At 60.2% G+C, this 115343-nt stretch carries 96 protein-coding genes and 1 tRNA gene (1 of these 97 running past the window's edge); 58 read left to right on the forward strand and 39 right to left on the reverse strand.

Features of this window, described 5'->3' with window-relative positions:
* The 9 genes from HS122_18550 to prmB form a co-directional block, all read left to right on the forward strand.
* A partial coding sequence (locus HS122_18550; protein ID MBE7540394.1) for an NADH-quinone oxidoreductase subunit D occupies positions 1-115 on the forward strand: 115 nt, incomplete at its 5' end.
* A gap of 44 nt (positions 116-159) precedes the next feature.
* The gene (locus tag HS122_18555) at positions 160-678 is read left to right on the forward strand and encodes an NADH-quinone oxidoreductase subunit J (protein ID MBE7540395.1); all 519 of its coding nucleotides are present in this window, start codon (positions 160-162) and stop codon (positions 676-678) included.
* Positions 675-980: an NADH-quinone oxidoreductase subunit NuoK gene (gene nuoK, locus HS122_18560; GenBank protein MBE7540396.1), complete on the forward strand. Its 306-nt coding sequence runs from the start codon at positions 675-677 to the stop codon at positions 978-980. The genes HS122_18555 and nuoK overlap by 4 nt, the downstream gene beginning before the upstream one ends.
* Before the next feature lie 46 nt (positions 981-1026).
* Entirely contained in the window at positions 1027-2907 is a 1881-nt protein-coding gene (nuoL, locus tag HS122_18565) for an NADH-quinone oxidoreductase subunit L (GenBank protein ID MBE7540397.1), read from the forward strand.
* Positions 2908-2961: 54 nt separating this feature from the next.
* Positions 2962-4485, forward strand: coding sequence for an NADH-quinone oxidoreductase subunit M (locus tag HS122_18570; GenBank protein MBE7540398.1), 1524 nt, complete (start codon positions 2962-2964; stop codon positions 4483-4485).
* 29 nt (positions 4486-4514) lie between these two features.
* Positions 4515-6038, forward strand: coding sequence for an NADH-quinone oxidoreductase subunit N (locus tag HS122_18575; GenBank protein ID MBE7540399.1), 1524 nt, complete (start codon positions 4515-4517; stop codon positions 6036-6038).
* Between the two features lie 134 nt (positions 6039-6172).
* Positions 6173-7519, forward strand: coding sequence for an FAD-dependent thymidylate synthase (locus HS122_18580; protein MBE7540400.1), 1347 nt, complete (start codon positions 6173-6175; stop codon positions 7517-7519).
* Positions 7520-7538: 19 nt separating this feature from the next.
* Positions 7539-8351: a hypothetical protein gene (locus HS122_18585; GenBank protein ID MBE7540401.1), complete on the forward strand. Its 813-nt coding sequence runs from the start codon at positions 7539-7541 to the stop codon at positions 8349-8351.
* A 34-nt stretch (positions 8352-8385) separates the two neighbouring features.
* Positions 8386-9357, forward strand: coding sequence for a 50S ribosomal protein L3 N(5)-glutamine methyltransferase (prmB, locus tag HS122_18590; protein ID MBE7540402.1), 972 nt, complete (start codon positions 8386-8388; stop codon positions 9355-9357).
* 59 nt (positions 9358-9416) lie between these two features.
* Here the strand turns inward: prmB and HS122_18595 are convergent, their stop codons facing one another.
* Entirely contained in the window at positions 9417-12956 is a 3540-nt protein-coding gene (locus HS122_18595; GenBank protein ID MBE7540403.1) for a pyruvate carboxylase, read from the reverse strand.
* A 398-nt stretch (positions 12957-13354) separates the two neighbouring features.
* Between HS122_18595 and HS122_18600 the strand changes: the two genes are divergently transcribed.
* The 4 genes from HS122_18600 (at position 13355) to HS122_18615 (ending at position 19483) form a co-directional block, all read left to right on the forward strand.
* Positions 13355-14476: a hybrid sensor histidine kinase/response regulator gene (locus HS122_18600; GenBank protein ID MBE7540404.1), complete on the forward strand. Its 1122-nt coding sequence runs from the start codon at positions 13355-13357 to the stop codon at positions 14474-14476.
* Positions 14477-14520: 44 nt separating this feature from the next.
* A complete protein-coding gene (locus HS122_18605) occupies positions 14521-15726 on the forward strand; it encodes a hypothetical protein (GenBank protein MBE7540405.1) in 1206 nt (401 codons plus the stop codon).
* Positions 15727-16262: 536 nt separating this feature from the next.
* Positions 16263-17714 (forward strand): hypothetical protein, encoded by a 1452-nt coding sequence (locus HS122_18610; GenBank protein MBE7540406.1) that lies wholly within the window; start codon positions 16263-16265, stop codon positions 17712-17714.
* Positions 17693-19483 (forward strand): HAMP domain-containing histidine kinase, encoded by a 1791-nt coding sequence (locus HS122_18615; protein ID MBE7540407.1) that lies wholly within the window; start codon positions 17693-17695, stop codon positions 19481-19483. Before HS122_18610 ends, HS122_18615 begins: the two co-directional genes overlap by 22 nt.
* 699 nt (positions 19484-20182) lie before the next feature.
* Here the strand turns inward: HS122_18615 and HS122_18620 are convergent.
* The 3 genes from HS122_18620 to argB form a co-directional block, all read right to left on the reverse strand.
* Positions 20183-20911, reverse strand: a complete 729-nt coding sequence (locus tag HS122_18620) for a transposase (GenBank protein MBE7540408.1) — start codon at positions 20909-20911, stop codon at positions 20183-20185.
* A 164-nt stretch (positions 20912-21075) separates the two neighbouring features.
* The gene (locus HS122_18625; GenBank protein MBE7540409.1) at positions 21076-22293 is read right to left on the reverse strand and encodes an aspartate aminotransferase family protein; all 1218 of its coding nucleotides are present in this window, start codon (positions 22291-22293) and stop codon (positions 21076-21078) included.
* A gap of 61 nt (positions 22294-22354) precedes the next feature.
* Complete coding sequence (gene argB / locus HS122_18630; protein ID MBE7540410.1) at positions 22355-23236, reverse strand: acetylglutamate kinase; 882 nt, start codon at positions 23234-23236, stop codon at positions 22355-22357.
* A gap of 244 nt (positions 23237-23480) precedes the next feature.
* Here argB and HS122_18635 point away from each other — a divergent pair, with 244 nt between their 5' ends.
* Positions 23481-24797: a bifunctional ornithine acetyltransferase/N-acetylglutamate synthase gene (locus HS122_18635; GenBank protein MBE7540411.1), complete on the forward strand. Its 1317-nt coding sequence runs from the start codon at positions 23481-23483 to the stop codon at positions 24795-24797.
* Between the two features lie 46 nt (positions 24798-24843).
* Here the strand turns inward: HS122_18635 and HS122_18640 are convergent, their stop codons facing one another.
* The 4 genes from HS122_18640 to HS122_18655 form a co-directional block, all read right to left on the reverse strand.
* Positions 24844-25869: an N-acetyl-gamma-glutamyl-phosphate reductase gene (locus HS122_18640; protein ID MBE7540412.1), complete on the reverse strand. Its 1026-nt coding sequence runs from the start codon at positions 25867-25869 to the stop codon at positions 24844-24846.
* Between the two features lie 117 nt (positions 25870-25986).
* A complete protein-coding gene (rpsI, locus tag HS122_18645) occupies positions 25987-26388 on the reverse strand; it encodes a 30S ribosomal protein S9 (protein ID MBE7540413.1) in 402 nt (133 codons plus the stop codon).
* A 9-nt stretch (positions 26389-26397) separates the two neighbouring features.
* Positions 26398-26829: a 50S ribosomal protein L13 gene (gene rplM / locus HS122_18650; GenBank protein ID MBE7540414.1), complete on the reverse strand. Its 432-nt coding sequence runs from the start codon at positions 26827-26829 to the stop codon at positions 26398-26400.
* A gap of 124 nt (positions 26830-26953) precedes the next feature.
* Positions 26954-27661, reverse strand: a complete 708-nt coding sequence (locus HS122_18655; GenBank protein MBE7540415.1) for a hypothetical protein — start codon at positions 27659-27661, stop codon at positions 26954-26956.
* A gap of 177 nt (positions 27662-27838) precedes the next feature.
* Between HS122_18655 and HS122_18660 the strand changes: the two genes are divergently transcribed.
* From HS122_18660 to tal, 3 genes are read left to right on the forward strand one after another with little or no spacing between them, the layout of a single operon-like run.
* Positions 27839-28234 carry a DUF423 domain-containing protein gene (locus HS122_18660; protein MBE7540416.1) on the forward strand — a complete coding sequence of 132 codons (396 nt, stop codon included), beginning with the start codon at positions 27839-27841 and terminating at the stop codon, positions 28232-28234.
* Between the two features lie 3 nt (positions 28235-28237).
* Positions 28238-29644 (forward strand): polynucleotide adenylyltransferase, encoded by a 1407-nt coding sequence (locus tag HS122_18665; GenBank protein MBE7540417.1) that lies wholly within the window; start codon positions 28238-28240, stop codon positions 29642-29644.
* 38 nt (positions 29645-29682) lie between these two features.
* A complete protein-coding gene (gene tal / locus HS122_18670) occupies positions 29683-30630 on the forward strand; it encodes a transaldolase (protein MBE7540418.1) in 948 nt (315 codons plus the stop codon).
* A 56-nt stretch (positions 30631-30686) separates the two neighbouring features.
* On the opposite strand, the gene HS122_18675 is transcribed toward tal, so the two are convergent.
* Positions 30687-31190 carry a molybdenum cofactor biosysynthesis protein gene (locus HS122_18675; GenBank protein ID MBE7540419.1) on the reverse strand — a complete coding sequence of 168 codons (504 nt, stop codon included), beginning with the start codon at positions 31188-31190 and terminating at the stop codon, positions 30687-30689.
* Between the two features lie 107 nt (positions 31191-31297).
* Between HS122_18675 and HS122_18680 the strand changes: the two genes are divergently transcribed.
* Entirely contained in the window at positions 31298-33232 is a 1935-nt protein-coding gene (locus HS122_18680) for a family 20 glycosylhydrolase (protein MBE7540420.1), read from the forward strand.
* A gap of 96 nt (positions 33233-33328) precedes the next feature.
* Positions 33329-34129, forward strand: coding sequence for a fumarylacetoacetate hydrolase family protein (locus tag HS122_18685; GenBank protein MBE7540421.1), 801 nt, complete (start codon positions 33329-33331; stop codon positions 34127-34129).
* Positions 34130-34158: 29 nt separating this feature from the next.
* On the opposite strand, the gene HS122_18690 is transcribed toward HS122_18685, so the two are convergent.
* The 9 genes from HS122_18690 to HS122_18730 all read right to left on the reverse strand — a co-directional run bounded on the left by HS122_18690 (position 34159) and on the right by HS122_18730 (position 46648).
* Positions 34159-34242, reverse strand: a tRNA-Leu gene (locus tag HS122_18690).
* 188 nt (positions 34243-34430) lie between these two features.
* Complete coding sequence (locus HS122_18695; GenBank protein ID MBE7540422.1) at positions 34431-35288, reverse strand: SDR family NAD(P)-dependent oxidoreductase; 858 nt, start codon at positions 35286-35288, stop codon at positions 34431-34433.
* Positions 35285-36703, reverse strand: coding sequence for a glucuronate isomerase (gene uxaC / locus HS122_18700; protein MBE7540423.1), 1419 nt, complete (start codon positions 36701-36703; stop codon positions 35285-35287). The genes HS122_18695 and uxaC overlap by 4 nt, the downstream gene beginning before the upstream one ends.
* A complete protein-coding gene (locus HS122_18705; protein ID MBE7540424.1) occupies positions 36700-37968 on the reverse strand; it encodes an MFS transporter in 1269 nt (422 codons plus the stop codon). The genes uxaC and HS122_18705 overlap by 4 nt, the downstream gene beginning before the upstream one ends.
* Positions 37968-38723 carry an RraA family protein gene (locus HS122_18710; protein ID MBE7540425.1) on the reverse strand — a complete coding sequence of 252 codons (756 nt, stop codon included), beginning with the start codon at positions 38721-38723 and terminating at the stop codon, positions 37968-37970. Before HS122_18710 ends, HS122_18705 begins: the two co-directional genes overlap by 1 nt.
* Positions 38724-38744: 21 nt before the next feature.
* Entirely contained in the window at positions 38745-39713 is a 969-nt protein-coding gene (locus tag HS122_18715) for a mannonate dehydratase (protein MBE7540426.1), read from the reverse strand.
* A gap of 31 nt (positions 39714-39744) precedes the next feature.
* Positions 39745-41211 (reverse strand): hypothetical protein, encoded by a 1467-nt coding sequence (locus tag HS122_18720; GenBank protein MBE7540427.1) that lies wholly within the window; start codon positions 41209-41211, stop codon positions 39745-39747.
* Between the two features lie 4 nt (positions 41212-41215).
* Positions 41216-43090: a glycosyl hydrolase 115 family protein gene (locus HS122_18725; protein MBE7540428.1), complete on the reverse strand. Its 1875-nt coding sequence runs from the start codon at positions 43088-43090 to the stop codon at positions 41216-41218.
* Positions 43091-43141: 51 nt separating this feature from the next.
* Positions 43142-46648 carry a TonB-dependent receptor plug domain-containing protein gene (locus HS122_18730; protein MBE7540429.1) on the reverse strand — a complete coding sequence of 1169 codons (3507 nt, stop codon included), beginning with the start codon at positions 46646-46648 and terminating at the stop codon, positions 43142-43144.
* A 158-nt stretch (positions 46649-46806) separates the two neighbouring features.
* Here HS122_18730 and HS122_18735 point away from each other — a divergent pair, with 158 nt between their 5' ends.
* Positions 46807-47724 carry a helix-turn-helix domain-containing protein gene (locus tag HS122_18735; protein ID MBE7540430.1) on the forward strand — a complete coding sequence of 306 codons (918 nt, stop codon included), beginning with the start codon at positions 46807-46809 and terminating at the stop codon, positions 47722-47724.
* Between the two features lie 37 nt (positions 47725-47761).
* Here the strand turns inward: HS122_18735 and HS122_18740 are convergent, their stop codons facing one another.
* Entirely contained in the window at positions 47762-47962 is a 201-nt protein-coding gene (locus HS122_18740) for a hypothetical protein (protein MBE7540431.1), read from the reverse strand.
* Between the two features lie 235 nt (positions 47963-48197).
* Here HS122_18740 and HS122_18745 point away from each other — a divergent pair, with 235 nt between their 5' ends.
* Positions 48198-49838: a bifunctional metallophosphatase/5'-nucleotidase gene (locus HS122_18745; protein MBE7540432.1), complete on the forward strand. Its 1641-nt coding sequence runs from the start codon at positions 48198-48200 to the stop codon at positions 49836-49838.
* Positions 49839-49946: 108 nt separating this feature from the next.
* A complete protein-coding gene (locus HS122_18750) occupies positions 49947-50591 on the forward strand; it encodes a thioredoxin family protein (protein MBE7540433.1) in 645 nt (214 codons plus the stop codon).
* A gap of 17 nt (positions 50592-50608) precedes the next feature.
* On the opposite strand, the gene HS122_18755 is transcribed toward HS122_18750, so the two are convergent.
* From HS122_18755 to HS122_18785, 7 genes are all read right to left on the reverse strand, one after another.
* Positions 50609-51361, reverse strand: coding sequence for a hypothetical protein (locus HS122_18755; GenBank protein ID MBE7540434.1), 753 nt, complete (start codon positions 51359-51361; stop codon positions 50609-50611).
* Positions 51297-52868 carry a PQQ-like beta-propeller repeat protein gene (locus tag HS122_18760; GenBank protein MBE7540435.1) on the reverse strand — a complete coding sequence of 524 codons (1572 nt, stop codon included), beginning with the start codon at positions 52866-52868 and terminating at the stop codon, positions 51297-51299. Before HS122_18760 ends, HS122_18755 begins: the two co-directional genes overlap by 65 nt.
* A gap of 148 nt (positions 52869-53016) precedes the next feature.
* Positions 53017-53907 (reverse strand): S8 family serine peptidase, encoded by an 891-nt coding sequence (locus tag HS122_18765; GenBank protein MBE7540436.1) that lies wholly within the window; start codon positions 53905-53907, stop codon positions 53017-53019.
* Between the two features lie 99 nt (positions 53908-54006).
* Positions 54007-54762 (reverse strand): hypothetical protein, encoded by a 756-nt coding sequence (locus tag HS122_18770; GenBank protein MBE7540437.1) that lies wholly within the window; start codon positions 54760-54762, stop codon positions 54007-54009.
* 72 nt (positions 54763-54834) lie between these two features.
* The gene (gene purU, locus HS122_18775; GenBank protein ID MBE7540438.1) at positions 54835-55680 is read right to left on the reverse strand and encodes a formyltetrahydrofolate deformylase; all 846 of its coding nucleotides are present in this window, start codon (positions 55678-55680) and stop codon (positions 54835-54837) included.
* Positions 55681-55686: 6 nt separating this feature from the next.
* Entirely contained in the window at positions 55687-58956 is a 3270-nt protein-coding gene (gene carB / locus HS122_18780) for a carbamoyl-phosphate synthase large subunit (protein ID MBE7540439.1), read from the reverse strand.
* Positions 58957-59172: 216 nt separating this feature from the next.
* Positions 59173-60162: a hypothetical protein gene (locus HS122_18785; protein MBE7540440.1), complete on the reverse strand. Its 990-nt coding sequence runs from the start codon at positions 60160-60162 to the stop codon at positions 59173-59175.
* A 161-nt stretch (positions 60163-60323) separates the two neighbouring features.
* On the opposite strand from HS122_18785, the gene HS122_18790 reads away from it, so the two are divergent.
* On the forward strand, positions 60324-62819 hold the full coding sequence (locus HS122_18790) for a circularly permuted type 2 ATP-grasp protein (protein ID MBE7540441.1): 2496 nt from the start codon (positions 60324-60326) through the stop codon (positions 62817-62819).
* On the opposite strand, the gene HS122_18795 is transcribed toward HS122_18790, so the two are convergent.
* From HS122_18795 to HS122_18815, 5 genes are all read right to left on the reverse strand, one after another.
* The gene (locus HS122_18795; GenBank protein ID MBE7540442.1) at positions 62806-64860 is read right to left on the reverse strand and encodes a peptidase domain-containing ABC transporter; all 2055 of its coding nucleotides are present in this window, start codon (positions 64858-64860) and stop codon (positions 62806-62808) included. The two genes, HS122_18790 and HS122_18795, sit on opposite strands and share 14 nt — an antisense overlap.
* A 51-nt stretch (positions 64861-64911) precedes the next feature.
* Entirely contained in the window at positions 64912-65088 is a 177-nt protein-coding gene (locus tag HS122_18800; protein ID MBE7540443.1) for a hypothetical protein, read from the reverse strand.
* A 43-nt stretch (positions 65089-65131) separates the two neighbouring features.
* Entirely contained in the window at positions 65132-66403 is a 1272-nt protein-coding gene (locus HS122_18805) for an efflux RND transporter periplasmic adaptor subunit (GenBank protein MBE7540444.1), read from the reverse strand.
* A 300-nt stretch (positions 66404-66703) separates the two neighbouring features.
* Positions 66704-67222 carry a queuosine precursor transporter gene (locus HS122_18810; protein ID MBE7540445.1) on the reverse strand — a complete coding sequence of 173 codons (519 nt, stop codon included), beginning with the start codon at positions 67220-67222 and terminating at the stop codon, positions 66704-66706.
* An 81-nt stretch (positions 67223-67303) separates the two neighbouring features.
* On the reverse strand, positions 67304-67651 hold the full coding sequence (locus tag HS122_18815; protein ID MBE7540446.1) for a DUF3024 domain-containing protein: 348 nt from the start codon (positions 67649-67651) through the stop codon (positions 67304-67306).
* A 305-nt stretch (positions 67652-67956) separates the two neighbouring features.
* On the opposite strand from HS122_18815, the gene HS122_18820 reads away from it, so the two are divergent.
* The 8 genes from HS122_18820 (at position 67957) to HS122_18855 (ending at position 77089) form a co-directional block, all read left to right on the forward strand.
* The gene (locus HS122_18820; protein ID MBE7540447.1) at positions 67957-68562 is read left to right on the forward strand and encodes a hypothetical protein; all 606 of its coding nucleotides are present in this window, start codon (positions 67957-67959) and stop codon (positions 68560-68562) included.
* Between the two features lie 254 nt (positions 68563-68816).
* A complete protein-coding gene (locus HS122_18825) occupies positions 68817-68963 on the forward strand; it encodes a hypothetical protein (protein MBE7540448.1) in 147 nt (48 codons plus the stop codon).
* Between the two features lie 524 nt (positions 68964-69487).
* Positions 69488-69736 (forward strand): hypothetical protein, encoded by a 249-nt coding sequence (locus HS122_18830; GenBank protein MBE7540449.1) that lies wholly within the window; start codon positions 69488-69490, stop codon positions 69734-69736.
* A gap of 206 nt (positions 69737-69942) precedes the next feature.
* Entirely contained in the window at positions 69943-70224 is a 282-nt protein-coding gene (locus HS122_18835; protein MBE7540450.1) for an IS110 family transposase, read from the forward strand.
* A 465-nt stretch (positions 70225-70689) separates the two neighbouring features.
* Entirely contained in the window at positions 70690-71571 is an 882-nt protein-coding gene (locus tag HS122_18840) for a helix-turn-helix transcriptional regulator (GenBank protein MBE7540451.1), read from the forward strand.
* Between the two features lie 223 nt (positions 71572-71794).
* Entirely contained in the window at positions 71795-74104 is a 2310-nt protein-coding gene (locus tag HS122_18845; GenBank protein MBE7540452.1) for a hypothetical protein, read from the forward strand.
* 205 nt (positions 74105-74309) lie between these two features.
* Positions 74310-75788, forward strand: coding sequence for a DUF1800 domain-containing protein (locus HS122_18850; GenBank protein ID MBE7540453.1), 1479 nt, complete (start codon positions 74310-74312; stop codon positions 75786-75788).
* 41 nt (positions 75789-75829) lie between these two features.
* The gene (locus HS122_18855; GenBank protein MBE7540454.1) at positions 75830-77089 is read left to right on the forward strand and encodes a DUF1501 domain-containing protein; all 1260 of its coding nucleotides are present in this window, start codon (positions 75830-75832) and stop codon (positions 77087-77089) included.
* 30 nt (positions 77090-77119) lie between these two features.
* Here HS122_18855 and HS122_18860 read toward each other — a convergent pair whose 3' ends face one another.
* On the reverse strand, positions 77120-77836 hold the full coding sequence (locus HS122_18860) for an IS630 family transposase (GenBank protein MBE7540455.1): 717 nt from the start codon (positions 77834-77836) through the stop codon (positions 77120-77122).
* Complete coding sequence (locus HS122_18865) at positions 77763-78227, reverse strand: helix-turn-helix domain-containing protein (GenBank protein MBE7540456.1); 465 nt, start codon at positions 78225-78227, stop codon at positions 77763-77765. Before HS122_18865 ends, HS122_18860 begins: the two co-directional genes overlap by 74 nt.
* A 238-nt stretch (positions 78228-78465) precedes the next feature.
* Here HS122_18865 and HS122_18870 point away from each other — a divergent pair, with 238 nt between their 5' ends.
* Together HS122_18870 and HS122_18875 are read left to right on the forward strand one after the other, a co-directional pair.
* Positions 78466-78744, forward strand: a complete 279-nt coding sequence (locus HS122_18870; GenBank protein MBE7540457.1) for a hypothetical protein — start codon at positions 78466-78468, stop codon at positions 78742-78744.
* 79 nt (positions 78745-78823) lie between these two features.
* Positions 78824-80104, forward strand: coding sequence for a dicarboxylate/amino acid:cation symporter (locus HS122_18875; protein ID MBE7540458.1), 1281 nt, complete (start codon positions 78824-78826; stop codon positions 80102-80104).
* Between the two features lie 199 nt (positions 80105-80303).
* Here the strand turns inward: HS122_18875 and HS122_18880 are convergent, their stop codons facing one another.
* Positions 80304-82109, reverse strand: a complete 1806-nt coding sequence (locus HS122_18880) for a cation acetate symporter (GenBank protein ID MBE7540459.1) — start codon at positions 82107-82109, stop codon at positions 80304-80306.
* A gap of 3 nt (positions 82110-82112) precedes the next feature.
* Positions 82113-82430 (reverse strand): DUF485 domain-containing protein, encoded by a 318-nt coding sequence (locus HS122_18885; protein ID MBE7540460.1) that lies wholly within the window; start codon positions 82428-82430, stop codon positions 82113-82115.
* Positions 82431-82563: 133 nt separating this feature from the next.
* Here HS122_18885 and HS122_18890 point away from each other — a divergent pair, with 133 nt between their 5' ends.
* Positions 82564-82815: a hypothetical protein gene (locus HS122_18890; protein ID MBE7540461.1), complete on the forward strand. Its 252-nt coding sequence runs from the start codon at positions 82564-82566 to the stop codon at positions 82813-82815.
* A 46-nt stretch (positions 82816-82861) separates the two neighbouring features.
* Positions 82862-83983 (forward strand): methyltransferase domain-containing protein, encoded by a 1122-nt coding sequence (locus tag HS122_18895; GenBank protein MBE7540462.1) that lies wholly within the window; start codon positions 82862-82864, stop codon positions 83981-83983.
* A 45-nt stretch (positions 83984-84028) separates the two neighbouring features.
* Here the strand turns inward: HS122_18895 and HS122_18900 are convergent, their stop codons facing one another.
* Positions 84029-85261 carry a hypothetical protein gene (locus HS122_18900; GenBank protein ID MBE7540463.1) on the reverse strand — a complete coding sequence of 411 codons (1233 nt, stop codon included), beginning with the start codon at positions 85259-85261 and terminating at the stop codon, positions 84029-84031.
* Positions 85262-85462: 201 nt separating this feature from the next.
* Between HS122_18900 and HS122_18905 the strand changes: the two genes are divergently transcribed.
* From HS122_18905 to araD, 3 genes are read left to right on the forward strand one after another with little or no spacing between them, the layout of a single operon-like run.
* The gene (locus HS122_18905) at positions 85463-87142 is read left to right on the forward strand and encodes a ribulokinase (GenBank protein MBE7540464.1); all 1680 of its coding nucleotides are present in this window, start codon (positions 85463-85465) and stop codon (positions 87140-87142) included.
* Positions 87143-87152: 10 nt separating this feature from the next.
* Complete coding sequence (gene araA / locus HS122_18910) at positions 87153-88661, forward strand: L-arabinose isomerase (protein MBE7540465.1); 1509 nt, start codon at positions 87153-87155, stop codon at positions 88659-88661.
* A gap of 55 nt (positions 88662-88716) precedes the next feature.
* The gene (gene araD, locus HS122_18915) at positions 88717-89430 is read left to right on the forward strand and encodes an L-ribulose-5-phosphate 4-epimerase AraD (GenBank protein ID MBE7540466.1); all 714 of its coding nucleotides are present in this window, start codon (positions 88717-88719) and stop codon (positions 89428-89430) included.
* A 43-nt stretch (positions 89431-89473) separates the two neighbouring features.
* Here araD and HS122_18920 read toward each other — a convergent pair whose 3' ends face one another.
* Entirely contained in the window at positions 89474-89884 is a 411-nt protein-coding gene (locus HS122_18920; GenBank protein MBE7540467.1) for a hypothetical protein, read from the reverse strand.
* A gap of 488 nt (positions 89885-90372) precedes the next feature.
* Here HS122_18920 and HS122_18925 point away from each other — a divergent pair, with 488 nt between their 5' ends.
* From HS122_18925 to HS122_18940, 4 genes are all read left to right on the forward strand, one after another.
* Positions 90373-91344, forward strand: a complete 972-nt coding sequence (locus HS122_18925) for a transposase (protein MBE7540468.1) — start codon at positions 90373-90375, stop codon at positions 91342-91344.
* 60 nt (positions 91345-91404) lie between these two features.
* Positions 91405-92814 carry a hypothetical protein gene (locus HS122_18930; GenBank protein MBE7540469.1) on the forward strand — a complete coding sequence of 470 codons (1410 nt, stop codon included), beginning with the start codon at positions 91405-91407 and terminating at the stop codon, positions 92812-92814.
* A 303-nt stretch (positions 92815-93117) separates the two neighbouring features.
* Positions 93118-93840, forward strand: a complete 723-nt coding sequence (locus tag HS122_18935) for a hypothetical protein (GenBank protein ID MBE7540470.1) — start codon at positions 93118-93120, stop codon at positions 93838-93840.
* Positions 93812-94534, forward strand: coding sequence for a response regulator transcription factor (locus HS122_18940; protein MBE7540471.1), 723 nt, complete (start codon positions 93812-93814; stop codon positions 94532-94534). Before HS122_18935 ends, HS122_18940 begins: the two co-directional genes overlap by 29 nt.
* Before the next feature lie 73 nt (positions 94535-94607).
* On the opposite strand, the gene HS122_18945 is transcribed toward HS122_18940, so the two are convergent.
* Positions 94608-94949 carry an Hpt domain-containing protein gene (locus HS122_18945; GenBank protein MBE7540472.1) on the reverse strand — a complete coding sequence of 114 codons (342 nt, stop codon included), beginning with the start codon at positions 94947-94949 and terminating at the stop codon, positions 94608-94610.
* A gap of 344 nt (positions 94950-95293) precedes the next feature.
* On the opposite strand from HS122_18945, the gene HS122_18950 reads away from it, so the two are divergent.
* From HS122_18950 to HS122_18995, 10 genes are all read left to right on the forward strand, one after another.
* A complete protein-coding gene (locus HS122_18950; GenBank protein MBE7540473.1) occupies positions 95294-100048 on the forward strand; it encodes a PAS domain S-box protein in 4755 nt (1584 codons plus the stop codon).
* A 109-nt stretch (positions 100049-100157) separates the two neighbouring features.
* A complete protein-coding gene (locus HS122_18955; GenBank protein ID MBE7540474.1) occupies positions 100158-101273 on the forward strand; it encodes an IS630 family transposase in 1116 nt (371 codons plus the stop codon).
* Positions 101274-101311: 38 nt separating this feature from the next.
* On the forward strand, positions 101312-102208 hold the full coding sequence (locus tag HS122_18960) for a 50S ribosomal protein L11 methyltransferase (protein MBE7540475.1): 897 nt from the start codon (positions 101312-101314) through the stop codon (positions 102206-102208).
* Positions 102209-102294: 86 nt separating this feature from the next.
* Positions 102295-103221 (forward strand): ABC transporter ATP-binding protein, encoded by a 927-nt coding sequence (locus HS122_18965; protein ID MBE7540476.1) that lies wholly within the window; start codon positions 102295-102297, stop codon positions 103219-103221.
* Complete coding sequence (locus HS122_18970; protein ID MBE7540477.1) at positions 103218-104222, forward strand: hypothetical protein; 1005 nt, start codon at positions 103218-103220, stop codon at positions 104220-104222. Before HS122_18965 ends, HS122_18970 begins: the two co-directional genes overlap by 4 nt.
* Positions 104219-105139 (forward strand): ABC transporter ATP-binding protein, encoded by a 921-nt coding sequence (locus HS122_18975; protein ID MBE7540478.1) that lies wholly within the window; start codon positions 104219-104221, stop codon positions 105137-105139. Before HS122_18970 ends, HS122_18975 begins: the two co-directional genes overlap by 4 nt.
* Positions 105136-105969, forward strand: coding sequence for a hypothetical protein (locus HS122_18980; GenBank protein ID MBE7540479.1), 834 nt, complete (start codon positions 105136-105138; stop codon positions 105967-105969). Before HS122_18975 ends, HS122_18980 begins: the two co-directional genes overlap by 4 nt.
* Before the next feature lie 77 nt (positions 105970-106046).
* Positions 106047-107045 (forward strand): hypothetical protein, encoded by a 999-nt coding sequence (locus HS122_18985; protein MBE7540480.1) that lies wholly within the window; start codon positions 106047-106049, stop codon positions 107043-107045.
* 51 nt (positions 107046-107096) lie between these two features.
* Positions 107097-107651: a sigma-70 family RNA polymerase sigma factor gene (locus HS122_18990; GenBank protein MBE7540481.1), complete on the forward strand. Its 555-nt coding sequence runs from the start codon at positions 107097-107099 to the stop codon at positions 107649-107651.
* Positions 107648-108211: a hypothetical protein gene (locus HS122_18995; GenBank protein ID MBE7540482.1), complete on the forward strand. Its 564-nt coding sequence runs from the start codon at positions 107648-107650 to the stop codon at positions 108209-108211. The genes HS122_18990 and HS122_18995 overlap by 4 nt, the downstream gene beginning before the upstream one ends.
* A 17-nt stretch (positions 108212-108228) precedes the next feature.
* Here HS122_18995 and HS122_19000 read toward each other — a convergent pair whose 3' ends face one another.
* Entirely contained in the window at positions 108229-109689 is a 1461-nt protein-coding gene (locus HS122_19000; GenBank protein ID MBE7540483.1) for an arylsulfatase, read from the reverse strand.
* A 577-nt stretch (positions 109690-110266) separates the two neighbouring features.
* On the opposite strand from HS122_19000, the gene HS122_19005 reads away from it, so the two are divergent.
* The 6 genes in view from HS122_19005 to HS122_19030 are tightly spaced (at most 32 nt apart) and all read left to right on the forward strand, a layout consistent with a single transcriptional unit that may run on beyond the window.
* Entirely contained in the window at positions 110267-111034 is a 768-nt protein-coding gene (locus tag HS122_19005) for an SDR family oxidoreductase (GenBank protein ID MBE7540484.1), read from the forward strand.
* Between the two features lie 12 nt (positions 111035-111046).
* On the forward strand, positions 111047-111856 hold the full coding sequence (locus tag HS122_19010; GenBank protein ID MBE7540485.1) for a hypothetical protein: 810 nt from the start codon (positions 111047-111049) through the stop codon (positions 111854-111856).
* Between the two features lie 11 nt (positions 111857-111867).
* A complete protein-coding gene (locus tag HS122_19015; protein ID MBE7540486.1) occupies positions 111868-112674 on the forward strand; it encodes an SDR family oxidoreductase in 807 nt (268 codons plus the stop codon).
* A gap of 8 nt (positions 112675-112682) precedes the next feature.
* On the forward strand, positions 112683-113807 hold the full coding sequence (locus HS122_19020) for a mandelate racemase/muconate lactonizing enzyme family protein (protein ID MBE7540487.1): 1125 nt from the start codon (positions 112683-112685) through the stop codon (positions 113805-113807).
* Positions 113808-113812: 5 nt separating this feature from the next.
* On the forward strand, positions 113813-114592 hold the full coding sequence (locus HS122_19025) for an acetoacetate decarboxylase family protein (protein ID MBE7540488.1): 780 nt from the start codon (positions 113813-113815) through the stop codon (positions 114590-114592).
* 32 nt (positions 114593-114624) lie between these two features.
* Positions 114625-115343: the 5' portion of an SOS response-associated peptidase gene (locus HS122_19030; protein MBE7540489.1), read on the forward strand. 4 nt of this gene lie beyond the right edge of the window; only the first 719 of its 723 coding nucleotides appear in the window; the start codon lies at positions 114625-114627; its stop codon lies beyond the right edge, outside the window.

Here is a 115343-nt window from a genome sequence, read left to right on the forward strand (position 1 = left end):
GGTGAATGACAAGGAGCGCCTCTATGAATTGGGAGGCACGCTTCCCGACGACCATTTCAAGTGGGACAAAAAGAAAGCAGCCGAGCAGGCGGCCGCGGCCGGCGGGCATGACTGATCCGGCCGTCCCCGATTCACGAGTAGAACCACCGCATCCTGTTCATGTCCTCCATACTTTTCCATCTCCTGTCCGCGCTGGTGCTTGGCACCGCATTGCTGGTCGTGTTGAGCAGGAACGCGGTCAACTCCGCCATGTTTTTCCTGATCAGCCTGCTCGGCACGGCCGGACTCTTCGTGCTTCTCGATGCTTTCCTGCTGGCCGCAATCCTTGTGCTTGTCTACGCGGGCGCGGTGGTCGCGCTGTTTCTTTTCATCATCATGCTGCTCGACATGAAGGGGGGAGACAGGAAGCCGCTCTCGCATTCCGCCGTGCTGGCCAGCGTTGTTGCGGCGGCCGTTCTTGCGATCGGTGTGCTGAGCTTTGTCAAACACGGTCAGCTCGCAGGTGCTGCGCCCGATGCCGCCGCACCCGCGGTGGGCGCGGTGCTCAAGTTCTATTCGGCACAGCTCTTCACCACCTACCTGCTGCCGGTGCAAGTCGTGGGTTTCCTTCTTCTGATCGCCATGCTCGGCGTGATTGTGCTCAGCAAGCGCTTTCAGGGCGCGGAGGATGCCAAATGAATGTCACCCTGAATGATTACCTCCTGGTGAGCGTGCTGATGTTTGCCATCGGCTTTTTCGGGGTTCTCATGCGGAGAAACACCCTTATCGTTTACATGTGCCTGGAGCTGATGCTCGTGGCGGCGACGATCGCTCTGGTTGCCTTCTCGCGCTTCAACCGGACGATCGACGGCAATGTCTTTGTGTTCTTTGTCCTCACGGTTGCCGCCGCGGAGGTCGCCGTTGGCCTGGCGATCATCGTCGCCCTTTTCCGCCGGCGGCAAACGGTTCAGCTCAATGAGTTGAACGCGATGAAGAACTGATCGGCAGTCATGGCAGTCACCACGCATCGGTTGAAATCCTGATACCATGGAACAGCATCAATTTGCGATACTTGTCCTTGTCGCACCACTGGTGTCGGCCACCGCGATCGCACTCATGTCGAGAAAGCAGGCGCGCATGGCCTCCATCATCTCAGTCGCTGCGGCGGCGGTGGTGGCGGTTGTCGGCCTGAAGCTCACGCTGGAGGGAAATCGCTTTTCCTGGAACGCCCCCTGGCTCGAGGTTGGAAGCTTCACCCTTTCGATCGGCTTCCTCTTCAACGACCTGTCCGCACTCATGCTCGCGATTGTCGGAATCGTGGGACTGGCGGTGCACGTTTTCTCGCTGGGCTACATGCGGGACGACGGGGCGAAGGCGCGGTATTTCGGCGGCCTTTCGCTATTCATGTTTTCCATGCTGGGGATCGTTCTCGCGAACAATCTCTTCATGATCTTCATTTTCTGGGAGCTGGTTGGCTTCAGTTCCTACGTTCTCATCAACCACTATCACGAACGTCAGTCAGCCGCGGATGCATCCAAGAAGGCATTCATCACCAATCGCGTTGGCGATGTCGGATTCATGCTCGGGATCCTCTGGTGCTACTGGTCGCTCGGAACGGTCAATCTCACCGAGATTGGCGCTGCCGTGCAGGGTGGCTCGGTGGTGGCAACTGGGATTCCTCTTCTTCTGTTCTGCGGTGCCGTTGGGAAGTCCGCCCAGGTGCCTCTGCAGGTATGGCTGCCGGATGCAATGGAGGGTCCAACGCCCATTTCAGCCCTGATCCACGCGGCGACCATGGTGGCTGCCGGTATTTTCATGCTGTGCCGCATCGAACCTCTTTTCATGGCGGCTCCGCAGGCGCTGCCTGTGGTCATGTGGATCGGCACCATCACCGCCCTGTATGCGGCCCTTTGTGCGATCGTTCAGAGCGACATCAAGAAGGTGCTGGCCTACTCAACCCTTTCACAGCTGGGCTACATGGTGGCCGCATTTGGATTGGGCTCGCTGCATGTCGCCCACGGTGAGGGCATGCCCCACATGATGGTGATCGCCGCCGGAGCCGGCGCGGCAATGTTTCATCTGACCACACACGCCTTTTTCAAGGCGCTCCTCTTTCTCGGGTCGGGTGCGGTGATCAATGCCTGTCACCATGAGCAGAATATCTTCCGAATGGGGGGATTGAGGAAATTGTCTGTCACCTTTTTCACGTTCACCACGGCCGTGCTGGCGATCATCGGCATGCCAGGCCTGGCCGGTTTCTTCTCGAAGGATGCTATTCTCTATCTCGCTCTTGCCAACAATCGCGCGGTGTTTGCGGTTCTGGCTGTCACCGCGGTGCTGACCGCGTTCTACATGATTCGCATGTGGAAGATCGTCTTCCTCGGCGAACCACGCAGTGACGAGGCACGCCATGCGCATGAGGGCGGTCTCAGCATGACACTTCCACTGATTGGCCTGGCGATTCTCGCCGTTGTCGGCGGATACGGAATCGTCTATGGACGCCTGGCAGGCGACTACCAGACGTTGATTCCTCACGCCCATGGTTCGGATCATGTCGTCATTCTGATCACCAGTATCGCGGTTCTTCTGATTGGATCCGTCGCCGCCTATCGGTATTATCCATCGGCCGATCGCGATGCACTGGCGGCACGCTCACCGGGCAGTTTTGCCAGCCTGAAGCTCCTCAACGAATCGTTCGACGGAATTTACGGCTACTACATCGAGAAAGTGCAGCAACGGCTGGCGATGCTTCTGAATTTCCTTGAGCAGATTTTTCTGTCCGGACTTCTCGTTCGCGGCCTCGCCGGAATCGTGGGGTTCCTGGGAATGGGCACGCGCTCGCTCCATGTGGGCAGCGTGAGCGCCTATGCCTACTGGTTTCTGGTCGGCCTCGTGTTTCTCTGGGGCTATGCGGGTGGCTGGTTTTGATTTCAACGACCCACCTGAAGCTGCTCATCTGTACCAATTGCAACACGCGATAACATGTTGTTAGACCACCTTCTCCTGCTCGCCATAGCCGTGCCGCTGGCGGTAGCCGCTTCGATTTTTGCCGGGATGCCCAAGCGGTATTCGGTGAGGCTGGCGTATCTCGGCTTTGGTGTGCCTGCGTTGATTGCGATTTATGCATGGGTGTCGTTTCCGTCCGGACTGGGAGACAGGTTTGCGTACCTGGCGAGTTATGACACCGGGCTTGGCTCACTGGGCATCAAGCTCACGCTGGGATTGAACGGCATTTCACTCGCCATGTTTGTGCTCGCGGGAGTCGTTGGCCTCGCTGCCGGACTCTATGCGATCCAGTCGGGAGCGGAGCGGCTCAAGATATACCTCGCGCTGCTGCTTGTGATGCACGCCGGTCTGATGGGTACGTTCGCCAGCGTGGACATCTTCTTCTTCTATTTCTTCCACGAACTGGCATTGATTCCGACATTCATCATGGTCGGAACCTGGGGTGGCCGCGACCGCAATTACGCAGCGATGAAGCTGACGATCTACCTTACCCTGGGCGCGATGCTTTCGCTGGTAGGCTTGATAGCCGTGTATGTGCAGAGCGATGCCGGAAGCTTCAGTCTGATCGAGTTGCGGCAGGCGCTTGCGACAATGCCGCTTTCCGCAAGCGCGCAAAAATATGGCTTTGGCCTGCTGATGTTCGGTTTCGGCATTCTGGTTTCCCTGTGGCCCTTTCACACCTGGGCTCCGTTGGGTTACGGAGCGGCGCCAAGCTCCGTTGCGATGCTGCATGCAGGGGTTCTCAAGAAATTCGGGTTGTACGGCCTGGTACAGATAGCGCTGCCTCTCCTTCCTCTTGGAGCCCATCACTGGAGCGGCTGGCTTACGGCACTGGCGCTCTGCAACATTCTCGTGGTCGGCTTCGTGGCCATGGCGCAGCGCGATCTCAAGCAGGTTGTCAGCTACGGATCAGTCATGCACATGGGATATGCCTTTCTTGGAGTTGCCTGCGTGTCCACCACAGGTGCAGGCGGAGCAATCCTGATGATACTGGCCCATGGCTTTTCGGTGGCTCTTTCGTTCCTGCTTGTAACAAGCATTCATCACCGCACCCAGACCTTTGATCTTGGTGGCATGGGTGGACTCGCGCAAAAGGCGCCGGTTCTCGCCGCGTACTTTGTTGCAGCAACGATGGCGACAATCGGCCTTCCGGGGATGGCCAATTTCTGGGGTGAGCTTACGATTTTTGTTGCTGTCTGGAAATTCTCGCCCTGGGCCGCAGTTGGTGCAGTGACTGGAGTTGTCATCACGGCAATCTATGCACTTCGTGCGACTGCCAGGGTGTTTTTTGGACCGCAGTCCGAAGCGCTTCAAAAATCTTCGACATTCGTCCCGATCGTCGACTTGCGCTGGAGTGAACGCATTCCAGCGCTGATCCTCCTGGCGATGCTGCTGTTGGTTGGTTTTTGGCCGAAATCGCTTTCAACCCCGCTCAATGACTCACTTGAGGCGATCTACCCCGCGTTGAAATCGCCTCCAGCGGGAATTACTCGGAAGTAAAGCCCCGCAAGCCACTGGAATTCTCCGTGATGAATCTCGAACTGCTGCAAGCTGCCGCCGCCAAGAACACCTGGGGAGCGATCCTGCCTGAGCTCCTTCTGGGATCGCTTGCCCTGCTCCTGCTGATCCTGGAAATCATCCTTCCAAAGAAGCAGCACACCGCAATTCCGTCGTTGGCGATTCTGGGCCAGGTCGCGATCCTTGTCGTCACGATCGGTGGTTTTCACACCGGTTACTTCGGCAGCGAGACTTTCGGAGGACTTCTCAAGCACACCCTGCACGGTCAGTTCATGCGGGTGTTTCTCCTGATCACTTCGATCCTTGTGTGCATTCTGGGTGCGATGAGCCTGAAGGGGAGGAACGTTCCGCGTGTTGAATTTTTTCACATCGTGACCGTCGTGACGGGAGCGCTCATGCTCCTGGTGCAAAGCAACCACTTCGTGATGCTCTTTGTTGCGCTCGAAACAGTCACAATCGGTTTTTATGTTCTCGTCAGCTATTACCGTTCGAATCCCTTGTCGCTGGAAGCGGGTCTGAAATATCTCGTCATGGGGGCGTTGAGCTCCTCGATCCTGCTCTTCGGAATCGTTTTTCTTTATGGCGTTGCCGGGAATCCGCAGCTGGCTCCCCATGGCGCGGAGTCAGGAGCGATGGAGTTTGGATCGATCAATCGTTTCCTGGCGGATCATCCAGACAATTTCCTCGCGAAAGTTGGCATCGTCCTGGTTCTTGCGGGGATTGCCTTTAAAATCGGGGGCGTCCCGTTTCAGATCTGGATACCGGACGTGTACCAAGGTGCGCCAACACCGGTGACCGCGCTGCTTGCAGTAGGCTCAAAAGCGGCGGGATTTTCTGTCCTGCTTGTCCTTGCCGGCGTTTTCGCTCCGTGCAAGGCGCTGGTGATACCGGTGCTGTCGGTCATGGCTGGTGCGACGATCATCTTCGGCAACCTTGCAGCTCTGACCCAATACAACGTCAAGCGCCTGATCGGACTATCCGGTGTATCTCATGCCGGCTATCTGCTCATTGGTGTCATTGCCGCATATTCTGATTCGACGGCAGTTGGCGCGGTCTACTTTTATCTGCTCGCCTACCTGATCGCCTCATTCGCCGTGTTTGGGGTGATGACGCATGTTTGTGGCGAAAATGATGCGGACCAGGATCTCGAGCATTATGCCGACCTCGTGAAATCACATCCGTTTCTTGCGGTGGTGCTGGCGATCGGACTCGGTTCGCTGGCAGGCATTCCACCGCTGGCCGGATTTATCGGCAAGCTTCTCGTTTTCATCGCGGCATTTCACGCTGGCCTCTACGCTTTGCTCGCGATCGCCATTGCGGGCGTGGTGGTGTCGATCTACTATTACTTTGGCTGGATCAAGGCGGCGATTTTTCCGTCGTGGGGGATTCCGCGTGGCAGTGATGGCATCGTTCCGCAACGACCGCGTCTGCCAGTGGGCTTGGTTTCCAGCCTGACCCTCGGGGCTCTTACGATAGCCTCTGTCGTTCTGGGATTGTACCAAGGCGGACTTGTTCAGTGGCTGTCTTCGCGATAGCCGACCGTCCTGCTGGCAGGTGCGAGGTTCCGTTCCGTTTCCCTCGGAGCTTGGGTGGCGTGAATCGAAAGATTCCCGTGCGATCGCCTTTTTTGGCTGACTCGATGCGAGGCCGTAATGTCTGCTGAACGTGCATGCGCATCACCGGACTCGCATTGGTTCCTCCTCCAAGCGCGGCTGACCTGCCGAAAGTCACGCCAGAGCTGCTGGCATCCGTGCTTGCGCGCTACTCGCGAAGCAATGAGGGTTTGGCCGCCATACTTGAGAAGGTGGATGTGACCCACCCGGATGCCTCGATTGATCGCATCCTGAAGTTCGTCGACTACGGCCATGCATCGATAGGCGGGCTGACAGGCGGCCTGGCTGTTGCCATCGATGATGTTTCGATGTGGCTGGCGTACAAGCTGTTTGAAGTATCACAGATGGCCGATGGTCAGGAATCCTCAACCCGCTACATCACGATGGAGGCGACAAACCTGCCACCTGCGGAGGAACTCGGCATTCCCGGTGACTTGACGCCCCGTTGGGTCGAGCTCATGAAACGCGCGTTTGAGCATTATCACACCGAATTTGCCCGATTGGACAAGCTGGCAGCGCTGGAGCCGCAACGCCTGCGCTTTCCGGTGGGTGCCGCCCCCGGTGTCATCAACCGCATCCGGAAGAACTATGCTCTGGATCGGGCGCGATACTTCATTCCCTTCGCAACCCGGACCAATGTCGGTCTGGTGCAGAGCTCCAGAATGTGGGCTCAGACGGTCAAGCATCTGGACTCATTGCCACATCCGGAGGCACGGCTTGCCGCGCGGCTCATTCGCGATGAGCTGATGAAGCAGTCTCCGCGGCTGCTGAAGCATAGTTTTGCGGATGCATCGTATTCAGAGCAATCCCGTCAGGAGCTGGAGACCAGTCTGCGCCTGGGGCTTGAACGACTTTCCACGAGGCTACTCGCGGACAAGGTTTGGGTGAAGGTTGATCGGGATGCGCCCCCCTGGCTCGCGGAAGATCAGTCAGTGGACCAGTCGCTTCGACACCGCACCAATCGCTACGGTCATCAGGGAACCGCAACACGTCGCATGCGTGTTTCATTTGCGTGGAACAACCTCGCTCTGGCAGAGCTGCGCGATCTCAACCGACATCGGACGGGGAATCGTTATACCCCGTTGATACAAGCTGGATTCTACCTGCCGCCTGACATGACGGACACGGGATGCAGTGGCCTGCTGGAGGATCAAGCCGAATTGACGCATGAACTCATGCAACGGGGCTCACCCGCCTATGTCTACTCGCTGCTCTTGGGCGCACAGACGCCCTTCGAGCACAGCACCCATGCGGACAAGTTCATTTACGAAGCCGAGCTGCGCACCGGCATGGGAGCTCATTTCCGGTATGCCGAACATCTGAGTGCGGCTCTGCGCGAGTTTTTCAAGCAGGTGCCGGAGGCGCAGCAATGGGTGGCGGAAGGCACCGCCGAACCTGAATAGGGGGACACAGTCACGCGTCATGTCCTGGTTCAGCAGACTCGAGAAGCGCCTGGCACCCTATGCGATTCCCCATTTGACGCTGTTCCTAGTGGCCGGGCAGGCCTTCGTCTACCTGACGACAATGCTGGGCCTCCTTGATGAAGGCCGCCTCGTTCTCTATCCCGTCCTCGTGCTGCGAGGTGAGTGGTGGAGGATCTTCACATTTGTAGGCTACCCGCCGGGCGGTCATTGGCTGTTTGTCGCCCTTGCCCTTTACTTCCTGTACTTCACAGGCAATGCGCTCGAGCAGGCGTGGGGTGCCCTTAGGTACAACCTGTTCCTGCTTGTTGGATTTCTTCTGACCGTGGCGGCGGCTTTCGTCACCCCATACGTGGCTGCATCCAATCTCTTTGTGGGTGGCGTCATCTTTCTCGCATTCGCTCACATGTACCCGAACTTCACGATGTACGTGTTCTTCGTACTGCCAGTTCAGATCAAGTGGCTGGCAGTGGTTGCATGGATAGGCTATATCTGGGAATTCGTCGTCGGAGGACCGTCACAGCGTCTGGCGATCACTGCGGCCTTGCTGAATTTCTTCCTATTCATCGGGCGTGACCTTTGGCTCTCGCTCAGGCAGGGCCAGCGGCGACTTCAGACTGAAGCGCGCCGCCATGCCGAGGAGCGGCAGGGCCCGCAAGTGCGGCATCGGTGCTACGTATGTGGAAAGACGAATCTGACGAATCCAGAAATGGACTTCAGGTACTGCTCGAAGTGCGCGGGTGACCAGTGCTATTGTCCCGACCACATCCGCAACCATGTGCACGTTCTGACCGGAAATGATGCGAAACAGTAGGCGCCCTGCAAGAGCCAGCAAGTCGAACGCCGCGATGTTGGATGCCCGGCGGGGTCATTTGGAACGGGTGCGTGGCAGTGTCAGCGCGGACTATGGCAGGGAGAAGCGAACACTCCCCCCTTCCTCACAGCTTGCGACGTTGAACGATTGGCTGGAATTCGCGGCCGAATTGTATGACAGCCATGGACTGGCCCTGGGGCAGATCTCAACCACCGCACATGACGAATCCCTCTACCTATTCCTGCACGCGCTTTCATGGCCGCTCGACGGCGCTGTCTCTCTGCTGAAAAAGCAGCTGGGCCCGCAGCAGCGCACTGCGTTGAGAGCGGTGTTGGAACGGCGGGTGATCGACAGGATTCCGCCCGCATACATCACGCGGGAGGCATGGCTGAATGAACACCGGTTCTACGTGGATGAACGCGTGCTCATCCCGCGAAGCTATTTCCTCGAGATCATACCGCATTCGCTGGAGCAGTGGTTTCCAGATCCAAAACGGGTGAAAGCTGTCGCTGATGTCTGCACAGGATCCGCGTGTCTGGCGATTCTCCTCGCACATCAATTTCCAAGAGCCCGGGTCGATGGGATCGATGTGTCCAAGGATGCGCTCGACGTCGCAAGGATAAACGTCGACAGCCATCGTCTCGGCGAACGAGTGCGCTTGCATCAAAGCGATGTATTCGATGCGGTGGGCCCGCCCAAGGGTGGCTATGATTTGATCATCAGCAACCCCCCCTATGAACCATCGAGGCTTTGCGACCGGCTGCCCTTGGAATTCATGAAGGAACCGCGGCTGGCGCTTGATGGAGGCACCGACGGATTGACGATCATAAGGAAGTTGATCGCACAATCCGCGGAACGACTGGCCTCACATGGCATGTTGTTGATAGAAGTCGGAGGCCTTCAGGAAGCGATGAATCGCGAGTTTGCAGAACTGAATCTCCGATGGCTGGAGTCGGAGGACGAGGCGAATTGCATTTGCGCAATTCAGGCCCGAAACCTGCGCTGACCAGCAGGCTGACGGTCCCGTCAATCGCCTGTTCGGCGCAGATCAATTGAGACAGAATTCTATGAGCGAAGCTTCATCAGAAGATCCTTGGCCTCGACGGTGTCACCGACGCTGACGTTGAGCTCAGCGACAACACCTGAGACAGGTGCGTAAACCGTTGTCTGCATCTTCATTGCCTCCATCATCAGGAGTTTGTCGCCCTTCGCGACCTTGGCTCCCAACGAGACGGACAGTGCCGCAATCAGGCCAGGAATGGGGGCCGCAAGCTGTAGCGGATCAGCAAGGTCGGCTTTCGGCTTGGATTTGCCTTTTACGGCGACCGATCGGTCCGAAATGCTGACCTCCCGAGACATACCGTTGAGGTCAAAATTTAGCGTGCGCCGGCCATCCTTGTCCGGATCTCCGATGCTGACGAGTCTGATGATCAGCACCTTGCCTTCCTCGATCTCAACGCTGATTTCCTCGCCCGGCTTGAGACCATAGAAGAAGGCGGGCGTTGGAAGCACGCTGACATTTCCAAATTCCCTTTGCTGTTTCTGGAACTCAGCGAAAACCTGGGGATACATCAGGTGAGAATACACCTCGTCGGTAGTGAGCTCGCGGCGATATCTCTCACTGAGATCCCTGGAAATCTTCTCGAATTCCGCGGATGCCGTTGCGGCATTCGGCAGGGTGTAAGGTTTGCCGGCCTGAACGAGCGCATTCTGATACCTTGCCTTTGCATCCGTATAGCGGGCTCCACCAAGAATGGCCTTCCATACGGGGTCGGGCCAGCCTCCTTCCGGCCAGCCGAGCCCTCCCATAAGCATGTCGATCACGCTTTCGGGAAATGGCATGGAACCGGGTTCGAGATTCACGATGTCGGCAGGATTGATGCCTCGCGAGAAAAGGAACAGGGCGAGATCACCAACCACCTTGGAGGACGGGGTCACTTTGACGATGTCGCCAAAGAGGGAGTTAACCTCCGCATAGGTTCTGGCAATCTCCGGCCAGCGGTGCGACATGCCCATTGCCGCGGCCTGTTCCTTAAGATTGGTGTACTGGCCGCCGGGCATTTCGTGAAGATAAACCTCAGCCGAGCCCGTGCGCGGTGCCGTGTCGAAGGGTCGGTAGTATTCGCGAACCTGCTCCCAATAGTCGGAAAATGCGTTGGCTTTTTCGAGATCCAACCCGGTGTCGCGCGGTGTATTCTGGAGCGCAGCCACAATTGAATTGAGATTGGGCTGGGCCGTGCTTCCGCTCATTGAGGCCAGAGCGAGGTCGACAACGTTCACACCTGCGTCCGCCGCCCGCAGTATGGACGCGGCGGTTGTTCCGCTTGTGTCGTGCGTGTGAAAGTGAATCGGAATTCCGACCTCCTGGCGGAGGGTCCGGATCAGCTTCTCCGCCGCATAAGGTCGGCAAAGGCCAGCCATGTCCTTGATGGCTAGAATGTGTGCGCCCATCTTCTCGAGCTCCTTGGCGAGACGGACGTAATAGGACAACGAATACTTGTCCCGGCGCGGATTCAGAATGTCGCCGGTGTAGCAGATTGCGGCCTCGCAGACTGCGTGGGTGGATCGCACGGCCTCCATCGCGCCGCGCAGGTTGGGGAGATAGTTCAGCGAGTCGAATATGCGGAAGATATCCATGCCGGCTGCCGCGGCGTGGCGCACGAAGCCCGTGACGACATGGTCGGGGTAGTTTGTGTATCCAACGGCGTTGGCTCCCCGTAGGAGCATCTGCAGGCAGATGTTCGGAACCCGCCGCCGAATTTCACGCAGGCGATCCCATGGGTCCTCATGGAGAAACCGCATTGCGGTGTCGAAGGTGGCGCCACCCCACATTTCGAGAGAGAATAGATTGGGGAGGAAATGGGCGACGCCACTGGCGCAAGCCAGCAGATCATAGCTGCGGACACGCGTCGCCATCAGCGATTGGTGCGCGTCCCGAAAAGTCGTATCTGTTACAAGAAGCGCCTTCTGCCGCACTGTCCAATCCGCAAAGCCCTTGGCGCCGAGTTCGAGCAGTTTCTGACGCGTTCCGTCGGGAGGTGAAACTGAATGATCGTAGGAGGGTGCGGCCGCGCTGGGAAGGGGTTTTTCGGGACGGTACCCTTTTGCGTGCGGGTTTCCATTGACGATGACATTGCCGAGAAAAGTAAGAAGCTTGGTGGCCCGATCCCGGCGCGGCTTGAACGAAAAGAGCTCCGGCGTGGTATCGATCAGCGAAGTCGTCGCCTGCCCGGATCTGAACGTCGGGTGGGCAATCACGTTCTCCAGGAACGGAATGTTGGTCTTGACGCCCCGGATGCGAAACTCGCTGAGGGCGCGACGGGCGCGATTCATTGCGATTTCGTAGCTCTGGCCGCTGGCGATCGCCTTTACGAGAAGGGAGTCGTAGAAGGGAGTGATGACTGCACCAGCGAAACCCATGGCTCCATCAAGACGGACGCCGAAACCGCCAGGCGAGCGATAGGCAAGGATGCGCCCGTAATCGGGGACGAACTTGTTTTCGGGGTCTTCAGTTGTGATGCGGCATTGGATCGCATAGCCATTGCGCGGGACCTGTGATTGCTGGGGCATGCCTACTTCTGGGGAGTGCAGCGAATACCCCTGTGCAATGAGGATCTGTGCCCGAACAAGATCGAGCCCGGTGATAACCTCAGTCACGGTGTGTTCAACCTGGATACGGGGGTTCATCTCGATGAAGAACCACTCGTGGCGGTCAAGGTCGTAGAGGAACTCGATTGTTCCAGCATTGTCGTAGCGTATTTCCTTGGCGATTCGCGCGGCAGCATCGCAAAGCTCGCGGATGACTTCAGTCGGCAGACCGTAGCTCGGGGCGACCTCGACCACTTTTTGATGCCGTCTCTGAATGGAACAGTCACGTTCATGGAGGTGTATCACGTTGCCGTGTTTGTCGCCGAGCACCTGCACCTCGATGTGCTTCGCACGAGAGATGAATTTCTCCAAAAAGACGGCGGGATTTCCGAATGCACGTTCGGCCTCGCCCTGGGCTTCGTCGAGCAGGTTGTCGAGATCGGCTGGCTTGTTAACCACCCGCATGCCACGCCCTCCACCGCCAAACGCAGCCTTGATGATCAGGGGAAACCCAATCGATTTTGCGATCCTGAGGGCCTCTGAGCGTTCTGCGACTGGTGCGTTTGTGCCCGGTAGGACTGGCACCCCGATCCTTTGAGCAAGCGCACGGGCTGCCGTCTTGTCACCCATCATTGCGAGCAGTTCCGGGCGCGGTCCGACAAAAACAATCCCAGCGGTTTCGCATGCTCTCGCAAAGTCGGCATTCTCCGAAAGGAAACCGTAGCCAGGGTGAATCGCATTGACGCCCTTTTCCTTGGCGATCGCGACAATACTCTCAACGTCGAGGTACGCGGCCACCGGGCCCTTTCCTCTTCCAATGAGGTATGCCTCATCCGCCTTGTACCGATGGATGCTGAACCGATCTTCGTGCGCAAAAACGGCCACAGTCCGCATCCCTAATTCAGTACCGGCGCGAAAAATCCTCACCGCAATCTCGCTGCGATTTGCAGCCAAGAGCTTCAGGAAATTGCGTGGCTTGGAGGTCTGTGCGGAACTCTGGGTGGATGAAACGCTCATGTAATCGCTGCAAGTCGTGACAAGAGCGCACGCTTGATGCAATGGCGTTTGCACGACAAGAAATTGGCGGATGCTGCCGCGCGTGTGGATTCGATCATACTCGCGTCGAAATCGACAATCCGTAGGTTTACGCGTCATTCTCATCGCTTTCGGACGGCCCGAAGTGGAGAGAAGCATGGCAAACTCATATGGCTGCTGAGGCAAAGGCATGGTTGGGCGAGGCATGAGGACATGTGCGAATCGAGTGCATGAATGACACTCCAGCCCATTTTGCCCATGCATCGCTTGACACCGCCTCGAAATCCACGCAGAAACTGGACGCCGTAAGCGTCCCGCTTGTTGAAGTGTGAATTTGAGGGAAATTCCATTTGCTGCAGACGGAAACCTTACGCAGACCCTTGAACACCAGCGCTGCGGAAAAGCCCCTAGTTTTGGTAGTGGATGACGAATACGGCCCTAGGGAGTCGATCGCTTTTACATTGTCGGCGGATTTTTCAGTCGACACTGCAGAGCGGGCTATGGAGGCATTATCTAAGCTAAGAGCTCGAAGCTATGCAGCGATCGTGTTAGACATCCGAATGCCGGAAATGGATGGTATCCGGGCCTTGGAGGAAATACGCAAGATTGATCGAGAAGTCTCGGTCATCATGTTGACCGGCTATGGCACGCTCGCAACCGCCCAACAGGCCATCTTGGGAGGGGCCAATCAATACCTGAGAAAACCCCCCGATATTCACGAACTGATAGCTGCCGTAAAAAATAATGCGGCACAGACCATCGAACGGCGCCACCACGCTAGGATGTCTCGGGAAGCATTGGACATGAATGCCGCGCTTCGCCGCGAAATTTCCGAAAAGCAGCCTCATGTTTGGCAAGCAAGAGCGGCAGTCGAGTTGGTCCATGATCTAGCGAATCCATTGACGGTCATGATCGGATACGCCGGCTTGTTGGTAGAAGAAGCCGAAGATATCGCTCGTCAACACCCCGAGCGTGCAGATAAGCTGAAGGGATATTCGGTTATTGTTGAAAAGGCGGCTGAATATTGCCACCATCTCGCCGACAACTGGCGGCAGGCGTCCCGAAAAACCACTGAATTTACTCAGATCGATCTAGTTTCTGTGGTAAAAGAGGTTAAACATGTAATCTTCTTCGGTAACGGCGCGCTTGAAGTAACCGGGGACGATAATGCGTGGATCAAGGGCGCTCGATTTGAGCTCGCACGGGTATTCCAGAACCTATTCAAGAATGCTTTAGAAGCCAATGCAACCAGAATTGAAATATCCATAAAGACCTTAGACGAGAATGTCGACGTTATGATAGTCGACAATGGAACTGGAATGGACGCAGAAACGATGAGAAATGCTCTAAGAGGTGGCTTTACAACTAAGGTAAATGGTACGGGACTTGGATTATCAATCTGTCGCCATCTCTTAGGAGCTCATGGTGCAACGCTTACACTCGACTCGCTCCCTGCAAAAGGAACAACCTCACACTTGGTGTTCCCCGCTGTACCCGAATAGATCCCGCTCATGACTCGCCTATAAGACGAGTACAGGACTCACAAATGAAGCGGCGCAGAGTCAAGATTACAGGCATAGGTCCCGTTACTCCATTGGGGATCGGGCGCTCATCATTTCTATCTGCCTTGCTCAGCGGAGAAAGCAAGGTCAGAAGTATCAAACGCTTCATTGAGGAGGCTGGACCATTTATTGCAGCCGAAGTCAGTGATTTCTCACCTGAGCATCTTCTACACCAACCTATCCTCAGAAAAATGCCCCGTCATACTCAGTTTGCACTGGTAGCAGTCATGCAAGCACTCGCAGATGCAAAAATTGGTCTTGGAGAATTGGCATCATCGAAGATCGGCCTACACGTCGGAGCAGCGCTCATGGATTTTGGTTCAATAAATAGGACCATTGACTTGATTTCGCGGAAAGGACCGATAGCTGGGCTACCATCAGCTATTGCATCTGCTTCACCCAGCTCAATCGCGTCTGCAATTGCACAATTCCTAAAGATGCAAAGCGTTGCATCGATGACCTACCAAAGTGCATGTTGCTCGGGAATAGATGCCATAGGACATGGATTGCAAGCTGTGCTTGGAAGAGAAGTAGACATTGCTATTTGTGGCGGTACTGAAGCACCTCTGTTCTTACATCCTATGCTAGAACTGAGAATGGCTGGTCTTTCATCTTCCAACCAATACCTCCCGGAAAATCAATGTCGTCCGTTCGATCTTTGGCGAACGACTGGTGCAATTGGAGAAGGGAGCTGCATGCTCGTACTTGAACCCAATGAAAGCCCACGTAAAGCATACGCATACATCGATGGATATGCCTCAGCGGGTGACTATAAAGAAACTCCTTGCAGCGGCTTGTTCCATGCTATGAAAGAGTGCCTATCCTCAGCAGCAATTGCGCCATCAGAGGTCGAAGCGATCAGCGCCTGGGGTCCCGGCCATCGCGAGATTGATAAGCAAGAAGCCCGAGCAATTAGATTGCTATTCGAGAGTTCTATCGCCAATATTCCTGTCTATTCCATCAAAGGCGCAATCGGAAATCCCCTGGGTGCAGCAGGGGCAATACAAGCAGGCGCCGCTGCCTGTTGTATTGATGCCGCGGTAATACCACCGACTGTCAACTGGAGTTTTCGGGACCCTGACTGCAATCTAAATCTTAGTTCGGTGCCTCGGGCGGTGGGTCATAAGAATTGTCTTGTCAACACGCATGGTATATCAGGAGCGAATTCATGTTTGTTGATAAGTCAATAATAGAAGCTCCCACTGTAGTTGCGGCCGTCCTAGCGCTTTATATTGGGGGCCTAGCCTTCCACTCTAACCCTAATAGGCTGATCAATCGGTACTTTCTTTCATTATCCGTTCATGTTTCTTTCTGGCTCGCTTCTCTCTTCTTAGCACTCACCGCCAATCCAGGCTTGATCTGGATGAGAGCGAGCTGCGCTATCGCCGGCCTAATTCCCCTACACCTCTTCTTATTGAGAGAAGCCGCTGCCTCAAACCCAGGTCCACCAAAGTGCAGCGCACGACATTTGGCAGGCTGGCTTGTAGTTGGCCTGCTCATGTGCATTCTACCAACCACCTACCAATTTATTCCAGCACACTCAACTGCTTCCCATAGGATTTACGGCAGCGCTTTCTATATATACTTTCTACTCCAGGTCGCGTCCTATGCTGAACTATGTCGTGGTACTATTGTCAAGCTAAGAGCACTCAAAGGAATAGCGAACATTGAACTCCAAATACTCCTATTTGGTGGATGCTTGACAGGAGCTGCTATATTGCTCCTTATGCTTATTGGCATTGCGACAGAAAGTCGAACTTATATCCGAATACAACCGATTATAATAGTTTCATTTTATGCATTGACCGTCGCATCTATCACTACGCATAAGATTTTCGATGCGTCATTCTTGCTTCAGTTAGCTTGTAGGAGATTCATCCTTATTGTTATCGTTTCAGGTATCGGATATATCTCCGACCAGCTTGTCCGCCTAGTGATTAGTGAGCCATTTGCTTTCGCAATAACAACGGCAGCGATTCTTGGCTTTGCCTATCGACTAGATTCATTTCTTGGTTCATTATTCTCCCCAAGTTTTCTATATACTAGAATTCGAGAGGCCGTTCATTTGAGAAGAGAAGGTGGACAAGACTTCGAGACACAAATTTTTCAATATGAAACAATACTACGAGAATGGTCCCAATCTACTTGCGCACAGTTGGGTGTCATTTGTGAGGACAATCAATTTCGGCAAAATGGCTTTCAGCTTGGGAAGGCTGAACTGGAGGAACTCCAACGCATTCACTGGGCAACACCCGAACGCCTCAGTCGCGAGAGAACTAGCGACCGGCGAGGCTCACTGGCGAAATTCCTTACTAAATCGGCCATCGCTGCGCTTGTCCATGTTGAAGGCAAGACACTACAAATCACTATTGCTTTAGGAGTGCGTGATTCAGGCCGCCCCTATGTACATCATGAAATTGAATTTCTTATCGATACTGCTGTCCAGATTGAGGAATCACTCGCTAGATCTTATTTAGCACTCAAAACAAAAAGAGCTGAACGCCTCGCTATCTTGGGCATATTGGGAGCAGGAATCGCACATGAAATTCGCAATCCGCTTGTTGCAATGAAGGCCTTGGTACAACTCCTACCTTCGAAATATGCAGAATCCCAATTTCGAGAACTCTTCTTTCCCCTAATGTCAGGAGAAATTGAACGAATTGAGAGACTAACGGAACAGCTACTAGATTTAGCCTCTCCGAGAAAATATGATATTAAATCTTTTCCAATCAGTGATCTAATCGAATCATCGTTACCACTGATACGCTACCAAGCAGATAAAGATAGCGTGGAAATTCGGTTGACAGAAAGCAGTTCTAAAATCTGTATTGATGTGGATTCAAGTTCCTTTAGGCAGGTTTTTATTAACCTTTGTTTGAACGCAATTCAAGCGCAAGCCCAGCAATCAAGGCATCGCTGGGTTGAGATCGAATATACAATTCGTCTAGGTGGCGCTGAGCTCGTGATCAAAGACAACGGCCCGGGAATTAGGCCAGAAGCCCGTGAACGTTTGTTTGAGACCTTCAACACGACTAAGTCTACCGGCTTCGGTTTAGGGCTTGCTCTGAGTAGTAATATTCTTTCGGATCAGGGCGCAAGACTCTCTGTTGATCCATATCTAGAAGGCAAGGGAGCAGTATTTCGTGTCTTCTTTCCATGCAAAGTACAGTTAGATTAGCTTCCCGAAATCCTTCCCTTTTGAAGTCATGGCGGGCCCAACTGCCTGAAGGCTTAGGTGGCTTTGGTGATGAATTCGGTTCACCCCAGGTGGGGGCTAGTATACCAACCCTTTATATCGTCGACGAGTTACTGTGGGAGGCGGTGCTTCCTACAATCCGTTTCGCTTCGAGTGTCATAGTAGTTGTCGGCGAGCCTTACTCCCGTAGGTTTGAGGATCTAAGATCTGATCAACGGATCACCTTCTCCTTCACATACACCGAAAGTACATGCCGGTTGCGAGAAATGGTCCCGATCTTCCTAAGGCTCTTAGAACAGGGTTCCCGTGAAGAAATTCTGATTTCAAAGTTGCGACAGGCCAATTCTAATACTCCCAACTCTAGAGTTAGCAGTGTTAGCGCCTTCGATGAGTTCGATATGGAGGGCCTGCTGGACGGTATTTTGTCGAGCGTTAGGTCGCGAGAAGAATTGCTTCGTGAATTTAGACGCACTATCAGGCGAGTTCTGGGAGTCTCCTATGTCGAATTCTATTTGCGAGGAGGTTCCGGATTCTCTTCAGATCGGGGCTCAGCTCCTCTATCTGACGTAGATCCATTGATCGGGTTTCTAGCGAGAAACCCAGTTGTTTTGGATGGGATAACTTGGACCGGCCCAGTTGATCCTATCGCAGAGTTGAGCGCACGCAATCATCTGGCATTGTGGCATGCAAGATTGATTGTCCCTATTCATGATAACGGCCTCTTGCATGGCTTGATAGTTTGTGGTGTGCGAGATGACGGCCATCCATTTGATGTCAATGAAAAGGTACGCGCGCATACCCTCGCTAAATGTTTCAAGCATTGTCTGATATGCTGTCGAGATTTTGAGCGCCTAATTGAACGCGATAACCGAATTAGTCAGTTTGCTGGATATCTTCCCAACTCCCTCATGCTTTACGAGAATGAAGAGCCGGAAAGAACAATACCGTTAGCTGTGAGAGCATTGATCGGGCAGGTTCGGAGAGAACGAGATACAAGGAGAGTTTACCCGACTGAAGACCAACCGCTGAGAATAGGCGCTGGGTTTGTTCCGGGGATCAAGGGCACTTGGGCATCTTGGGACGAAGCTGCTGTAGAGCTAGATTTCCAGGCAGCAAATGCTAAAAGGGAGCGAATTGCAACGCTGAGGGATATTGCGCTCATTCTAAATCACGAAATTGGCAATGCGCTGATTTCTCTCTCGACATTTTCGAAGATAAATAGTTCGTTACTCAATCTTGATACGCTGAGACACATTGTGGAGGGAGACGTAGATCGCCTACGGGAGTTGAATAGCGAATTGGCGCAATTGGCGTCAATTAGCGATGTGAGTCCACAATTGACGGACATCGTGCCCCTCATTCGTACCATCGCGCAGGAGTCGTCCATCGATTTTGATCTCTCTACTGATTCTTTTTCATTATTCGTTGTGCCGCATCTGATAGAATTCGCACTCAACGCAATAATCGCTGGCGTCCTTGTGAATCTGCGCGAGAACAGTTCTCGCCACAAGCTTGCAATTCAATTGCGATCTGCTGGTGAAGGACCCAATGCTCTTGCACTGATATCAATTCGAGGTAAGGATATGGAGCTTGAAGGGATTCTGCCTGAGCGCCCAGCTAATGCGCCCCCAACTCAGGGGCGCATCGGGCTATTTATTGCGCGTGAAATTATTAGATTGCATCGAGGATCTATTCATGCAGGCCCTGGGTTTGAGGGACAGGAAATATTGATTTCACTACACCAATGGTAGAGAACTGCCTCGCGAACCGCCTGCTATATATGATCGCAGGGAATCAATGTCTACCCGCTTCACTCATCTTTGGATCTCAAATCAAAGGATTCGCAGGCGATTTGTCGGATTTCGATTTTCAGATTATAGCGAACAGACATGCATGGCTAAACCTCCGGCCTTGGATTTCTACTGTATTTAAAAACCATTTGGAGGAATTGTCGGAACGACCTGCCTTAGGCGGTGCTCGGAAATTTGAACTGCGTAGTCGATTGGGGTCTGCAGATATAGTGTTTGTTTCACAATTTAGAATGGAGCTAGCGTGCGCCTGCGTGGCTTTTGATCTTCATAAGGCGTCCAAATGGTTAGCCGACATGTTGAGCCCGCTAGTACTAATAATTGGTTCTGGATTTAGGATAATTAAGGGTGGCCACAGATGGGAGCTATTTTATAGAAGGATTGTTCGGGAAATTTCTATTCCCAGACTTTCGGACAATGAAGTTGAGTATTTGTCTCGCATCGCATACAACGATGGACTATGGGCAGTTGATAAGTGCCGCAACGGGGAAAGTTTTTCGGCGATTCGAATACTATTTGCAAGCTGTCTAAACATCAATTTACGTCTACTGAACGAGCTTCGCCTACGTCGGGCCGAAAAGCCAACTTATGATGGTAGAAGAGCTGAGCTGGTTCTACCTTTGGACCAATTACAGCTCATGCTCAGGCTACCAAAAGGATTCGGAATCGAAGAGCAGCTGATTCTATGCGAATTGTGTAAAGATGCAACGGGTATATTGAGAACAAAACTGCTTTTGCATGGTTCTTCACGGAATCGTGTGGGTAGCGCCTGAGGGAAGAAGGGGCGCGAGGTCGATCTTGCCACAGGAAAAAGAGGATGCGGGCGCGGTAGTTTTCGAAGCGGCGGAAGCCGCGGGCATCGGCCTTGATGGCTTGGATCTTGGAGTTGAAGCCCTCGGTGAGGGCATTGGTGATCGGGTGCTGGAAGTGCGTCAGAAGATTCACCAGATGGCTTTTGAGGGTGCGGGCCACGGCCATCACCTTCGGCAAACGGCTGCGCTTGACGGTGCGGTACCACTGGGAGAAGAAGCGTTCGCCGCTGGCCGTGTCCGGCTGCCTCCAGAACTCCAGCATCTGCTCCTTGTACAACCAGGCCCGGGAGGTCTTCAGGTTCATTTCCAGCAGCTCGGCGCAGCTGGCCTGATGCTTTTCCTTCACGATGCCATGCAGCCAAGGATACCGAGTCTGCTTGAGGGTCTCGTCGCCCTTTTCGGCCAGCTTGGCCGCCTCCTGCCGGCGGCTCTGGTCGACCGACTCGTTGAGGTGCTTGGAAACATGGAAAAGGTCATGTACGATCGCAGCCTGCGGAGCGGCGATCCGGGTGGCATTCGGACGCCGTTTGGCGAATTGCTGAAGAATCCCCGCGGGCACAGGTGCAATTGGGGCCTGCGAAAGAACGTCTCGACCCGTGATGGTTTTGTGCGGGGGCTGTCGTGCGGAGTCAACGAGCTCACGAATGTGCCGTACGTGGGAGTGGGCCCGTTCCAATGCACATTCCCTGCCTCCCTCCCATCTTGGACAGCCTTGCGATCAAATCAAGACTTGGACTTGAAAACGCATTGGAGAGCTTGAATCGATAGGGAGAGTTCTTCAGGGGTCGCGGTCAGGGGAGGGAGGAGGCGAATCACGTTTCCTCCGGCGGAGGGGACCAGCAGTCCGGCCTCGCGCAGGGCGGTTACGTAGGGAGACGGGTCGCTTGTGAGCTGGAGTCCCACCAGGTAGCCGTAGCCACGCACTCCGGTGATCTGGCTGGAAAAATCCGCGGCGAGTGCCTTCAAGTCGGCGATCCAGGCCACGCAATTCAGCCGCACTCGCTCCATCAGGCCTTCGCGCTCGATCACATCGAGCACCGCGAGCCCCGCGGCACAGGCGAGCGGCGTGCCGCCGAACGTAGATCCGTGCGATCCGGGTTGAAAGAGTTCGGCCGATTTCTCGCCGACCCAGATGGCGCCGATGGGGAACCCACCGCCCAGGCCCTTCGCCATGCCAATGGCGTCGGGGCGTATGCCAGCGTGCTCGAACGCAAAAAATGCGCCGGTCCTTCCGACGCCACACTGCACTTCATCCAGCATCAGGAGCAGGTTGCGCTGGTCGCAAAGCCTGCGGATTCCACGGAGGAATTCAGGAGTGCACGCATGCACGCCTCCTTCGCCCTGGATTGTCTCAAGGAATATCGCCGCAGTATGATCGCCAACGAGCGACTCAAAAGTTTCCAGCTTGTTGAGTTCACCAAAGGCGAAGCCCGGCACCAGCGGGCGGTAGCCCTTCTGGATCTTCTCCTGCGGGGTTGCACTCATCCCGCCGAAGGTGCGTCCGTGAAACGCCTGCTTCGCCGCGATGACATGAAAAATCCGGCCTTCCTCTCCTCCGGCCTTCTTCATGCCGTGCAGGCGCGCAAGCTTGAGCAGGCCTTCGTTGGCCTCCGCTCCGCTGTTGCAGAAAAAGACGCGACCGGGGCCCGCGTAGCCGATCAGCCGGCGCGCCAGCTCCGCCTGATTCGGATTCCGAAACAGATTGCTCGTGTGAATCAGTTCCGCAGCCTGGCGCTGCACGGCCGAAACCCAGTGCGGGTGACAGTGCCCGAGGGCGCTGACGGCGATGCCCGACGTGAAATCCAGATACGCGTTGCCCTGGTCATCCCAAACGCGCGCCCCGCGGCCGCGCACCAGCGTGAGCGCAGCGCGCGCATAGTTCTTGAGAACATGCGCATCATAGAGATCGGCGGTTGAGGTGCGGACAACGGTGGGTTGCATGGTGAACAAAACTGCTGGCGGGCCCTGAAGAATCAGTTTCGCCGGGAGGCGAACTCTCCTGCTATCCGTGCACGATCTCCGTTCCGATGCCCTTGTCGGTGAAAATCTCCAGCAATAGCGAATGCGCCAGCCTGCCATCGATGAAATGCACGCGCTGCACGCCTTCCTGCAGAGCCCGGATCGCACTGCCGACCTTCGGGCGCATTCCCTTGTCGACGACGCCCTTCTGCTTGAGCGCGTCAACCTGGGAGATCTTGAGGGTGGAAATCAGCGACTCCGGATCCGGCGGGGCGGAAAGCAGGCCGGGGACGTCGCTCATATAAACCAGACGCCGCGCATGCAGGGCGCTGGCCACGCGACCGGCCACGAGGTCGGCATTCACATTGTACGGCATGCCGTCATACCCCTCCGCCACCGGCGAAATCACCGGCACAAATCCATCCGCGATCTCCTTCTTGATCAGCTTGACCTTCACTTCGGTGACCTCGCCAACAAAACCGAGGTCGACCGGTCGGCCTTCGTCATCCGTCGTCAGCTTCTGGCACACCAGCACGGAATCGCCAGGAAGGCCCTTCGGTTTCCCCTTAGCCAGGGAAATGGCGTCGCAGACCTCCTTGTTGACGACTTCATCCAGTGTCTTCTTCACGATCGCCACCGTCGCGGCATCGGTCACCCGGAGTCCATTGACAAACTTCGCGGCGAGCCCCGATCCCTCCATCGCCTTGGTGATCGCCTTGCCCCCGCCGTGCACGACAACGACATTGATGCCGCAGGCCGCGAGAAAGGCGATGTCGTATGCGACACGCGTGCGTATGACCGGGTCGGGATCGTCCATGAAGCTTCCACCATACTTGACCACAAAGATGGAGCCTCGAAAATCCTGGATGTAGGGAAGGGCCTCGAGCAGCACCTCGGCCTTGGCTGTGATTTCAGAGACGTTCATTCAGAATCACGCTGGCACGACCCGCCACACGGCGGATCGCCTCAAAGCAGGTGCATGGAAAAGAGCCATCACTGAAATGCTCACGAGTCAGCGGAATGTCCTACTGACTACGGATCCGCCCCTGCGCTTTCCACAAAAAATTGCGTCGGACTGCAATATTGTTTCCGCCCACTGGAAGGTTTCTTTGTTTGCCAGTCCAAAAAATCGGCTTCACTCCCCCGCCCGAAAATCGCAGGTGTGAGAGGTGCCGAGCACATCCCTGACATTCTCATCACGAGTCGAACACCGCGCCTGGCTTGCCTCCCAGGCTGTCCTGCCCGCGGGCTTCCGAGTGGGCGCGACGCGGTTCGAATTCATGCCACAGGAGGCGCCCAAGGCGGCGCGCATGAATCTCACGCTGCTTGCGCTCGACACTCCTTCGGGTGACTTCGCCGCCGTCTTCACCCGAAACGCCTTTCCCGGCGCCCCGGTCATTGTGGGTCGCAGGCGACTGGAGGAGCGGGCGCTCGGAGCCATCCTCATCAACAACAAGATTTCCAACGTCTGCGCCCCCGGCGGCATCGAAGCCGCCGAGAAGATTTCCGCCGAGGTGGCGCGCCTGCTCGGCATTGCACCCGGTTGCGTTCTCCCCTGTTCGACGGGAGTCATTGGCTGGGGACTGCCCGTCGACGCGATGATCAGCGCGCTTCCCCGCGCGGTGGAAACACTGGCTGGCGGTTCCGCCGTGCCGCTTGCGGAGGGCATAGTCACGACCGACCTCTACCCGAAGGCGCGTCGCGCCACCCTTGGCCAGGGAAGCATCCTGGGGGTTGCCAAAGGCGCAGGCATGATCGAGCCGAATCTGGCGACCATGCTCGTTTACATCCTCACGGACCTCGCTGTGCCCCGGGAGGCGATTCGCACCATGCTCAGGCGGGTCGTGGATGAGAGCTTCAACACCATCAGTGTGGACAGCGACACCAGCACGTCCGACACCGTTGTGCTGGTCTCCTCGGGTCGTGTGCCTTGCACGGATCACGCAGCCTTCGAGATTTCGCTCAAGCGCGTATGCCAGGATCTCGCCGAGGATGTGGTTCGCAATGGCGAGGGTGTGCGTCACGTCATCCGGGTCGAAGTCCGCGGCGCTCCAACCCGCCAGCTTGCCCTTCAATTGGGCAAGGCCGTCGTCAACGCTCCACTCTTCAAGTGCGCCATTGCGGGCAACGACCCCAACGTGGGGCGCCTCATTCAGGCGATCGGCAAGTCGGTCGGCAGCCAGGGGCCACCCGTCGATCTGTCCCGCCTTTCGGCGTCCATCGGGGGGATCGAGATATTCGCCCGCGGCGCATTCCAACTGAATCCGGTCAAGGAAACAGCCTTGGTCGCCCATTTGCGCCAGGCCGAACTGTACGCGAGCGCACCCGGCAAGGAAGGCGTCTTCACGCCACCGATCGACTACCCCACCCACGAGCGTGCGGTTGAAATCTCGGTGGATCTCGGCCTAGGCGGCGCAGCGGCTACCGTCTATGGCGGCGACCTCACCCACGAGTACGTCAGCGAGAACGCCGATTACCGCAGCTGACCCACCCGGCCGTGCCCCCTGCCTGCGGCTCCGGGTTATTGGAAACTCAGATCAATCCGGCCGTCTCAGGAAATCCGAGCCAGAGGTTCATGATCTGAACCGCCTGACCGCTGGCCCCCTTGAAGAGATTGTCTTCGGCAGCTGTGAGAATCATGTTGCCCGTCCGGGGATCGTGCACGGCGGACATGTCGACCCGATTCGTGCCGACAACATGCGCCGTGTCAGGCGTCTCGCCCGATGGCAACACATGGATGAAGGGTGCCGCACCATAGGCCTTTTTCCAGGATGCGTAAACTGACTCTACCGTCGCGCCGTGCGCCGCCGGAACCGTGATGGTTGTCGCGATACCCCGCCGCATGGGAACGAGATGCGGGTTGAACTGGATGACCGCTGGTCCGCCGGTGTGAAGCGCAAGCTGCTCCTCGATCTCCGCAAGATGCCGGTGCTTGACCAGTCCGTAGGCTTTCACACTCTCGGCGCGCTCGACGTAGAGGTAGGCCTCCTCAACCTTCCGTCCGGCACCGCTCACGCCACTCATCGCATTGACGACGATGTGTTCGCGCGCGACAAGTCCGTCGCGAAGCAGTGGTGTCAGTGGAACCAACACACTCGTGGGATAACACCCCGGTGATGCCGCCAGCTTGATTTCCTGTTTCCATGCCGGTGCGGTCAGCTCCGGCAGGACAAACCGCGCCTGGGGCAGCAGTTCCGGTGCATGGTGCCTGCCGTAGTAGCGCTCATAAGTCGCCAGGTGCGCGATCCGGAAATCGGCGCTCAGATCGATGACCTTCTTGCCCGCGGGCACCAGCACCTTCGCAAAATCCGCGGCCGCGCCGTGGGGAAGCGCGAGAAAAAGCAGATCCAGCGCGCCCGCCGCCAGGGCTTCGGCGTTGGAGTCGGTGAAATGCAGGTCGCGGTCGACGCCCCGCAGCGACGGAATCACCTGCCTCAGCGGTCTGCCTGCGTGCGTGCGCGACGTGACCGTCGTGAGGCGGACATGGGGATGCCCGAGCAGAAGCCTGACCAGGAGTTCACCGGAATAACCGGACGCACCGACAACACCGACATTCATGACAAAGAGAAATCAGGATGAATTTCAAAAACGCAAGAGAACCGCCGCGGGAGGCGGACACAAAAAAAGCCGCCCCGTTGAAGCAGGCGGCCAGTTTTGAAAACCGAGGAGCTCGAATCAGCGCTTCGAGAACTGGAAGCGCTTGCGGGCGCCGGGTTGGCCGGGCTTCTTGCGTTCCTTGCCGCGCGGATCGCGGGTGATGTGACCCGCCTTTTTGAGGGCAGCGCGGTATTCCGGATTCATTTTCTGCAGAGCGCGCGCAATACCATGGGCGGTCGCACCAGCCTGGCCGGAAACTCCACCGCCGACAACATTGACGGTGACGTCGATCTTGTCGCGCAGTTCAACCGTCAGAAGCGGAGCGTAGGCCTGCTTGGAAAAGTTCTCGTGGGTGAAATAGCTGTCGAAGTCACGACCGTTGACAAGCAGCTTGCCCGAGCCCTCGAGCAGACGAACGCGGGCAGTGGCTGTCTTGCGACGGCCCGTGGCGGAAAAGACATTGGTGGCGGTTGCGCTCATAAATCAGAATCAAACGGAAATCTTGACGGGGTTCTGCGCCTCGTGCGTGTGGTTCGGGCCCGCAAACACACGCAGCTTGGTCAGCATTTTGGCAGCGATGCGGTTCTTCGGAAGCATGCCCTTGACCGCGTGCTCGATCAGGAACTCGGGATTGCGCTCGCGCTGCTGTGGAATGGAACGATAGCTCTCACCACCAACAAAGCCCGAGAAAAACATGTACTTGTTCTGCTCCTCCTTCTTGCCCGTCAGCGCGACCTTTTCCGCATTGATCACCACAACGTAGTCGCCGGTGTCGACATTGGGCGTGTAGGAAGGCTTGTTGCGACCGCGGATGATGTTGGCGGCCTTCACGGCGAGACGGCCAAGCACGACTCCCTCGGCATCGATCAGATGCCATTTTGGCTGCGGCAGGGTCTCGTTTTTGGCGAGGAACGTTTTCATGAGAAAAGGGGCCAAGAGGTACGGTTGCAGCCGTCGGTGTCAACAGCTTTTCCCCAATGTAAAAAAACCGACCTGCGCCAGCAGGTCGGTTTTGCCAAGGAAAAGGCAAAACAATGGACTCGCCTTAGAAGCCCACAGTCAGCCCGGCTGTGAACCACAAAATATTGTCGTCAAAGCCATCACGATCGTTGGAAGCATACTGTCCACCAAAGACCAGCGTGGCTTTGTCAGTCAGCTTGAACGGCAGGTTCACCCCAACCCCCCAATAGACATAGTCGTCACCAACCTCCGGCGAATCATGTCCGATTGTGGCGGTGAAATCGAGCGAGGTGCCGTAGTCGGCCAGAGGAATGCTGTACCCGACCGACCCCTGGAAAATCACCTCCTTGAGGTCAAAGTCGTAGTAGGCATAGATCCCGGGGGTGAAGCCCGCGACGGTTCCCGTTATGCCGAAATAGCCCTCGAACGAGTGCTCGATCGAAACGGATTTGTTAGCCTCGGGATAGTAGTAGTACGTGCCGCCGACATCGATCTTCCAAATGTCATTGAGAGGAATTCCGTAACCGGCGTAAAAATCGATCTCATTGTCCAAATTGTCAGTGATCGGCTGGTTCATCCAGACACCGGCATAGAGACTTTTTGAAGTAATCTCGATGGATGGTTGAATCGTGTCCCTTGTCTTTTCGATTCCCCGAAACACGTACTTGCTCGCATAGGGAAAGTCCACTGTGACGGAATACGAGAGCTTGCTCTCCTGCACAGGCGACTGCGCCTTTGCAACAGTGGTCAAGCCGCAGACGATCGCGGCAAGGATGATGGAGGTCTTATTCATGGTATTGTTCTTTGGTTTCCTGGAACCAATTGAGTCAGGATGGTCGGTAGGTCGCCCATATTGCCGGGTTGTAAAGCGTGAAGCTCCTGACAACCTGACAAGACGGGTTGCAAACCGCTGACCTGAAAATCGGTTCGAGGTTCCTTAAGCAGGACTCGGGCCAAGCCAAACAAATTCATGAAATTCTTTAAATGGGCGAGCGCCTTGTCAGGAAGTTCGGCCGTCATTCTCGGCGCCATGGGAGCGCATGCGTTGAAGGATCGGCTTGTTTCCTCAGGGCATCTGGATGCCTGGAAAACCGCCTCGCTGTATCATGTCGTGCATGCCGTGGCCATCGTCGCCGTCCTGGCAGCCGCCCAACACGCGCATTCCCTGGGAGACGAAAAACTGCTTCGTGCCTGGCGTCGCGTGGTTGTCCTCTGGCTCGCCGGCATCACACTTTTTTCCGGATCAATCTACGCCCTGAGCCTGAACTCACCGTCCTGGCTGTGGCCGCTGACCCCGATGGGCGGAATTCTTCTCATCGTCGGCTGGCTGCTCATTGCCAGGACCCGCATCCCCTCCCGCTCCTGATTCATGATTCTGCCAGAGGATCTTCAGACCGTCCTGCGAGCTGTGCGCGTCGTCGGAAGGCCACGGCTCGTCGGCGGGTGCGTGCGCGACTGGCTTCTCGGCCTCGCCTGCAAGGACTTCGATGTCGAGGTGAGCGGTGTCAGTTTTGACCAGTTGCACCGAGTCCTCGCCCCATTCGGCTCGACAGACGTCGTCGGCCGCAGCTTCGGTGTCATCAAACTTCGCACAGCATCCGGTGCGGACTATGACTTCAGTCTTCCGCGGCGCGAATCCAAGACCGGAGCCGGGCACCGCGGCTTCGCCGTCGAGCCCGATCCGAACCTGAGCGACGCCGACGCCGCCGCACGGCGCGACTTCACGCTAAATGCCATCGCCTGGGACCCGTTCGAGGAAAAGCTGATCGACCCACTGGGCGGCGAGACCGACCTCAGGGCGGGCCGGCTGCGCCATGCCAGCGCGGCCTTCGTCGAGGATCCGCTGCGCGTCCTGCGCGCCATGCAACTGGCGGCGCGTTTCCAATTCACCCTCGCACCCAAAACCGCCGCGTTGTGCGCGTCCATCGTTGCGAGCTATCCGGAACTTCCGGTCGAGCGCGTATGGGGGGAATGGGACAAGTGGGCCACCCAGTCCACCAAGCCGTCGCTGGGCCTCAACGTCCTCGTCGAGACGGGCTGGATCGTTCATTTCCCGGAAATCGCCGCCCTGCAGAACTGTCCGCAGGAACCCGAGTGGCATCCGGAGGGCGACGCCTTCGTTCACACCCAGCACTGTTGCGACGCCCTTTGCCGGATGGACTCCTGGAAGGCATCTCCGCCAGACCGGCGTCGCATCCTGCTGCTTGCGGTGCTGGCTCACGATTTTGGAAAGCCCGGCACAACCGTTAGGGAGCTGAAGCGCAATGTCATGCGCTGGACGAGCCCGGGGCACGAAGCGGCCGGTGAACCGCTCGCAGTCTCCTTTCTCCAGCGAATCGGCGCACCATCTCTGATTGTCGGGCACGTCGTGCCGCTCGTCGTCAATCATATGGTCCATCATCGTGGACCGAAAAGCGTGTTCGGAGACACCCAGGTTCGGCGGCTGGCCCAGCGAATCACGCCCGCCACCATCGACGATCTGGCTCTTGTGATGCTGGCCGATTCGTTCGGGCGTCCTCCCTTGTACTCACCCGAGACAATCAATCTGATCGAAAAACTGAAATCGAAATCGCGGGCACTGGAAATCGCCTCGCAGGCGCCAAGACCAATCCTTCTCGGCCGCCACCTGATCGAACTGGGAGAGAAGCCGGGGCCTGCATTCCGAAAAACTCTGGATGCCGCCTTCGAGGCACAACTGGATGGAGTTTTTACGCATGAGGCAGGAGCCATGGCCTGGGCCAGAAACCATTTGCGACCGCGCCGGTCCACGGATTAACTGCTCCAAGCAGAAAGGCTTCCCCCTCTTCAAACGCCATGTCCAATCAACTCGAACAACTCAAAAAAATCACGACCGTCGTCGCCGATACGGGCGATTTCGGAGCCATCAAGCGTTTCTCTCCGCAGGATGCGACAACCAACCCGTCGCTCATCCTCAAGGCCGCCGGCATGCCGGAGTACAGCCACCTGGTCGACAAGGCCGTCAAGGACTCCCCGTCCAGCGCAAGCCTCGGATCGATCATCGACCGTCTGCTCGTGCTTTTCGGATTGGAGATTCTGAAGATTGTTCCCGGCCGCGTTTCGACCGAGGTGGACGCACGCCTTTCTTTCGATCGTGATGGATCGATTGAAAAGGCCCGCGAGATCATCGCCCTCTACAAGGCCGCCGGCATGCCGCGCGAACGCGTCCTCATCAAAGTCGCCTCAACCTGGGAAGGCATCAAGGCTGCCGAGATACTGGAAAAGGAGGGCATTCGCTGCAACATGACGCTGCTGTTTTGCTTCGCGCAGGCGGTCGCCAGCGCGGAGGCCAGGGTGCAGCTCATTTCTCCCTTCGTCGGCCGAATCCTGGACTGGTACAAGAAGAACACAGGAAAGGAATACGCTCCCGCTGACGATCCTGGAGTGCACTCCGTCACGGCGATTTATTCCTACTACAAAAAATTCGGCTACAAGACCGAGATCATGGGAGCGTCCTTCCGCAGCAAGGGTCAGATCCTGGAACTCGCCGGCTGCGACTTGCTCACGATCGCCCCGAATCTCATGGCGGAGCTCGAAGCGAGCTCGGAGCCCATCGCGCACAAGCTCTCCGTCGCCAACGCAGCCAAGGATCCGCAGCCAAAGGTGTCCTTCGATGAAAAGTCGTTCCGCTTCGCGCTCAACGAGGATGCCATGGCCACGGAAAAAACCGCTGAGGGCATACGCGTTTTCTCTGCAGACATCCGGAAGCTTGAGCACTTGATCACGCAGAAGCGCGGACGGTAGTCGGTCAAGCCACACCCCGAAACGGACAACAAGGATGGCACTGCACCACCCTTGTTTCAGGCCCGACTCAAATGGCCGCTCGTAACCGCAAACGCGTTTGCCCCGACCCTCAGCGCACCGTCACGCAGAATCCGCGCGCGGAGTCCGCCGCGACCCTTGAGCCACTGCTCCGCGCCCGGACACGCGGCCTGATCCATCCAGTAACAGGGTGCGGATTCGCACATCCCCTCAAATTCAACGGCACCCAGATTGAAGCGCACACCCACATGGGCCATGAGATCGAGCCCCTCCACCATCACGTTTCGCCGGAAGGCGCCAGGTTTCAAATCTGGAAGTGAAAAGCGACGCTTCAATTCAACATAGACCTGATGATCGAAGAATGTGATCTGACCCCGGTAGTCGGGTTTGTAGTCGAAGAACCGGTCGCCCTCGATGCCCCGGCCCGCGCGACACATGACCTCCGAAACCTCCTGGGTCGGATTCAATCCCGCCGGCTGACCGTGGTGACCAAAAAAATTGTGCCCGGGAGAAATGAACAGATGGCGGACAACGACCTGCATGCCGCCAGCCAGATATCAAGCCGTCGCAATGGCAAAATCCATTTTCAACACGCCACCCGGATCGTCCCCCTTGGAGGGGCACGCTCCGTCGTGACAGGCTCGATTCCATGATCCGCGCATTCCAGTGGGATCTTGCCCGACAGGTTGAACGCCTCGACTGGCTGCACGCGCAACTGCCCCGTTACTCCGATTGGGGTTATCAGGAACTCTACCTCCACCTCGAGGACGCCGTGGAATACCCATCGCTGCCTTCGGTTGCGCGCGCCGACGCGTACAGGCATCGCGACCTCGCACGATTGACCGAGCGCGCCGACAAGGTCGGCATCAAGGTCGTTCCCATAGTCAATCTGCTGGGTCACACCCAGTACCTCATCAAAACTCCGGAACTGCGCGAACTGAACGAACTGCGCCACCCTGACGGTTCTCCGCTCGAACGCGGCCAGGTCTGCCCCGTTCTGCCACGAACACTGGAAATTGCGGAAAAGCTCTTCGACGATGTTCGCGTTTTCTGCAGCGCCGGAAAGATCCATGTAGGTCTCGACGAGTCCTTCCACCTCGGACACCACCCCGAAAGCAGGCGTGAAATCGCGGCCATCGGTCTCGCCGCGCATTTCGCGCGCTATGCGACGCGACTGCATGAACGAATCTCCGCGCGGGGAATGAAGATGGGGATGTGGGCCGACATGCTTGCGCTTATCCCCGAAGCCATCCCGCTTCTCCCCGCAGGCATCGCCGCCTACGATTGGTACTATTACCCGTTTCAATCCCGGCCGCGCCTGGAGCTCTTCAACTTCCGTGAATACGACCTCGCACCGTCGCTGCGCGCCCGCGGAATCGAATACTGGGGCTGCCCGACGAACGGAGCGTTTCGCTTCGAACCACTGCCGGTTTTTTCGGATCGCCTTCAGAACCTTCGCGCCTGGTGGAAGCGCTGTCACCAGGTCCAGGCTGCCGGCTTCCTTGTCACGTCCTGGGAGTCTTATCGACTCGCCATCGAAATCACAACGCTGGTCGACGCCGCCGCTGCCACACTGTGGCGGGAACCGTCAATCGACGACGGCACTGGCATGCTCGCCAACGGCTTCCGCCTGGCCCAACCTGGTGCGAACATGCGACAGTGTCAGACCTGGGCACGCAGCGCGCTGTCCTGCGACGCCCATGCCTTCAGCGGCTACGCGCGCTGGGAAATCAACGAGCGCTGGAACGGCATCAGCACGCACAGCCCCTTCGCCCGCAGCACCGCCGAACTTCGGTTCTTTGCGCGCATGCAGCGGCGCGACATCCTGCCCGAGCCCTTTCGGCAGAGCATCGCATTTCGACGCTATCTGGCGGAGCGCGACCGGTTCGTTCAAGACGCCGCGCGCGGAGTCTGGCGTCTGCGACGGCTTCACATGAAAAGCCGCCACGGGGAATTCATCGCTGTTGTTCGAAGCCTTCGTCACGAAGCTTCTGAATTTCGTGCGGCATTGAAACACGGAAGATCCGCCGCTGTCGCCATGTGGAATCGGTCCCGGGACCCACGCGTGCGCGGGCAAAACCTGGGCATTCTCGAAAACGACCGCCTGCGTCTGAATACCTGGATCGCCTGGCTGAAGTGCGTTGGCAAGGATTACAGCATGGCAAACGGCGAAACCGTCGTCGCCGGATTCTGGCAGCTTCAGTTTCTCGTCCATTCCTTCGCACCCGCCCTTCAGAAGGTGATTGTAGAAGAGCAGACCGGCGACGGCGCCTGGAAACAAATCGGCGCGCGCTTCACGATAGAATTCCGCGCCGAAGCCGCCCGCCCCCGCTCGCGCATCCGGCGGGAATTTGCCGTTCCGGTTGAGAATCCTGAGGCAAAGTTCCGCATCGCCGTCCGTGGCCTTGGACAGATTGCCATCTCCGGAGTCGAACTGACCAACGGTGTCCATCACCGCCGGGCGATCGGCGTTCTCCCGACCCGGCGGAAGATCATCGGCAAGCCTGCGCCCCGGCGGGGTTTTCCGAAAATCGACTGGGACACCAATGTGGACGCGTGGACGATCCAGTTCGCCCACCGATGACCGATGCCTGGCTTCTTTTTTCAGGCTTCAAGTCCCGACTCAATGACTCGTCTTCTTTCTTTCCACGCAACTCCACGCGCTTAAACCCTCAATTCCATGCGAATCATCCGCCACCTCACGGCCACTGGACCAGCCTATGCAGCGTTGCAGCCCGATGGGTCCGCCCGCGCGATCCTCGGTGATCCTTTGACAGGGAAACACCAGGTGACGCCATCCGTCGTTCAGCAGGGAAAGCGCCTCGTCCCCATCGCGCCGGTCAACATCATCGGCATAGGCCTCAACTACCGGAAACACGCGGAAGAGGGCGGCAAGGGAGTGCCTGCGCGTCCCATGTGGTTCATGAAGACGATCTCGGCTGTGCAGAATCCCGGCGACCCGATCGTCCTTCCGCGAACCTGCCCCAGTGAAAAGGTCGACTATGAAGGCGAACTCGCCATCGTCATCGGACGAAGCGCACGCAATGTTTCGCGCGAAGCCGCGCTTGATCACGTGCTCGGCTATACGATCGCCAACGACGTCTCCGCGCGCGATTGGCAGTTTGAACTCGGCGGCGGACAATTCTGCCACGGGAAAAGCTTCGACACTTTCTGTCCGCTGGGACCCGTGCTGGTGACGACCGACGAAGTGCCCAACGCGAACGCACTCCGCCTGATCACGCGTGTGAACGGAGAGGTGCGGCAGGATTGGACCACCGCCGACATGGTTTTCGACGTCGCCAGCATCGTCAGTTTCCTCAGCGGCAGCCGCACGCTTCCACCGGGCACGGTGATCCTGACGGGAACCCCGCACGGCGTAGGTTTCGCAAGAAAACCGCCCGCCTGGCTCAAGCCGGGCGACACTGTTGAAGTCGAGATCGAGCACCTCGGCACACTCTCAAACCCGGTCGCATCGGAATAGCGCCAAGATCGCCGGTTCACCTGCCAAGCTGGTGCCCGGGACAGGACTTGAACCTGCACACCTTTCGGTAACGGCTTCTAAGACCGTCGTGTCTGCCATTCCACCACCCGGGCGGGTGGTGCGCAAATTGAAGACTGCCGGGGCACAGGGCGAGCCAGATTCGCAAAAACAGCGTGAGCGAAGGGAACATCAATACTGCCGCAACTGTGCGCCGTGGTTGGGCAACGCCTTCTCCGGCGCGGACGGCAACGAGCCACCCTGCCGCTCCCGCCGCCCCAAGTCTCCACGCGTCCGGCAATCGCTAAACTCCCGGACAGCAGAGAAAGCCGCCGTCGATGGGAAGCGTCACACCGGTGACGAATTCGGCCTTATCGTCGTCCAGGAGCCAAAGAACGCCGCCGAGTAAATCCTTTGCCTCACCAAACCGTTTGTTTGGCGTATGGTTCATGACGTTGCGTCCCCGGGCGGAAAGGGATCCGTCCGGATTCTGCAGGATCTTGCGGCTGCGATCATTGACATAGAAGCCCGGTGCAACGCCGTTCACGCGGATGTGGGAGGGAGCGAGGTAGGCGGCGAGCCACGCGGTGAAGTTCACGATGCCTGCCTTGGCTGTCGCGTAGGCGGCAACGCGCGTAATGGGCCGGAAACTGGTCATGGAGGCGAAATTGAGAATCGAACCGCGACCCAGCGCGGCCATCTCGCGCCCGAAGATCTGCGACGGCACCATCGTCCCCAGAGTGTTGATGCGAATGACATCCTCGAACACAGCTGGATCCAGATTGAAGAACCCTCGCAGTTCCGGAGTGCGGTCCGCGGCTAGTTCCGCCGGAGTGAATTCGGTGGTGGACGTTATGGCCGCCGCCTGGTTGCCACCGGCACCATTGAGAAGGAACCAAGGGCATCCCAGTTTTCGCAACACGGTTTCCCGCGCCCGCTCCACATGGTCAGGTCGAGTGACATCACAGGCGATCGGCAGCGCGGTGCCTCCGGCAGCGTGGATTCTCTCCGCAACGGCCTCAAGTGGCGCCAGTGTCCGTCCGAGCAGCGCGAGCTTCGCCCCCTCCTGTGCCAGACGGAGTGCGATGACGGAGCAGAGGGTGCCGCCAGCGCCGGTAATGACCGCGGTTTTCCCCGCGAAAAAAGAAGTCGAGTCGCTCATGATCGTAAATCGGGCAGAGGAAGACGCAGCCAATGGCGCGCATTGTCGTAGGCAATGCGCCGGACGCAGTCGGAGAGAAGTGCAAAGTCATCCGGGAGCCGGCCGGCGGCCGCCTGTTCGCCAAGGTAGTCGCAGAGGATGCGCCGAAAATACTCGTGGCGCGTCATGGACACCAAGCTGCGGGAGTCGGTCGTCATGCCGATGAACGAGGAGAGAAACCCATAGTGGCTAATTGCATCGAGGTGGTGCCTGATTCCCAGCACGTGATCATTGAACCACCAAGCGGGACCACACTGCACCTTTCCCGCCACGCCTTCCTCCGTGAACGAGCCGGTCAGCGCCGCGAGGGGCGCGTAGTCTCCCGGATGCAGGGAATAGATCACCGTGCGGGGCAGGACGCCCTCGCGCTCAAGATCGTCAAAAAAGCGACAGAGCGCGCCAATGTTGGCTGGCTGTCCAATCGTGGCATACCCACCGGCGGGACCCACCCGCTCGCGCAGCCGGGAGCTCGTGTCCCGCTGGGCCCCGAGATGGAGCTGCATCGCCCAGCCCCGCCGGCCATAGGAGGTGCCAAGGTGCGCAAGCAGGTGGGACCGCAAAGCCCGCACCTCGCCCGGCTCAAGCGCCCTCCCTTCGAGTCGGCGGCGAAAGGCCCGGTCGGCCTCGGATGCAGGGGTGGTCGCATAATCGAACATATCGAGTGCGTGGTCGGACAGCACGCATCCGTGGACAGCGAAGTCTTCGAGACGGACCTCGATTGCCGCCAGAAAATCATCGAGTCCATTGATGGAAACCCGGGTGCGCTCGCCCAGTGCCTGCACCCACGAGGGAAAATCCCGGCTTTGAACCGCGAGCGCATCATCGGCACGGATCGAAGGTAGAACCCGAGTGGCATTCAGCTTACCGGCCAGATGCCGGTGATCGGCCAAATCATCCAGCAACCGATCCGAGGTGCAGACGCAGGCGACCGGGGCCAATGCGAGCAGCGCACGCGCCGAGTGGGAAGGCCGGGTGAGCAAGTCGAGAGTTCGGTTCCAAACGACTTCGGCCGAGGAGGTATCGAGAGCCTGCGTGATCCCAAAAGTGTGGCGCAGCTCCAGGTCACTCCATTGGTGAAGCGGGTTGCCAAGGAGCCGTGGCAAGGATGCAGCCCAGGCGAGGAACTTCTCGTAGTCGGACGACGAACCCGTGATCAGCGATTCGGGCACGCCCAGATGACGCAGGGCGCGGTGCTTGTAGGGGTCCGGCGCAATCCACAACTCAGTCAAATTCGCAAACACCCGGTCCGCGGCCAGGTCGCGTGCACTCAGGTGGGAATGAAAGTCGATGATGGGCAGCATCGCCGCCTGTTCGTGGTAGAGCCGCCGACCAAGGGGCGTCTGCAGGAGAAAATGTTCGTTCCAGGCGCTGTTCATGAGGAAGGGGCGGACGTAGGGAGTCGTTCGACGCGTCCCAGGACGAAGAGGAGTGCGGCGCAGGCGACCAGTGCCGTGGTGCCGACCACCCAGAAGACAGGACCGTATCCGGCGCTTCCTACAATCTGCCCGATGAGATAGGTAAATGCCGCGCCGCTCAGGCTGGCGGCGGTTCCGGTCGCACCAACCGCAGAGGCCATGTTGTCGGACGGGAAGATGTCCGCATGCAAAGCGAGGATGTTGGCGCTCCAGCAGCCAAAACCGAATGTGGCAATGCAAACCCACATGATGGCCACTGCAGCGTTTTCCGCTCCGGCGACCTTCACGCCGCCGACCATGAGCAGCGCTCCGAACACCATGATACTCTTGCGCGCAAACGTCGCGTTGTGCCCCCGGGAGAGGAGGCGATCGGAGACCGCACCGCCGAGCATCTTCCCCAAATCAACCGTGACATAGGGGATCCAGGCGTAGAGTCCGATGTCTTTGAGCGAGAATCCCCGGGCCTCGCTCAGATAGTCGGGCAGCCAGAACACGTAAAACCACCAGACCGGCGTGGCGAGCAACCGGGTCAGCATCAGACCCCAAAGTGCCCGCGTGCGAAGCAGACGCGCCAGCGCGCTCCCGAGAGGTGTGTGACCGCCCAAGGCACCTGATTCCACCGCAACCCTGACCCGGTCCTCCTTCCCCAGCCAGCGATGACGGTCCGGCGTCTCATAAATCGTCAGCCAGCCGACAACCCAGATGAAGCCGAGCACGCCGGTGACCAAGAAGGCCACCCGCCAGTTGAACTGCAGCGCCAGCAACGCCACGAGTGGCGGCGCCAGAATGGCACCAACCGCCGACCCTCCGTCAAAAACGGCCATGGCAAACGCCCGCCGCTTTTGCGGGAGCCACTGCGCAATCGCCTTGGTGCCGGCCGGCCAGTTGCCCGCTTCAGCCAGACCGAGCAGGAGGCGAAAGGCAACGAGCGTGAGCACGCCGGCGGTGAACGCGTGCAGCACCGCAGCCACTGACCAAACTGCGGCGAACACCGCGAAACCAATCCGGGTGCCAACACGGTCAATCCATACCCCCGCGGCCAGCTGGCCCACGGTGTAGGCAAGCAGAAACACCGTTGTGACAAGGCCGTAGTCGGCCGCTGACAATCCTAGTTCGGTCCGGAGTGTCGGCATAAGGACCGACAGGGACTGCCGGTCGACGTAGTTGATCACCGTCGACAAAAAGAGCAGGAGCAGCAGCAACCACCGTAGTCGTTCGGGGCGCATCAAAAGTACCCGCCCTTGTCGGTGATCTGGCGCACACTCCTGCCCTCCGCCACCCAGGAAAAGATCTTCTTCTCGTTGCTTCGGATCTCTTCAGCCCGGACCAGAATCTCGAAGGCAAGGTCCCGCGGCACCACAACAACACCATCGATGTCACCGAGAATCACATCACCCGGCTTGATCACCACGCCGCGGATGAGGATGGGAACTTGGTAGTGAGTGATAAGGCAGCGTCCGAGACTCCCGTTCGGAATGCGATACCTGTAGAAAACGGGAAAGTCCTTCTCCAGGATCTGATGGGTGTCACGAATGCCTCCATCAATCAGCGCGCCGCGGATGCCTTTGGCTGCAGCCGTGGCGGTCATCACTCCACCCCACAAGGTTGCCTTTTCGTCGTTGCTCGTGTCCCAGACCACAAAGGAGTCGGCTCGCATGTCCTCGAGCATCCGGGTGCGGTAGGTCATCTCGCCAGTGACCTTCACGCTTGGAGCGCTCTTTACGGTGAAGGCAATGCCGGCGACGGTCCGTTCCGGCCGCAGGGGAATGAGTTGCCCGATCGCCTGGTCGAGAAGGGCATGCTCGCGCAGGACGTCGCTGATGGCACCGGTGTAAAGCTGTTCATAGCGTGCCAGCAGTTCAGCCTCCGGGATGGGAAACGGGCGCGTGGAGATCGCCTCCCGGGTGGCGATCAGCCGCTCCAGCTTCATCATCTTCGCCTCTTTCTGGAGGAGGCCTTCATCTTCGGTTGAGGTGTTCATGTCGGATTTGGTCACGGGATTTCAGCTGTAGGGAATGTGGAAGGAGTCGAGAATGCCCTTCATGTAGCCGAGGGCGAAGAGACGGCCCAGGTGCGCATATCCATGCGGTAACCCGGCCTCTCCCGCGAGCGAGGGCACATGGTCTACCCGGATGGGGCCGCGAAAGCCGATCTCGTGGTAGTGACGCAGCAGGGCCGGCATGTCCGTGGGCCCGGCATCATGAAAGGTCTCGGTGAAATCCGTTGCCGTTCCTTCGACATCACGAAAGTGTAGAAACGCCAGTCGTGGAGCCCAGCGCCGCGCCGTCGCGGCAAGGTCGGCACCCATCAGGCGAAAGTTCGCCTGGCAAAAGGTCACAGCATGGCTGGGGGAACTGCTCAATGCCAGTGCCCGATCAAAATCCGCCACGGTGCTGAAGATGCGGGCCACGCCTCGCAGCGGTGACAATGGAGGATCGTCCGGATGCAGGCCGAGCCGCACGCCGGCTCGTTCCGCGGCGGGCAGCACGGCATTCAAGAAGACGATGTAGTTTGTCCACAGTTGCTCCGTTGATATGCGATCGGCCTCCTCCACGGGTTGCGATGGGAGGGCGGACAGTTGAAAACGGTTGGTGAGGGCGCCGCCCCGGATTGGCACCTGGGTGTGCGTGCGGCACCACCCGATGCTTGCCATGAAATTATAGCAGAGCAGGGGAATGCCGAGTTCCCCCAGATGATGCAGCATCCGCTGGTACCGTTCAAGGTCCTCGTCCCGACCCGGCCGTCCGAGCTTGATGCGTTGCATGTCAAACTCGTCCCCCTCGAGTCCGCAGACAGTGATCCCTGCATCGGCAAAATTTCGCTGAATCTTTCGCAGCGTGTCGATTTCGTAAGGAGGAGGCAGATCGGTGTCCCGGGGATGGCATCGCACGATGGCATGCGACACCCCGGCCTGAAGGGCGTAGTCCCACGACCGGTCGCGTCGGGCAGGCAGGAAATCGGCCAGGATCATGGGTGGCAGAGGCAGCCGAGGTCGATCGCCCTCAACGTGGAAGGGGTTGCACCGGGACGAGCGATCGCTCAGCCAGCAGCAGCGGCGAGTCATAGACTGGCACGTTGCGGAGATGAATTCCCGTCGCGTCCACGGTCCACTGGTTTTTCGCGAGCGCGTAGACGGTGCTGGTGCGAAGGTCCACCAACACTGGCTCAGTGAAATGCCCGGACGGCAGGCTAAGCTGCATCTGATCCACCCCATTGCCATCTGCCGGAGGGGCATCGTTGAACCAGAACGCCGCCACCTGGTCTCCCGATTTCTTGTCGCGGTAGCCGGTCAGACTGATGCCACGGAGTGCCGACGCCGTGTACGGATAGGCAGAGATCCTCTCCACGGTGGAATCGAATATTGTGAATACACCCTGAACCGCGCTGTAGGCTGGCTTCACATGGTCGACCGTTTGATCCAGCCGCGTGGCGAGCAGACCCTTGTGGTTCATGCGAAGCACACCGTCGGCCCCGCCTTGGTTGCTCTCCTGCGTGTAGTGCATGTCACACAGCGTGAAAAGATTCATGGGAACATCGCGGGCGCGATATGCGAGCAGCCGGCGCAGGTCCCACTTGGCCTGGGTGGTTTCGGTGAAGGAAATCTGACGCAGGGCGAAGTTGTCCTGGTAGCGGGAAGGAGCTCCGGTCTCACCCTGACGCAGTTCGATCGGGCGTCCGTATTTGACGACCACGGCATGAAGTTGGTCGAGTGTTCTCATGTCATCTGGATTGCGCGGGTAGCCGTGAAATGTGATGGCATCAACCAGCCCCAGCCTACCCTTGGCCTTCATGCCCGCCAGAAATTGGTCCGCATAGGTGGTGACGTGGGCCAGTGCGAGAGCCCAAATCTTTCCGGAAGGCTGCAACTGGCGGACGATCGTAGCGGTGCGGATATAGAGGTCGACGTAGGCTTCCGCGGTCGCTGTGCCTTTGCTGTTGAGGTCCGGTTCATTCCACACCTCCCACTGGTCCACCCGGTCCCGATAGCGGAGCACCAAGACGCGCACCCAGGCGTCCCAAGCGGCCAGTGCCTCAGGAGAAGACGGAAACCCGCCGCCCAGTCCAGTGTCACCTCCGCCCGGATAAACCGGATTGCCGTAGCTGAACTCCAGCCACGGTTTCACCCCCTGCGCGGTGGCGTCATCGACGATCGCATCGAGCCATGCCCAGGAGTAGACACCCTTGGCCTTCTCGCACTTGGCCCAGCCAGCCTGCAGGCGAACGCCCTTCGCTCCAAGTGGCCCGAGAAAACGCTTGAAGTTGTCATAGACGGTGAAGTCGCGATCCATGGTCTCTGCACCGATCGACCACGGAGAATCATGGATTGCGGCAGCCGAACGAGGGGCAATCTTTCCCAGGACGGAGAGGGAGATGCCAGTCGTCGGAAGGACTTCCTGGGCGGAAAGCACGATCGCCCCGGCGGCGATAGCTCCGGTCGCGAGGAGGAGACGGATTGAAGGTATGCTCATAAAATCAAGGCGGGGACGCATCGAGCTGGCGGAGACGTTGGAAGATGCCGGGCCAGTTGGCCTTGCGGTCTCCGACATACCAGCCCTCCCACGGACCCGTGGCGAGCGGGGCCCGCACGGCGAGGGAACTTTCGAGATGGCGAATCGCGCCGGGCACGTCGTTGCGACGCAGCGCGGCCGACATGCGGTAAAGCTCCGCGAGATAGGCGGCCTGCGTGAGGTAGTAGTCGCGCGTCCAGCCGCGCCAGCGAGCCGACAGGACGGAGAGATCACCCGCCTGTCCGACGGCGTCGAGCGCCCTGGCGGCCGCCTCCAGCTGTTCCGCCGGAACAAGGCGCTCCATCGCCTGCAGCGCGGCCTCCCGGCTCGATGCGCGCAGGAAACTCTCCGCAATCTCCACGCAATCGCCGTCCTGGATCCACACCCCATCGGCCCGTTTCGGCAGCGCGGCGTGGAATGCGTTCATGAACGGCAGGGTTGCGGCGGGGGCGAACTCCACCAGCGTTTCGGCGAGCGGCCGTTCCGTGCTATGCAGGGCCGCACGGATGAAAACGTGAGCGCCGAGCGCGTGCTCGCGAATGTTCGAGACATTCACGATCGCATAGGCGGTGTCGCCACGCTCTTCGAGCTGCCGAAGCGTGCGCACGATGCGCGACGGCGCGACGCCTTGCACAAGATGCGGGCCTTGCCGCCAAAACGCCACGTGGTAATATACTCCGTAAGTGTAATCGGGCAGCCTCGGGGCGGTCTCGAAATCACGCTGCAACTCCTGAGTGGGGCCATGATCGGCGAACACGACGGTCAGGCCGTCCGGAAAACGGAGCGCCCCGCTCGCCATGAGCTCGGCACCCTCCAGGAACAAGGTTGCCGTCATCGGAGGCCGGTCCCGCGGATCGACCTCGCGGACAATCGCCGCCTGGTCGGCCATGGCACGCGAGATAAATTCACCACCGGTCTCGGGCCGGATGTTCTTGTCGTCGATCCAGATCGGCCGGTCTCCGCGGCCGCGCATGCCGAGCTGCCAGATGACGCGATCGCCGGCAATCTCGCGCCAGCGTTTCGCGTGCGCGCGCCAGACTGTGCGCACCGCCTCTGGATCCGTCGAGTAACTGAATTTCTTTTCCTGCCCCCGCTCGCGCCAGAAATTCTCGAACCCAAAGTGGCTTACGCCCATTGGCTCGACGTGATGCTGCGACACATAAAGCCCGCGGTCAGCCGCGCGCCGTACCAGTTCAGCCTCCGGAGGGTTGAGGATGTTGACGAACGAGGCCGGGATGATGAGGTTGCCACCCAGGCGCAGCAGACATTCGAAAATCCGGTCGGCGATCGCATAGTCGATCACCCGCGAATAGAACGGATAGTCGATGTGCCGCGGTCCGCCGCTGGTGCCGAACTCGGTCAGGAGGTCCTCGTCGTTGATGAACCAGCCCCGGTACCGGAACTTCGCGGCCGGGGACATCCAGGTCTGCGCCGCCAGTGCGATCCGTTCCCGCCCCTCTGAAGGCATGCCTTTCCAAAACCACAAGGGATCCACACCAAGGGCGCGTTCGCTGAAGGCATAGATGCCGTGCACGGCCCCGAGTAGGTCTCCTCCCGAAATGACCACGCGTTCGGGTGAAATCTCGATGTGCCAGGCCTCGGCGCCTCCGAGGCGGGGATCGACACTCACGACCACGTCGGCCTGCGCGGCAGGCGTCCGCACGCCGCGGGTGCCGAGCACGCGTTCCAGATCAGCGGCGAGATCGACCAAGGCGAGGTCGATCGCCGCCCCCTCCGTGGTCGTCGCGAGGCGCACGACACCGGCACGCTCGAAACGTGCCGCAGAAGCCGACGCTGCAAGGCCCTCCATAGCGGCCAGCGCGATCCAGACAGGTGCCAACAGACAATGCAGGAAGAAACGAAGCCTCATCGCATGGAACATGGGCCACAATCAGAATGAGAACTTTGCGGAAAGCGTAATCTTCCGGCCTTCGGCGATGGACCATACCGGAATGGTGCCGTCGGGATTGGCCACCGCCGGAACCAGCTGGTCATGGGTGAACAGATTTCGCACATTGAGCTGGAGCTTGAGCGGAACGCGGTTCCGGAAGATCCTGGTGCCATAAGACAACCACGCATCGTAGCGCGTTTCCGTGGGGCCGAAATAGGGATGGTGCACATCGGATATGCGAAGATCGCTGAGCTCGGGGATGCCGTCCGACGGGCTCATGTCGGATTCGAACGTGGCCACGGGAAATCCGATGGCGGCCCTGTCCTGCCAGCGAACGCCAGCACCGACGCCCCACCCCTTCAAGCGCCCGGTTTGAAACTGGTAGTTCCCGACAAAATTCACGCGCCACTCACGCAGCTCCTGCACCGGTGCTCCGTCCCCGGAGGCGGCGACATTGTAGCGATTGAGCGCATTGATCAGAAAATTGTTGCCCAGCAGATTGATGTCGTTCGAGCCCTCCTTGCCAAGAGCGCCGGCATTGAGCGGGATCTGGCGAGCCCAAGGCTTCAACCATTCTGCGGCCAGCGAATCGCCCGTGGAAGTCGGCGTATCGAACAGGAGACGACGGACCGCCCGGCCGGTATTGCTGCGGACGGATTGCTGCTGGGCGACATTGAGAACGAAGGAGAGGCCGCGGGTGGGCCGGAAGGAGAGTTCGATCTCCTTGCCCTCGGTGACGAAGTCACTGGTGTCACGCACCCCGGGATTCGTCGATGAGATGAATCCGCTGGGTTGAACCTGAACGGAGAAGGTGCGGAGCAATTCATCCGGAGGCGGGACATAGCCGCTGGGAAAACCATTGCCGCCATTGGAAACCAGTCCGGACCGTACCATGTTGAAGACGGTGTTGTGGAGGCTCACGATCGTGGCAGGAATGGCGCTGACCACGGTGTTGAAGCTGCCGGTCTGGGTGGTCTTGAACGAGTTGATACGCAGGGCAATGCGACCGTCGAAGGCTTCGAGATAGATCCCGCCCTCCTCCGTCAACCCGCGCGGGGGAGGAATCTCGTTGCGGAAGGCATCGAAGGTGCGCGTCTCAGGAGGACTGAAGTTCTCGGACTCTCCGTAGTAGAGGTTGAGGGCCGAAAGGACTGGTATGCGCCGTATCCAGCGCTCGGGCGTCTTTCCAACCGCGCTCCAGGCAAAGAGCGTCTGCTGAAATTTCTGGGGAACCAAGTCCGGGTTCTTCAATGAATAATTGGGGCTGTCAACCAGCACATAGCCTTCGCCACCCGGGGCAAACGGCGCATTGGCGCCGAGAATCGAGGACTTCTCCTTGCGCCAGCCCGCCGTTCCCACGACGAGCTCACCGAGCAGGTAGCTCTGCATTGAGATCGCCTGCGAATCAAGCGTGCGTTGGTTGAGGTTGGCATAGCCGGCTGTGTTCGTGACCTCGCGGTTTTCACGCAGGATGGTCAGCGGGCCATGGGTCGGCTGGTATTGGGCCTGGCCAGCCACCGCCGCCGAGGGCGCGGGAACACGCTGGATGATGACGTTCTGACTGGTCAGAGTGTCCTGGAAATTCAGCAGGTTCTTCTGGAGACCGGACAGCCCGGCTCCGCTTGGACTGCTGGCACCGGCAAGCGACGGACCAAGGTAAACCCAGGTGACGATCTGTTTGCTCTGGCCGGCGCCGCGCGACTGGTTGTTGCCATTGGTCCAGAAGTCCGGCGTGTAGTGGGTGGATCCCCCACCGCGATTTTCGGTAGTCAGTGTCTCCTTCTGCACCAGACTCGAGACAATGTGCCGGCCGAGCAGCCAGCCGAGCCAACGACGTTGCCGCCCCCTGAGATCGATCTCGAAAAAGGCCTTGGCGCGAGTCGTTTCAGCCTCGACATCATTGTAGGTCGCGCGGCCGGCAGTCGAGACGAAGGGCCGACCGTAATTGGGGTTGGCCTCCCCCGTCCACATACGCGTGTTGACGTCGATAGAAATGTAGGGCGCCGACTGCGGCATCAGGCTCTGCAGACCTTCATCCCAAGCCTGACGACTGAATGCGACCTCGAAACCAGCCTTGCGATCCCATACCAGTTGTTCCAGCGAAAGATCGAGCGCCTTGAGATTGGCGAGTCCTTCGGAATTGGGACCAATCAAGGTGTTGTTGAAAAAATCGAAGATAGTCGGGTCTCTCAGGTTCTCTGACGTGTAGAACGCTCCGTCCGGGAGGCCGTAGTCGGATCGGAGACGGCTCATCTCCCGCGAATAGGCGGCGACTGCGATCCCGGTCAGCCCGGTCGAGGGATAAAACACATTATTCGAGACCATTGGACGTCCAATGACCGACTGGCCTGCGCCGTTGACCGGTACATTGTCCCTGGGCGAGACGGAATTGACGTCCTGAAAAAAGAGCGTGGGTGAACGGTTGACGTTTTCAATGACGCCGATACTGGCGTTCCGATTGGCGAGATTGAAGACGTTGAATGGACCGCGGGTGGGGTCATACGAGACTTTTTCCCGGGCTCCCAGCGCCTCCAGATCATCGGGCAGCGTCGATGAGAACCACGAGGAGAGGCGATCCGACGGAGTCAGCGTACGAGGACGATTCGATTCAATCTCGCCCTGTTCGTAGGAGGCGCGAAGCGTGGTGGATGAGAGGAGGCCTCGATTGCGCAGCCGGCGGACATCCCAGGCACCAGCGACATACTGTCGGTCGGTGTCAGTGAAGGCGAACTTCTGCTGAAACTTCTCACGCGCATGCACGGCACCAACGCGGATCGCCAGTTCATTTGGCAATATCACATGATTGTACTTGAGCACACTGCGGTAGCCGCCGTGATTGTTGCCGGAGACCTCGACGCTGCCCGCCTGCTTGTGCAGATCGGCACCGAGCGTGGTGGTATTGATGATTCCGGCCGGGCTGCCCACTCCGAAGAGCAGGGCATTGGCTCCGCGGTTGATCTCCACGCGCTCCGTATTATAGCTGTCCATCGGAATGAAGCTCCGGAAAAAATTCCTGGCCAGAGTTGCTTCCGCCAGGCCGCGGACGCGCGTGCCAGGCGAACCGGCGCTCAGACTGGGTTCCCCCGCCACTCCTCCGGGAGCTGGCTCCGCTCCAGAGAGATTGCCACCGAATCCAGTGGTTTCCATATTGGTCTGGTAGACCAGCAGATCGCGCAGGTTGGTTGAACCGGTGTCTTCGAGAAACTTGGAGTTGATCACCGAGACCGACGCGCCGATGTCGGTCAGCTTGGTCTTTAGACCGGTGCCCGCGAGCGATTCCGTGGCCTGGTAACCGACATCGGCGCTGGCACCCACAACAAAGGGAGAGAGTTCAATGGCGGGTTCACTCGCGGCAGGTGTGGCAGTGCGGCCGGCCGTTTTGGTCTGGGCCACGCAAAGGTGAACCCAGAGGCCAAGTCCGGAAACAACCATGGCGCGCACAGGGAGGCAGTGGAGCACAGACGCGAGGATGGACCTGATCGCGGGAGGGAAAGACGTGACATTCATGGGAGTAACGTGAGGATGAAAGTGGAGATGCTTGCCTAAGATTGACCTGGCATGATGCGGGATGAGCCCAGGTTCGTTTCCCAACAATAAATCTTCGTTCGAGCACCGTCTATAGTTGCCTCTGATAATGTTTGTCTGAAATTGATCCTTTCATGGCGATGACTTTTCACTCGGTCGAACGGTTGGGCGCTCCCTACGCTTCCGTGTCGGAGGTGGGCTTTGTCATCCCCACGGGAAGTGAAATCAACCTGAGCAACGTGGAGCACAAGATCGTGTTCTACCTGAAGGCGCGATGCAGGCTCGTGATTGAGGGGGAGGGTGAATTCGCGGTCGAAGCAGGGGATGTCCTGGTCGTGCCGCGGCGGTGTGTCCAGCGATACCGGGCGGGACAGGGAGGCGCGGCCCAGTTGCATGCGCTGAAGATCCTCTTTTCCTTGCCTCCGCTTCCAGCGAAGGGCGCAAGGCCGGTGCCGACGGAAGGGCTTGGTGATCCCGAGGCGGATCTGACGGCCTTCGTCCAGCATCATTTCCGGCAAATCCGCTACCTCCGCGGTGCGCAGACAGCCGCGATCCAGGAGATTCTCCGTGCGATCCGGCATGAGACTGAACACCACGGACCCGGGATCCGTCACCGCGTGCGGGCCTTGTGCACCAATCTGGTTGTGCACGTGGCTCGCCGGCTGCATGAGCCGATCTCCGCTCCCCATGCGTCGGCGATGGGATCAGGGGCGGGAGCGGTGGTGGTTCAGGCAAAGGAGTACCTGATCCGCAATCACGCACGAGAGCTGACCTTGGGAGAGGTGGCGTGGTCGGTGAGAAAGAGTGAGGAGCACCTCGCGCGGGTGTTTCGACGCGTGACCGGCCAGACTGTCTTTGACTACCTGCGCACCGTACGCCTGGAAATGGCGAAGACTCTTCTGATCAACTCGGAAAAAACTCTGACGGAAATCGCGTCCGCGTCGGGATTTGGCTCACTCGCCCTTTTCAGCCGTAACTTCAAGCACTATGTCGGCAACAGTCCCTCCATCTATCGGCAGCAGCGCTCCCAAGCTGTGGTGTGGCGTCCGTCGGCGTAGTGAAAGAGCGGACTCTTACCGGAGTCGAAATCGCAGCTCAGCCGCTCCGGCAGGCGATGCTCGCGTACTGCTTTCGGCTGAAGCCGTAGTGGTGGTTTGCGCATTCGGGACACAGCGTGTGCGAGATGGAGTTGCGCTTCTGCCACAGTTCGTACGGATCCATTTCGACAAACTCCATCGGCCCCACCCGCAGGCGCTTGCACCCGCAGCACACGATGAGCAGGGGCTCCGCGTCCATGGAATCCTTTCGCGCAATAGTCGATGCCATTGTGACCATGCCCAATACCATGAACCCGGTCGCGCGCCCTGCCTATCGGGGTTTCCCCCACTCTTTCCCTCGGGCGCAAGCCCCCACTTTGTTCCATCGCCATGACTCGTGACAACCGGCATCCACGCTGTCGAAATGTTTTCCTCGCAAGGTCCTTGATTTCCGAAGCTTGCAGGCTTCGCTTTTCAACGCTCACCCATTCCGCATGCAAAGACTCGCCGACAGCCGTTACGCGCTCTCATTGATTTTTCTAATTTTGGCGAATTTTTCAGCGGCGGCACCTGAGCGAACGCAGGTCACGCTGCTTTCAACGACCGACCTGCACGGTCACATTCTGCCCATCGACTACGCTACAAACTCACCCTCCAACGTGGGTCTCGCAAAGGTCGCCACGCTCATCAGAAAGGTGCGCGCCGCTGAGGGTGAAATCGTGCTTGTGGACTGCGGCGACACGATCCAGGGCACTCCGCTGGTCTATCATCACAACCGCATCAACAACACTCCGCCGGATCCCATGATGCTGGTGATGAATGCACTCGGTTATGACGCGATGGTCGTCGGCAATCACGAGTACAATTTCGGACTCGCGGTTCTTCAGAAGGCGCGTCGCGAAGCGCAATTTCCGTGGCTCTCGGCGAACACCGAACACACCGCTGACGCCACGCCCGCATTCGACGCCTATGTCGTCAAGACCGTCCGCGGCGTCCGCGTGGGAGTGCTCGGGCTGACAACCCCCGGGATTCCGTATTGGGAGGACAAGGGAAACTACGCCGGCCTTCGTTTCACCGATCCGGTCGATGCGGCGCGGCGCGGCATCTCGGAGCTGAAGACCAGGGAGAAAGTCGATGTCGTGGTCCTCGCGATGCACATGGGGCTCGAGGAGAATCTCGCGACGGGCATCATTTCCTCCAGCCAGGTTCCCAACGAGAACGCGGCGTTGAAAATCGTCCGTTCCGTGCGCGGTATCGACGTTCTCTTCATGGGACACACCCACCGCACGGTCCCCAGCCTCGCAGTCGGCACCGCCTTGCTCACGCAGGCCGGGCGCTGGGGCGACCACCTGAGCCGCGCCGATGTGTATCTCGAGCGCAGCGATGGCGCTTCAGCCTGGCGGATTGTGGCGAAATCCTCCACCTGTATTCCGGTGGAGGCCGCCACCAGGCCCGATCCCGAGGTCCTCTCGCTCGCAAAGCCCTACCATGAGGAAACTCAAGCCTGGCTTTCACGACCCATCGGACACAGCACCAAGGCTCTTTCTTCGGCTGAATCGCGGCTTCGGGACACCGCCATCATGGACCTGATCCAGAGAGTGCAGCTCGATGCCGGGAAAGCGGATGTGTCATTCGCCTCCAGCTTCACTCTTAACGCCCGCCTCCCCAAGGGCCCGGTGACCGTTAGGGACATCGCCGGCCTGTATGTTTATGACAACACCCTGGTGACGATCGATCTCACCGGCGCCCAGATCAAGGAAGCTCTCGAACATTCGGCGCGCTATTTCCGTCCCCATGACGCCGGCAAATCAGCGGCGCAACTCATCGATCCATCGATTCCAGGCTACAACTTTGATCTGGCGGAGGGTGTCAGCTACATCATCGATCTGCGCCGTACTCCCGGCGATCGCATTGTCGATCTGAAGTTCAATGGCGAACCCCTCGATCCCTCGCGCCACTTTCGAGTCGCAATCAACAACTATCGCCTCAACGGCGGCGGCGGTTACACGATGTTCAGCGACGCCCCGGTGCTCCAGCGCTCGAGCACGGAGATCCGCGATCTCATCGTGGACTGGGTTCAGTCCCATCCGGAAATTCCCACCGAGCCGACGAACAACTGGTCGATTCAGGACTAGAATCCAGAGGGTCGCTCCCTGCGGTCTCTGGGCGTGCAGGTGGCCCGGATCAAGCGCACGTCGGCACATTTGGCTGAAGCTTGAACGAAATCGCTCCGATACTTTGGCATGAGCAACCTCATCCCACCGCTTCTTTTCGCCGGCCTGATTGCAGCCGCTCCGCTGGCTGCGGTTGAGCGCGGGGATTCCTACGACTCGGTCATCAGCGAAAAAGGCGCCCCCTCCGGCAAATTGAATTCAGGCTCGGTTCAGATCCTGAAGTACAGCGATCAGGAGATCCGCCTCGAAAAAGGTGTCGTGGTGTCCATCCGCGGCGTAGGCAGGTCCGCAGCACCGGCGGTCAAGCCGCAACCCCCACAGGGCATTCCCGCTTCACCGCCGGAGTTGCGATGGACGGAAAGTTTTCCCGAGGCAATCAACCTGGCCAAGGAAACGGACCGCAAGGTTTTCATGTTTTTCACTGGCTCCGACTGGTGCGTTTGGTGCAAGCGACTCGAGGCTGAGGTCCTCTCAACACCCCAATTCGCCCGCTTCGCGCCCGAACGCTTCGTGCTGCTCAAGGTTGATTTTCCCAAGAGCACCCAGCAACCCGAAGATCTTGTCGCGCAAAACCAGGCACTCGCGAAGCGGTTTCGCGTGAACGGTTTTCCGACAGTGATCGTTTTCTCCGCCGATGGAAAACGCCTCGCCGACCTCGGTTATGAGCCGGGTGGACCGGCGCCCTTCATCGAGAAACTGTCGATGATCAAATAGGGCGCGGTTGCAGCCGCCTACCACTCGTACACTTCGACCAGGGCAACCCCGGTCGTGCCGCCGACTCCGGAGACGTTTGCAGTGTAGCTGCCCGGCTCAAGGTTGACGATCAAGACGGCGTCCTTGCCTCCCTCCTTGAGCGGAAAAGCCCCGCGAGCCCTGCCATCATCCGTGGACCAGTTGTCATTGGATGCAATGGATGTCGTCCCGCGATAGAGTTCGAGCTGGGGGTCGTTCAAGACGCCTCCCACTCCAAACTCGGAGAGCTGGGGACCGACTGCGCGAATGAGCACCCGTTTTGTCCCGCCGCCTGAAATCACGAAGCCGGCGATAAGGAGGTCTCCTCCCGTGCCGACATCCGCACGTGCGGACACATTGATCAGCCGCGGTCCACCGGTGGCAATCGGTCCATCCATGTCATAGAGCTCAACCAGCGCGACGCCCGACGCCTCCGCCTTCACCTGGGCCGTGTACGCGCCCGGCAGTACAGGTGTCAGCAGGGCGGAGTCCTTCGATCCGGCATCAAGGGAAAACGCACCTATCGAATTGAAAACGGACGCATCCTGGGCGCGCCAATTGTCGTTCCGCCCAACAATCTGCTTATCCTTCAACAGTTCGATCGCAGGATCCGGAAGGAACGCCTGCACACCATAATTGGCGAGCGACGGACCCACCGCGCGCGCAAGCAGCGTCTTGGCTCCGCCTTCAACGACAAATCCCACAATGAGCGTCTTCTCGGCCTGACCACCACCCGATGTAGAGCATGCCATTGTGCAGCAGCGGTGACGACCGAACCGGTCCTCCAAAGTGGTAGGTGCGCTTGATCGATCCATCCGCATTCACCGCCACAAGCTTTCCGTCGAGCGTTCCGATGTAGATCACGCCCGCGCTGTCCACGGCAGGCGAAGAGGTCCGTATCTCGGCCCCCACCTGTGCCGCCCATCGCAACACGCCATCACGACTGACGGCATGCAGTTTGCCATCGTAGGTGCCGAAATACAGCGTGCCATCCACCCCGATCGCGGCGGATGAGGACAATCCCGAGCCCGCGCGGTAGATCCACTTTTTGACCCCATTCCGATCCACCGCAAAGAAATCCCCATTCAACGCGCCCACGTACACGTTGCCTTGCTGATCAATGGTGGGTGACGCATAGATTTCATCTCCCGCATCAAAGGTCCATCGGACGGTCATGTCCGGAGTCAGCGCGTAAAGTTTGTGATCCGTGGAGCCAATGTAGATCGTGCCATCCCCACTCATGCCAGGGGAGGAATAGGACTCGCCGGTGATCGGATACTTCCCTTTGACGTCACCCTGTTTGCTTATGGCATGCAGATCACCGGCCTCAGCTTTCGCGTAAACGGTGCCATCCAAGGAGAGAGCCACCGAAGCATGCATGGCATCGCCCAGGTCCCGTTCCCAAAGAATTGCCCCTGCAGGCGAAAGTGCAGTCAGTGTTCCCGCCTCATCGCCGATGACGATGGTGCCTTCCGAGTTCACCGCAGGGCTGGAATACGTGCCGTAGGATGAGAGAAACTTTGTCCACCGCCCCTCTCCCGACGGGCTCATAGCCTCCAGATAGCCAAGTGCGCTTGAGAAGTAGATCGTTCCATCGGCACCTGCCGCAGGTGGCGCATTCACCTCCCCTATCGACAGTTCCTGCCACTCGGAATCCACCAACCACAAATCAAACCTGCCGCCATCCGTCAGACTGTCGACCGAGAAGAAATACGTTTCGCCAGCCTTGGCTTGAAACGTCACCGTTGGGTCAGGAAGCAGACCAAGGGCATCGTCATTCTCGGCCACCAGCTTCAACGCCGCAATGGCACTCCCTTGGTAAACGCCAAGAAGCGTGTCAACCGCATCACTGTGCACCGATGCCGTAAACGGGCCATCCTGAGGTGCGTTCCATCGAAACCACACCGACCGCCCTCCAACCATGTTGTCTATCCGTGGCTCGCCTGTCTGAAGCGTCGCTCCAATGTTGCTTTGGGTCGTTCGAAAGCTCAACCCGGACAATTCCTGAGCCGAGGCAAAATCGTCATTGCCCGGCGGCGCGCGAAGGTTGAGCAGAACCATGCCCTCCTGGCCGACTTTTCCATCGACCACAATGTGGTAGGTCGTGCCCTGGGTTGCCGTGAACTCCACCAGACTCGTCATCTGGCCTCCGATGTTGTCGTTCGACACCACCTCCACCAGACTGTCCACCCGACTTCCGGTGTAAACCGCAAGGGCCGTATCCAGGAGACTGCCAGCGGTGTCGAAGGCGACTTTCATGGTTTCAGGAGCAGTCCAGCTCCACCACAACGAATGCGAAGCCGGCACCCCTCCATGGGCGGGCTCCCCGGTTTCCCTCCCCGCTCCATTGTTCGCCGTGCGAACCCGGACAAACCCCCCAGTCAGAATGGCAGCGTCAGCGAAGGCGTCATTGAAAGGTGCGGAGCCGGCCATCAGGGCACGAGCCAGATTGATCCGAAGTGGCTCCATAGCCATCGCTCGTGAGGAATTTCAGCGCCATGATGCGCGCTTTCCAAGCTACCCCGGCGAGTCCAACCCCATTGTTGCCCACCGCACCAATGACACCCGCAACCGCCGTGCCGTGCCCAAAACCATCGTCATCCAGAGGACTGCCGCTGGCGGGATCCTTGCGGGCTACGGTGGCATTGATGCCGAACACGTCGTCGATGTAGCCGTTTCCATCATCGTCGATCCCGTTGCTTTCCTTTCCATTGCCCGACTCTCCCGGGTTCCGCCAGAGGTTGCCAGCAAGGTCGGGATGATCGGGATAGACTCCTGAATCGATGACTGCGACAACCACACCGGAAGCGTCCGTCGCCACATCCCAGCCTTCAACGGCATGGATATCCGCCCCCGCCTTCCCGCCTGACTGGCCGGTATTCTGCAAGGCCCACTGCGCTCCCGATAGGAATTCCGGATCGGATGGCAGCGCATGAGCCCGGAGCAGGCGATCCGGTTCAACCTGCGAATAAAGCCCGGTCTCCTGAAGCCGGGTGATCAAACGAGTTACACTCTCCCCGGGAGGCACTTCAATGACCCGCAACCCGTCAAATCGGGAAAATCGCCGGGAAGTCCGCGTCTTCTCCCGCCCTTCAGCCGCCGTCAGGCTCTGTTCGGATGCCGACTGTTTGGGCACCGCAAGAATGGCCCTGTTGGTGAAACCTTGAGCCCTTTCCTCCGGCGTAAATGCCCGGTCGGAGACCTTGACAACTTCAGCCGCAGCTTCCGCTGCAATGCCAAGACACAGGGCGAAGCAAAGCCAATTCAATCCGCTCGGGGTATGCACTGCAGCGAGCATGCAATCCACACCACGTTGGCAAGCTCGTTGTACTCGCAGGGCTGCCCAGCAGCGCGTTTCAGGGATTCCGATTCGCGCGCGTATGCGCTACCGCAGTCGCTACTTCGGCGAGGGAAAAGTCACTTTTGGAGCTTCGCTGTCGGCTGGAAGCGCTCCTGCCGGCTTCGTCGTCGCCGAAGACTCCGACATTCCACTTTCAGCACTCAAAGTCACCACGCGCTGCGCCCAAATGCTTTGTGGGCTAAGCGCATTGAGTTGGGTCACATAACCTTGGAGGCCGGTCGAATCGCCAGCCACAGAAGCAAGCACCGCCAGTTGATAGGTCGCTTCCGCCCGCGTTGACACCGGTTGTCCCAGATCGGCCACTATGGACTTCAAGGCTGCCTCGCCGCCGGCGCGATCGCCGGAGAGCAACTTGGATACCGCTCCTCCCATGATGGCACGATGCGACAAGATACTTGTCCCAAGGGCTGGAACCGCCTTGGCGTAAAGAGGAATTGCCTCGGAATACCTGCCCGCTGTGTAGGCTTCATCCGCCAGCCTCAGATAGGCCACCCCGCCGAGCAGGTGATGCTCATGGGATGCAGCAAACGCCTTCAACTGGTCGTTTGACGTCGCCTTCGCATAGTCTGCGGCGACTCCCTTCTCACGTTGTTCCTGAATGATTTCCCAAACGCCCTTGCCAACAATGGCCCCGAGCACGACGACACATGCCACGATGATGATCGCACGGTTGCGCGTCCAGAACTGGCGCAGCTTCTCATCAAAGGGAACTTCGGCCACCGGTGCCGGCGCGCCAGCGGAGGGAGCATCGCCCGCGGAACCAGGACGAGAGGGCGGTAGTGATGAAGCCATGTTCAAGGTGGTGAAAGGCGAGACCTAAGCAGACCGGCCCAATCGCGTAAAGGAAGGAGTTAATCTGCCGGATCAGTCGAAAACCACGGTCTTGTTGCCATACACCAGCACCCGGTTCTCCAGGTGCCATCGAACTGCTTGGGCAAGCACCGTTCTTTCAAGATCGCGCCCCCGGCGCACGAGATCATCCACACTGTGGCGGTGGGTGACACGCGCCACATCCTGCTGAATGATCGGCCCTTCATCCAGGTCCCGTGTCGCATAATGCGCCGTCGCGCCGATCAGCTTCACTCCTCGCGAATGCGCCTGATGGTAGGGGCGTCCGCCGGCAAACGCCGGCAGAAACGAGTGATGGATGTTGATCACGGGCCTGCCGAAACGATCGAGAAAATCCGAGGAAAGGACCTGCATGTAGCGGGCAAGGATCACCAGCTCGATGTTGTGCTCCCTCAGCAACGCCAGCTGCGCCGCTTCCGCCGCAGGTTTGGTGTCACCCGTGACCGGTACGTGCTTGAAGAGCAGGCCATAACCTTCCGCCGCAGCGGCAAGATCACGGTGATTTGACAGAACCAGCGCAAAATCGGCCGTGTAATCCCCTGCGCGCGAACGCAGGACAAGGTCGTGAAAGCAGTGATCGGCCTTCGAGACAAACAGCGCCACGCGGGTCCGGCGCGACGACTCCACCACGCGGGCCTGCATGCCCAGCTCCGCCGCAAACGCAGAAAATGCCGCCGTGTCCGAGGACTGGCTGCCGGCCGCCGGCTCCCATTCCACGCGCTGGAAAAAAATGCCCGCTTCGCGATCACGATGTTGATCCGCATGCAGGATGTTTCCTCCTCGCTCAAAGATCCAGCCGGAGACCCGCGCGACGAGGCCGCGCTGGTCCGGTCCGTGAAGCAGGGCTACAATGCTCGCCATCGGGAATCAGAGCACGTTTACGTTGCCGAGGTATTTCTGAATCGGTCGCACCCCGATGCGTTCCCGCTTGAGCGCCTTGATGCCATCGATGGCCGCCTTTGCCCCCGTGAGGGTCGTCATGATGCAGACGCTGTGGGCGTAGGCCGCCGCACGAATCTTGTTTTCATCCTGTCGCGGTATCATGCCGGCCGGCGTGTTGATCACCATCTGGATCTGGCCGTTCTTGATCAGATCAACCGCGGTGGGGCGCCCCTCCTCGATCTTGGCCAGCTTTGACACCTTGATGCCGTTTTCGGTCAGCACTTTTGCCGTGCCGCCGGTTGAGTAGAGCGCAAAGCCCAGCGATTCGAGATCGCGCGCCAGCTTCACCGCACGGGGCTTGTCGGCATCCTTGACCGAGAGGAACACATTGCCGCCCGTCGGCAGTCCGGGTTTCGCCGCAGCCTGGGCCTTGGCAAACGCCACGCCAAGGTCCTCATCAAGTCCCATGACTTCGCCCGTGGACCGCATTTCCGGCCCCAGCACAATCGTCGCACCGGGAAACCGCACAAAGGGGAACACCGCCTCCTTCACGCACCAGTGCTTCGGCGTCTGCTCACGGGTGAACCCCAGTTCCTTCAGCTTCATCCCCGTCATCACCTTGGCCGCGAGTTTGGCCAGGGGAACACCGATCGCCTTGGCCACAAAGGGAACCGTGCGCGACGCCCGTGGATTGACCTCCAGCACATAGAGCTGGTTGTCCTTGATCGCGAACTGCACGTTCATCAGGCCGATCACCTTCAACTCGCGGGCAAGGGCATGCGTCGCCGCCCTGACGGTGTCCAGCATGGCCTTCGACAGCGTGTGCGGGGGCATCACCATCGCCGCATCACCCGAGTGCACGCCCGCAAACTCAATGTGCTCGAGCATTCCTCCGATCACGCTGGTCTCGCCATCCGCAATGCAGTCGACGTCGAGTTCGATCGCATCCTCGAGAAAGTCGTCGATCAACACCGGTTTGTCCGGCATGACCTCGAAAGCCTGCCGAACAACGTTTCTGAATTCCTCCTCGGTGTAGACGATGAACATGCCGCGTCCGCCAAGAACGAACGATGGACGCAGGAGAACCGGGAAGCCGATTTCCTGAGCGCACTGCAGTGCATCCGCCTCCGTCATCGCTGTGCGGTTGGCCGGCTGCTTGAGTCCGAGTCTGTCGAGAATCCTGGCGAAGAGCTTGCGGTCCTCCGCGGCGTCGATGCTCTCGGGCGAGGTGCCAATGATGTTGACCCCGTTCGCCTTGAGCGCCGTTGCAAGATTCAGCGGAGTCTGCCCGCCGAACTGGACGATCGCCCCGGAGCAATTCTCCTGCCGGTAAACTTCGAGTACGTCCTCGAGCGTGAGCGGCTCGAAGTACAGGCGGTCCGACGTGTCGTAGTCCGTGGAGACCGTCTCCGGATTCGAGTTCACCATCACGGTCTCAAAACCCGCCTCGCGCAGCGCGAAACTCGCGTGCACGCAGCAGTAGTCGAACTCAATGCCCTGCCCAATCCTGTTGGGTCCGCCTCCAAGAATCATGATCTTCTTCTTCCCGGTCGCGGGCATCACCTCATTCTCGTCGCCGTAACTCGAATAATAATAGGGCGTGAACGCCTCAAACTCGGCCGCACAGGTGTCGACCAGGCGATAGGTCGTGTTCACCCCAAGCTGCTTGCGCGCAGCAGTCATCGACGCAAGGTCGGTCCCCAGGATGTGCGCCAGCTGCGCATCCGAGAATCCAAACTGCTTCGCGCGCTTCAGAAGGACCGCGGTCAGCGGTTTGGGCTGTCCAGCCAGTCCGCCGGTTCCAGGCAGACCATAGCCGCGCAGGGCCTGCTCCATCTCGAAGATTTCGCGAAGCTGACGGATGAACCAGGGGTCGATTTTCGTGAGATCAAAAATTTCCTCCTCGGTGAAGCCGGCAAGAAACGCGTAGCGGATGAAGAAGATGCGCTCGGCATTGGGAGTGCCAAGCCGCGCCACAATCGCCTTTCGGTCCGGAATCTCATCCCCTCCCCACTTGCCGCCGCCTCCGAATCCGCGCGCACCGATTTCAAGCGATCGCAGCGCCTTCTGGATCGACTCCTTGAACGTGCGGCCGATCGCCATGGCCTCCCCCACGGATTTCATGGCGGACGTCAGCGTCGGATCCGCATTGGGAAATTTCTCGAACGTGAAACGCGGAATCTTCGTCACCACGTAGTCGATCGTCGGCTCGAAGGACGCGGGCGTGAGCCGCGTGATGTCGTTGCGGAGCTCGTCGAGCGAATAACCGACGGCGAGTTTCGCTGCGATCTTGGCGATCGGAAATCCCGTCGCCTTGGAAGCCAGCGCCGAGGACCGCGACACGCGCGGATTCATCTCGATCACCACCATGCGGCCCGACTGCGGATCCACCGAGAACTGGATGTTCGATCCGCCCGTCTCCACGCCGATCTCGCGGATCACCGCAAACGAGGCGTCGCGCATCACCTGAAACTCCTTGTCCGAAAGCGTCATTGTCGGCGCCACCGTGATCGAGTCTCCGGTATGCACGCCCATGGGATCGAAATTCTCGATCGAGCAGATCACGACGCACTGATCCTTGTGATCGCGCATGACCTCCATCTCGTACTCCTTCCAGCCCAGCAGGCACTCCTCGACGAGAACCTCATGCACCGGGGAAAGATCGAGCCCGTTGGCGCAGATGCGCTCGAATTCCTCGCGATTGTAGGCGATGCCCCCTCCCGACCCGCCAAGCGTGAACGAGGGCCGGATGATCAGGGGAAAACTGCCCAGCGCATCCGCAGCTGCGCGCGCCTCGTCCAGCGTCTTGACGGTCCGTGAGCGGGCGACATCCAGGCCGATCTTCAGCATGGCCTGCTTGAAAAGCTCGCGGTCCTCACCCTTCGCAATCGCATCCGGCTTGGCGCCGATCATCTCCACACCGTATTTCGCGAGGATGCCCTGCTTGTGCAGTTCCATCGACAGATTCAGCGCCGTCTGGCCGCCCAGAGTGGGAAGAAGCGCGGACGGGCGCTCCGCCTCGATGATCTTTTCGAGAAACTCCACGGTCAGAGGCTCGATGTAGGTCACATCCGCAAACTCCGGATCCGTCATGATCGTCGCCGGATTGGAATTCACGAGAACGACCCGGTAGCCCTCCTCCTTCAGCGCCTTGCACGCCTGCGTGCCGGAGTAGTCAAACTCGCACGCCTGTCCGATCACGATGGGACCGGCACCAATGATGAGGATGGACTTGAGATCGTTGCGCTTGGGCATGGACGTGGATTTCGGAGAGGGTTGGCCGCCGCACTTCGTGCCGCAAGCGGGAAGTCACGGCGATCCACCCCTGATTCAGACCGTTTCCAACATGCCGCGCAGAGCAATCACGCCTGAAAGCGGCCTATTGGCAAAATGCCATCGATAACGCATCACGCCACGCACGCAGCAATGCCGGCTCAAACCGGGTCGAATCGCGCGTGACGACGCGACCTCTCAGGATTTCCCACGCCCACGCTTCTTCAGCTCCGATGTCAGCCGTTCCATCGCCTCCGGACGCAGCGGCTTCCCTGCGCTCTGCGCAGCCAGCACCACGGCGCCAATGATTGCCGGGGAGGGCGCAACAATTATCCTCACCTGCGGAGCCGCGCGCGCAACAGCCTGCCGAAAGGCCTCAAGATAGACCTCATTACCCAGCAATCCGCCAAACGGAACGACATTGACGTCGCCGTCGCCAAAATTGAGCCGCTCAAGAAGCGCCACCACGAGGCGGGACAGTTGGTGAGCCCCTTCGCGCACGATTTCCCGGGCGGCATCATCATCCGCCGCCGTTGCAACAACTGTTGATGCCAGGGCCGCAAGCTGAGAACGGGATCTTTCCGGGCGAAGGGCCCATTGCATCGCCTCGCGAGGTGTCGTTACGCCAAGCTCGGCAAACAGCGCCGGTTCGAGATGTGTCGCGGGCGCCCGCCCATCGGCAGCTTCAAAAATCCTCCGCAAGCCTTGTAGAGCCAGCCATACGCCGCCGCCCTGATCATCCATCAGCCAGCCCCAGCCTCCCGTCTGCGCAGTATGACCCTCCTGGTCGCGGCCGTATGCAGCGGAACCCGTACCGGCGACAACCACGATGCCTGGCAGATCTCCACATCCTCCCGCCAGCGCAATACGCAGATCGTGATCCAGCCCGAGGCTTCCCGCTCCTTCGACCAAATTCAGTGCGCACAAGGGCTCCCGCAGCGCCTGGTGATCCACCAGCGACTTCACTCCCGCAAGACCAAGAAACGCGCCCGCCGCCCTGCCGAAAACACCCGCCTCCGCCCTCGCCATCGCAACCGCCTCGCTCACCGCCTCAACCGCCATGGCAACCCCGACGCTGTGATAGTTGGAGCTTCCTGATTCACCCATGCCAAGTAGCGCCCCGTTGGCATCCGCGATCAATGCCCGCGTGTGCGTCCCGCCACCATCGATGCCGAGAAACCAGATCACGGCGATTGTTGTGAAAGGCCCCGCGCCACTTGGCAAACCCGTCGTGACTATCCCGAAAAAATGCCCCCTCGCCGCCCATCTCAGCCGGAACGGGGCACTCGGTAGCCACACGAGCGCAGGCTTGCGACCACTCCGCCCGCTCCTATCGCTCTATCGCCGGAATGCCTGCCGTCACTCACCTCCCTCCCGTACCCCTCCTGTCCGCATGGCAGTTGGAGAACCTGCGGAGCCGCCTGCGAATATCCATCCGGGAAGCCGGGTTGAGTGGCATCCTATCCGAACGCCAGCATCGGAGTGAGGGGCTTTTCTGGGACCTCGATCCCGTTCCCAGAGTGATCGAACCAACGGAATGGACGCAACTGGAAGCAGGTCTGATTCAGCGCGCACGGTTCGTGAACGCATTTCTGGTCGATATCTACAGCCGGCAGCAGGTCCTGATTCAAAAACTGCTGCCACCCGAAATCATCCTTTCCGACCCTTGTTACCGGCGTCCCTGCCTGCACCTCGAAGCCGAGCGGAATCAGCCCGCAACCCTTCTGAGATTCGACCTGATCCACACGTCCCGCGGCTGGCAGTTTTCCGGAACCCACGCCGACTCGCCCGCAGGCCTGGGCTTCGCCGTGCAGAATCGACGGTTCCTCTCCCAGGAAGCCTCCGACATCTACGGAAAACTGCCCGACTATCACTCGATCATCAACTTCCCGCTAAATCTCCTCGAGAGCCTGCGCCAGCTTGCACCCCATTCCAATCCCGCGCCGAGCATCGTCGTCCTTACCGCAGGCCCGCACGAGCCCTTCTATTTGGAACACAGTTTTCTGGCCCGCAAGATGGGCCTTCCGCTCGCCCGCGGAGACGACCTGCTCGTGCTGGACAACTGGGTCTATTTCAAGACCATCAACGGGCTCGAACGCGTCGACGTGATCTACCGCCGGCTGAACGACGCCCATATTGATCCCGTGGTGTTTTCCACCGACCGCGAAACCGCCGGTGTGCCCGGCCTGATGCAATGCATCCGTCGCGGCAATGTCGCCGTCGCCAACAGCATTGGCAGCGGGGTGGCCGACAGCCGCGCCCTCGATGCCTATCTTCCTCAACTGATGCGGTTTTACCTGGGTGAGCGTCCGTTGATCCCATCTGTTCCGACTCTGACCTGCGGCGACACCGACCAGCTCGACGAAATCCTGGAATCCTCGGAGGAAATGGCGGTGCTGCCCAATCACGACCATCGGGCCGGTGACCCGCGTCTGGTTGCGCTGAGGGGCCCCCTGCTCGACAAGAACGGCCTCGCCAGGGAGGTTCGCGAGAATCCATACGGCTACGTCGCCCGTCGCCAGCCCTGGCTCGGTGCCGCATCGCCAGAAACACCAGCATCGGATTCGTTTCATCTCAGCGCCTTCGTGCTGTCGCACAAAGGCGCCTATTCGGTGCTTCCGGGCGGACTCGCGCGCCCGGGCAACACCTCCCTCCCCATCGACCGCATAGGCGCTTGCGCGGACACCCTGGTACTGCAGGGTGACACGGTCAGCGTCGACGAGGGCCCCGATGTCGACCGCCCATCCGAACCGCATCGGCCGCACGCCCTTGGATCGCGCGCCGCCGAAACGCTGTTCTGGCTCGGGCGATACCTCGAGCGGGCTGAAGCGACGGCTCGCATGCTCGTGATTTTTGAGGACGTCGCCCTCGAGGAAATTCCAGCCCGCGACCGTCGTTACTGGATTCCGATCTGGCGAGGTTTGCTCGAGGCCACCGGGCATTCCCAGGAATCCATCTCCCCCCCGGCCAACCCCCTTCAGGTGCTGAGCAGCGATCTCCACTGGCGCATGACGCTCTCACCCGAGCACCCCAGCTCGATCGCGTCATCAATCGCGGTTGCAGCGGAGAACGGGCGCCAGTTGCGCGACTTCATCAGCCCGGAGGCATGGGTCCTGCTCAGCCGACTTGCGAACAAGATCAATTCGCTTCAGCAGGGCCATCTGACTCCCGGCAGAAAGCGGAAAAACGCGTCGCAGGCGATGAACCTGGTTCTCACGGATGTGAACGCGTTCATTGCCACCGCCGAACGCACGATGTTGATGGATGCAGGCTGGGAGTTTTTTCTCATGGGATGCCACCTGGAGCGGGCCATCATGGCCTGCAGCGCGCTGCGCCCGATCCTGGGCAAACTTGACGACCTCGCCGCCGGTCAGGGAACCCCCGAACTTGTCGCGCGAGCCCGGTCCGGCGATGCTCCCGAACTGTCCGCACTTCTTCGCATGCTGGGTTCCCAGGACGCCTACCGGCGCCTCTACCAGTCGGCCAGCCAGCCGGGTTTGGTGACAGCGCTTTTTCTAGTGCAGGAAAACGTACCGCGCAGCCTCATGTACAATCTTCAGCGGATCCGGCGCAGCGTGCGCGTCGTCGCCACGAGCACTCCCCAGGAGCAGGATGAGGCCGTCGTCGCAGCTGTGGACGAGCTGCTCCGGTTTCTGCGCGAACTGCCAATCCAGGACTTTTTTCGGGCGCGAAAGACGCAGGAGAGCTCCGCAGACTCAGCAAGATCAAGTCTTGGCGAACTGCTCGCGCATCTGCTCGACCGCCTCTTCGATCTCCATCCCCTGCTAAGCGATCACTACTTCAGCCACCAGGCGCGGGCCCTTCAGCGCGCTACAACCGGATAATCTGATCCGCACAATGGCAGAATGCCTGGCGATGACAGGCGACAATTGCAGTGATCCCGGCGCCCACGCGGCGTCGAATCGCCGCCACGACATGCTGTTCCGATTCATCCTCAAGTGCAGACGTGGGCTCATCCAGCAGCAAAAGGGGTCCACTCCGATAGAATGCCCGGGCAAGGGCAAGCCGCTGCCGCTGACCTCCTGAAAGATTTGCCCCGCCTTCCTGCAGCCAGGTGCCAAACTTGTCGGGGAGCGACTCTATCCAACCGAGCACATTCGCATCGCGGCATGCCTCCAGGAGGCGGGCGACATCGGGTGGGCCACCGTCGGGAATCAGGTTGTCCATGACCGAGCCCGAAAACAGCTCCACCCGCTGGGGCATCACGGCCAGGCCCCTTCGCAATCCATCAAGGGAAAAATGCTCGAGTCCAACACCTCCGATTGAGACCCGGCCTTGAGTGATGTCCTGGCTCGCCTGCAACACAGCCAGTATGGTGCTCTTTCCGCAGCCTGATGCCCCAACGAGCACCGTCAGCGTTCCCCTTCGGAACACCGCGGAAAACTCGCGCAGCACAGGCAGCCGGCCCGGGTGCTGCACCGTGACGCTTTCCCATTCAATGTCTCCCATTGTTTCCGGGTTCAGCATTCTCACTCCCCCTGTCGGTTCCGGCTGAAGATCGACGATTTCAAAGAGCCGGTCGGTCGCAACCATGGCCTCCTGCACGGAGGAGTTCAGCGATACCAGCGACGACGCCGGGCCAACAAGATAACCCGCCAGCGTGTACGCGCTCATCAGCTCACCCATTGAAAGGTGCTGCTGCAGAACAAGCCATCCTCCGATCCAAAGAGTTCCCAGCGTATAAAGCTGCGTTGAAGCCTGGTTGAAAACCCCGAGCCAGAGTCCCGCAGTCACAGCCCCGCGATGCGCACGTAGCAGTCTCACAAGCTGCTGCTCTCCCCGCTCCGCTTCCCTATCCTCAAGGTTCATGGCGCGCACCGTCAGGTGGGTCTGGAGCGACTCGGCCAGATGGCCCTGCCATTCGGCCGCCCGCACCATGAGCAGCCGCTGCGCCCGCCGGTTTACCACATTCGCAACGGGATACATCATGCCCTGCAGAACAATCAGTCCTCCAGCCAGCGCGCCGAGGCGCCAGTCGTAGAAAAACAATCCCGTCAACGACGCTGCTACAATCAGCGGATTGAGAAGCAGACTGACGAGCGTCTGGTTTATGAAGGTGCGTATGCGGGCGGCGTCACCCACGCGCGATAGCATCTCTCCAACACGCATGCCGTCATGAAAGGCACGGGGAAGCCTGAGCAGGTGTCGATAATAGCCAAGCATGAGCACAGCATCGATCCTCTGGGCGAGCCTCAAGCCTATGCGTCCCTGAAGCCAGGTGAGCACTACCCGCGCGGCAATCACTCCCAGCATGCCCGCGCCCAGAAGCACCAGCATGCGGCTGTCCTGATCGGGAAGAACCGAGTCGAGCAGCTTTTCGACATACAGCGACATCGCCAGCCCCAGAACTGTCGCCAGAGCCGCCCCGAGACCGGCCTGCAGGAGCAGAGACCGGTGAGGATGGAGAAGTCTGGCAAGACGGCTCCAGGGAGATTCGGCTGCCGCCCCGGGGTCGCCCTTCACAATTTCCCCTGGCTTCGGTGAAACCAGCAGAAAGACTCCACTGCTCATTCCGGTGAGCTTCTCCCGCGGCCACCGGCAGGAGGAGCCCACCGCCGGATCCATCACCCGAACGTTCCTTCCGTTCACCTTTTCAAGAACAACGTAGTGATGCAGGTGCGACGGAAGGACGACATGAGCCACGACAGGAAGCGGCAGGTTCCCAAGGTCCGCGGGTGACGTCCGCACTCCTGCGACACTCAGCCCGGCCTTCTCTCCGGCCTGCACGAGACCGAGGGCCGTTGTACCGGATCTCCCGGTGCCGCTCCATTGGCGGAGCTGTGCAACCGCCTGGGGTCGCCGATAGCGCCGGCACAGGTAGGCGAGGCAGGTCGGACCACAATCGCTCTGGTCGCGTTGCTTCAAGGAAACGTGGCCAGGTCCAATGATTCGAGAGTCCGCCCTGCCGCGGTCCGCCTAGATGTCTGCCACCAATCCATAGGCTTCAAGAAACTCCCCCATTGAGTATGGCGTGAAGACTTCTCTCACTCCCAAATCAGCCCGAGGGCTGATGCCGGGAGGGAATAGCTCGTCATTGAGCGGCGCAAATCCGCCATGAATGGCGGCCAGATCTGACATAGGAACAGCTTTCATTTTATTTTGGTCATTTGGGTTCAATCTTCAGTTTCACCCGACCTCACAAAGCGTGGGCCGGATTTGAAGAAATGCGTCTGAGTGCCTGGTGGCTGGGCGGTCCTTGGTCGGGTTGAACCGCATCCCCCGAGATCCAGTCAGCCACATTGCGGCGCAGCAGCGTGAGCAGGCTTGCACGGCCCAGATCGAACCGAACCTCCGCGACAAAGCCCTTGCGCAATCGGGCGACCCGTCCATCGCGAGTGCGAAGCGCCGATTGCTGCGGTTTGAGCACGATCCGATACGATGGTTCGGAAGTCCCGGGAGAAACGTCCGGCGCGAGTTCCTCCACCTCGGCGTCCATCAGCCCCCATTCGGTTGCCGGAAGCGCCGTCACGCTCATTCTCGCCCGCTGCCCGGGCTGCACCAAGGCGCACACTCGCGGCGGCACACGACCTTCAACCCGGAAATCGTCGTCCGTGGAAATTGAGCCGAGCACCTGCGAGGCGACCACGACAGCACCCGGCCGCAGTGGCGCAAGATCCATCAAAAAACCTCCCACCGGAGCTCGAAGCACAAGAGTCCTCAACTCCTCCTCCACCTGTTTCAACTCCCCCTCCAGGGATCGCCCGCGTTGCTCCGCATCCCTTCTCTGCGCCGTCGCTGAAGCGGCCTGCCGATGGCGCGCAAGGGAACGAGCGCGTTCATCCGACTCAGCCGCGCTTCTGGCCGCATCCCGCTCCCTGTCGCTGACGAGCCCCCGCGCCGCGAGCTTTTCAATCCGTTCCAATTCGCGGGCCGACTGGGCTGCGGACGCGACCAATGCGGCATCACTGGCGACCCACTCATCCCAAAGCCGCCTCGCCCAGGAAGTATGAAAGCCCAGGCTTTCGCGCTGGGTATCGCGGTCATTCCCTTCGAGGCCTTCGGAGAAAGTGATCCATTCCTGGGCCTGAAACCGATACGCATCGCATTCGGCGGTCAGGGCGTCCCGTCGCGCCTTCAATGCGGGATTGGCCAGCTCGACCAGCGGCTGACCGGCGACAACCCGGTCGCCCGTCCGAACATACACGCTGTCCACGGAGGCGGTGGCCGGACTGCGCAATTCGGCATTCTCCGTACGCGTCCGCACGATTCCCCAAGTGCGGACCGTCACATCCACCCGGATTGTCACCAACGCAGCCACTCCCGCCATCAACAGGCCGAGGAATATCCCCACTACCCACGGCCGTTCCGGCCCCGCCTCCGCTTCCAGCGCCGCCACCGTGTCACTCGCAGCCGACGCAGACAGCCAGCGCTGTGAAGCGGCGGCGGATTGGGACAGCGATGAAGGCATGGAGGCACCGTGGGGCGGGAGAGATGAAATACCCACATCGCAAATGCACGAAACGAGAGGCCACCTGCGCCCCTATTTCGGATGAACCGCCACCCCTGCGCAGGTGTGCCTGAGGCCCCTGCGCAAGGGTGACAGCACACTTCCTGGAGCACACGAATCCTTGTCTGGAAACAACCTGTCCCTTTTCCGGCTTCGCCAGGCCCCAGCGTGCAGAAGTCATGGGAACACAGGGGCAGGTTGGGATCGCCGCTCCCTCGATGCTCCTGCCGCCCCCAATCCTTCTGGAATCAGGGGTCTTGATCAGCCCTTGGGGAGCACGCGATTGATCAACATTCGGTACGGCGGCAGCAGGACGAACGCCATGGCGAGTTTGATGCCCAGATCGCCTGTTGCCAGATGCAGCCAGCTGATCGCGGTGCCCGCAAAGGCCAGACTGAAAAAAATCGCGGTATCAATGATCGACGCAGCACATGATCCAAGCAGCGGCGCCTGCCACCAGGTCCTTTTCCTCAACCGGTTGAAGATCGCAACATCCAGCAACTGCGAGACGATGAACGCCGTGCCCGACGCCACGGCAATCCGAAGGGGTGCAAGCATCGCCGAACTGACCAGCCCGGCGGCAAATCCCACCCATGCGATCCGACGCGCCGCCTGCGGACCATGGAGGCGGTTGCAGACATCGGACACAAAGTAAGCGACCGGATAGGAAAAGGCGCCCCACGTGAGCCAGGCGTTGAGCGGAAACTGCACCAGCCAGTTCGACAAAAGCACGATGGCGGCCATCGCCACCGCCGGAACAAGAAGCTGGCGCGCTGTCATGCGTGTGCAGTCGGCTGGTGGACGACCGGGATCACCGGATCACGAGCGCACATGTGCGCTTCAAAACCCTCCCCGCACCGCTCATCCGAAGAAACATCCGTACTCATCCGCAGAGATGACCGCGAGTGCCGCCTCGATCGACGGGAAGCTTGGCTCCGGAACATAGGGCTCCCATTTTCCAGAGGCACGCTTCCAATATAGTTTCCAGAACCTCCGGGACTTCACCCACTTCAATTTTGCAAAAGGAAAAGCCCTGACTATTGTGGGATCCTTCCAGTTCGGTCTCACCTCGGATAATATCACTTCGGATCCGCTGACATCCGCGCGAAAATCAAGCTGATCGCGGATCTCAGGCCTCGGTCGATGGCGTGCAATGAACCTGCCAACATTGGCAAGAACATCAGCAGTATGCGCAGGAACAGCATCCATGGAAGAATCGTGCACAATCTGGAGTCACCCGTCAAAAGATACGTGGTCCTCCTCACGTTCTCCCATTCGCTTCCAATCCTACCAATCCGGTCACGACGGAGCGTGCCCCTCCAAACTACACAAAATTCTTCTCCGCGTCCTCCGCGTCTCCGCGTGAAACTCTTCCGATTTCATCGTACATCCCAAGGTCACGACGGAGCGTGCCCCTCCAATATTTGTTGGCATCCCTCCCCTGGTACTGCCCCCTCCGCTGGAGATGACATGTAGCCGACAGGCGGCTGAAAAGCAGCCAACCTGTCGGCGTTATGAATAATAACATACATAAAATAGATGGTGAGCGTGTCGCTGTCGAGATGGCGATGACGGTTAAGTTGGGGCTGGATCTGCACGCCAGGGATGTGGTGGTCTGCCGTCAGAATGACGGGCAGCAGCCGAAGCCAGTGTGCAGAATGACGCACAAAGAGTTGCTGGATCTGGTTGCGGGGCTGATCGCTGCAGGACACCGTGTGGAGAGTTGCTACGAGGCCGGACCGTGCGGATACGGGTTGCATCGCAAGTTGATCCAGATGGGAGCGCGCAATCGGGTGATCGTGCCTCGGAAATGGGACGCGGAAGGCAGGCGTGTGAAAACTGATCGCAGGGATGCCCGGGATCTCTGTGATGCGCTGGACCGATACCTGCGAGGCAGCACCACTGCCTTTTCGGTGTGTACGTTCCGACGGAGGAACAGGAAGAGACCTCGAGCGTTGGGTCGGCAGCGGGGAATGCTGGTGAAGGAGCGCCAGCGCTGTGTGGTGCGGGGTCACGGCCTGATGCTGACCGCCGGTGTGCAGGCGGATCCAGACTGGTGGCATCCCAAGGCCTGGGTGAGCTGGCGAAGACATTGCCGCCGGAGCTGCGCGCACGGATAGAGACCGGCAGCGTCAAGCGCTGCATTTTGAATCCGAGATAGAAGCGTGGACCAAGCGGGTTGAGAGTATGGGCGAGAAACAGATTCTGGTGAAAGGACTGGGTCTGCTCACGAACACACCCTGGAATGGAGGTGTGCGATTGGGCCCGCTTGGCGGTCGTCGAAAGGTGGAGGGTACAGCGGATTGCGCCGAGTGGAGTACTCGACGGGGACACGTCGCCGTCAGGGCAGCATCCCAAGCACGGAAACCCTCGAATGCGTCACCTGCTCGTCGAGGCCGCCCGGCGTCTGCTGCGCTGGCAGCCCGACTACCCTCCGCTGAAAAAATCTGCGCCAGGCGCTCGGCGCCCGCACGCAAACGAGCCGTGGTCGCAGTCGCGCGACGGCTCGCAATCGATTTGATGGCGCATCCACACCGGTCGCTGCACGCCCGAACAGCTGGGCCTGAAAGTGGGTTGAGCGCCTAAATGGGACTTTGGTGGCGGGGCGGAGTGTGTTCGTCATGCCCCTTGGTGAACCCCGTCTCCGAGATCGAGCCGCTTTGTCTCCGCCACTACTCTTCCGCATAAGTCATCTTAACGGCGCACATCACGCGCTTTGGATAGCAGGTTGGACCGTCAGTTGCGCTGACGTGTCAGCGGCGGAGAACGTCCCCGGCGCCACAATCCCAATTCCCTTTTCAACGCACGTCCACAGCGTGCGAAGGCGCACTTTTCGCTTGATTGCCATTTCGGCTTCATAGCAGTGTGCAGAATGACGCACAAAGAGTTGCTGGATCTGGTTGCGGGGCTGATCGCCGCAGGACACCGTGTGGAGAGTTGCTACGAGGCCGGACCGTGCGGATACGGGTTGCATCGCAAGTTGATCCAGATGGGAGCGCGCAATCGGGTGATCGTGCCTCGAAATGGGACGCGGAAGGCAGGCGTGTGAAGACTGATCGCAGGGATGCCCGGGAGATCTGTGATGCGCTGGACCGATACCTGCGAGGCAGCACCACTGCCTTTTCGGTGGTGTACGTTCCGACGGAGGAACAGGAAGAGACTCGAGCGTTGGGTCGGCAACGGGGAATGCTGGTGAAGGAGCGCCAGCGCTGTGTGGTGCGGGGTCACGGCTTGATGCTGACCGCCGGTGTGCAGGCGGATCCAGACTGGTGGCATCCCAAGGCACCGGAGTGAGCTGGCGAAGACATTGCCGCCGGAGCTGCGCGCACGGATAGAGACCCGCAGCGTCAAGCGCTGCATTTTGAATCCGAGATAGAAGCGTGGACCAAGCGGGTTGAGAGTATGGGCGAGAAACAGATTCTGGTGAAAGGACTGGGTCTGCTCACGAACACACTCCTGGAATGGAGGTGTGATTGGGCCCGCTTTGGCGGTCGTCGAAGGTGGGAGGGTACAGCGGATTGTGCCCGAGTGAGTACTCGACGGGGACACGTCGCCGTCAGGGCAGCATCTCCAAGCACGGAAACCCTCGAATGCGTCACCTGCTCGTCGAGGCCGCTCGGCGTCTGCTGCGCTGGCAGCCCGACTACCCTCCGCTGAAAAACTGCGCCGGGCGCTCGGCGCCCGTGCACGCAAACGAGCCGTGGTCGCAGTCGCGCGACGGCTCGCAATCGATTTATGGCGCATCCACACCGGTCGCTGCACGCCCGAACAGCTGGGCCTGAAAGTGGGTTGAGCGCCTAAATGGGACTTTGGTGGCGGGGCGGAGTGTGTTCGTCATGCCCTTGGTGAACCCTGTCTTGAGATCGAGCCGCTTTGTCTCCGCCACTACTCTTTCCGCATAAGTCATCTTAACGGCGCACATCACGCGCTTTGATAGCAGGTTGGACCGTCAGTTGCGCTGACGTGTCAGCGGCGGAGAACGTCCCCGGCGCCACAATCCCAATTCCTTTTTCAACGCACGTCCACAGCGTGCGAAGGGCGTAGCTTTTTTCGCTTGCCCATTTCGGCTTCATAGCAGGGGCATGCTTTGTCATGCCCAGGGTTCGGCCACCGCGTCGCCGCGCCGGTTCATTCTGCATTCAATCTCCATCCCAACTTCACGCTTTCCCTTCCTTTTCCAATCCTCCCAATCCCGGATCGATTTCGGACGTGCTCCTGCAGGGAAAACCGCAATTCTCCCGAGCAGAATGCCTCGCGTCCGTCGCAACGAATTCGCCTACCTGCCGCTGGCCGGTGCCGATATTCGAAGAGAACTTTATGTCACCGGTTGGGGAGTGGCTGACTACGACCCGGGCGAAACCTACCCGCATCCAGGCCACCCGGAGGACTATGATTTTCATTGGGAACGCGGCCGTGTACTGGGGGACTTTGCCGTTGTCCTCATCTCGCGCGGCGAGGGTGAGTATGAGGATCGGCGGCTGGGCCGGCTTCCCTGGCGTGCGGGAGAGGTGCTGCTGCTTCCGCCGGGGCAGTGGCACCGCTACCGGCCGGGACGCGGTACCGGGTGGGCGGAGGCATGGTGCACGATCAACGGCGAATACCTGCATCGCCTGCGCGCAAAGGGAATTTTCCCCCGCTCCGCATGCCTGCGCCGCCTGGGCGATCCGGCGGCCTGCCAGCGCGCGCTGACCCGGCTGCGTGCGACTGCGGAAAGGAACAGCCTGCTCGTGGAAAGCCGGGTGTTTGAGGTGCTGGCCCATGCGCTTGAGGACCGTGCCACGAACGACGATCCAGCCGGGCCCGCCGCGACCGGCCAGCCATCGGTGGATCAGGCGCTCGAATTCATCTGGTTGAATTGTCACCGGCCGATCGACGCCGCAGCTGTCGCACGAGAGACCGGCACCGCCCTGCGAACGCTGGAGCGGCACTTTTCAACCGCCCACGAACGCAGCCCATCGGCGGAGATTCGCTGGTGCCGCACCCAGCGCGCCATCGTCATGCTCCGCGAAAGCCGGATGAGCGTGAAGGAGGTCGGCTACGCGTGTGGCTTTGGCGGCGCAAAGGGCCTCACCCGCGCCCTGCGCACACTCCATGCCCGCTCGCCGTCGGACTACCGATCGACGGATTGATTGAGCTCGCACAGTGGCATCCCACGTGTTTTCGGGGATGGTTGCGGGGTGGATCGCGAGCTAAAGTGCCGGCGTTTGATGCCAATGCCGAAACGAACCCACCGCGCAACCCGCGTGTGACGTTTCCAAATGCAGCTCCGCACCCGCTCCCCGTGACACTCATCCTCTCCCAATGACACCGAGATATTCATCGTTGCTCAGTCGCTCATCCGTGTTGCACGCAATGCCCGGAAGGCTCCGTTGGTTGATTCAAGGCCTTGCGGCGATCCTTTGCATGCCTGGGGGCGGACTGATCGCGCAGCCCCCATCGCCGCAGGACGCATTCAGACGCACGGTCAGCGTTGTCGAGGCGACCGGTCGCCATGTACGGGAACGGGCGGGCAACAAGGAGCTTCTCGCCCTCGGATTGCTGGACGTCACCGCCGCGCCCTATTCGGCGGATCCCACCGGCCATCGCGATTCGACCGCCGCACTCCAGCAGGCTGTCAAGGATGCGCGCGACGCCCAGCTGATCGCCCATCTCCCGGCGGGGCGCTATCTCGTCTCAGATACAATAGAGGGCGTTCAAGGCGAGGTGGCCTGGGATTCCTGGCCCTACGAGGGTTTTGCGGATGCCTGGGTGGCAACGGCGTCGTTTGAGTATCCCTGCGTGCTGCGCGGACCGGCGGAAGGAAGGCGCGCTGTGCTGGTTCTGGCCAATGGGTCCAAGGGATTCTCCAATCCGGAAAAGCCCAAGCCCTTGGTTCACCTGTGGGCTCGGGCGTGGGATGAGACGTTCAAGGGCAAGCCCCAGCCGAGCATCAATTTCAACCAGATGATCGTCGACGTGGATTTCGAACTCGGCCGCGGCAATCCAGGCGCTGTGGCCATTCATCATGAAGGCGCGGAGGGCTCCGTGATCGAGGATGTGTCCATAGATGCAACGGGGGCGTTTGCTGGCATCCAGACCGCGCCGGGATCGGGAGGCGGCATTCACGGGGTAGCCATCCAAGGCGGGCGCTATGGCATGTTTGTTCGCGAGACAAACACGGGCATGCGGGCCAGTCAGCCCAGCCCGGTCATGAGTGGATTGCGGCTGAACGGGCAGACGGAGGAGGCCATCCTCTACGATGGACGCGGTCCGCTCACCGTTGTGGGGGCGACGATTGTGGGCGCGGGCATTCGGGTCGATGTGCCGGTGCCGGAGAGTTCCAACGGCGCAATCAATCTGGTCGATGTCGCGATTGAACTCTCGCGGCCTGGGCCGGCGATTCGTGCGAATCGTACGGTTGTGATTTCAAATGTCTGGATCGCCAACGCGGCGGTTGCCGTGGAGGTCCAGAATGCGGTGAAGCTGCCTGGCCGAGAGCGCGGGTGGCTGCACATCGAGGAACTCGCCGCACCCGCCACCCTGCCGCTGCACTCCCTCGCGGGCAAGGGCATGCACACCGACGAAGTCTGGATCGATGGCGTCAGGAGTGCGCTGGCGACGAAGGCCCGGCCGCTCGACGAACCGCCCGATCGCGAGGCGCTTTGGCGGCGGCACCTGTGGTCCCAGCCGTTTCCCTCCCGGACGACGCCTGGTGCGGTGAACGTCATGGCCGCTCCGTTTGGAGCCAGAGGAGACGGCAGGCACGACGACGGCCCCGCATTGCAGGCGGCCATCGATGCGCATGAGATCGTTTTTCTCCCGCAGGGCGTCTATGCCGTGTCCAAGCCCCTGCGGTTGCATCCCCGGACGAAGCTGATCGGCGTGGGCAACATTCAGGCGACCATCACGGCATTGCCTGAATCAGTGGCTTTCGGCGACCCTGACAATCCCGCTCCCCTGGTTGAAACCGATGACGATGCCTCAGCCGAAACCGTGCTGGCTTTCGTGCGGCTGCTGGTGCCGGTTCGCAATCCCTGCGTCTATGCCCTCCGCTGGCGGGCTGGCCGACGATCGATTGTCAGAAGCGTCTATCCCATCCGCGAGAAATGGCATCCGCATGCGCCACCAATGAATCACCCCATGGTGCGCATCGAGGGCTCGGGAGGCGGGCGCTGGTTCACGACGGTGCTGCTGCATTGGTGGTCCCAGGGGCCCGACTACCGGCACCTGCGCATTGAGGGCACGCGGGAACCCCTGTCATTCTACATGCTGGAAGCCGAACACGGCCGGGGCACGACATTGATGGAGTACCACGACGCCCGGAACATCGAGGTCTATTCGATGAGGACGGAGGGCGATTTTGGCGTGCTCACGATGAGGCAGTGCGAGAACATACGCATATTCGGGCTCTCCGGCAATATCATGGCCTCGCGCGGCTATTCCCTGTTCACCATCGAAAACTGCCGCGACTATCTCGTGAGCAACGTCGACACCTTCTACAAGCGACTCGGCCACTGGGGTGCACTGGGCACCGCACACGCGCCGCAGCTCTGGTACCGGCTTGTCGAACGTCCAGGCGCAGGGATTCCCGAGACAAGAATTCCAGGCACGGATCAGATCGCGCTCTACCAGCGCGGTCAGCCCACGGGGCAGGGAGAGCGGGCCTCGACGCAGCACCGCTGAACCGGGCGAATCCGGATTTCATGGCGGAAATCGCGCGGGCTCCGCATGGCTCGTGCTTATCTGGACATGTATGTCCGAATAGGCGGGCGCCAAAGCCTGCTACGGGATTGCAGCCCGCATGCAGACTGCAAGGCTGTGCAGGTCGGCCGGTCTGTAACCCGCCGCCACCTCCGGCGTCATATCCCTGAAGATCATCCAACTTCCCATGCAACCGCCCCTGTCACCCACCCAGGCCTGGGAGCCTCTTCCGAAGTCCCAATGGAATGAAGAAACCGCCCGCCATCTGCTCCGCCGCGCAGGATGGAGCGCCCACCCGGAGGCGGTCGCGAGGGCGGTGAGCGAGGGGCTCGCGGGCACGCTGGATCGCCTTTTCCCCGCGAAGCCGCCGGCTTTTGAAAGACCCAGACTGGTCCGGGATGAGCGTGAACGCGCGACTGATTTTCGTGAGCGGGCCAAGGCTGCGCCGACCGAAATGCAGCGGCGCGAGATTGCGCGCGAACATCGGGAGGTTTCCCGCCTGGCCAACATCGAGCTGTCCCTGGCCTGGCTCCAGCAGGCCGCCACCCCGGCCAACTCCGCGTTTGAGAAGTGGCTCCTTTTCCTCGGGGATGTCTACGTCGTCGGCGTCGAAAAGGTGAGGGGCGCCAGCCTCATCTTCGACCACTATGACACGCTCCGGCAGGGCGCGCTCGGCCCGGCGCCCGCGCTGACGAAGGCGGTCTCGCGCTCGGTCGCGATGATCATCTACCTCGACCTCCAGCGCAGCGTCAGGCAGGCGCCAAACGAGAATTTCGCCCGCGAGCTCATGGAGCTCTTCACCCTCGGCCAGGGCAACTACACCGAAACGGACATCAAGCAGGCTGCGCGGGCCTTCACCGGCTACCGGATGGCCCGCGAGGAATTCCGATTCGATCGCAAACAGCACGACGACGGACCCAAGACAATTTTCGGCCATACCGGGCGGTTCAATGGCGACGATGTCATCGATCTCATCTACGGCCAGCCGGCCGCCGGGACTTTCCTTCCGCGCGAAATGACGCGATTCTACCTCACCGACGAGGTTCCCGACGCGGCGTTTTTTGCTCCGCTCGGCGCCTGGTGGAAGGAGCGCAAATACAACCTCCGGGATCTCTGCCACCGGTATTTTTCATCGGCCGTTTTTTATCACCCCGCCTACCGGGCCAATTACATCAAGAGCCCCATCCACTATCAACTGGGGCTGCTGCAGGATCTGCAGCTCGACGTCGCACCAATGGCTCGCACGACGCTGCTTCCGCTGCGGCAGATGGGGCAGCAGCCGTTCAATCCCCCGAATGTCCGCGGCTGGGTGGGCGGCAAGCTCTGGATCAACTCCTCAACCCTCGCCGCGCGACGGCTGCTCGTGCAGTTTCTGTTCGCTCCGCTCGACGAGGATCGCATCAATGCCGACGACAAGGCGGCGCTGAAGGCCGCCCGCGCAGCGGGTTATTCGCGCTTCACGGTGGACGAGGATTATCTGCGCAAATTCGAGGCGCCCGATGTCGATGCCACGGTGAATCGCCTTGCCGCGCGCTTTCTTCCCACGGTGCCGGACAAGGAATACCATGCGGCTCTCCGGAGTTTCCTCAAGGGTCCGTCCGGTGTCGGTCGCATTCGCGGAGCAACCATTGCGATCCTCGAGACACCGGAATATCAGCTCTGCTGACAACGCAACCCTCCCGTCAATCCGGACTATTCCCAACAGTCATGAACAACACGCTTTCCTCAAAACTGCCCGCCACCCGTCGTGAATTTCTCCGCATGGGAGGAAGCGGAATCGGCCTGCTCGCGTTCAGCCGCTTTGCGCCGGCATTCCTTGTCCAATCCTCGCTCAACGCCGCGCCCGCACCCGAGAAGGACCGCACCATCCTCGTGCTCATTCAGCTCGCCGGCGGAAATGACGGCCTCAACACCGTCGTGCCCTATGAGGACGCCAACTACTACCGGCTGCGCCCCACGCTTGGACTGAAGAAGAAGGACGTGCTGCCCATCAACGACCTCCTCGGTTTCCATCCCAGTTGCGCGCCGCTGGGCAAACTTGTGACGGAAGGCAAACTCGGCATCGTCCAGAATGTCGGCTACCCGAATCCCAACCGCAGCCACTTCCGATCCACCGAAATTTGGGAATCCGCCAGCGATTCCGACAAGAACGACGCCACCGGCTGGATCGGACGCTACCTCGACAACACCTGCGCAGGCCGGCCGGATGCCAAGGGAGGCGACCCCGTGGCGGTGAACTCCGGCAATGAAGTGCCGCAGTCCTTCCTTGGCGAGAATCCTCATCCGACATTCACCCTCTCGGGCAATCTGAGACGCGCCGGCAGACGCGATGGAAACAACCTTTCACTGCTCAAGCGCCTCGCGGAATCCGATCACGCGGGAATGGAAACGAATGAGGGTTTCCTGCGGGCCACAATGATGGACGCCCTCGTCACCGAACAGCGCATCCAGGCGCTCCTCGGCCGCTACAAAACCGAATCCAAGTATCCGGCGTCCCAGTTCGCCCAGTCTCTGAAGAATGTCGCCGCGCTCATCGCCGCAGGCCTTTCCACACGCGTGTATTTCGTGTCGCTTGGCAGCTTCGACACCCATGCCGGCCAGCAGTCCACCCACGAGCGCCTGCTCACGACGCTGTCCGAGGGAATGGCGGCGTTTCAGCATGACATCGACGCCAAGGGGCTCGGCCCGCAGGTGCTCACGATGACCTTCTCGGAATTCGGCCGCCGTCCGAGCGAGAACAAGAGCAACGGCACCGATCACGGCACCGCCGCACCTCTTTTTGTGATGGGTTCGAAAATCAAGGGAAGCCTGCATGGCACATCCCCAAAGCTCGATCTTCCCGTCAACCAAGACCTCACGTTCAGCACCGATTTTCGCCAGATTTATTCAACCGTTCTCAACCGCTGGCTGGATTGTCCTGCCGACAAGATTCTCGGTCAGAAGTTCGATCCGTTGAATTTCATCTAGTGTTCTGTCGCGGAAATGACTATACATATATCATGCGGCCTTCTTGCGCGGCTTTCGCCGGGTGCAACCGGGCTGGATGGCCTCGAGCCGGCGACGACAGCGTTCGATCCTGGCAAGGATGTCCTCCGCCTTGGCGGTCCAAACAAATGGCGTGGGCTCCGGTTCCATTGCTCGATGAAGCGGGTGATCGAGGTTGATCAGATCGGGAACACTGGAGAAGCTGCCGCGACGCACCGCCTTGCCGGTGAGTTCGGCAAACCAGCGCTCCACCAGATTGAGCCAGCTCGAACTGGTGGGAATGAAGTGCAGTTTGAAGCGTGGACGCCGGGCGAGCCAACGCTGCACCCGCTCGTGTTTGTGGGTGCCGTAATTGTCGACGATAAGATGGAGCTCGTCCGCCTCGGCATATTCCGCGTCGATTTGTCGCAGGAACTTCAGAACTCGATGTGCCGGTGGCGCGGGAAGCAGTGGCCGCTGATCTTGCCGGCGGCCACGTTCAATGCGGCAAACAGCGTGGTCGTGCCATGGCGCACGTAGTCGCCGTCCGGTGCCGCAGCGACCGCGCTTCAGCGGCAGGTCTGGTTGCGTGCGATCCAGCGCCTGAATCTGGCTTTTCTCGTCCACGCAGAGCACCACCGCGTTTTGCGGTGGGTTGAGATAAACGCCCACTACATCAGGCAGTTTGGGCACAAACTGTGGATCGCGGGAGAGTTTGAACGTCTCCCTGTCGGTGCGGCTGCAACCCATGCTCCTGCCAGATACGCGCGACTGTGCTCGCGCACGCCCTGCGCCTTCGCCGTGGTTCGCGCGCTCCAGTGCGTCCGCCCCGGCGGCTTCGTGTGCAGCGTCGCTTCGACGATCCTTTCGCCAGCCCTCGGCGCGGCTTGCGCCCGCGGCCATTCGCCACGTCCCACAATCCTTGGACCTGCGGACACAAGCGCTGGCGCCACAGCCGGCAGGTGTGCCGGTTCACCTCCAGCTCCTCCGCAATCGTGGCATCGTCCAGCCCTTCGGCCTTGCGCAAAATGATCCGGCAGCGCTTCACCACCTGCTGGGGCGTACCGTGCGCGCCCACCCAGCGCTCCAAAACGCCACGTTGGTCTGCCGTGACCGTCAGAATCGTCGGTTTCCTGCTCATGCTTGCAGGTTGAACGATAACGACTTTTAAGTCTAGTCATTTCAGCAACAGAACACTAGGGCCATTGCGCTGGCGGCCAGGAACCCGATCCGGAGTTCTCCTGCCTTTGACGTCCACGGGACGGTGTCCAAGGGAAACCCTGCGGTTCTGCGAGTCGAAGTGTCAGTTTCTTCGCGTGTGGAGAGGGTGAGGCCATCTCTTCGTTTGACTTCCCGGCGGTGTCCGAAAACAAGCGTTCATGACCACTTTTCGAAAATATGCCGAAACGGCCGCACGCATCATCGGCAAGCGCACCCCCGCCAGGATGGCCTATGACAACGAAGTGCTGCGGTGGCGCCAGATCACGGGGGGCGATACGCGTGAGGGCATTCTCAAGGCGAATCTGAAGTTTCCCTCGCAGGCCCTGTCGACGGACGAGTCCGAAATGGAGGGATTCAACGCCTATTTTGAGTACCTCGCCGTGCACGCTGAGATCGTGCGCAACTTGAAGATCAAACTCGCTCATCAGAAGCGATAGTCCGGTTGCTTCAGGCAGGCTGCCAACCAGGGATGCCAGCATGACCGCCACGCCGATGGCCCCTTAGTCCGCCGCCTGCATGAAATATTTCAAGCATCTCTATTTCCAAGTACTTCTGGCGATCGGTCTGGGCGTGCTTGTGGGCTGGTTGGATCCCGGACTGGGGGTGAAATTGAAGCCCTTGGGCGACGGCTTCATCAAGCTGGTGAAGATGCTGATCGCACCAATCATCTTCTGCACGATCGTGTCGGGGATCGCCGGCATGGGGGACCTCAAGAAAATCGGGCGACTCGGTGGCAAAGCTCTGCTCTATTTCGAAGTCGTTACGACTTTCGCCCTGGCGATCGGCCTGCTGGTGGCAAACCTCCTGAAGCCCGGTGCAGGCATCAATGCGGACGTGACCACACTCGATGCCAGCGCGGTCTCGAGCTACACCAAGGCGGCCGCATCGCAGAGCACGGTGGAGTTTCTGCTCCACATCATCCCCGACGCGTTTTTGGGGGCCTTTGCGCATGGCGAGATTCTCCAGGTGCTGCTCATCTCCATCCTTTTCGGCTTTGGCCTGGCTCACATGGGGCCCGCGGGGGAGGCGGTGACGACGCTGATCAACCATGTGGCGCAGGCGTTTTTTGCCATGGTGGGCATCGTGACCAAGCTCGCCCCCATCGGCGCATTTGGCGCGATAGGTTTCACGATAGGAAAATACGGCATCGCGACGCTCCTCTCCCTCGGCAAGCTGCTCGCCTGCGTCTACCTCACGAGTGCGCTTTTTGTCCTTGTTGTCCTCGGCATCATCGCCCATTCGCGCGGATTCAGCCTGTGGCGCATCCTCGTGTACATCCGTGAGGAGCTGCTGATCGTGCTGGGCACGTCGTCCTCGGAGTCAGCCCTGCCCGGGCTGATGACCAAGCTGGAAGCGGCGGGCTGTTCGAGGTCGTCGGTGGGGATCGTGATTCCAGCGGGCTATTCGTTCAATCTCGACGGAACCTCGATCTATCTGACAATGGCCGCGATCTTCATCGCCCAGGCGACGAATACGGATCTTTCCCTCGTCCAGGAGATCGGGCTGCTGGGCATTCTGTTGCTGACATCAAAAGGCGCGGCGGGCGTCACGGGCAGCGGTTTTGTAACGCTTGCGGCGACCCTTGCGGCGACGAGGAGCATTCCCGTGGAGGGACTGGCACTGATCCTCGGCGTGGATCGGTTCATGTCGGAATGCCGCGCGATCACCAATTTCATCGGCAACGCGGTCGGCATGTTCGTCATCGCCGACTGGGAGCAGGACATCGATTTCAGCAAGGCGGCGCCGTTGCTGACACGGGCGCGGCGAAAGCGGCTGGCAGCGGCTGCGACGGATTGAGGCAGAAGGCATGGTGCGCCTTGGGCGCACGACTCGAAATTTCAAGATTCGAGAGGTCGGAGTCGAACTCACGATCCCAGGACACGACGGAGCGCGCCCCTCCATTGAGGTGTTTGGGTTGGCTCCAGTGCGGATTCGGCATGTCCGTCATCCGGCTTGCGTCCGGACCATCCGTGGCCACATGGGACCGCTGCCGCGATCAGTGGCCCATCCCAGCCTGGTGTTCCTGGATGTACTCCTGCTTGAGACCGAGCTTTTCCGGGGCGTGGAGAACGAGCATCTTCATGCGCACGTCGGACGGCGCTTCCCTGGCGGTCGCCTTCGAAACGACGATCATCAGCACAATGGCAAGCGGCACGGTCCAGATTGCCGGCTGTTCGCAGAGAATTCGAATCAGCGGATTGGCTGTCCAGAAAGCGGTCATGCTGACCATCTTCAGATCGCTGAGGTTGATGATGGTCGTGCAGAAAAGCGCGGCGACACCGCCTCCAAGCATGCCAACTGCGGCACCCTTCATCGTCATCCCCCGCCACCAGACGCTCATGAAGAGCAGCGGGAAATAGCTGGCCGCGGCGATGGCGAAGGCCTGGCCAACCATGAAATTGATCTGGAGCGCCTCGACCTGACATCCGAGCAGGATTGAAATCCCCCCGATCCCGATCGCGGCAAACTTGAACATCCGGAGGCGCTGGGCGGGCGTCGCCTGCGGTCGCAGGATGCGGCCATAGATGTCGTGGGCGACTGCCCCCGTCATTGAAACGAGCAGTCCGCTGAAGGTGCTCATGAAGGCGGCAAAGGCTCCCGCGCAGGTGATGCCGCTCAGCACGCTTCCCCAGACACCCCCGCGCTCATTGAGCAGACGCGGCAGTTCCAGGACGATCTTGTCGGTGCCTTTCGCTCCGGCGCCGGCATAGAGCTCGGGAAGCAGATTCCGCCCCAGCACGCCGAAAATCGGCGGAAACACATAGAAGACGCCGATCAGGATCATGACCCACATGGTGGTCCGCTTGGCGGCGGCTCCGTCGGGATTGGTGTAGAAACGGACGAGAATGTGCGGCAGGCCGGCGGTGCCGCACACGAGCGCGATGATCAGCGAATAGGTGTAGATCAGCGAGTACGGCCTGGACTCCTCCTGGCTGAGCCCCGCGGCCTTCGCCGCCTTTGTGGTGAGCGGACCAAACGGCGCCAGCCAGCCCGCGTCCCCAGGCGCTTTTTCAACCAACGGCTTCCGATTCACTTCATGCGCCGCCTGCGCCGTCGCAGCCAGGCTGGAAATCGCCGCGGCTGGCGCGGCCCCGGGTGTCGAAATGGAATTTGCGCCGAGATGCGTGCCGTAGAAGCCGTAGACCGACATCAGCACGAACACCGGCACGCTTATCGCGAACATCTTCGCCCAGTACTGGAAGGCCTGCACGATGGTGATGCCCTTCATGCCGCCAAGGGCGACATTGAGCGTGATCACCGCACCCACGAGAATGACCCCGATGGAGTAGTGCATTCCGGGAAAAATGTAGGCCAGCGTGGTGCCCGCACCCTTCATCTGCGGCATCGTGTAGAAGAACCCGATAAAAAGGACGAAGCAGACGGCGATCTTGCGAAAGAGCGGCGAGTCGAACCTGCCCTCCGCGAAGTCCGGAATCGTGTAGGCTCCAAAACGGCGAAGAGGTCCGGCAATGAAAAGCAGCAGAAAGAGGTACCCGCAGGCGTAGCACACCGGATACCACAGGGCGTCGTAGCCCGACGACATCACCATGCCGGCAATGCCCATGAACGAGGCGGCTGAAAGGTACTCGCCGGAAATGGCGGAGGCATTCCAGCCGACCGAAACCGAGCGACCGGCGACAAAGAAGTCGCTGGCGGTCTTGGAGGTTTTCGCCGAGCGAAAGCCCATCCAAATCGTCACAACGACGGTGACGAACGAGAACGCAAAGATCCACGGATCGACGCCGCCGAGAAACGCCACGGGGAGTCCACAGCCGCCAGGGGAAAGCATGTGTGTCGACATGGATCAGCGACGGTTTGAGGTCCTGACAGCCGTCACTTCATCCTCCTCGAGGGCGATCGAGCGTCGGATGAAGACATAGGAGATCACCCAGACAAACGGGAAGAACAGCACCCCAAGGATCAGCCAGCTCAGAGTGAATCCCGCGACACGCGTCGCCATCAGGCCCGGAGCAAGGTAATTGGCGAGCGGAAGTCCGATCAACAGGACAAGAAACGCCGCGGCGCATGCCACGGAGAGCTGGAGTTGCCGGCGCATGAGTGTGCGAAGAAACGAATCGCTGTGCACCGTTTCGTCTGACGACGGAGGCGTGGGGTTGGACATGAGCGCATCAGCTTGATGCCCCGGAGGATGAGTGCAAGGCCGCGAAAAGGGCCGCATTTTTTGCCGATGACGGGCACTTTCAGCCTTGCAGCGGATTGATCTGATAGGGCTTCGTGGGTTCAATCCCGCGTATATGACCCGCGCCGATTTCCTGCTCGCACGACGCCTGTTGGGAGGCCTCCACGACGACATTCATGCCGCCGTGACGGCTGCCCGCGCCCGGCAGGCCGCCGGCCTGCGCCGCGTCGTGGAAGGTCCGTCAGGCCGGCCCCTGAAGTGTCCGCTGGACACAACGTCGCCCGTGGCTTGGATTGGTTACGCCAACCGTGTGCTCGCACGCAAAGTGAGACCCGTGCTGCGGAAGGTGTTGTCGCAGACGGATTGAGGCTGTCGAGCAGGCCAATCTCCGCCGGCACGCATACAGGATTACCATGACACATGAAAAATCGCAGTCACTCGAAGAGTACCGGGAACACTTCGACACCCTGGCAAAGAAGCACGGTGACGATACAATTTACTCCCAGGCTGTCGGTGGCGAGTTTTCCGCCATCGGCAAGCTCGAGAAGGACCTCTTGATCAGCCTCGGTTTAAAGGAAGATCATGCGGTCATTGATGTTGGCTGCGGCAGCGGCAGGCTCGCGTTCCAATTGGCGCCGTATCGGGGCATGTCCTACCTGGGTTGCGACGTCGTGCCTGAATTGCTGGAACATGCCGCGTCGCTCTGCAAGCGACCGGATTGGCGGTTTGAACACACCAACGGCATTGGGATTCCGGCAGGAGACGCATCGGCGGATTTCGTGTGCTTCTTCTCCGTGTTCACCCACCTCACACACGAGGAAACCTTCAAGTACTTCCTCGAAGCGCGCCGCACGCTCCGCAGGGGCGGCATCATGGTGATGTCGTTCCTGGAATTTCGGATACCGTCCCACTGGCATCAGTTTCGCGTTTCAGTGGAGGATATCCGTCCGGACAAGCATCTCAATCAATTCGTCTCGCGTGACGGAATAGCCGCCTGGGCGAAGCACGCCGGACTGGGGCTGTTGAAGATATTCGACGGCGACGAGAATTACATTCCCCTGACGAGCGATGTCCGGTTCGAAAACGGCGGAATCGTATCAGGCACCGGCACGCTCGGGCAATCAGTCGCAATCCTGAAGAACACGGGCGACGATCCATTCGAGGGGGTTATCGTCGATGCGATTGAACCCGAGAATCACGCCTACATCGACAGCCCCAAGGAGGATGGTGAAGCAAGCTCAAAGGGGGTCATAGTTCACGGGTGGATATGGTTCCCGAAGCTGAAGGAGGAGATCAGGAGCGTCCAAATCGTCGCCGACGGCCGGTTGGTTGGTGAGACCGACGTGCTGTATGAAAGGTCGGACGTATCGACCGTTCTGGGCATCCCTCAGACCGAGCGCACCGGATTCACCATCCCTGTGAGTGACTTGGGAGTCGCCCGGGGCGAATCGGCAACCCTTGGACTCGCGCTCTCGCTGAAGAATGGCGTGCAATACCGCACAAAGACGAAACGCAGGTTCCGGATTGTCGCCTGAGCGCCTCCCGCGGCTCCATTGATCAGTGCAGCCATTCCCGTGCAGTCACTGACGCTGTGCAGGCCATGAGTGACGTGGAAACATGATTGGGGCCCGCCGTGTGTAGTTGAAGGTCCAGTCCGGATTGATGGTAACGGACACTTCCTTGAATTGCCTGATGTCCTTGCATGCTTCGTACCATCCATCGTTCCGATACGGAGCGAAACGGAAGTTGCCGATGTTGAGGAGGAGTCCCGTGGAAATCAGCGCCATGCTGGGCAGATAGACCCAGGGTTGGGATCCTCGGGCGATGATGCCGATCATGATCCACACCATGACCACCTTTGGGATGAAAAAGTAGCGGTCTCCGTTTTGGGTGTCCATGAGGTCCCAGACATCGAATCGTTTCGTGAATCCGGACGCCAGGACGATGGCCATCATGGTGGCCAATAGGAGAAAATACACCGTGCGTCCGCTCCGCATCCTGTGGATTGAGACCATCAGGTAGGCCAGCATGGCAGCCCCGGCGAGAATCGCGGCATGTTCATTCATGCCGGCGGACGCCGGACCCAGCAGCGTGCAGGCGAAAAGTCGCTTCGAAACCACGGCAAACACCTTGAGCGCGTCAACCGTCTGCGGTCCCTCTGATCTCGCCAGGGTGGAGTAGAGAAACCAGATCTGGGCCAGGGAGACCATGATCCCGAGTCCGAGCAGGACATGTGAACGCAGCGTGCGGCGCGCAATGGAACGAAACACCAGCAGAGGCACGACGAAAAGGATGAATGGGCCGGTGAGCCCAACGATCACCACAAAGAATACATCCGACACCCATTGCATGATTGTGCAGGGGTCGTCTTTTACCGCAGTGACCAGCAGGCCCAGTGCGGTGATCCATTGCAGATTGGTTGGATTGAGAGGAACCTCCCCGGTGTGAGGTATGACTGCAATCACCAGTGGCAGGAGGTATCTGCACGCCATTGGATTACGTTCCGACAGGCAGGTGTTCCCGACCACCGCGGTGATCATGAGGCAGGCGGCAAGATACCAGCCTGGCTGCATTGCCGGATCGAGGTAGACACCCAGGAAGGCAATGGCGCGGGGAAGCAGATGCAGGTATCCAGCCATCGGCTGCAGAAAGCTGGCGAACAGGTTTGTTTCCGCCTCCTGCAGGAACATGAAATCCTCCGCCCAGAACTGAGGATTGGTGAAGGCATCCGGACGACGAAGCGCCCAAACGCCGGCAAAAAGTAGAAGCAGCGCCGGGAAAACGGCGGCTCTGGTGGATGCCCGCAGGGTCACGGATCCAGAGACGGAAAACTCGGTGGCACCGCAAGCGGCAATTTGGCAACGCAGAAACGTTGAACCGCGGTGATGCGCAAAAAAACATGCATGAGTCCTGCAATGATCCCATGAACAAGACGTGAGGGGCTGCAGCTTGAAGCCAGTCGTGATTAGCGGTTGCGCCGGGAACGCGGCGGGATTGGTCTGGCGGCTCGAACTATGGCATACTCCCTTGGCATTGACTATGGAACGAACTCGGTTCGCGCCCTGATTGTGCGGTGTTCCGACGGCGCCGAATTTGGCGTGGAGGTTGTCAACTACCCGAGCGGAACTCAGGGCGTCCTGCTGGATCCGAGAAACCACCATCTGGCGCGCCAGAATCCGGCTGACTATATTTACGGTCTGGAGAAATGCGTGCGCGGTGCACTGGCGCAGGCGAAACGGAGGAAGGGTTTCGATGCCGACAAGGTCGTTGGCATCGGTGTCGACACCACGGGTTCGAGCCCGATGCCGGTCGATGAGCGAAACGTGCCGCTCGCCTTCAGTTCCCGCTGGAAGCGGAATCCCAATGCGCAGTGCTGGCTCTGGAAGGATCACACCGGCCACCGCGAGGCGGCGGAAATCACACGGCTCGCCGCGGAGATGCGGCCGCAGTACATCGCCAAATGCGGCAACACCTACTCGTCGGAATGGTTCTGGTCGAAGATTCTGCACTGTCTGCGCGAGGACCCCGCGGTGTTTCGCGCGGCATATTCGTGGGTGGAGCTGGCTGACTGGATCCCGTCGATCCTCGCCGGGATTTCGGATCCGCGGGAGATCCAGCGCGGCGTGTGCTGTGCCGGACACAAGGCGCTCTACGCGGATGACTGGGGCGGGCTGCCCGACAAGGAGTTTCTTGCACGGCTCGACCCAGCGCTCGCGGACCTGCGGGACCGGCTTTACGAACAGGCCTGGGATGCGAGCCGCGCCGCTGGAGGGCTGTGCCAGGAATGGGCGCGCCGCCTGGGCCTGAAGCCCGGCATTCCCATCGCCATCGGAGAAATGGACGTGCACTACGGCGCGATCGGCAGCGGCGTGGCGGAGGGCACGGTCGTCAAAGTCATCGGCACATCGGCGTGCGACTGCGCCGTCGTTCGCGCTGACAGGACCGTGCCCGACATCCCGGGAATCTGCGGCATCGTCAAGGGAGCGATCCTCCCGGGGCACTACGGGATTGAGGCGGGGCAGTCCGCGGTGGGCGACATCTTCAAATGGTTCGTGGAAGGCGTGCTGGGGGATGTCAGGCTTCATGCGTCGCTGACAAAAGAGGCGTCACGTTTGAAGCCGGGGGAGAGCGGGCTGCTCGCGCTCGACTGGAACAATGGAAACCGCACGGTCCTGGTCGACCAGCTTCTCACCGGCCTCCTCGTCGGCCAGACACTGTACAGCACAAAGGCCGAAATCTATCGTGCGCTCATCGAGGGCACAGCCTTTGGCGCCCGTGCGATCATCGAACGGATCCGCGAGTACGGCGTGCGCATTGACCGCATCGTCTGCGCCGGAGGCATTGCGGAGAAAAATCCGCTGCTCATGCAGATCTACGCCGACGTCACCGGCTGCACCATGCTGCTCGCCGGATCGAGCCAGGCCTGCGCGCTCGGGGCCGCGATTTCCGCAGCCGTGCTGGCCGGAGCGCATCCGGATTTTTCGTCGGCGCAAAGGCGCATGACATCCTTGAAGAAGGTTTCCCACCGGCCGAAGCCACCGGCAAAAAAGGTCTACGATCAGTTGTACGAACAGTATCGCGTGCTCCACGATGGCTTCGGAGGCGTGAACCGTGCGGCGGATTTTTCCGGCGTGATGAAGCGGCTGCTGGAAATCAAGGACACGGCCCAGAGTCGGGTTGCCCGCAGCAAATAGGGCGATTCCCATGAAAGCGCTCACGACTCCCCGCATCTGGTTTGTTTGTGGATCGCAGCACCTCTATGGCGAAGGGCCGCTTCGGCAGGTTGCGGCCAACGCAGCGGCGGTTGTCGACGGACTCACGGTTTCCCGGAGACTGCCCCTGCCGCTGGAGTACAAGGCGCTGCTGACAACGCCGGATGAGATCACACAGCTTTGCATCGATGCCAACTCCTCTTCGGACTGCGCCGGGCTGGTGGTGTGGATGCACACGTTCTCGCCATCAAAGATGTGGATCAGGGGGCTCACGCTGCTGAAGAAGCCCTTCCTGCACCTGCACACGCAGTTCAACCGCGACCTGCCCTGGGGATCCATCGACATGGATTTCATGAACCTCAACCAGGCGGCGCACGGGGATCGTGAGGCCGGTTTCATCCACACGCGTCTGCGACTCGGACGCAAGGTGGTGGTGGGACACTGGAGCGACGCGGAGGTCCAGGCGCGAATCGCGGCGTGGATGCGCGCGGCGCATGCCTGGCATGACATGCAGGGCGCGCGTTTTGTGCGGTTTGGCGACAACATGCGCGAGGTGGCGGTGACGGAGGGCGACAAGGTTTCCGCGGAGATGCGGTTTGGTTTTTCGGTGAACACACATGGCGTCGGCGATCTCGCGGCCAGGGTGAACGCCGTCGCTTCAGCGGATGCTTCGGCGCTCTGCGCGGAATATGAGCGTGCGTACAGGGTCGCCCCGGCACTCAGAAAGCGCGGATCGCGCCACGACGCTCTGCTTTACGGAGCGCGGCTTGAACTGGGGATCCGTGCGTTTCTGGAGGAAGGCGGCTTCAAGGGATTCACAACGACTTTCGAGGATCTTCACGGACTGAGACAGTTGCCGGGCCTCGCGCCGCAGCGCCTGATGGCGGATGGGTACGGATTCGCCGGCGAAGGCGACTGGAAAACAGCGGTGCTGGTGCGCGCGATGAAGGTGATGGCGCATGGGTTGAAGGGCGGCACTTCCTTCATGGAGGACTACACGTATCATCTTTCGCCGAAGGGTCACCAGGTGCTCGGCGCGCACATGCTTGAAATCTGCAGCACGATCGCCGCGGGAAAGCCATCGCTGGAAATCCATCCGCTGGGAATCGGAGGGAAGGAGGATCCCGTGCGACTCGTCTTCGACGGAGCGGCCGGTCCGGCGCTGAATGCCTCGCTGGTGGATCTGGGCCATCGTTTCCGATTGATTGTCAATGAAGTCACTGCAATCAGACCGCCGCGCCTGCCTCGGCTGCCGGTGGCGCGCGCGGTGTGGGAGTGCAAACCGGATTTCAAGACCGCGTGCGCCGCATGGATACTGGCGGGAGGCGCCCACCACACGGGATACAGCCAGGCGGTGACAACGGAAATGCTCGAAGACTTTGCGACGATTGCGGGTGTCGAGCTCGTGACGATCGATGCGACAACGCGACTGGCTGACTTCAAGCAGACATTGCGCAACAACGAAGTGTATTGCCACCTGGCGCAGGGTTTTCGGGCCTAGGATCTTCAGTCGTGCATCATCACAATACTGGCCCAAACGCACCGTCCTCCCCGACATGGCCTCATCCTATCACTCCCTGAAGCACGAAGCCTTCGAGGCGAATCGCCAGCTTCCGCGGAAAGGGCTGATCAATCTGACGTTTGGAAACGCAAGTGCGGTCGATCGAAGCCGCGGTGTGTTCGCGATCAAGCCCAGTGGAGTTGCCTACGACGACCTGCGGGCGGAGGACATGGTGGTTGTCGATCTCGATGGGAGAGTTGTCGAGGGAGTGCTGCGTCCGTCGTCGGACACACCCACGCACCGCCGGCTCTACCTGGGTTTTTCGAACATTGGAGGTGTGGTGCATACGCACTCAACGCATGCCACGGCCTTCGCGCAGGCGGGCAGGTCCATTCCCATTCTGGGAACGACGCACGCCGACTATTTTTCGTGCGACATCCCCGTCACGCGGCACATGACGCCGGGGGAGATTGCGGGCGACTACGAGTGGAACACCGGCGCGGTGATGCTCGAATGCCTTGAGCGATTGACGCTGAAGCCGCTGGCCTGCCCTGGCGCGCTGGTGATTCGGCACGGACCCTTTGCCTGGGCGGAGAACGTGATGACGGCGGTCGAGGTGGCGGTTGCCATGGAATGCGTGGCGCACCTTGCGTGGGTCAGCCTGCAACTGGCGCCCGGACTCACGCCGATCGAACCGGAGCTGCTGCGGAAGCATTTCACCCGAAAGCACGGGGCGGGCGCCTATTATGGACAAACCGCCCGCGGGTGAAAGCGGGTCGCAGGTCTGCGTGTGGGGCGGGATGCCGGCGAAATCAGGGTTTGGTCTGCTCGACGGAGGTGACGCGCCCGTTGAGGAACTCCACACGAATCCGCTCCTCGGACCGCTGGCGATAGACGTCGGTCTGCACCGGCTCGAGATAGACGAAATAGCGCTTGGACTGCGGATCGTAGATGACGATGCGACGATATCCCGTATGAACGGTGCCGGCGTATTCCTGCCAGTAGACGTTGTAGATCCACGTCAGCTTTTCGCCCGCCTTCGTGGTTGAACTCTTGCGCTCGTCGGGATTTCCGAGGGCGATGTAGACCAGGTCGGCGGTGTCACCCAGCGCAATCTCGCCCTTCTTGAGACGCTGCTGGGTGTGGGAATCGAGCGCGTTGAAGACCTCGGACTTTTCCTTGGATCTGCTGTCGAACGTGCTGCAACCCGCAGCCAGGAGGATGAGAGAAGTGACCGCGGCAAGGGCCGCGAGACGGGTAGTAAAAGAAGCATGCATGACAATAAGCTGGGACATCAAGGGTTGCCGCATGTTGCGTAATCGTGCGCGGAAGATCCTCCCGAGACGTGGATGATCTGTAAATCTCAATGATCAAGGCATTTGCCGCTTTCATTTAGTGACTCTTGCCAGCCATCAATCACGCAAATCGCGAAAGATCGATCTGCTGCCCGGAAGGCCTGCCGGCACCCGCCCGCCATTCCCGCCAAACCGGCGCATGCATTTACGCCACTCGACTCTTTCCCCGATTCCCGCCGATCGGCAAAGATGCCACCCACAGCCCCGAACAGTCTGTCCCCACAACCGAATCGCGCCCATTCCCCCGGTCAAAGCCCAACTTGGATAAAACCCAAAAACTCCAATCCCCAAGCCAAAGGGGTCAAACCTCACTTTTCACATTGACCTGGCTATGCTCCCTGCGGAAGCGTGCTGGGATGGCAAGGAAGCTGAGACTGGAGTACGCAGGGGCGATGTATCACGTTTTCAATCGTGGAAACTACAGGGGGGACATCTTTGAGGAGGACGGGGCGAAGGATGCGTTCGAGGGGTGCCTGTTCGAGGCGGCGGCGAAGGCCGCGTGGCGGGTGCATGCGTTCATCATCATGAGGAACCACTACCATCTGGCGCTGGAAACGCCCGATGCGAATCTTGTGGCTGGAATGAAGTGGCTGCAGTCGACGTACGCCAATCGGTTCAACAGGTTCAGGGGAGAGCGGGGGCATGTGTTCCAAGGGCGCTACCAGGCGCTGCTGCTGGAGGACATGCCGGTGCTTGGAGCGGTTGGACATTACATCCACTTGAATCCGGTGCGGGCGAAATTCCTGACGATGGAGACGCTTGCGAGCTATCGTCACAGCAGCTACTGGTACCTGACGAAGAAGACGAAGCGCCCGGCAAGTCTTTCGTTCGAGGCGATTCTAAGTGCGGCTGGCACCCTGCCCGACAAACCCGAGGGATGGAGAAGCTATCACAATTACCTGGCTTGGCTGTCCGAAGAGGAAACTGCGCAAAAGGGCCTGGCTTTCGACAAGATGTGCAAGGGGTGGGCTCTCGGAGGCGCTGAGTTCAAGCAAGGGCTGCTGGACGACCACAGGAAGCTGGGAAAAGAGATTCAGGCGGAGACCGATGCGTCGGAATTCAGGCAGATGGGTTGGAACAGATCGCTTGGGCGCGCTCTGGCGGCACTGGGTCGCAGGGAGCGGGAGGCTCCGAAAGCGGCCAAGGCGGCGAACTGGAAGGTGGCGATCGCCGCCCATCTGCGGCGAACGACCACGGCATCAAATCCGTGGCTTGCGCAGGCTCTGGCGATGGGAGCGCCAAACGCCTTGTCGCGCTATGTCGCGGAATGCCACAGGGGCCTGCGCCCCGATGCCGCAAAACTGCTGCGCAGACTGGAAAAGTTGTAATAGTGAGGTTTGACCCCTTTTGATTGGGGAAGGGGAAATCGGTGCGAACTGCTGATGACGATGATCATTCCAGACTCCGAGGCGGTTCCCCATCCGCTTTCGCGCAGCGATGACTTTGGAACGGTTTTTCGCTGGCGGGGGCGGTTCCTGCGCGAGTTGAACAGGTCGATTCAGCGGGAGTTTGAGGATTTCTGGGCCAGCGGGCTGTGGCAGGGCCTTGTCGAGAAGGGATGGGCCCCCGCCACGCGGATCACCAGCCTGCAGACCGCCCGCGGGGGCACGGTTCTCGAGCACGACGAGATTCCTTTCGCAACCTATCCCGTCGAATGGTCGTTCTCCATGATCAAGGACGCGGGGCTTCATGTGCTGAAGGTGGCCGAACACGCTTCCGACCATGGGTACGAACTCAAGGATGCCCACGGATACAACATTGTGTTCTCGGGCTGCACGCCGGTGTTTGTCGACATTGGCAGCTTCGTCAGGAGATCGCCGGACTCCGTCGGCTGGGTGGCTGAACGTGAGTTCAGGAATTTTTTCCTGACCACACTGCGGATTTGGAGAAGTCAGGGCGCCTTTCTTGCGCGGCGGCTGATCCTGGGGGGAGAAGTGATCAGTGATGACGCCGCCCTGCGTCTCAGATTCCCGGTGCTTCGATTCCCGCCAAAGAGGGCTTCAAGAATGCTGGCACGAATCCTGGGGATGTATGTCTTCGCCCAGCAAGCCTCAGAAAAGGAAATGGTGGAGAAGCATGGTCGAGCCCTGGGCGGAGCATTCAACTGGATGCGAAGGGCAAGGATTCCGCCATTCAAGTCCACCCGGGTGCAGCAGTTGCGGAGAGCCATTGAATTGATTGAACCGGAGAGGCGGCACGCTGCCCGATGCAGCCGTGACCGGGCGGATCACAATGTTCAGTCCGCCGCTCGCGCAGGGAAGATTCTGGACCTGGTCGGTTCCCTGCGGGTCAGGACCGTCATGAACATTGGCGGCAGTGAAAATGAATTTTCCCTGTTGCTCTCGAAGCTGCCCGCTGTGGACAGGGTGCTGTCGCTTGATGCGGACCACCGTGCACTGGATCTTGCCTATCGAAGGCTGCGGAGCGGGCATCCAAAGATTCACACCATCTCCAGCGATTTCATGGCCCCACTGCCATCAGTGCTGGGTATTCCACAGGCGGACCGACTGCGGGTCGATGCAGTGGTTGTCCTGGGGCAATCGCATCTCCTCCTGCTGGACCAGAAGTACAATGTCCATGCTGTCCTGGATCAGCTCACAGCGCTATCCTCGGGTTTTCTGCTTTTTGAATTCATGCCATCCGAACTTTGGGCCGAACATGGAGCCTCTCCCTTGCCGGAATGGCACACACGAGGCTGGTTTCGCGAGGCGTTTGCCCGTCATTGCAAAGAAATTCAGGAATTTGAAATGGAGGAGAATCGGATCCTATTCCTTGGGCGCACAATTGATTCTCAATGATGCTCCGGTCAGCACCAGCATGGCAGGTGGAAGTTTGTGTCGGCCGGCATCGAATTTCCAACCTTGCGCCTCACTTTGATCTCTCACTGGGTCCTGCGCCGCATTCTTGCTCACACTCACATGCAGGTTTGTCTGGAAGAAGCCCTGGATGGATTCAGGAAGTGTCCTGAAGAGGGTTCAACACGTTGCCGCCGAATTCTGCCACCGCCATAAGTGGCCACGCATGTTTTGCCGAGTACTCAATACAAATCCACTGCCAGGCCTGGTGATTGCTCAATCGATCTCGAAACAGCTCAACCACTCATGAGTACCGTCCAATTGTCTGACTCGGAATGGGTGGAATTCCGCCACAGCCTGTCTCTTGCGGGCGGCGGTGTCCGGGAGTGCTTTCAGTTGTTGTCAGCCCGCTGCCTCGCCCGTTATGTGCGCTCCAACGCCGGGATCGAGCTGGATCCCGAGCCGCTTCGCCAGTGCTGCGGGGCAATATGGAACATCGTCGACGCCCATGGCTGGCCCCAGCCGCTGAGTCGCGGCGCGGAGCGTGAAGCGACAGACACGGAATTGCCGGAATTGCCAGATTGGACCGAGCGCGTCCTGAGATCGTTTGCCGGCACCGATCCTGACAAGGGAAAGTCTGCGACTGATGCGACGGGGCAGGCTGTTGGCGGCGGCAAGTCACAGGCAATGACTTTGCTGAAGGTGGCGGTCGGACAGCTCTTCAAGGCCTGCGTCTACCCGGAAATCACTGTCTGCCGGAATTCTTATCGCCAGCAAACAGCGGATGGCCGCTGCAAACGCCAGAACCCCACGGCGGCACGGGCACGCTTAAGTGGCTCCCCGTGTGTAGATTGCCCATGGACGGTGCGTTTGTCAGCGGAAGAACACGCTCGTCTGCTCACAGCATCCTGGGCACCTGCCAATTCAATTCCCTTTGATTCCGATCCGATGTGCTTTCTGCCTGAAGACTTCCGCAGTTTGCGCCGATTCCTTTGGCTACATGCGCGTACTCGAACAAATGCCCCATGAGCGAAAGCTTTACTCTGGGCAGGGGAGTAGTTCTACTTACCCGGATCCCATGAACAAGCACCGGATTGTGATCATCGAAGACGAAACCGTCTTTCGCGAATTGATGACAATGGCATTTCGCCAAATGCCGAAGGTGACGGTGGTGGGAGATTTCTTCGACGGAAGGGATGGGCTTGAAGCCTGTCTTCGGGACAAGCCTGATTTGCTGGTGGTTGACCTCTTCCTGCCGAGCATGCATGGCATCGACATCGCGAAGGAAGTGCGATCGAAGCTTCCCGGCACACGCATCCTCGTGCTGACGAGTCACGCCGAAGAACGTTTGCCTGCGCAGCTGATTGAGATGGGCGTGCACGGATTTGTGGCTAAAACCGAACCGCTCAAGGTGGTCTTGGAGGCGGTTGAAAAAGTACTGGCGGGCGGGATGTTCTTCTCCTCGAGCACTCCGGCCAAACCTCCCCTGTCCCCCCTGCCGGCAGTCGCCCCGGTACCACTGAAAAATCCTCTGACACCGCGCGAACTGGAGGTCGCCATCGGCGTAGCCTCGGGTCTTTCCTCCAAGGAGCTCGCGTCCAAGCTCAATCTGTCCGTACGCACAGTCGAAAAGCATCGCGCCAACATTATGGACAAGGTGGAGGTCCGCGAGGTCGCCAGCCTTGTTCGCTGGTGTGTTCAGCAGGGACTGATCAAGGTCTGACCGCCGCGCCATCGGTCTGGCGCGTTTTCCTGGAATGGCTGCGGGACGGTGAGGTTCGGCCGGTACCGTGCAATCATGGGTCCTGCGGGTTGGTTTCCCGCAGCCACACGCGGAACGACTCGCCGGCCGTTGAGAACTCCTGTTGCAGAGCTTCCAACTCAACGCTGGTCAAGGCCTGGCGGGTGTCGCGAAGCTGCATCTCCATGGCGCGGCATTGGGCGGCAAATACCTTTGCGCCGAGTTGGGAGGAACTGCCTTTGATCGCATGCACGGTCATGATTTGCTTGTCGACCGGAAGAGCAGCGAGCCGCTGGAGTTCCGCGGCCGTGTGATCGAGGTACAATTCGACCAAGGATCGCACCTCAGTCAATCCGAGCACATCAACGAGCTGTGCGAGAGTCGATTGAGCATGCATGGTCATTGCCGGGGTTGCGTGAGGATTCACGAGGCTGAAGAATTCCCATTGAATAAGACACGGGTTGAATTCTGAAAATTCGCCTGGGGGTGGCGAAGTCGAACCGGGCACGACGAAGCGTGCCCCTCCAGTGTTGCCTGCGTCCCCCCTCCAGCGGCGGGAACACCCAAACAACATCTGCTGGAGGGGTGGCCATGGCTCACTTTGGGGTAACCCGAAGCTTTTGCCAACGTTAAAGCCAGGTGAAAATGACATCTGGGGATATTCCCGGAGGATCGATTCGCTCGACAAATGCGGGTGAGGCCCGTTGCGTAAAAAGACGTCTTCCGATGAGTCCACGGTTTTTGCCCCGGTTACTGCGCTGGACTTGCCTGTATCTTTCGCTCCTCCTGCTGGTCGAAGCACAGGCACGCCTCCGCGCGGATTCATCCAAGCCACCCGCCGCCCAATCCATCGTTGTCAGCCTGCCCGATGCCCACGGCTTTCGATTCGCAGGCTATTATGCGGCGCAGGCAAAAGGATACTTTCGTGAAGCCGGCCTCGAGGTCCGCCTCGATCCTGCGCGCCCGGGATCATCTCCGGTCTCTGACGTCGTTTCCGGCCGGGCAGTCTATGGCATAGCGGGCTCCGAGGTTCTCCTTGAACGCTTGAACGGAAGGCCTGTGGTTCTGGTCTCCGCCATTTTCCAGCATTCCGCACTCGGAATCGCCATCGCGGGCAGCTCACCGATCCGGACGCCCAGCGACCTTTCGGCGCGACGGGTGGCGATTGCCGCCCTGCCGCGCGACATTGAGCTGTGGACAATGATGCTGCTGGAAGGCGTGCGTCGCGACGGTATTGAGGTGGTTCCGACCTATCCCGGCACAAACGAGATTCGCGATGGCGATGCGGATGCCATGGCGATCTATTTCGCAAATCGCCCCCAGTTGCAGCTGGACGATGCGGACTACCGCGTTCTGCAACCGGCCGCGTATGGGGTCGATTTTTACGGGGATGGCCTGTTCACGAGTGAACAGGAGGCGGCGCGCAACCCGGACCGTGTGGCACGGATGCGCTCCGCAGTGAACAGGGGCTGGGCATATGCGATGGCAGACCCCAATTTCATAATCGACTACATCATCGCCAATGCGCCCGGGCCCCAGCCCGGCCAAACCAGGGCGCGGCTCGCGGAGGAGGCATCCGCCGTCCGCGAACTTGTCGTGCCAGGCCTGGTTGAGATCGGCCACGTCAACACGGAACGCTGGGACGAAATCGCCCGCCAATTTGTCGCGCTTGGTCTGACCAGGAACACAAAACGCCTGGAGGGATTCGTCTTCTCGCCTCCTGCAAAGTTCAATGTGACGGGCGCCGTGCTCCAGTGGGCGGCGATCGGACTCGGCGTGCTCGGATTGATCGGTGCGGGAATAGTCATCTGGAACATCCGCCTCCAGCGGCTCGTTGAGCAGCACACCACGGCGTTCAGGCGTTCGGAGAACAGATTTCGCGAGGTTTTCCAGAACCTCCCCGTTGCAACCGTTGAGCTGGATTTCACCGGCGTGCTCCACCGTCTGCACGCCTGCAAGGCGTCGGGCGTGATCGAGCTGGCGGCCCACCTCAACGAAAATCCCGGTCTGGTGGGCGAGTGCATCTCCCTGGTCAAGGTCACGGGATGCAACGAACGCGCCTTGAGATTCATGGGCGTGCCCGATGTCGGTGCGCTGGCAAAGTTCTTTCCGACGCTGACCGCTCCAGGCCTGCAGCAGGCGATGCGACGGATATTCGAGAGCATCTGGGCCAACCGGCGATCAATGTCCTGCGATCTCGAGTTGACGGATGCCCAGGGTGTGACCCGCCAGAGCCTCATGCAATGGACGGTGATAGTGTCTCCAGACGGTCATCCGGACTGGGCGCGCACGGTGGCGACGATATCCGACCTCACGGAGCAGAGGCGCGCCGAGGCGAGGCTGAGGCAGAGTGAGGACCGCTGGGAGCTTGCGGTGCGCGGGCTCAATGTCGGGTTGTGGGAGTATGATTTCGAAACCGACCGTGCATTCTTCTCCGATCGCTGGAAGGAAATGCTCGGCTTCAGATCGGGAGAACTGACCGCCAGCCGTGAGGAATTCTGGTCCCGCCTGCATCCTGACGACAGGGACCGCGCGCTCGCGGCGATGCGCGCGCATGTCGAGCATGTCGTTCCCTACTACAGCGCCGAGGTGCGCGTGCGCTGCAAGGACGGGAGCTACCTGTGGGTGATGTCGCGCGGCCAGGCATTGTTCGATGACGACGGCCGTCCGAGGCGGATCGTGGGTGCGCACACGGACATTTCGGAGCAGAAGGAGGCCGAGCAGGCGCTGCGGGAGAGCGAGGCGCGCTACCGTCTGCTCTTTGAATCGAATCCGTCGCCGATGTGGCTCTACGACCTCATCACGCTGCGATTCCTTGAGGTGAACACGGCTGCTCAGAAGACCTATGGGTACACGCGCGCGGAGTTCCTGCAGATGTCCATCATGGACATCCGTCCGCCCGATGAGCAGGAACGCCTCAAGCAGGCTCTTGAAACCCGGGGAGTCGATGAGAACATCCAGACGCTCGCCGGCGTCTGGCGGCATCTCCGCAAGGATGGCTCGATGCTGTACATGAGCATCAATCTGCACCGGTACCAGTTCTCGCAGGCGCCCGCCGTCGTGGTGCTCGCCCAGGATGTCACGGAGCGCCATCTCACCGAGGAACGCCTTCGAGTCAGCGAGGCGCGATTCCGGACGCTTTTTGAAAGCGCGGTGGAGGGCGTCTACGAGTGCACGGCCGACGGCACCTACCGGGCGGTCAACCCCGCCCTCGCGCGCATGCTGGGTCACGCGAGCCCGGCGGAGATGATTGAGACAGTCGGCAACGGCCGGGGCGTCTACCGTCACAGGGGACGGCGCCGCGAGTTTCTGGAGGCGCTGGGGACGAGCGACGTCGTTGCGGACTTTCAGTCGGAGGCCGTCTGCGCGGACGGGTCAACCAAATGGATTTCTGAAAACGTGAGGGCTGTGCGCGACGGCAAGGGGGAGCTGATGTACCTCCAGGGATTTGTCTCCGACATAACGGAGCGGCGCAGCGCGGAGTCGGCGCTGCGCGCGAGCGAGGAGCGCTACCGGGTGCTGTTCGAGCATTCGCCGGTGGCCATTGTGGAGTACGACTACCGGTCCGTGGGCGCCTGGATCAACGACCTGCGCGCCGCGGGAGTCGAGGATCTCGAGAAGCACATGGCGGAGAATCCCGCGGCGCTGTCGAATTCGCTGCATCAGATCGTGCCCGCGGGGATGAACGAGGCGGTGGTGAAACTCGTTGGCGGGCGCTCCAAGCAGGAGGTGGCGGACCGCATTGACTGGATTTTCGCGGAGGACGCCTACCTCGCGCGGCAGCGCGCGTTTGTGGCGATCTGGAAGGGGGTCAACCAGATCGAGGGCGAGTTCACCCTGCGCGCAATCGACGGCACGCCGCGTCTTGTCTACTATCGCTGGTGGCTGCCCGTCCGCGGAGGCAAGCTCGACTTCGAATGGACGCAGTTGATGCTCGTCGACCTGACGGGCACCAAGCGGGCCGAGGCGGCTCTCGCAACCGAGCGCGAGCGCCTGAGTGTCACCCTGCGGGCGATGGCCGAGGGGGTGGTGACCGCCGATACAGACGGAAGGATCCAGTTCATCAATCATGCCGCCGAGGAGCTCGTGGGCTGGAGATTCGGCAGCGCGATCGGCCAGCGAATCGAGGATGTCGCCATGATGCGCCATCAGAACACCCTGGCCGCCGTCGGCGTGCCCCACCGCGAGGCATTGCTCGAGCACAAGGTGGTGGACCTTCCCCAGCACACGACGCTGCTGGACCGGCAGGGGGCGGCGCGGCTCGTGGAGGGCCGGTGCGCGCCGATGTTCGATGACAAGGACGAGCCCATGGGCGTGGTGCTGGTGGTGCGGGACATCGGTGAGCGGGCGCGCCTGGAGAACGAGATCCTGCGCGCCTCCAAGCTGGAGTCGGTCGGCATTCTGGCCGGCGGGATCGCCCATGATTTCAACAACATCCTCACGGTGGTCATGGGCAACCTGACCCTTGCGCAGCTCGACACCGCTCCGAACAGCAAGACCGGACGATGGCTGGCCGAGGCGGAGAAGGGCGCGTTGCGCGCGCGCGACCTCACGCAGCAGCTGCTCACCTTTGCGAAGGGCGGCGACCCCGTCAGGAGTGCGGTGCTGCTCCCCGAAGTCGTCCGGGATTCCGCGGCGTTTGCGCTGCATGGCTCGAAGGTGAGCTGCGAGGTCGATGTCACGCCGGATCTCTGGCCGGCCGACATCGACAAGGGCCAGATCGGCCAGGTGGTTCAAAATCTCGTGATCAACGCGGTGCAGGCGATGCCGGATGGCGGCAGGATCCATGCGCGCCTGAGAAACCACAAGGGACCGGTGGGCCCCAACGGCGACGCGCCGCTCCATGACGGCCGGTTCATTTGTATCAGCATTTCCGATACGGGCACGGGCATTCCTCCGGAGCACCTGGGGCGGATCTTCGATCCCTACTTTTCCACAAAGAAGAACGGCAGCGGCCTGGGGCTTGCGACGGTGTATTCGATCATCCGCAAGCATCAGGGGCACATCGAGGTGGCGTCCGAGCCTGGCAGGGGCACGACGTTCCAGTTCTGGCTGCCGGCCGCAACGAGCGCTCCGGCGCCCACGCCCGCCGGAGGCGCGCTGCCGGAGAAGCTCGCCGGCCGCGTGCTCTTCATGGACGACGAGGAAACCATACGCCACATGGCGCAGGCCCTGCTGGTTCGCCTCGGGTTCGAGGTGGTGACGGTTTCCGATGGCGCGGCGGCGGTGAGCTCCTACGCGGAGGCGCTGGCGAATGGACAGCCGTTCCGTGTGGTGGTGATGGATCTGACGGTGCCGGGCGGCATGGGAGGCCGACAGGCGATGGAGGAACTGCTCAAGATCGACTCCGATGTGCGGGCGGTTGTTTCCAGCGGCTATTCCAGCGATCCCGTGCTGGCAAACCACCGGGCGCACGGATTCAAGGGCGTTGTTGCCAAGCCGTATCGCATAGCCGACCTCGCCCGCGTGCTGCGGACGGTGATCGAGCAGGAATAGGGGCGGAGGACAATTTCTTCTCGCCGCCGGCCACGCATCCGCGTTTAGGCCTAGTGTTCTGTTGCTGAAATGACTAGACTTAAAAGTCGTTATCGTTCAACCTGCAAGCATGAGCAGGAAACCGACGATTCTGACGGTCACGGCAGACCAACGTGGCGTTTTGGAGCGCTGGGTGGGCGCGCACGGTACGCCCCAGCAGGTGGTGAAGCGCTGCCGGATCATTTTGCGCAAGGCCGAAGGGCTGGACGATGCCACGATTGCGGAGGAGCTGGAGGTGAACCGGCACACCTGCCGGCTGTGGCGCCAGCGCTTTGTGTCCGCAGGTCCGCAAGGATTGTGGGACGTGGCGAATGGCCGCGGGCGCAAGCCGCGCCGAGGGCTGGCGAAAAGGATCGTCGAAGCGACGCTGCACACGAAGCCGCCGGGGCGGACGCACTGGAGCGCGCGAACCCTGGCGAAGGCGCAGGGCGTGCATGCGAGCACAGTCGCGCGTATCTGGCAGGAGCATGGGTTGCAGCCGCACCGACAGGAGACGTTCAAACTCTCCCGCGATCCACAGTTTGTGCCCAAACTGCTCGATGTGGTGGGCGTTTACCTCAACCCACCGCAAAACGCGGTGGTGCTCTGCGTGGACGAGAAAAGCCAGATTCAGGCGCTGGATCGCACGCAACCAGGCCTGCCGCTGAAGCGCGGTCGCTGCGGCACCTGGACGCACGACTACGTGCGCCATGGCACGACCACGCTGTTTGCCGCATTGAACGTGGCCGCCGGCAAGATCAGCGGCCACTGCTTCCCGCGCCACCGGCACATCGAGTTCCTGAAGTTCCTGCGACAAATCGACGCGGAATATGCCGAGGCGGACGAGCTCCATCTTATCGTCGACAATTACGGCACCCACAAACACGAGCGGGTGCAGCGCTGGCTCGCCCGGCGTCCACGCTTCAAACTGCACTTCATTCCCACCAGTTCGAGCTGGCTCAATCTGGTGGAGCGCTGGTTTGCCGAACTCACCGGCAAGGCGGTGCGTCGCGGCAGCTTCTCCAGTGTTCCCGATCTGATCAACTCGATCACCCGCTTCATCGAGCAATGGAACCAGGAGCCCACGCCATTTGTTTGGACCGCCAAGGCGGAGGACATCCTTGCCAGGATCGAACGCTGTCGTCGCCGGCTCGAGGCCATCCAGCCCGGTTGCACCCGGCGAAAGCCGCGCAAGAAGGCCGCATGATATATGTATAGTCATTTCCGCGACAGAACACTAGCCTCATGCCGCTGTTTGAGCTCAAGCTGGAAGTCGGATCCGATGTCGCAGGCGAAGTTGAGGAAACGATCGCCATCCTGGAGGACGGGCGATTGATGCTGCTTGAAGACAAGCCGTCCTCCCGCGCCTGGGTTGCGGGCTATTTTGAGAATCGTGATGAGATGGCGGCGGGACTTTCCCGTCTGAACGAGATCCTGCCTTCCGAATGGAAACGAGGAGAGGCGCAGACACGGGAGCTTGCTGATCAGGACTGGCGCGACAGCTACAAGACGCACTTCAAGGCCTGGACATTCGGTCGCCTGCACTGGGTGCCGGTCTGGGAGCGCGACACCTTTGTCCCGCCACCCGGACATGCGGTCATCTGGCTGGATCCGGGCCTTGCCTTTGGAACGGGGAATCATGAGACGACGCGGCTCTGCTGTGAGCGGCTCGCGGCCTTCGCGCTATCCCGTGCCCGGACGGAGCGCGGCGGCCGGCCGGAGGTGGTCATCGATGCCGGCTGCGGTTCGGGAATCCTGGCATTGTCGGCGGCCAGGCTGGGATTCTCCCGGGTCTCCGGTTTTGACAACGATCCGGAGGCGGTGCGCGTGAGCGGGGAGAACGCGGAGCTCAACGACATGGCGGGCCTGGTCGAGTTTTCCACGGCCGATCTCGTCTCGGGTCTGGCGGGAAGACGCGCGGACCTCGTGCTGGCCAATATCCAGGCCGATGTCCTGATGGCGTTCGCAGGCAGCCTGGTTCAGGCGGTGGCACCCGGCGGCCAGCTCGTTCTCAGCGGCATTCTGGCCTCTGAAAACGCCGAGGTGCGGACAGTGTTTTCAACCACCGCACCCGGCTGGCGGATCGACAGTCGCGTGATGGGAGAATGGAGTGACCTGCTCCTTGAGCGACCGCAGGATTGAGCCTGCCAAGATGCGCACGAAAACGACTTTCCTCGATTATAGCGTAACCTCGGTGCCCCAATTCGTGTATTGAGCCTGTTCCACACATGGCTGCAATCATCGAAACCAAGGGCCTGAGCAAGCGCTTCGGCAGTCATCAGGCATTGGATGGGATCGATCTGCACATTGAGCCAGGCACCATCGGACTGCTCGGCCCCAATGGAGCGGGCAAGTCTACCTTGATCCGGTGTCTGCTGCAGCTTGATGGGAAGGATGCGGGAAAAGCGTCGCTGCTGGAGCAGGACATCGACGTGCACGGTCGCGAGGTTCGGAAGCGGGTGGGCTATGCGCCGGAGCAGGACTGCCACATTCCCGGCATGGCTGGATGCGAGTATGTCACGTACTGCGCGCAGTTGTCCGGCCTGCCGTTTGCGGCGGCGCGCCAGCGGGCGCACGAGATGCTGGATTTTGTGGGAATGGGGCAGGAGCGATACCGCCTGGTGGACACCTACTCGACGGGCATGAAGCAGCGCATCAAGATCGCCCAGGCGATCGTGCACGATCCGGAGCTGGTGTTTCTGGATGAACCGACGAACGGCCTCGATCCGGAGGGCCAGGCGCACATCCTCGATCTGATCGCACGCATCTGGAAGGAGTCGGGCATCAGCGTGGTGCTGTCCTCGCACCTGCTTCCGGACGTCGACCGCATCTGCGAGCAGATTGTCATCGTGGCGCGCGGGCGGATCGTGGTTCACGATCACCTCCAGGAGCTGAAGCGCCGCCGCAAGCCCGTCGCCGAGCTCGCGGTCCAGGCGGGAGCGCGGGAACTGACCGAGGCATTTTCGCGAAACGGCTGGCCGAGCGAGCTGCTGGGAAATGGCCGCATTCGCGTTTCACACGGCATGGATTCGCTCAATCCGATGATCGCGTTTCTGCGCGAGCGGCGCGTGGCTCCGCTTGAAATCAAGGCCAGCCCCAACGCACTGCAGGAGTTCTTCCTTCAGGCGCTGCGGAACCAAGGCGCTGCACCATGAACAACCGGAAATCCGGCTACGAGCACTGGCGGGGGGCCTCGACGTCCATCTGGAGGCGCCGGTGGACCATCACGCAATACGGCCTGCGGCTGTGCTGGCGGTCGCGGCTGCTCCGCACTCTGTTCGCGATCGCGTGGGTGAGCGCGCTCGGGGTGATCACCCTTCACTTCCTGATCGGGCAGCTGCTTTCCCCGGACAGCGCCTTCGCGATGTTCGTTGCACAGAACTTCGGGCGAAAGGCCAAGGCGCTGCTCGACGGCATGACAGCCTGGATCCTCCTCTATCCGGAAATCACGGTCGACGGCCTGTTCCGCTTCACGCTGCTGTTCATGTCGCTCTTCTGCGGAACGCTTTCCTGCATCGCCGTGGCGCTGTTCGTGCCGCGGCTCATCTCGCAGGACCTTTCCAGCCGGGCCATTCTGATCTACAATTCGAAGGCGCTGACGCGCGCCGACTATCTGGCGGGAAAGTTTGGGATCGCCTTGGTGCTGCTGGCCGGACTCCTGCTTGCTCCGCTGGCCTGCATCTGGTTCGTGTCGAATGTATTCTCCCCGGACTGGTCCTTCTTCTGGCACGGATTCCCGGCGCTGCTGCGAACCCTCGCCGCGGCCGCAATCACCGTGGTTTCGCTGAGTGTCTTCGCGCTCGCCGTGTCTTCGCTCGTCAAGAGGTCCGGCGCGGCGACGGCCCTTTGGATCGTGCTCTGGCTTGTGTCCGGATTCGTGGCCGAGGCGGCGAGCCACGTGTTCCCGTGGGGTCGCTACCTGAGCCCGATGAACTGCCTGCGGGAGATTACGCGCCGGCTCCTTGACACGCCTGGAGTGATCGCCGAGGCGAGGGATTCACTGCCGTTTTTTGAGTCTGCGTTCAAGACGCTGCCGCGCGGCGCCGCGAACGCCCTGACGATGTTTTCCGGAGAAATCTGGATTCCATTGGCGTTCCTGATCGGATTCTGCGGACTCTCTGTTCTAGCGGTCGGCAAACGCGTCAAATCAGAATGAGTGCCGTCATCCAGGCCGGTGAATTGAGCTGCTTCTACGGCCTCGTGCTGGGGTTGAACAATGTCTCGTTCACGATCGGGCCGGGCATCACGGGCCTTGTCGGACCCAATGGCGCGGGCAAGAGCACGCTGATAAAGCTGGTCACGGGACAGCTTCGCCCCTCGTCCGGGCGGCTCACGGTTTTTGGCGAGGAGCCATGGAACAATCCGCGCGTTCTCGGGCGCATTGGGTACTGCCCCGAGCACGAGCATGTGCACCAGGAGCTGAGACCGGCCGACTGGCTCCGTTCGCTGGCGATGCTCTCCGGTGTGCCGCGCGCGGAGGCGCTGCGAAGAAGCGAGCTGGCACTGACCGCCGTTGGGCTCTCGCGGGAGCACTGGAACAAGCGCATCGGGACCTATTCCAAGGGCATGCGCCAGCGGGTGAAACTGGCCCAGGCGATACTCCACAAGCCCGCGCTGGTGATTCTTGACGAACCGATGAACGGTCTCGACCCCATGGGCCGTCATGAGATCGGTGAAATCCTCCGCGGGCTGCAGCGCGGTGGCGTGCACATTCTCATATCGAGCCACATTCTGGACGAACTCGAGGCGCTGTGCGGCGGATTCCTCATGCTGAACTGGGGTCGGGTGATTGTCGGCGGATCGCAGCATGAGGCTCACCCGAACTCGACCAGCCTGCCCGGCCAGATCGTCATTCGCACCGACCAGCCTGAGGCTGTCGTCGAGCGCCTGAGGACGTCCGGACACCTGCGGGGATACTGCCTTGAGAATGACCGGGTCGTCGTCTGGCTTCGGCAGCCGGAAAGGTTTTTCAATGAGTGGACGGAGCTGCTGGCGGATTGTCCCGCGCGGATCCACGAGCTGCAGAGCAGAACCTCATCGCTCCAGAATGCCTTCGAAAGGACCTCCCCATGAGCGACTCCACTTTGCCGCCGCCACTTCCCGCAAACCCTGTGACCATTGTGGACGCCTTCACCGCGCCACCAGCCGGTGCAACACCCCTCGGTTCCGTCATCCTTGCATTTCTGTCGCTTGAGCTGAACTCCTGGAAGCGTCCGCGATTCTGGCTGAAACTGGTCCTTGTGGGGATCGGGCTGGTCGTGCTGACGAAGCTTTCGGTTGCGCGGGCGAATTCCGCGCAGTTCGAACGATGGATGATCGATGTCGTGGCGCTGAAGCTTGTCCCTCTGTTGTGTCTCGTCGTGGGAGGCGGCATGCTGCGCAATCCCATCCGCTCCTTCACGATCGAGTACCTCTGGACCAGGCCGGCGAAGAAACATCACCTGGTTGTCGCAGCATGGTTGACGACGGTGGTGATTGTGACGGCGCAGGCGATTCTGGCGACTGTGGTCGTGCACGCGACCTGTGGGTTTTTCGGACTCCGCGGCGTCTGGGATCATCTGGCGATGACGTGCGCGGTGGAGTTTGCGATGATCCTGCCATTCTCCGCGATCGCAGTCGCACTTGGCGTCACCACTGGGAAATACATGGTGATGGGGCTCTTCTATGCGTTTGTGGTGGAGAACGGCATCGGCCGGCTGCCGACCAATCTCAACCAACTCGCGGTTACGCGACATGCGAAGTTCTTGCTTAAAGAGGCACGACAGGCAACCGATGGCCTTGCGTCCTGGCCGCTGTTTCAATCGACCGGCGTTCTGTTGATCCTGGCAGTGCTCGCGGTGGTTGTCGCATGCATCGTATTTTCCAACAAGCAGTACAGCATTGGCTCAGAGAAGGAATCCTGAGGTAACCAGACAAATTGCAGGCAGGGTGTAACCTTTGCGTTCAGCCGCGGGTTAACAGGGCATACGGAAATCATCCCATGAAAATCATCCCCAGTCTGCTTGCAGGAATACTTGTCACTGGAACCTTTCTGAACGCGGCGCCCTTCGATCCCGCGCAGGTGGCGAAGGACACCAAATGGCTCGCCCATGTTGATCTCGACGGGTTGAAAGCCTCGAAAATCGGCGGCTTTGTCATCGACCGCATCAAGACCGAGATCGCCAAAAAGGAGCAGTCAAGGCAGTCGAATATCTCCATCGACGTCGATGGAATCATCCAGCAGATCCACTCGCTCACAGCGTATGGAAACTCGTTTGAGAACAATCCGCAGAATCATGCGGTGCTCCTCGTGCAGGCGGGTCCCAAAGTGCAGACGATCGTGGAGGGTTTTCTTGCGGGGCAGGAGCTTTCCCATGACGGCAAGGTGCCCTTCAAGACCGTCGTGGGTAAGTCATTCCCGACCTACCTCTTTGCGAATGAAGTCTACCTGACCTTTCCACGCCGTGATCTCATCCTGATCAGCAAGCAGTTTGATCAGGTTGAACAGGCGCTTTCGGTGATCGACGGCAGGATCGCTCCGATTGAACGGAGCGACCCGCTCCTGGCCTCGGCAAACAGCAGGGGATTCTTTTTCATCGCATCGGCCAATGGATTCGACCGGCTCAAGGAAATGCCCGCCCAGGCGCGGCTCCTTCAGAAGGCGACCGGTGTACAGGTGGCGCTTGGGGAAATGGGTGCAAATCTGGCGGCTCGCGTGACACTGCTCACAGCCAACGCCGAGGTGTCGACAAACATGAGCAAGATTGTCCAAGGCATCATAGCTATGGCCTCGTTTGTCCAGGTCCAGGACCAGAACATCAATCGCCTGGCGCAGAGCATAACCGTTGACCAGTCGGAACACTCCGTCTCCGTAGGACTCACCTTTCCATCTGAGGATGCCATCAAGCTCCTGACATCGCTGGCCGCGGAGAAGCGCACGCCACATCCCGCGCCCCCGGCCCCCCCCGCGCCTCCCGTCGCCGCCACCCCGGCTCCCTAGCCTTCGTATCTGACATGTGAATACATGCATGCCGCAGGTGAGACTGAAACCATGATGCCCCCGGGATCCGCACATGAGGCGGCCGGTGGCGCGGCGCCGGACTTTGCGGGGGATCCGGAGGCCTTTGCGCGGCTTGTCGTGGAGCATCAGGACAGACTCTGCAATTTCCTCCATCGCTACACGCGCAACCGTCAGGATGCGGAGGACCTGGCCCAGGACACCTTCGTCAAGGCATACAGGAACCTGCACCGCTACGAGCACCGGACCAGTTTCTCCGCGTGGCTCTACACCATTGCGCGGCGCACGGTGTACAATCATCATCGAGACACCCGAAGGACCGAGGAGCTTGATTTTGATGTCGCCTGCACCGAGGACACACCCGCCGCGTCCGCCGAGCAGGCGGAACAGACCGACACGGTCTGGCACTATGTCCGCCAGCTCAAGTCTCCGTACCAGGAGGTCGTTGTCCTCAAGTATCTCGAGGAAATGTCCATCCAGGATATCGCCCGGGTGCTCAATCGCACCCAGGCGGGCGTGAAGATCCTGCTCTTTCGCGCCCGCCACCAGCTTCGCAAACTTCAGCCTCCCAGCCCGTCACAGCCATGAATGCCCATTTGAAAAAACTTCTGATCCGCTGGTACAATGTCTCCGAAAGGCCCCTGCCCGCCTGGCTTGCGCGGGCCTGCGATTGCGATCCGGCGCTTGCACGGGAGCGGGACGCAGAAGCGGCGCTCACGCGACGATTCCGCCAGGATGCCCGGCCGGCGCAGCGCGAGGTCTCGCCCTTCTTTGTCGCGCGAGTGTCGCGCGCAATGCAGGAAAACCCCAGGGCACGAACCTCCTGGTTTCGTCGAGGAGCTCCCGGGCTCGTGCTGGCTGGCGCAGCCTGTTTGGTGGCGCTTGTGCTCGTGCGTCGCACTTTTCCGACGGGAGCCGGTCTGCAGCCCGCTGACGATCCGGCTCAGATTGCGGTGTCGATTTCGCAACCTTCCTCGTCCGCAGTGGTCACGCCATCAGGTCTCTCCGGCGAGCGTGGTTCGGGATGGATCAATCCACTCGACCGGGAGGTCGAGCATGTGATTTCCGACGCGCGCGGAGCCCTGCACTTTCTCGCGACCAGTTTTCTGCCCGCAGGGACGATCACAGGATCCGGGGAATCGGGCTGATCCCGCCCGCCGATCTTCTAAAACTTGGCCGATGCCACTGGCTTCAGCTTCCAGTACTCGTTGTCGACGTGGGCGGTGACGAAGAGCTCTTTTGCGCGCTTCACGATATCCGGATGATCCGCAGCGACATCCTTGGTTTCAGTCACATCAGATTTCAGATCGTAGAGATGAATGGGTGACTGCGTCGTCTTGAGGCGAATGGCCTTCCAGCGGCCGTTGAGCAGCACAGCCTGATTGACCCCCTGCTCGTAGAATTCCCAGTACAGGTAGTCATGATCGGCCTGTTTGCCCTTTCCAGTGAGCGTTGGAACAATGCTTATGCCATCATGGGGAGTTGTCACGGCGATGCCGGCAAATTCGGCCCAGGTGACGAGCAGGTCTCCAAAGTAGCCGACGTGATCCGACACGGTGTCCGCGGCAATCATCCCGGGCCAGCGGGCTATGAATGGAATGCGGATGCCGCCGTCGGTGAGGCTGCGCTTGAGTCCGCTGAACGGACCGCTCACGCGGAAAAACGCCGTGTCGTAGTGTGTCCCGCCCTCCTTGTGGGCGCCATTGTCGCTGGAGAACATGACGAGCGTGCGATCGTCGAGTCCGAGTTTCTTGAGGTGCTCGAAAATTGCACCAACATCGCGATCCATGCGCGTGACCATGGCCGCGTGATTGCGGTTGGAGTCGGTCCAGGGTTCGGAGGCATAGATGCCCTGGTCGGGCACTTCATTGCCATCGCCCAGTTCGTGCTTGCGTTCGCCATTGGCGTGAGGGGTCACCATCGCCAGGAACAGGAAGAAGGGCTGCTTCTGGTTGCGCGTGATGAAGTCGAGTGATTCCTGGGCAAAGACGTCGTCGATGTAGACCTTGCGCTCGACGGAGTAGCCGGTGCCCTCGGCATTGCCGACCTTGACGAGATCGTTGGGAAGTTCGACGCGCTTTCCGTTCCGCCAGACATGATCCGGGTAATGGTTATGGGCGTGCGTTTGATTGATGAATCCGAACTGGTAGTCGAATCCCTGACGTGAGGGCTCGCCGGTGCTGCCGAGTTCACCGAGTCCCCACTTGCCGATCAAGCCGGTGGCATAGCCCGCCTTCCGGAGGATGCTCGCGATCGTGACATCGTCCGCCTGCAGCGTCTGCGGGGCGAAGTTGCCATAACCGGCGTTGCCGCGCACCCGCGTGTGGCCGAGATGCTGTCCCGTCATGAGCACGCTGCGCGACGGTGCGCAAACTGTGCTTCCGGCATAAAACTGGGTGAAACGCATTCCTTCGGTGGCCATGCGATCGAGATTCGGGGTCTTGATCTTGGACTGGCCGTAGCATCCCAACTCGCCGTAACCGAGGTCGTCCGCCAGAATGAAGATGATGTTTGGTTGCTGATGATGCCTGGGCTGGGGAGCGGCGGCATGGACGATGGGTGGAGAAATGAACGCGAGCGCGAGGCTGCACACAATCGGAAGTGCGAGCCAGGCAGTCATCCGCATGGGACGGTTCAACAAGCAGGGGTTCAGGGTCGGGACGGCTGGTTTCATGACGGAGGGTCAGCGTGAAACCGCGCGCCACCGATGTCGATTGCCGACCGCGCCGAATCTTGCAGACGTTAAGCAGCGTTCGAGCTCGAACTGGTCACGACGGAGCGTGCCCCTCCATCAGTCCTTGCATCCCCCCTCCGTTGGAGGGGCATGCTTTGTCATGCCCAGGGAACGCCCCCCCGCTCCACACCGCCGGTTCAATTTCACACCGACCGCTTCCACTCCCTCTCTTTCGCGTCCTCATGCCTTCGCGTCTAACCTTCCGGCGAAGTTTCACCACGCGCGTCCCCAGGGCACGACGGAGCGTGCCCCTGATTCGTAGGGATACCTCTGAAGCGGTCTCCACGATAAACGACACAGACGTCCGCTAAACTCAACTGGAGCAATAGGATGATAAATCCTTCGGGGGTGTCTCGAATCGATTCCATGGCGGATTCGGGACTCACAATGGCGTGATCTGACCTCTTCCGAGGCTCGCGATTGGGCAGTTTTCCCGCATCCTGCGTCCAAAAGAAAGGATGGACTGCCCATGACACCCTTTGGAAAACGCGCCTTCATCACCGGTGGCTCACGCGGTCTCGGACTCGCTGGCGCGGAAGCCCTGCTCGAGGCCGGCTGCTCAGTCGCCATCAACCATTTTCGCGACTCCGCCAAGGCGGAGGCCGAGGTCAGGCGCCTCGGTGAACAGTTTCCCGGACGCGCCATCCACGCCATCGATGCGGATGTCGGCGAACCAACCGCTGCACGTGGCGCGGTGCAGGCCGCCGCGGCCCTGCTTGGCGGACTTGACATTGTCATGAGCAACGCGGGCATCTGTCGTTTCGCCCCGTTTCTCGATCTCACCGACGAGGACTGGCAACGGCATCGCGCGATCAATTTCGACGGAGGATTCTACGTGGGCCAGGAGGCCGCGCATGTCATGAAAGACCAGGGAAGCGGCGGCCGCATCGTGTTCACGACCAGTGTCGGTGCCTTTCGCTCCAACTCCACCCAGACCCACTACTGCGCCACCAAGGGCGGACTCCAGTTGCTCGCCCTAGGCATGTCGCTCGAACTCGCCCGCTACGGCATCACGGTGAACTGCATCGCCCCCGGCTGGATGCACACGGACATCAACGACGCCGCTTCGCGCGATCGCAAGTCCGTCGATCCATGGCTGCAGGCCCACTGCCCTGTCGGGCGGCTCGGCGCGCCAGGCGACATCAAATCCGCCGTGCGTTTCCTGACTGCCGTGGAATCAGGCTACGTCAATGGAGCCACGATCTCGGTCGATGGTGGTTGGAACGCACAACTCTGACCCCCTGTCCTCATGAACACCTCACCCACCTATCGGATCACCGCCCTCGCCATGGGCGAGACACACGTTCCCGCCGCCGAGGTTCTCTGGATGACCCAACTGACCGGCTGGCTGCCGCTCACATTCTGGGCGTTTCTCATCGAGGGAAACGGACGTCGCGCACTCCTCAACACCGGCTTTCCAACGGGAACTTCATTCCAGCGCCTGCATGATCACTGGACCACCTGGGCCAAGGCGGCGACCGGCGAAATTGGGCACGTCCCCGTCGTGGCCGCAGAGCAGCGCATTGTACCAGCCTTGCGGGCGCATGGTGTGGCGGCGGGCGACATCACCGATGTGCTCGTGACACCCCTCACCGCCTACGCAACCGGCGGGCTCGATCAGTTTCCCAGGGCCAGAATCCATCTTTCGCGCCGCGGCTGGATCGATTTCCACGCCCCCGATCCTGAAGTGCCCCAGCTTCCGCGCGACATCATTTTCCCTCCGGACGTTCTCAACCACCTGCTCTTTGATGCCGCGTCCCGGATTTCACTCCTGCCGGACGAGACCAGCGAGCCGCTGCCCGGAGTGCGCACCTGGTTCTGCGGCGCGCATCACCGTTCGAGCATGTGTTTTGTCGTGCCAACCCCGGCCGGACGCGTCGCCCTCACGGACGCGATCTTCCACTACCGCAACTACGAGGAACGCATCCCGCTCGGACTTTCCGAGTCCATCGAGGAGCACCATCGCCTCTACGCCCGCATCTCGCGCGAAAGCGATCTTGTCCTGCCTCTCTACGATCCAGCCCTCGCCCAGCGGCACCCGTCGCTCGTCATTGGCTGACACATTCCTCCATGGCTTCGCCCACTCCCTACGATTTCACCGGCCGCACGGTCGTCATCACCGGTGCCGGCAGCGGCTTCGGTCTCGCCTCGGCGCAGCAGTTTGCCGCCGGCGGCGCGAGCGTCATCGGCATCGACCGCAACGCCGGCAGCCTCGCCGCCGTCATCGCATCGCTGCCGCCTTCCCCGTCCGGCGCGCCGGCGCATCGCGCGATTGTTGCCGATCTTCGTCCCGCCGAGGCAGCTGAACGCGTGATAGCCGAAGCCGCTTCCCACTCGGCCTATCTCGATGTGCTGGTGAACTCCGCTGGCGTCTGCCATTTCAACAGGCCAGCCACCATCACCGCGGAGGAGTGGGACGAGGTGCTCGAGATTGATCTGCGCGCGCTCTTTTTTCTGGGGACCGCGTTCGCGGAACGCGTCGATGCGAAGCGCGGCGCGCGAATCATCAATCTCGGCTCCAACGCCGGGCGCAAGGGCCGCGCGCTTTCCGCCCACTACGCGGCTGCCAAGGCCGCGGTCGCCAGCGTGTCCGAGTCCCTCGCCCTGGCCTACGGTCCGCGCAATGTCACCTGCAACACGGTCTGTCCGGCCGTCGTGCTGACGCCGCTGTGGGAGGAGAGCTTCCGTGAGCTCGGAAATTTGACGGGCAAGTCGTCCGCCGATCTCGTCGCCGGCTGGACCCAGGCAACCCCGCTGCGACGCCTGGGCACGCCCGAGGATGTCGCCGATCTCATCACATTCCTCGCCAGCGACCGGGGTGGTTTCATCACCGGGCAAACCATCAACGTCTGCGGCGGTTTCCAGCACACCTGCTGACATTTCCCGTGAAAATCACCTCCGTCCGTCCCTTCACTGTTCGCTACCCCGAGCCTCACGATCACAACCGGCCGCGTCTGCTGACACTCGTGCGAATCGAGACAGACAGCGGTCATGTCGGCTGGGGCGAGGCCATCACGATGTTCCTCGGTGCCTGTCGCGCGACGGAGGCCGTGGTGACCGAGGACTTTGCACCGCTTCTCATCGGACAGGATCCGCTGAATGTCCTGGGTCTGCATGACCGCCTCCGACGTCACGTCTGGTGGTATGGACCCCAGGGCATCGCCGCTCTGGCGCTCAGCGCGGTCGACATCGCCCTGTGGGATCTCAAGGGCCGCATCCTCGGCCAGCCGGTGTGGTCGCTTCTCGGTGGAAAAGTGCGCGACGCTGTCGTGCCGTGCGCGTGCATTCACTTCGATCTCGATCGCTTCGAGTGGAACCTCGATGAATTCCGTGCCTTCGCCGCCGAGGGTTATCGTTACGTCAAGGGCGGATGGGGATCGCGTCCCGAGAATGTCTTCGGCCAGGACCGCGAGCGCGACATTGCCCTGGTCTCCGCGTGCCGCGCGGCCATCGGCGACAAGGTCGATCTCGTTGTCGACGCCCTGGCCGCGCGCACCCGTTGGGATGTGAAGACCGCGGTGCAGCGTTGCCGCGACCTTGCCCCGTTCCGTTTGCGCTGGATCGAGGAACCACTGCCACCGACCGATCTCGAAGGTCACGTGGCGCTTCGCGCGCAAGTCGATCAGCACATCGGAACCGGTGAGCAGGAATGGAACCTTGAGGGTTACCGCCGCCTTCTGCGCTACGGTGCGGTCGACATCGTGCAGATGGATCCGGCGCGTTGCCAGGGCATCACCGGCACGCTTGCGATCGCCCGCCTGCTCGAATCGGAGAACAAACCCTACACCCTCCACACTTGGAGCAGCGCCCTCTGCACCGCCGCCGGCATCGCCGTGCAGGCCGCGACCAGCAACGGACTGACCTTCGATCACAAGCCCCGCCCGAATCCGATGCAGCACGAACTCGTCGAGGACTCCTGGCAGGTTGTCAACGGCACCATCGCCGTGCGTGACACCGCCGGACTGGGTGTCACCGTGCGTGAATCGGTCGTTGAACGTTATCGCATCTAGCCACCATGTCCGAATCTTCATTTCTCCCCGGATACCTCAAGGACCCGCTCCACGCCTGGAGCACGCCGCTGGCCGCGCCGCTGTCGGCCTCGTTTCCCTTCACGTTTCGTGACGTCACGGTGCTCACGCTGGCGTACCGCTCGACACCCGCCGCCATCCGGCGGCTCATGCCGGAGCCGCTCAAGCCGATCAGCGACTGGGTGCTCGTGCACCTCTACAACATGGGCGACGTCGAGTGGCTCGGCCGCTATGGCGAGTGCAATGTCATGGTCGGCGCCGAGCTTCCCGGGCGCGCACGCGGAGGCTTCTCGCCGTTTCTCTTCCTGAACTCCGACGGCGGACTCGCCCAGGGACGCGAGGTTCACGGCCAGCCGAAGAAGTGGGCGAACCCGCGTGTCGAGGCGCGCGGCGACCTTGTGGTCGGCGCGCTGGAGCGCAATGGCATCGACGTGCTCACGGGGACGATGGTGTACAAGCAGAACCGCGGGGATCTCGCGGATCTCAAGCGCCTCACCTTCGATTTCGCCCTCAACCTGAATTACAAGGTCGTGCACCACATCGACGAGCGCCCCGCGATCCGCCAGATCACGAGCCGCCGCCTCTCGGACGTGAAGATCACGGAGTGCTGGGCGGATCCTTGTTCCGTCGAAATCCGCCCGAACATGCAGGCGCCGCTTCACCTGCTGCCCGTTGTGGAAACGGGACCGGGCTACTTCTGGAAGGGGGAGTTCACGCTGGTGCCGGGTGAGGTCCTTCACGACTACCTGGCAGCTCCGGCGGGTTGAGAGCCACATGAGGCGAATGACAGTCTTCAGGCATGTGCGGGCGATACACGATCACCAATCCCGAGGCGCTTCGCGGCCTGGTCCAGTGGATCTGCGAAGGCGAGGATGTCTGGCAGGAGACCGCGCCCCGCTGGAACATTCACCCGGAGGACACGATGGCGATCGTGCACCGCAGTGTGGATGCCGGATGCCAGGTGAAGCCCATGCGTTGGGGATTGGTTCCCTTCTGGGAAAAGTCATCGAAGCCCAAACTCGCCCCCATCAATGCGCGCAGCGGTGAAGCTTTTGCCAAGCCGTTCTTCCGCCAGGCCATCCAGAAACGCCGCTGCCTGGTGCCGGCGGACGGCTTCTACGAATGGCCAAAGCAGGAAAGAACCGGCAGGGCGCCGCGCCACCCGAACTACTATACACTGACCGACCACCGTCCGTTCTTCTTTGCGGGCATTTTCGAAACCGCCGTGGAAGGCCTGCGTCCTGACACCTTCACGCTTTTCACCACCGCGCCCAACTCCCTGCTCCTCGCGCTGCCCCATGAGCGCATGCCGGTTATCCTCGAATCGGAGCGCGCAAAGGAATGGATCCGCCCCGGGCCCATTTCCGAACCGGGATTTCTCGATCTCTGCCGCACGTTTCCCGCGGACCAAATGACCACCTGGCGCGTGAGCACGCTCGTGAACAAGCCAGGCAACGAAGGCCCCGAGTGTGCGGCTCCGCTCGACGCCGGGGGTTCGGACCAGGCGTCATTCGGGTT

This window comes from Opitutaceae bacterium (assembly GCA_015075305.1).
Classification (GTDB): Bacteria; Verrucomicrobiota; Verrucomicrobiia; order Opitutales; family Opitutaceae; genus UBA6669.

What these genes read in the sequence shown, in the direction of transcription:
- HS122_18870 (MBE7540457.1), top strand. Translation starts at nt 78,466, where the DNA reads ATGACCACTTTTCGAAAATATGCCGAAACGGCCGCACGCATCATCGGC.
- HS122_19000 (MBE7540483.1), bottom strand. Translation starts at nt 109,689, where the DNA reads ATGCGGATGACTGCCTGGCTCGCACTTCCGATTGTGTGCAGCCTCGCG.
- HS122_18825 (MBE7540448.1), top strand. Translation starts at nt 68,817, where the DNA reads ATGCGTCACCTGCTCGTCGAGGCCGCCCGGCGTCTGCTGCGCTGGCAG.
- HS122_18820 (MBE7540447.1), top strand. Translation starts at nt 67,957, where the DNA reads ATGAATAATAACATACATAAAATAGATGGTGAGCGTGTCGCTGTCGAG.
- HS122_18905 (MBE7540464.1), top strand. Translation starts at nt 85,463, where the DNA reads ATGGCATACTCCCTTGGCATTGACTATGGAACGAACTCGGTTCGCGCC.
- HS122_18945 (MBE7540472.1), bottom strand. Translation starts at nt 94,949, where the DNA reads ATGCATGCTCAATCGACTCTCGCACAGCTCGTTGATGTGCTCGGATTG.
- HS122_18735 (MBE7540430.1), top strand. Translation starts at nt 46,807, where the DNA reads ATGACTTTTCACTCGGTCGAACGGTTGGGCGCTCCCTACGCTTCCGTG.
- HS122_18955 (MBE7540474.1), top strand. Translation starts at nt 100,158, where the DNA reads ATGAGCAGGAAACCGACGATTCTGACGGTCACGGCAGACCAACGTGGC.
- HS122_18660 (MBE7540416.1), top strand. Translation starts at nt 27,839, where the DNA reads ATGAAATTCTTTAAATGGGCGAGCGCCTTGTCAGGAAGTTCGGCCGTC.
- HS122_18975 (MBE7540478.1), top strand. Translation starts at nt 104,219, where the DNA reads ATGAGTGCCGTCATCCAGGCCGGTGAATTGAGCTGCTTCTACGGCCTC.
- HS122_18960 (MBE7540475.1), top strand. Translation starts at nt 101,312, where the DNA reads ATGCCGCTGTTTGAGCTCAAGCTGGAAGTCGGATCCGATGTCGCAGGC.
- HS122_18730 (MBE7540429.1), bottom strand. Translation starts at nt 46,648, where the DNA reads ATGAATGTCACGTCTTTCCCTCCCGCGATCAGGTCCATCCTCGCGTCT.
- HS122_18895 (MBE7540462.1), top strand. Translation starts at nt 82,862, where the DNA reads ATGACACATGAAAAATCGCAGTCACTCGAAGAGTACCGGGAACACTTC.
- purU (MBE7540438.1), bottom strand. Translation starts at nt 55,680, where the DNA reads ATGGCGAGCATTGTAGCCCTGCTTCACGGACCGGACCAGCGCGGCCTC.
- HS122_18890 (MBE7540461.1), top strand. Translation starts at nt 82,564, where the DNA reads ATGACCCGCGCCGATTTCCTGCTCGCACGACGCCTGTTGGGAGGCCTC.
- HS122_18610 (MBE7540406.1), top strand. Translation starts at nt 16,263, where the DNA reads ATGCTTATTGGCATTGCGACAGAAAGTCGAACTTATATCCGAATACAA.
- HS122_18655 (MBE7540415.1), bottom strand. Translation starts at nt 27,661, where the DNA reads ATGAATAAGACCTCCATCATCCTTGCCGCGATCGTCTGCGGCTTGACC.
- HS122_18970 (MBE7540477.1), top strand. Translation starts at nt 103,218, where the DNA reads ATGAACAACCGGAAATCCGGCTACGAGCACTGGCGGGGGGCCTCGACG.
- HS122_18685 (MBE7540421.1), top strand. Translation starts at nt 33,329, where the DNA reads ATGCGAATCATCCGCCACCTCACGGCCACTGGACCAGCCTATGCAGCG.
- tal (MBE7540418.1), top strand. Translation starts at nt 29,683, where the DNA reads ATGTCCAATCAACTCGAACAACTCAAAAAAATCACGACCGTCGTCGCC.
- HS122_18875 (MBE7540458.1), top strand. Translation starts at nt 78,824, where the DNA reads ATGAAATATTTCAAGCATCTCTATTTCCAAGTACTTCTGGCGATCGGT.
- HS122_19015 (MBE7540486.1), top strand. Translation starts at nt 111,868, where the DNA reads ATGGCTTCGCCCACTCCCTACGATTTCACCGGCCGCACGGTCGTCATC.
- HS122_18680 (MBE7540420.1), top strand. Translation starts at nt 31,298, where the DNA reads ATGATCCGCGCATTCCAGTGGGATCTTGCCCGACAGGTTGAACGCCTC.
- HS122_18800 (MBE7540443.1), bottom strand. Translation starts at nt 65,088, where the DNA reads ATGAAAGCTGTTCCTATGTCAGATCTGGCCGCCATTCATGGCGGATTT.
- HS122_18710 (MBE7540425.1), bottom strand. Translation starts at nt 38,723, where the DNA reads ATGAACACCTCAACCGAAGATGAAGGCCTCCTCCAGAAAGAGGCGAAG.
- HS122_18715 (MBE7540426.1), bottom strand. Translation starts at nt 39,713, where the DNA reads ATGATCCTGGCCGATTTCCTGCCTGCCCGACGCGACCGGTCGTGGGAC.
- HS122_18860 (MBE7540455.1), bottom strand. Translation starts at nt 77,836, where the DNA reads ATGGGTTGCAGCCGCACCGACAGGGAGACGTTCAAACTCTCCCGCGAT.
- HS122_18925 (MBE7540468.1), top strand. Translation starts at nt 90,373, where the DNA reads ATGGCAAGGAAGCTGAGACTGGAGTACGCAGGGGCGATGTATCACGTT.
- HS122_18845 (MBE7540452.1), top strand. Translation starts at nt 71,795, where the DNA reads ATGCCCGGAAGGCTCCGTTGGTTGATTCAAGGCCTTGCGGCGATCCTT.
- HS122_18995 (MBE7540482.1), top strand. Translation starts at nt 107,648, where the DNA reads ATGAATGCCCATTTGAAAAAACTTCTGATCCGCTGGTACAATGTCTCC.
- HS122_18665 (MBE7540417.1), top strand. Translation starts at nt 28,238, where the DNA reads ATGATTCTGCCAGAGGATCTTCAGACCGTCCTGCGAGCTGTGCGCGTC.
- HS122_18570 (MBE7540398.1), top strand. Translation starts at nt 2,962, where the DNA reads ATGTTGTTAGACCACCTTCTCCTGCTCGCCATAGCCGTGCCGCTGGCG.
- HS122_18805 (MBE7540444.1), bottom strand. Translation starts at nt 66,403, where the DNA reads ATGCCTTCATCGCTGTCCCAATCCGCCGCCGCTTCACAGCGCTGGCTG.
- HS122_18625 (MBE7540409.1), bottom strand. Translation starts at nt 22,293, where the DNA reads ATGCAACCCACCGTTGTCCGCACCTCAACCGCCGATCTCTATGATGCG.
- HS122_18850 (MBE7540453.1), top strand. Translation starts at nt 74,310, where the DNA reads ATGCAACCGCCCCTGTCACCCACCCAGGCCTGGGAGCCTCTTCCGAAG.
- HS122_18885 (MBE7540460.1), bottom strand. Translation starts at nt 82,430, where the DNA reads ATGTCCAACCCCACGCCTCCGTCGTCAGACGAAACGGTGCACAGCGAT.
- HS122_18880 (MBE7540459.1), bottom strand. Translation starts at nt 82,109, where the DNA reads ATGTCGACACACATGCTTTCCCCTGGCGGCTGTGGACTCCCCGTGGCG.
- HS122_18705 (MBE7540424.1), bottom strand. Translation starts at nt 37,968, where the DNA reads ATGCGCCCCGAACGACTACGGTGGTTGCTGCTGCTCCTGCTCTTTTTG.
- HS122_18580 (MBE7540400.1), top strand. Translation starts at nt 6,173, where the DNA reads ATGCGCATCACCGGACTCGCATTGGTTCCTCCTCCAAGCGCGGCTGAC.
- HS122_18985 (MBE7540480.1), top strand. Translation starts at nt 106,047, where the DNA reads ATGAAAATCATCCCCAGTCTGCTTGCAGGAATACTTGTCACTGGAACC.
- HS122_18745 (MBE7540432.1), top strand. Translation starts at nt 48,198, where the DNA reads ATGCAAAGACTCGCCGACAGCCGTTACGCGCTCTCATTGATTTTTCTA.
- HS122_18990 (MBE7540481.1), top strand. Translation starts at nt 107,097, where the DNA reads ATGATGCCCCCGGGATCCGCACATGAGGCGGCCGGTGGCGCGGCGCCG.
- HS122_19025 (MBE7540488.1), top strand. Translation starts at nt 113,813, where the DNA reads ATGTCCGAATCTTCATTTCTCCCCGGATACCTCAAGGACCCGCTCCAC.
- HS122_18965 (MBE7540476.1), top strand. Translation starts at nt 102,295, where the DNA reads ATGGCTGCAATCATCGAAACCAAGGGCCTGAGCAAGCGCTTCGGCAGT.
- rpsI (MBE7540413.1), bottom strand. Translation starts at nt 26,388, where the DNA reads ATGAGCGCAACCGCCACCAATGTCTTTTCCGCCACGGGCCGTCGCAAG.
- HS122_18815 (MBE7540446.1), bottom strand. Translation starts at nt 67,651, where the DNA reads ATGGATGCTGTTCCTGCGCATACTGCTGATGTTCTTGCCAATGTTGGC.
- HS122_18840 (MBE7540451.1), top strand. Translation starts at nt 70,690, where the DNA reads ATGCCTCGCGTCCGTCGCAACGAATTCGCCTACCTGCCGCTGGCCGGT.
- HS122_18980 (MBE7540479.1), top strand. Translation starts at nt 105,136, where the DNA reads ATGAGCGACTCCACTTTGCCGCCGCCACTTCCCGCAAACCCTGTGACC.
- HS122_18555 (MBE7540395.1), top strand. Translation starts at nt 160, where the DNA reads ATGTCCTCCATACTTTTCCATCTCCTGTCCGCGCTGGTGCTTGGCACC.
- HS122_18765 (MBE7540436.1), bottom strand. Translation starts at nt 53,907, where the DNA reads ATGCTCGCTGCAGTGCATACCCCGAGCGGATTGAATTGGCTTTGCTTC.
- HS122_18595 (MBE7540403.1), bottom strand. Translation starts at nt 12,956, where the DNA reads ATGAGCGTTTCATCCACCCAGAGTTCCGCACAGACCTCCAAGCCACGC.
- HS122_18720 (MBE7540427.1), bottom strand. Translation starts at nt 41,211, where the DNA reads ATGAGCATACCTTCAATCCGTCTCCTCCTCGCGACCGGAGCTATCGCC.
- HS122_18585 (MBE7540401.1), top strand. Translation starts at nt 7,539, where the DNA reads ATGTCCTGGTTCAGCAGACTCGAGAAGCGCCTGGCACCCTATGCGATT.
- HS122_18615 (MBE7540407.1), top strand. Translation starts at nt 17,693, where the DNA reads ATGCAAAGTACAGTTAGATTAGCTTCCCGAAATCCTTCCCTTTTGAAG.
- prmB (MBE7540402.1), top strand. Translation starts at nt 8,386, where the DNA reads ATGTTGGATGCCCGGCGGGGTCATTTGGAACGGGTGCGTGGCAGTGTC.
- argB (MBE7540410.1), bottom strand. Translation starts at nt 23,236, where the DNA reads ATGAACGTCTCTGAAATCACAGCCAAGGCCGAGGTGCTGCTCGAGGCC.
- HS122_18935 (MBE7540470.1), top strand. Translation starts at nt 93,118, where the DNA reads ATGAGTACCGTCCAATTGTCTGACTCGGAATGGGTGGAATTCCGCCAC.
- HS122_18930 (MBE7540469.1), top strand. Translation starts at nt 91,405, where the DNA reads ATGATCATTCCAGACTCCGAGGCGGTTCCCCATCCGCTTTCGCGCAGC.
- rplM (MBE7540414.1), bottom strand. Translation starts at nt 26,829, where the DNA reads ATGAAAACGTTCCTCGCCAAAAACGAGACCCTGCCGCAGCCAAAATGG.
- HS122_18755 (MBE7540434.1), bottom strand. Translation starts at nt 51,361, where the DNA reads ATGGCATGCTCTACATCGGGTGGTGGTCAGGCCGAGAAGACGCTCATT.
- nuoK (MBE7540396.1), top strand. Translation starts at nt 675, where the DNA reads ATGAATGTCACCCTGAATGATTACCTCCTGGTGAGCGTGCTGATGTTT.
- HS122_18810 (MBE7540445.1), bottom strand. Translation starts at nt 67,222, where the DNA reads ATGACAGCGCGCCAGCTTCTTGTTCCGGCGGTGGCGATGGCCGCCATC.
- HS122_18740 (MBE7540431.1), bottom strand. Translation starts at nt 47,962, where the DNA reads ATGGACGCGGAGCCCCTGCTCATCGTGTGCTGCGGGTGCAAGCGCCTG.
- HS122_18640 (MBE7540412.1), bottom strand. Translation starts at nt 25,869, where the DNA reads ATGAATGTCGGTGTTGTCGGTGCGTCCGGTTATTCCGGTGAACTCCTG.
- HS122_18605 (MBE7540405.1), top strand. Translation starts at nt 14,521, where the DNA reads ATGAAGCGGCGCAGAGTCAAGATTACAGGCATAGGTCCCGTTACTCCA.
- HS122_18865 (MBE7540456.1), bottom strand. Translation starts at nt 78,227, where the DNA reads ATGAGCAGGAAACCGACGATTCTGACGGTCACGGCAGACCAACGTGGC.
- uxaC (MBE7540423.1), bottom strand. Translation starts at nt 36,703, where the DNA reads ATGAACAGCGCCTGGAACGAACATTTTCTCCTGCAGACGCCCCTTGGT.
- araD (MBE7540466.1), top strand. Translation starts at nt 88,717, where the DNA reads ATGGCCTCATCCTATCACTCCCTGAAGCACGAAGCCTTCGAGGCGAAT.
- HS122_18790 (MBE7540441.1), top strand. Translation starts at nt 60,324, where the DNA reads ATGCCTGCCGTCACTCACCTCCCTCCCGTACCCCTCCTGTCCGCATGG.
- HS122_18760 (MBE7540435.1), bottom strand. Translation starts at nt 52,868, where the DNA reads ATGAAAGTCGCCTTCGACACCGCTGGCAGTCTCCTGGATACGGCCCTT.
- carB (MBE7540439.1), bottom strand. Translation starts at nt 58,956, where the DNA reads ATGCCCAAGCGCAACGATCTCAAGTCCATCCTCATCATTGGTGCCGGT.
- HS122_18750 (MBE7540433.1), top strand. Translation starts at nt 49,947, where the DNA reads ATGAGCAACCTCATCCCACCGCTTCTTTTCGCCGGCCTGATTGCAGCC.
- HS122_18675 (MBE7540419.1), bottom strand. Translation starts at nt 31,190, where the DNA reads ATGCAGGTCGTTGTCCGCCATCTGTTCATTTCTCCCGGGCACAATTTT.
- HS122_18770 (MBE7540437.1), bottom strand. Translation starts at nt 54,762, where the DNA reads ATGGCTTCATCACTACCGCCCTCTCGTCCTGGTTCCGCGGGCGATGCT.
- HS122_18855 (MBE7540454.1), top strand. Translation starts at nt 75,830, where the DNA reads ATGAACAACACGCTTTCCTCAAAACTGCCCGCCACCCGTCGTGAATTT.
- araA (MBE7540465.1), top strand. Translation starts at nt 87,153, where the DNA reads ATGAAAGCGCTCACGACTCCCCGCATCTGGTTTGTTTGTGGATCGCAG.
- HS122_19010 (MBE7540485.1), top strand. Translation starts at nt 111,047, where the DNA reads ATGAACACCTCACCCACCTATCGGATCACCGCCCTCGCCATGGGCGAG.
- HS122_18940 (MBE7540471.1), top strand. Translation starts at nt 93,812, where the DNA reads ATGCGCGTACTCGAACAAATGCCCCATGAGCGAAAGCTTTACTCTGGG.
- HS122_18695 (MBE7540422.1), bottom strand. Translation starts at nt 35,288, where the DNA reads ATGAGCGACTCGACTTCTTTTTTCGCGGGGAAAACCGCGGTCATTACC.
- HS122_18575 (MBE7540399.1), top strand. Translation starts at nt 4,515, where the DNA reads ATGAATCTCGAACTGCTGCAAGCTGCCGCCGCCAAGAACACCTGGGGA.
- HS122_19005 (MBE7540484.1), top strand. Translation starts at nt 110,267, where the DNA reads ATGACACCCTTTGGAAAACGCGCCTTCATCACCGGTGGCTCACGCGGT.
- nuoL (MBE7540397.1), top strand. Translation starts at nt 1,027, where the DNA reads ATGGAACAGCATCAATTTGCGATACTTGTCCTTGTCGCACCACTGGTG.